The 112,288-nt window shown below is 64.8% G+C and carries 109 protein-coding genes and 1 pseudogene (2 of these 110 running past the window's edge); 41 read left to right on the top strand and 69 right to left on the bottom strand.

Going from position 1 to position 112,288, the window contains the following annotated elements:
* The 3 genes from FJ959_RS15395 to FJ959_RS15385 all read right to left on the bottom strand — a co-directional run.
* Window positions 1-916 carry the 5' portion of a Gfo/Idh/MocA family oxidoreductase gene (locus FJ959_RS15395; protein WP_140521504.1) on the bottom strand. The gene continues 143 nt to the left of window position 1, outside the view, so only the first 916 of its 1,059 coding nucleotides appear in the window; it begins with the start codon at window positions 914-916; the stop codon falls past the left edge of the window.
* 93 nt (window positions 917-1,009) lie between these two features.
* On the bottom strand, window positions 1,010-1,714 hold the full coding sequence (locus FJ959_RS15390; protein ID WP_140630682.1) for an SDR family oxidoreductase: 705 nt from the start codon (window positions 1,712-1,714) through the stop codon (window positions 1,010-1,012).
* Window positions 1,715-1,836: 122 nt separating this feature from the next.
* Window positions 1,837-2,454, bottom strand: coding sequence for an XRE family transcriptional regulator (locus FJ959_RS15385; protein WP_140500031.1), 618 nt, complete (start codon window positions 2,452-2,454; stop codon window positions 1,837-1,839).
* 131 nt (window positions 2,455-2,585) lie between these two features.
* Between FJ959_RS15385 and FJ959_RS15380 the strand changes: the two genes are divergently transcribed.
* The 3 genes from FJ959_RS15380 to FJ959_RS15370 all read left to right on the top strand — a co-directional run bounded on the left by FJ959_RS15380 (window position 2,586) and on the right by FJ959_RS15370 (window position 6,680).
* A complete protein-coding gene (locus FJ959_RS15380) occupies window positions 2,586-3,719 on the top strand; it encodes an FAD-binding oxidoreductase (protein ID WP_140630680.1) in 1,134 nt (377 codons plus the stop codon).
* 50 nt (window positions 3,720-3,769) lie between these two features.
* Entirely contained in the window at window positions 3,770-5,374 is a 1,605-nt protein-coding gene (locus tag FJ959_RS15375; RefSeq protein ID WP_140630677.1) for an ABC transporter substrate-binding protein, read from the top strand.
* A 184-nt stretch (window positions 5,375-5,558) separates the two neighbouring features.
* Window positions 5,559-6,680 carry a serine hydrolase domain-containing protein gene (locus FJ959_RS15370; RefSeq protein ID WP_140630674.1) on the top strand — a complete coding sequence of 374 codons (1,122 nt, stop codon included), beginning with the start codon at window positions 5,559-5,561 and terminating at the stop codon, window positions 6,678-6,680.
* Here the strand turns inward: FJ959_RS15370 and FJ959_RS15365 are convergent.
* Complete coding sequence (locus FJ959_RS15365; protein WP_140500038.1) at window positions 6,643-7,197, bottom strand: cytochrome b; 555 nt, start codon at window positions 7,195-7,197, stop codon at window positions 6,643-6,645. The genes FJ959_RS15370 and FJ959_RS15365 overlap by 38 nt on opposite strands.
* A 58-nt stretch (window positions 7,198-7,255) precedes the next feature.
* A complete protein-coding gene (locus FJ959_RS15360; protein ID WP_140630671.1) occupies window positions 7,256-8,020 on the bottom strand; it encodes a 3-keto-5-aminohexanoate cleavage protein in 765 nt (254 codons plus the stop codon).
* 205 nt (window positions 8,021-8,225) lie between these two features.
* Between FJ959_RS15360 and FJ959_RS15355 the strand changes: the two genes are divergently transcribed.
* The gene (locus FJ959_RS15355; protein ID WP_181165267.1) at window positions 8,226-8,423 is read left to right on the top strand and encodes a hypothetical protein; all 198 of its coding nucleotides are present in this window, start codon (window positions 8,226-8,228) and stop codon (window positions 8,421-8,423) included.
* Window positions 8,424-8,568: 145 nt separating this feature from the next.
* Here the strand turns inward: FJ959_RS15355 and FJ959_RS15350 are convergent, their stop codons facing one another.
* Window positions 8,569-10,665 carry an EAL domain-containing protein gene (locus FJ959_RS15350; RefSeq protein WP_140630668.1) on the bottom strand — a complete coding sequence of 699 codons (2,097 nt, stop codon included), beginning with the start codon at window positions 10,663-10,665 and terminating at the stop codon, window positions 8,569-8,571.
* Window positions 10,666-10,882: 217 nt separating this feature from the next.
* On the opposite strand from FJ959_RS15350, the gene FJ959_RS15345 reads away from it, so the two are divergent.
* Both FJ959_RS15345 and FJ959_RS15340 read left to right on the top strand, forming a co-directional pair.
* Window positions 10,883-11,332, top strand: coding sequence for an ester cyclase (locus FJ959_RS15345; protein WP_140630666.1), 450 nt, complete (start codon window positions 10,883-10,885; stop codon window positions 11,330-11,332).
* Window positions 11,333-11,575: 243 nt separating this feature from the next.
* A complete protein-coding gene (locus FJ959_RS15340; protein ID WP_140521495.1) occupies window positions 11,576-12,667 on the top strand; it encodes a phosphatase PAP2 family protein in 1,092 nt (363 codons plus the stop codon).
* Between the two features lie 55 nt (window positions 12,668-12,722).
* Here FJ959_RS15340 and FJ959_RS15335 read toward each other — a convergent pair whose 3' ends face one another.
* On the bottom strand, window positions 12,723-13,259 hold the full coding sequence (locus FJ959_RS15335; protein WP_181171915.1) for a hypothetical protein: 537 nt from the start codon (window positions 13,257-13,259) through the stop codon (window positions 12,723-12,725).
* A gap of 121 nt (window positions 13,260-13,380) precedes the next feature.
* Complete coding sequence (locus FJ959_RS15330) at window positions 13,381-13,707, bottom strand: DUF1330 domain-containing protein (protein WP_140500048.1); 327 nt, start codon at window positions 13,705-13,707, stop codon at window positions 13,381-13,383.
* 177 nt (window positions 13,708-13,884) lie between these two features.
* Between FJ959_RS15330 and FJ959_RS15325 the strand changes: the two genes are divergently transcribed.
* Entirely contained in the window at window positions 13,885-14,577 is a 693-nt protein-coding gene (locus FJ959_RS15325) for a helix-turn-helix domain-containing protein (RefSeq protein ID WP_140500050.1), read from the top strand.
* A gap of 87 nt (window positions 14,578-14,664) precedes the next feature.
* Here FJ959_RS15325 and FJ959_RS15320 read toward each other — a convergent pair whose 3' ends face one another.
* Entirely contained in the window at window positions 14,665-14,850 is a 186-nt protein-coding gene (locus FJ959_RS15320) for a transcriptional regulator (protein WP_140630663.1), read from the bottom strand.
* Between the two features lie 123 nt (window positions 14,851-14,973).
* Here FJ959_RS15320 and ada point away from each other — a divergent pair, with 123 nt between their 5' ends.
* The 4 genes from ada (at window position 14,974) to FJ959_RS15295 (ending at window position 17,867) form a co-directional block, all read left to right on the top strand.
* Complete coding sequence (ada, locus tag FJ959_RS15315) at window positions 14,974-16,053, top strand: bifunctional DNA-binding transcriptional regulator/O6-methylguanine-DNA methyltransferase Ada (RefSeq protein WP_181171914.1); 1,080 nt, start codon at window positions 14,974-14,976, stop codon at window positions 16,051-16,053.
* Between the two features lie 12 nt (window positions 16,054-16,065).
* Window positions 16,066-16,296, top strand: coding sequence for a hypothetical protein (locus FJ959_RS15310; protein ID WP_140500055.1), 231 nt, complete (start codon window positions 16,066-16,068; stop codon window positions 16,294-16,296).
* A gap of 285 nt (window positions 16,297-16,581) precedes the next feature.
* Complete coding sequence (locus FJ959_RS15300; protein WP_140561101.1) at window positions 16,582-17,127, top strand: methylated-DNA--[protein]-cysteine S-methyltransferase; 546 nt, start codon at window positions 16,582-16,584, stop codon at window positions 17,125-17,127.
* Window positions 17,124-17,867 carry a 2OG-Fe(II) oxygenase gene (locus FJ959_RS15295; protein WP_140630657.1) on the top strand — a complete coding sequence of 248 codons (744 nt, stop codon included), beginning with the start codon at window positions 17,124-17,126 and terminating at the stop codon, window positions 17,865-17,867. Before FJ959_RS15300 ends, FJ959_RS15295 begins: the two co-directional genes overlap by 4 nt.
* A gap of 153 nt (window positions 17,868-18,020) precedes the next feature.
* On the opposite strand, the gene FJ959_RS15290 is transcribed toward FJ959_RS15295, so the two are convergent.
* Window positions 18,021-18,608 (bottom strand): dihydrofolate reductase family protein, encoded by a 588-nt coding sequence (locus FJ959_RS15290; protein ID WP_140630655.1) that lies wholly within the window; start codon window positions 18,606-18,608, stop codon window positions 18,021-18,023.
* A gap of 140 nt (window positions 18,609-18,748) precedes the next feature.
* On the opposite strand from FJ959_RS15290, the gene FJ959_RS15285 reads away from it, so the two are divergent.
* Entirely contained in the window at window positions 18,749-19,165 is a 417-nt protein-coding gene (locus tag FJ959_RS15285; protein WP_140630652.1) for a helix-turn-helix domain-containing protein, read from the top strand.
* Window positions 19,166-19,309: 144 nt separating this feature from the next.
* On the opposite strand, the gene FJ959_RS15280 is transcribed toward FJ959_RS15285, so the two are convergent.
* On the bottom strand, window positions 19,310-19,546 hold the full coding sequence (locus tag FJ959_RS15280; protein WP_140500063.1) for a hypothetical protein: 237 nt from the start codon (window positions 19,544-19,546) through the stop codon (window positions 19,310-19,312).
* A gap of 141 nt (window positions 19,547-19,687) precedes the next feature.
* Between FJ959_RS15280 and dinB the strand changes: the two genes are divergently transcribed.
* A complete protein-coding gene (gene dinB, locus FJ959_RS15275) occupies window positions 19,688-20,929 on the top strand; it encodes a DNA polymerase IV (RefSeq protein ID WP_140630649.1) in 1,242 nt (413 codons plus the stop codon).
* A gap of 47 nt (window positions 20,930-20,976) precedes the next feature.
* Here dinB and FJ959_RS15270 read toward each other — a convergent pair whose 3' ends face one another.
* Together FJ959_RS15270 and FJ959_RS15265 are read right to left on the bottom strand one after the other, a co-directional pair.
* Window positions 20,977-21,510: a sterol desaturase family protein gene (locus FJ959_RS15270; protein WP_140500066.1), complete on the bottom strand. Its 534-nt coding sequence runs from the start codon at window positions 21,508-21,510 to the stop codon at window positions 20,977-20,979.
* 280 nt (window positions 21,511-21,790) lie between these two features.
* A complete protein-coding gene (locus FJ959_RS15265) occupies window positions 21,791-22,975 on the bottom strand; it encodes a Gfo/Idh/MocA family oxidoreductase (RefSeq protein ID WP_140521488.1) in 1,185 nt (394 codons plus the stop codon).
* 331 nt (window positions 22,976-23,306) lie between these two features.
* Between FJ959_RS15265 and FJ959_RS15255 the strand changes: the two genes are divergently transcribed.
* The 8 genes from FJ959_RS15255 (at window position 23,307) to FJ959_RS15220 (ending at window position 32,685) form a co-directional block, all read left to right on the top strand.
* On the top strand, window positions 23,307-24,200 hold the full coding sequence (locus FJ959_RS15255; protein ID WP_140500070.1) for a MurR/RpiR family transcriptional regulator: 894 nt from the start codon (window positions 23,307-23,309) through the stop codon (window positions 24,198-24,200).
* A gap of 70 nt (window positions 24,201-24,270) precedes the next feature.
* A complete protein-coding gene (locus FJ959_RS15250; RefSeq protein WP_140500072.1) occupies window positions 24,271-25,053 on the top strand; it encodes an SDR family oxidoreductase in 783 nt (260 codons plus the stop codon).
* Window positions 25,050-26,585 carry a mannitol dehydrogenase family protein gene (locus FJ959_RS15245; RefSeq protein ID WP_140630647.1) on the top strand — a complete coding sequence of 512 codons (1,536 nt, stop codon included), beginning with the start codon at window positions 25,050-25,052 and terminating at the stop codon, window positions 26,583-26,585. The genes FJ959_RS15250 and FJ959_RS15245 overlap by 4 nt, the downstream gene beginning before the upstream one ends.
* Before the next feature lie 38 nt (window positions 26,586-26,623).
* Window positions 26,624-27,538 carry a sugar phosphate isomerase/epimerase gene (locus FJ959_RS15240; protein WP_140630644.1) on the top strand — a complete coding sequence of 305 codons (915 nt, stop codon included), beginning with the start codon at window positions 26,624-26,626 and terminating at the stop codon, window positions 27,536-27,538.
* Between the two features lie 101 nt (window positions 27,539-27,639).
* Window positions 27,640-28,674, top strand: coding sequence for an ABC transporter substrate-binding protein (locus FJ959_RS15235; protein WP_140582418.1), 1,035 nt, complete (start codon window positions 27,640-27,642; stop codon window positions 28,672-28,674).
* Between the two features lie 276 nt (window positions 28,675-28,950).
* Complete coding sequence (locus tag FJ959_RS15230; RefSeq protein WP_140630641.1) at window positions 28,951-30,501, top strand: sugar ABC transporter ATP-binding protein; 1,551 nt, start codon at window positions 28,951-28,953, stop codon at window positions 30,499-30,501.
* Window positions 30,498-31,469 carry an ABC transporter permease gene (locus FJ959_RS15225; RefSeq protein WP_140561105.1) on the top strand — a complete coding sequence of 324 codons (972 nt, stop codon included), beginning with the start codon at window positions 30,498-30,500 and terminating at the stop codon, window positions 31,467-31,469. The genes FJ959_RS15230 and FJ959_RS15225 overlap by 4 nt, the downstream gene beginning before the upstream one ends.
* Window positions 31,470-31,698: 229 nt before the next feature.
* Window positions 31,699-32,685: an ABC transporter permease gene (locus FJ959_RS15220; protein ID WP_140516049.1), complete on the top strand. Its 987-nt coding sequence runs from the start codon at window positions 31,699-31,701 to the stop codon at window positions 32,683-32,685.
* A 48-nt stretch (window positions 32,686-32,733) separates the two neighbouring features.
* Here FJ959_RS15220 and FJ959_RS15215 read toward each other — a convergent pair whose 3' ends face one another.
* Window positions 32,734-33,174 (bottom strand): hypothetical protein, encoded by a 441-nt coding sequence (locus FJ959_RS15215; protein ID WP_140500175.1) that lies wholly within the window; start codon window positions 33,172-33,174, stop codon window positions 32,734-32,736.
* 296 nt (window positions 33,175-33,470) lie between these two features.
* Here FJ959_RS15215 and FJ959_RS15210 point away from each other — a divergent pair, with 296 nt between their 5' ends.
* Complete coding sequence (locus FJ959_RS15210) at window positions 33,471-35,456, top strand: ABC transporter ATP-binding protein/permease (protein ID WP_140630638.1); 1,986 nt, start codon at window positions 33,471-33,473, stop codon at window positions 35,454-35,456.
* A gap of 18 nt (window positions 35,457-35,474) precedes the next feature.
* Here the strand turns inward: FJ959_RS15210 and FJ959_RS15205 are convergent, their stop codons facing one another.
* From FJ959_RS15205 to FJ959_RS15150, 12 genes are all read right to left on the bottom strand, one after another.
* Entirely contained in the window at window positions 35,475-35,981 is a 507-nt protein-coding gene (locus tag FJ959_RS15205) for an invasion associated locus B family protein (protein ID WP_224519123.1), read from the bottom strand.
* 173 nt (window positions 35,982-36,154) lie between these two features.
* Window positions 36,155-36,622: a DUF4189 domain-containing protein gene (locus FJ959_RS15200; protein WP_140500087.1), complete on the bottom strand. Its 468-nt coding sequence runs from the start codon at window positions 36,620-36,622 to the stop codon at window positions 36,155-36,157.
* A 49-nt stretch (window positions 36,623-36,671) separates the two neighbouring features.
* Window positions 36,672-37,358 (bottom strand): hypothetical protein, encoded by a 687-nt coding sequence (locus FJ959_RS15195; protein WP_140630632.1) that lies wholly within the window; start codon window positions 37,356-37,358, stop codon window positions 36,672-36,674.
* Window positions 37,359-37,371: 13 nt separating this feature from the next.
* On the bottom strand, window positions 37,372-37,959 hold the full coding sequence (locus FJ959_RS15190; protein WP_140500091.1) for an invasion associated locus B family protein: 588 nt from the start codon (window positions 37,957-37,959) through the stop codon (window positions 37,372-37,374).
* Between the two features lie 7 nt (window positions 37,960-37,966).
* Window positions 37,967-42,370: a YadA-like family protein gene (locus tag FJ959_RS15185; protein ID WP_140630630.1), complete on the bottom strand. Its 4,404-nt coding sequence runs from the start codon at window positions 42,368-42,370 to the stop codon at window positions 37,967-37,969.
* Window positions 42,371-42,566: 196 nt separating this feature from the next.
* Window positions 42,567-42,986, bottom strand: a complete 420-nt coding sequence (locus FJ959_RS15180; RefSeq protein WP_246678930.1) for an AraC family transcriptional regulator — start codon at window positions 42,984-42,986, stop codon at window positions 42,567-42,569.
* Between the two features lie 273 nt (window positions 42,987-43,259).
* The gene (locus FJ959_RS15175) at window positions 43,260-44,450 is read right to left on the bottom strand and encodes an AraC family transcriptional regulator (RefSeq protein ID WP_246674693.1); all 1,191 of its coding nucleotides are present in this window, start codon (window positions 44,448-44,450) and stop codon (window positions 43,260-43,262) included.
* A gap of 107 nt (window positions 44,451-44,557) precedes the next feature.
* Window positions 44,558-44,758 (bottom strand): hypothetical protein, encoded by a 201-nt coding sequence (locus FJ959_RS15170; RefSeq protein WP_140500096.1) that lies wholly within the window; start codon window positions 44,756-44,758, stop codon window positions 44,558-44,560.
* A 187-nt stretch (window positions 44,759-44,945) separates the two neighbouring features.
* The gene (locus tag FJ959_RS15165; protein ID WP_140622960.1) at window positions 44,946-46,037 is read right to left on the bottom strand and encodes a BsuBI/PstI family type II restriction endonuclease; all 1,092 of its coding nucleotides are present in this window, start codon (window positions 46,035-46,037) and stop codon (window positions 44,946-44,948) included.
* Complete coding sequence (locus FJ959_RS15160; RefSeq protein ID WP_246678929.1) at window positions 46,034-47,806, bottom strand: N-6 DNA methylase; 1,773 nt, start codon at window positions 47,804-47,806, stop codon at window positions 46,034-46,036. The genes FJ959_RS15165 and FJ959_RS15160 overlap by 4 nt, the downstream gene beginning before the upstream one ends.
* A gap of 136 nt (window positions 47,807-47,942) precedes the next feature.
* Window positions 47,943-49,487 carry an ATP-binding protein gene (locus tag FJ959_RS15155; RefSeq protein ID WP_246674690.1) on the bottom strand — a complete coding sequence of 515 codons (1,545 nt, stop codon included), beginning with the start codon at window positions 49,485-49,487 and terminating at the stop codon, window positions 47,943-47,945.
* Window positions 49,488-49,743: 256 nt separating this feature from the next.
* Complete coding sequence (locus FJ959_RS15150) at window positions 49,744-50,385, bottom strand: glutathione S-transferase family protein (RefSeq protein WP_140622956.1); 642 nt, start codon at window positions 50,383-50,385, stop codon at window positions 49,744-49,746.
* A 222-nt stretch (window positions 50,386-50,607) separates the two neighbouring features.
* Here FJ959_RS15150 and FJ959_RS15145 point away from each other — a divergent pair, with 222 nt between their 5' ends.
* Window positions 50,608-50,913, top strand: coding sequence for a hypothetical protein (locus tag FJ959_RS15145; RefSeq protein ID WP_140500102.1), 306 nt, complete (start codon window positions 50,608-50,610; stop codon window positions 50,911-50,913).
* Window positions 50,914-51,136: 223 nt separating this feature from the next.
* Here FJ959_RS15145 and FJ959_RS15140 read toward each other — a convergent pair whose 3' ends face one another.
* The 3 genes from FJ959_RS15140 to FJ959_RS15130 all read right to left on the bottom strand — a co-directional run bounded on the left by FJ959_RS15140 (window position 51,137) and on the right by FJ959_RS15130 (window position 54,008).
* Complete coding sequence (locus FJ959_RS15140; protein ID WP_140500104.1) at window positions 51,137-51,967, bottom strand: aldo/keto reductase; 831 nt, start codon at window positions 51,965-51,967, stop codon at window positions 51,137-51,139.
* A 152-nt stretch (window positions 51,968-52,119) separates the two neighbouring features.
* Entirely contained in the window at window positions 52,120-52,752 is a 633-nt protein-coding gene (locus tag FJ959_RS15135; RefSeq protein ID WP_140516071.1) for a PQQ-binding-like beta-propeller repeat protein, read from the bottom strand.
* A 35-nt stretch (window positions 52,753-52,787) separates the two neighbouring features.
* Window positions 52,788-54,008 carry a helix-turn-helix domain-containing protein gene (locus FJ959_RS15130; RefSeq protein ID WP_140521470.1) on the bottom strand — a complete coding sequence of 407 codons (1,221 nt, stop codon included), beginning with the start codon at window positions 54,006-54,008 and terminating at the stop codon, window positions 52,788-52,790.
* A gap of 110 nt (window positions 54,009-54,118) precedes the next feature.
* Here FJ959_RS15130 and FJ959_RS15125 point away from each other — a divergent pair, with 110 nt between their 5' ends.
* The 3 genes from FJ959_RS15125 (at window position 54,119) to FJ959_RS32510 (ending at window position 55,473) form a co-directional block, all read left to right on the top strand.
* Entirely contained in the window at window positions 54,119-54,871 is a 753-nt protein-coding gene (locus tag FJ959_RS15125; protein WP_140521469.1) for a DUF899 domain-containing protein, read from the top strand.
* Between the two features lie 120 nt (window positions 54,872-54,991).
* Window positions 54,992-55,312, top strand: a complete 321-nt coding sequence (locus tag FJ959_RS15120) for a hypothetical protein (protein ID WP_140630624.1) — start codon at window positions 54,992-54,994, stop codon at window positions 55,310-55,312.
* 32 nt (window positions 55,313-55,344) lie between these two features.
* Entirely contained in the window at window positions 55,345-55,473 is a 129-nt protein-coding gene (locus FJ959_RS32510) for a hypothetical protein (RefSeq protein WP_263486928.1), read from the top strand.
* An 84-nt stretch (window positions 55,474-55,557) separates the two neighbouring features.
* On the opposite strand, the gene FJ959_RS15115 is transcribed toward FJ959_RS32510, so the two are convergent.
* Window positions 55,558-56,556, bottom strand: coding sequence for a bestrophin family ion channel (locus FJ959_RS15115; protein WP_140556442.1), 999 nt, complete (start codon window positions 56,554-56,556; stop codon window positions 55,558-55,560).
* Window positions 56,557-56,613: 57 nt separating this feature from the next.
* Window positions 56,614-57,228, bottom strand: a complete 615-nt coding sequence (locus FJ959_RS15110; protein ID WP_140500115.1) for a TetR/AcrR family transcriptional regulator — start codon at window positions 57,226-57,228, stop codon at window positions 56,614-56,616.
* Window positions 57,229-57,530: 302 nt separating this feature from the next.
* On the opposite strand from FJ959_RS15110, the gene FJ959_RS15105 reads away from it, so the two are divergent.
* From FJ959_RS15105 to FJ959_RS15095, 3 genes are read left to right on the top strand one after another with little or no spacing between them, the layout of a single operon-like run.
* Complete coding sequence (locus tag FJ959_RS15105) at window positions 57,531-58,010, top strand: (2Fe-2S)-binding protein (RefSeq protein ID WP_140500117.1); 480 nt, start codon at window positions 57,531-57,533, stop codon at window positions 58,008-58,010.
* The gene (locus FJ959_RS15100; RefSeq protein ID WP_140630621.1) at window positions 58,007-58,990 is read left to right on the top strand and encodes a xanthine dehydrogenase family protein subunit M; all 984 of its coding nucleotides are present in this window, start codon (window positions 58,007-58,009) and stop codon (window positions 58,988-58,990) included. Before FJ959_RS15105 ends, FJ959_RS15100 begins: the two co-directional genes overlap by 4 nt.
* Entirely contained in the window at window positions 58,987-61,284 is a 2,298-nt protein-coding gene (locus tag FJ959_RS15095; RefSeq protein ID WP_140630618.1) for a xanthine dehydrogenase family protein molybdopterin-binding subunit, read from the top strand. Before FJ959_RS15100 ends, FJ959_RS15095 begins: the two co-directional genes overlap by 4 nt.
* Before the next feature lie 147 nt (window positions 61,285-61,431).
* Here the strand turns inward: FJ959_RS15095 and FJ959_RS15090 are convergent, their stop codons facing one another.
* Window positions 61,432-62,574 carry a helix-turn-helix transcriptional regulator gene (locus FJ959_RS15090; protein ID WP_140630616.1) on the bottom strand — a complete coding sequence of 381 codons (1,143 nt, stop codon included), beginning with the start codon at window positions 62,572-62,574 and terminating at the stop codon, window positions 61,432-61,434.
* A 197-nt stretch (window positions 62,575-62,771) separates the two neighbouring features.
* Between FJ959_RS15090 and FJ959_RS15085 the strand changes: the two genes are divergently transcribed.
* Together FJ959_RS15085 and FJ959_RS15080 are read left to right on the top strand one after the other, a co-directional pair.
* The gene (locus FJ959_RS15085) at window positions 62,772-63,731 is read left to right on the top strand and encodes an AraC family transcriptional regulator (protein WP_140630613.1); all 960 of its coding nucleotides are present in this window, start codon (window positions 62,772-62,774) and stop codon (window positions 63,729-63,731) included.
* Window positions 63,732-63,908: 177 nt separating this feature from the next.
* Window positions 63,909-68,045, top strand: a complete 4,137-nt coding sequence (locus FJ959_RS15080) for an autotransporter domain-containing protein (RefSeq protein ID WP_348640291.1) — start codon at window positions 63,909-63,911, stop codon at window positions 68,043-68,045.
* A gap of 52 nt (window positions 68,046-68,097) precedes the next feature.
* Here FJ959_RS15080 and FJ959_RS15075 read toward each other — a convergent pair whose 3' ends face one another.
* From FJ959_RS15075 to FJ959_RS15060, 4 genes are all read right to left on the bottom strand, one after another.
* Window positions 68,098-68,979 (bottom strand): DMT family transporter, encoded by an 882-nt coding sequence (locus tag FJ959_RS15075; RefSeq protein WP_140630610.1) that lies wholly within the window; start codon window positions 68,977-68,979, stop codon window positions 68,098-68,100.
* A gap of 131 nt (window positions 68,980-69,110) precedes the next feature.
* Complete coding sequence (arsK, locus tag FJ959_RS15070; protein ID WP_140630607.1) at window positions 69,111-70,349, bottom strand: arsenite efflux MFS transporter ArsK; 1,239 nt, start codon at window positions 70,347-70,349, stop codon at window positions 69,111-69,113.
* Window positions 70,330-70,743 carry an arsenate reductase (glutaredoxin) gene (gene arsC, locus FJ959_RS15065; protein ID WP_140630606.1) on the bottom strand — a complete coding sequence of 138 codons (414 nt, stop codon included), beginning with the start codon at window positions 70,741-70,743 and terminating at the stop codon, window positions 70,330-70,332. The genes arsK and arsC overlap by 20 nt, the downstream gene beginning before the upstream one ends.
* Before the next feature lie 85 nt (window positions 70,744-70,828).
* Entirely contained in the window at window positions 70,829-71,182 is a 354-nt protein-coding gene (locus tag FJ959_RS15060; protein ID WP_140516097.1) for a metalloregulator ArsR/SmtB family transcription factor, read from the bottom strand.
* 42 nt (window positions 71,183-71,224) lie between these two features.
* Between FJ959_RS15060 and FJ959_RS15055 the strand changes: the two genes are divergently transcribed.
* A complete protein-coding gene (locus FJ959_RS15055; RefSeq protein ID WP_140582464.1) occupies window positions 71,225-71,761 on the top strand; it encodes a DUF6428 family protein in 537 nt (178 codons plus the stop codon).
* A 167-nt stretch (window positions 71,762-71,928) separates the two neighbouring features.
* Here FJ959_RS15055 and FJ959_RS15050 read toward each other — a convergent pair whose 3' ends face one another.
* From FJ959_RS15050 to minC, 4 genes are all read right to left on the bottom strand, one after another.
* Entirely contained in the window at window positions 71,929-73,395 is a 1,467-nt protein-coding gene (locus FJ959_RS15050) for a hypothetical protein (RefSeq protein WP_140630604.1), read from the bottom strand.
* 340 nt (window positions 73,396-73,735) lie between these two features.
* Window positions 73,736-74,008 (bottom strand): cell division topological specificity factor MinE, encoded by a 273-nt coding sequence (gene minE / locus FJ959_RS15045; protein ID WP_140500137.1) that lies wholly within the window; start codon window positions 74,006-74,008, stop codon window positions 73,736-73,738.
* Entirely contained in the window at window positions 74,005-74,820 is an 816-nt protein-coding gene (gene minD, locus FJ959_RS15040) for a septum site-determining protein MinD (protein WP_140500139.1), read from the bottom strand. The genes minE and minD overlap by 4 nt, the downstream gene beginning before the upstream one ends.
* Window positions 74,821-74,993: 173 nt before the next feature.
* Entirely contained in the window at window positions 74,994-75,839 is an 846-nt protein-coding gene (gene minC / locus FJ959_RS15035) for a septum site-determining protein MinC (RefSeq protein ID WP_140630601.1), read from the bottom strand.
* A 337-nt stretch (window positions 75,840-76,176) separates the two neighbouring features.
* On the opposite strand from minC, the gene FJ959_RS15030 reads away from it, so the two are divergent.
* Together FJ959_RS15030 and FJ959_RS15025 are read left to right on the top strand one after the other, a co-directional pair.
* Entirely contained in the window at window positions 76,177-77,166 is a 990-nt protein-coding gene (locus tag FJ959_RS15030) for a TAXI family TRAP transporter solute-binding subunit (RefSeq protein ID WP_140500143.1), read from the top strand.
* A gap of 85 nt (window positions 77,167-77,251) precedes the next feature.
* The gene (locus FJ959_RS15025; RefSeq protein ID WP_140516105.1) at window positions 77,252-79,309 is read left to right on the top strand and encodes a TRAP transporter permease; all 2,058 of its coding nucleotides are present in this window, start codon (window positions 77,252-77,254) and stop codon (window positions 79,307-79,309) included.
* 162 nt (window positions 79,310-79,471) lie between these two features.
* Here the strand turns inward: FJ959_RS15025 and FJ959_RS15020 are convergent, their stop codons facing one another.
* The 15 genes and pseudogenes from FJ959_RS15020 to FJ959_RS14950 all read right to left on the bottom strand — a co-directional run bounded on the left by FJ959_RS15020 (window position 79,472) and on the right by FJ959_RS14950 (window position 90,699).
* Entirely contained in the window at window positions 79,472-79,846 is a 375-nt protein-coding gene (locus tag FJ959_RS15020) for a hypothetical protein (RefSeq protein WP_140630599.1), read from the bottom strand.
* Window positions 79,847-80,002: 156 nt separating this feature from the next.
* Window positions 80,003-80,106: pseudogene (locus tag FJ959_RS32305) on the bottom strand (PRC-barrel domain containing protein); the annotation flags it as partial.
* Between the two features lie 210 nt (window positions 80,107-80,316).
* A complete protein-coding gene (locus FJ959_RS15010) occupies window positions 80,317-81,474 on the bottom strand; it encodes a sulfite oxidase (protein ID WP_140556422.1) in 1,158 nt (385 codons plus the stop codon).
* Between the two features lie 366 nt (window positions 81,475-81,840).
* Window positions 81,841-81,990 (bottom strand): hypothetical protein, encoded by a 150-nt coding sequence (locus FJ959_RS15005; protein WP_140630596.1) that lies wholly within the window; start codon window positions 81,988-81,990, stop codon window positions 81,841-81,843.
* Complete coding sequence (locus FJ959_RS15000; protein WP_140552283.1) at window positions 81,987-82,319, bottom strand: DUF2934 domain-containing protein; 333 nt, start codon at window positions 82,317-82,319, stop codon at window positions 81,987-81,989. The genes FJ959_RS15005 and FJ959_RS15000 overlap by 4 nt, the downstream gene beginning before the upstream one ends.
* A 200-nt stretch (window positions 82,320-82,519) precedes the next feature.
* Entirely contained in the window at window positions 82,520-82,771 is a 252-nt protein-coding gene (locus FJ959_RS14995) for a hypothetical protein (protein WP_140556421.1), read from the bottom strand.
* Between the two features lie 277 nt (window positions 82,772-83,048).
* A complete protein-coding gene (locus FJ959_RS14990; protein WP_140521453.1) occupies window positions 83,049-83,645 on the bottom strand; it encodes a BA14K family protein in 597 nt (198 codons plus the stop codon).
* Between the two features lie 111 nt (window positions 83,646-83,756).
* Window positions 83,757-84,278, bottom strand: a complete 522-nt coding sequence (locus FJ959_RS14985; RefSeq protein WP_140516113.1) for a DoxX family protein — start codon at window positions 84,276-84,278, stop codon at window positions 83,757-83,759.
* 198 nt (window positions 84,279-84,476) lie between these two features.
* Window positions 84,477-84,974 (bottom strand): tetratricopeptide repeat protein, encoded by a 498-nt coding sequence (locus FJ959_RS14980; RefSeq protein ID WP_140582480.1) that lies wholly within the window; start codon window positions 84,972-84,974, stop codon window positions 84,477-84,479.
* A gap of 31 nt (window positions 84,975-85,005) precedes the next feature.
* Window positions 85,006-85,977: an MBL fold metallo-hydrolase gene (locus tag FJ959_RS14975; RefSeq protein ID WP_140630594.1), complete on the bottom strand. Its 972-nt coding sequence runs from the start codon at window positions 85,975-85,977 to the stop codon at window positions 85,006-85,008.
* A gap of 108 nt (window positions 85,978-86,085) precedes the next feature.
* Window positions 86,086-86,331, bottom strand: coding sequence for a DUF680 domain-containing protein (locus FJ959_RS14970; protein ID WP_140630591.1), 246 nt, complete (start codon window positions 86,329-86,331; stop codon window positions 86,086-86,088).
* Window positions 86,332-86,614: 283 nt separating this feature from the next.
* The gene (locus FJ959_RS14965; RefSeq protein WP_140499015.1) at window positions 86,615-86,920 is read right to left on the bottom strand and encodes a hypothetical protein; all 306 of its coding nucleotides are present in this window, start codon (window positions 86,918-86,920) and stop codon (window positions 86,615-86,617) included.
* Between the two features lie 199 nt (window positions 86,921-87,119).
* Entirely contained in the window at window positions 87,120-88,082 is a 963-nt protein-coding gene (locus tag FJ959_RS14960; protein WP_140499017.1) for an AraC family transcriptional regulator, read from the bottom strand.
* Between the two features lie 327 nt (window positions 88,083-88,409).
* Window positions 88,410-89,477 (bottom strand): helix-turn-helix domain-containing protein, encoded by a 1,068-nt coding sequence (locus FJ959_RS14955; RefSeq protein WP_140630588.1) that lies wholly within the window; start codon window positions 89,475-89,477, stop codon window positions 88,410-88,412.
* A gap of 94 nt (window positions 89,478-89,571) precedes the next feature.
* Window positions 89,572-90,699 (bottom strand): KamA family radical SAM protein, encoded by a 1,128-nt coding sequence (locus tag FJ959_RS14950; RefSeq protein ID WP_140630585.1) that lies wholly within the window; start codon window positions 90,697-90,699, stop codon window positions 89,572-89,574.
* Window positions 90,700-90,825: 126 nt separating this feature from the next.
* Between FJ959_RS14950 and FJ959_RS14945 the strand changes: the two genes are divergently transcribed.
* Complete coding sequence (locus tag FJ959_RS14945) at window positions 90,826-91,179, top strand: hypothetical protein (protein ID WP_140556406.1); 354 nt, start codon at window positions 90,826-90,828, stop codon at window positions 91,177-91,179.
* An 87-nt stretch (window positions 91,180-91,266) separates the two neighbouring features.
* The gene (locus FJ959_RS14940; protein ID WP_140565323.1) at window positions 91,267-91,797 is read left to right on the top strand and encodes a DUF1629 domain-containing protein; all 531 of its coding nucleotides are present in this window, start codon (window positions 91,267-91,269) and stop codon (window positions 91,795-91,797) included.
* A 24-nt stretch (window positions 91,798-91,821) separates the two neighbouring features.
* On the opposite strand, the gene FJ959_RS14935 is transcribed toward FJ959_RS14940, so the two are convergent.
* Together FJ959_RS14935 and FJ959_RS14930 are read right to left on the bottom strand one after the other, a co-directional pair.
* Window positions 91,822-92,553: an SDR family oxidoreductase gene (locus FJ959_RS14935; protein ID WP_140582489.1), complete on the bottom strand. Its 732-nt coding sequence runs from the start codon at window positions 92,551-92,553 to the stop codon at window positions 91,822-91,824.
* 32 nt (window positions 92,554-92,585) lie between these two features.
* Window positions 92,586-93,071, bottom strand: a complete 486-nt coding sequence (locus FJ959_RS14930) for a VOC family protein (RefSeq protein ID WP_140582491.1) — start codon at window positions 93,069-93,071, stop codon at window positions 92,586-92,588.
* A gap of 111 nt (window positions 93,072-93,182) precedes the next feature.
* Between FJ959_RS14930 and gcvA the strand changes: the two genes are divergently transcribed.
* Window positions 93,183-94,067 (top strand): transcriptional regulator GcvA, encoded by an 885-nt coding sequence (gene gcvA, locus FJ959_RS14925; protein ID WP_140499030.1) that lies wholly within the window; start codon window positions 93,183-93,185, stop codon window positions 94,065-94,067.
* A 36-nt stretch (window positions 94,068-94,103) separates the two neighbouring features.
* Here gcvA and FJ959_RS14920 read toward each other — a convergent pair whose 3' ends face one another.
* A complete protein-coding gene (locus FJ959_RS14920; protein ID WP_140565326.1) occupies window positions 94,104-95,726 on the bottom strand; it encodes an ABC-F family ATP-binding cassette domain-containing protein in 1,623 nt (540 codons plus the stop codon).
* 288 nt (window positions 95,727-96,014) lie between these two features.
* Here FJ959_RS14920 and FJ959_RS14915 point away from each other — a divergent pair, with 288 nt between their 5' ends.
* Entirely contained in the window at window positions 96,015-96,296 is a 282-nt protein-coding gene (locus FJ959_RS14915) for a hypothetical protein (RefSeq protein WP_140582494.1), read from the top strand.
* Window positions 96,297-96,301: 5 nt separating this feature from the next.
* Here the strand turns inward: FJ959_RS14915 and FJ959_RS14910 are convergent, their stop codons facing one another.
* Complete coding sequence (locus FJ959_RS14910) at window positions 96,302-97,207, bottom strand: S1C family serine protease (protein WP_140582497.1); 906 nt, start codon at window positions 97,205-97,207, stop codon at window positions 96,302-96,304.
* Between the two features lie 235 nt (window positions 97,208-97,442).
* On the opposite strand from FJ959_RS14910, the gene yghU reads away from it, so the two are divergent.
* Together yghU and FJ959_RS14900 are read left to right on the top strand one after the other, a co-directional pair.
* Window positions 97,443-98,309, top strand: a complete 867-nt coding sequence (yghU, locus tag FJ959_RS14905; RefSeq protein WP_140499040.1) for a glutathione-dependent disulfide-bond oxidoreductase — start codon at window positions 97,443-97,445, stop codon at window positions 98,307-98,309.
* Between the two features lie 355 nt (window positions 98,310-98,664).
* Window positions 98,665-99,405 carry a sulfotransferase family protein gene (locus tag FJ959_RS14900; protein WP_140582500.1) on the top strand — a complete coding sequence of 247 codons (741 nt, stop codon included), beginning with the start codon at window positions 98,665-98,667 and terminating at the stop codon, window positions 99,403-99,405.
* A 154-nt stretch (window positions 99,406-99,559) separates the two neighbouring features.
* On the opposite strand, the gene FJ959_RS14895 is transcribed toward FJ959_RS14900, so the two are convergent.
* From FJ959_RS14895 to FJ959_RS14850, 10 genes are all read right to left on the bottom strand, one after another.
* The gene (locus FJ959_RS14895; protein ID WP_181167220.1) at window positions 99,560-100,522 is read right to left on the bottom strand and encodes a hypothetical protein; all 963 of its coding nucleotides are present in this window, start codon (window positions 100,520-100,522) and stop codon (window positions 99,560-99,562) included.
* A 33-nt stretch (window positions 100,523-100,555) separates the two neighbouring features.
* A complete protein-coding gene (locus tag FJ959_RS14890; RefSeq protein ID WP_140499046.1) occupies window positions 100,556-101,587 on the bottom strand; it encodes a hypothetical protein in 1,032 nt (343 codons plus the stop codon).
* Window positions 101,584-102,405: a hypothetical protein gene (locus FJ959_RS14885; protein ID WP_140630582.1), complete on the bottom strand. Its 822-nt coding sequence runs from the start codon at window positions 102,403-102,405 to the stop codon at window positions 101,584-101,586. The genes FJ959_RS14890 and FJ959_RS14885 overlap by 4 nt, the downstream gene beginning before the upstream one ends.
* The gene (locus FJ959_RS14880) at window positions 102,402-103,823 is read right to left on the bottom strand and encodes a hypothetical protein (protein ID WP_140630579.1); all 1,422 of its coding nucleotides are present in this window, start codon (window positions 103,821-103,823) and stop codon (window positions 102,402-102,404) included. The genes FJ959_RS14885 and FJ959_RS14880 overlap by 4 nt, the downstream gene beginning before the upstream one ends.
* Window positions 103,824-104,066: 243 nt before the next feature.
* Window positions 104,067-104,837, bottom strand: coding sequence for an exodeoxyribonuclease III (locus FJ959_RS14875; RefSeq protein ID WP_140630577.1), 771 nt, complete (start codon window positions 104,835-104,837; stop codon window positions 104,067-104,069).
* Between the two features lie 7 nt (window positions 104,838-104,844).
* Complete coding sequence (locus FJ959_RS14870) at window positions 104,845-105,489, bottom strand: alpha/beta family hydrolase (RefSeq protein WP_140565353.1); 645 nt, start codon at window positions 105,487-105,489, stop codon at window positions 104,845-104,847.
* Window positions 105,490-105,711: 222 nt separating this feature from the next.
* Window positions 105,712-106,833 carry a tetratricopeptide repeat protein gene (locus tag FJ959_RS14865; protein WP_140499056.1) on the bottom strand — a complete coding sequence of 374 codons (1,122 nt, stop codon included), beginning with the start codon at window positions 106,831-106,833 and terminating at the stop codon, window positions 105,712-105,714.
* Window positions 106,830-107,738, bottom strand: a complete 909-nt coding sequence (locus FJ959_RS14860) for a Ku protein (RefSeq protein WP_140499057.1) — start codon at window positions 107,736-107,738, stop codon at window positions 106,830-106,832. Before FJ959_RS14860 ends, FJ959_RS14865 begins: the two co-directional genes overlap by 4 nt.
* A 222-nt stretch (window positions 107,739-107,960) precedes the next feature.
* Entirely contained in the window at window positions 107,961-110,447 is a 2,487-nt protein-coding gene (gene ligD / locus FJ959_RS14855) for a DNA ligase D (RefSeq protein WP_140630574.1), read from the bottom strand.
* Between the two features lie 120 nt (window positions 110,448-110,567).
* Window positions 110,568-110,792, bottom strand: coding sequence for a hypothetical protein (locus FJ959_RS14850; RefSeq protein ID WP_140499061.1), 225 nt, complete (start codon window positions 110,790-110,792; stop codon window positions 110,568-110,570).
* Between the two features lie 342 nt (window positions 110,793-111,134).
* On the opposite strand from FJ959_RS14850, the gene FJ959_RS14845 reads away from it, so the two are divergent.
* A protein-coding gene (locus tag FJ959_RS14845; protein WP_140516145.1) for an NAD(P)/FAD-dependent oxidoreductase crosses the window boundary here: on the top strand, window positions 111,135-112,288 show its 5' portion. 112 nt of this gene lie beyond the right edge of the window; the window shows 1,154 of its 1,266 coding nt (coding positions 1-1,154); it begins with the start codon at window positions 111,135-111,137; its stop codon lies beyond the right edge, outside the window.

Here is a 112,288-nt window from a genome sequence, read left to right as displayed (position 1 = left end):
GGTAGTTGGTGGCCACCGTGCCGGCGTCGAGCTCTTCCCATATCCCGTCGTCGACATTTTCGCCGAGGCAAGCCTTGAGCGACGAGCCGTCGAGATTGTGCACCACTTCGAGACCGCCTCGATCGCCATAGATGCGCAGGCGCAATTCGTTGAGATGGCCGGTCGCCCAGCGGCTGGCATGCACCACGCCGAAGGCGCCGTTGGAGAAATCCACCGTCATGGCGAAACTGTCATTGGCGTCGAGCCCGTAGTCGCCGATGCGGTTGCCCGGCGCCTTGTCGAAGGAACGCAGCCGGCAGAACACATGATCGATGCCGAGGGCCGCGCCATAGCTGGCGAAATCGAGGATGTGGATGCCGACATCGCCAAGCACGCCGTTGGAGCCGTGGCCGCGCGACAGCCGCCAGAGCCATTTCGGGTCGCTGCGCCAGTCGCCCCAGAATTTCGACACCAGCCAGCTCTGCAGATAGGACGCCTCGACATGCCGGACCGTGCCGATCTCGCCGGCCTGCACCATCCGGCGGGCTTTCTGCAGCGCAGCGACATTGCGGTAGGTGAGGTTCACCATGTTGACGATGCCGGCTTTCTCGGCGGCCTCGGCCATCTCGATCGCCTTGCCGAAATTCTCGGCCAGCGGCTTCTCGCACAGCACCGGCTTGCCGGCCGCGATCAGCTGCATGGTGGTCGGGTGGTGGATGCGGTCCGGCGTGACATTGGCCACGGCGTCGAAAGCGCCCCATTTGAGCGCCTCGTCCAGCGCGGTGAAGCGGTTGGGAATGTTGAAGCCGTCGGCGAATTCGCCGACGCGCGCCGGATCGAGGTCGACGGCCCCGACAATGTCGACGCCATCGATGGCGCTGAATTGCCGTGCATGTTCCTGCGCCATCCAGCCGGTGCCAAGTATCAGAAGCCGCATTTTTCCTCCTTGGTGCGAGATGTCGTCGCGCCAGGCGGGATGCCGGCCCCCCCCGCGGCGCGCGTCGGACAGGCCTCCCCTCCCGGACCCGCCTCAAATAGCGCGAATGATCCCGCCGTCGACGCGGATGTTCTGGCCGGTGATGTAGCCGGCGCCGTCCGAAGCCAGGAAGGCGATGGTCGCGGCGATCTCTTCCGACGTGCCGTAGCGCTGCATCGGCACGGAGTCGCGGCGTTCTTCCGTCGCCGGCAGGCTGTCGATCCAGCCGGGCAGCACATTGTTCATGCGCACATTGTCCGCTGCATAAGTATTGGCGAAGATCTTGGTGTAGGCGGCAAGGCCGGCGCGGAACACGGCCGAGGTCGGGAACATCGGGCTCGGCTCCACCACCCAGGCGGTCGAGATGTTGATGATGGCGCCGGCCTTCTGCTTGACCATCTGCGGCGCCACGATGCGCACCGGCCGGATGACGTTGAGCAGGTAGACGTCCATGCCGGCGTGCCACTGTTCGTCCGTGATCTCCAGGATCGGCGCGCGCGGCCCGTGGCCGCCGCTGTTGACCAGCACGTCGACGCGGCCATAGCGCTCCAGCGTCAAGTCCGCGAGGCGCTGCAAGTCCTCGTTTGACTGGTTGGAGCCGGTGACGCCGATGCCGCCCAGTTCCTTGGCCAGTGCCTCGCCCTTGCCGGATGAAGACAGGATGGCGACCTTGAACCCGTCCGCCGCCAGCCGCTTCGCCGCCGCAGCCCCCATGCCGCTGCCGCCGGCCACGATGACAGCCACTTTTTCTGAACTCATTGGGTTTTCCTTCTCGGGTTGGCGGGAATTTCGGTCTCAGCGGTCATATAGCCGGTTTCGTCGGCCGCTTCGAACCAGAAAGGCTGAACCGACCTGCAGAAAAATGCGACGCGCCAACCGCCCTAGCCTTCCACCGTCTCCAGCACGCTGAGCAGCGTGCCTTCCATGTCGGGCTCGTCGCCGGAGCAGACGCACAGCATTTCGGCGTCGCCCTCGCCCACCGAGAGGTAGGCGTGGCCCATGGTGGAATCGATATAGACGCTCTCGCCCTGTTTCAGCCGCACCGGCGCGTACTGGTCGGTGTGCAGTTCGATCTCGCCCTTGAGCACGATCAAAAATTCCTCGCCGGCATGTTTCGTCAGCGGCCCGAACTCCTCGGGCGTGCGGGCGCGCGCATAGGCGTGGATCGGCACCATGCGCTTGCGCACCAGGTCGGTGGCCAGGTACCGGTAGTCGTAATTGCGGGTCAGCTGGCGCAGTGTGTTGGACGGTGAGGTAACGGAGCGGCGGGTGCGCGCCGCCGGCTGCTTGCGGTCACCGCTGAGCAGTTCCGTTACATGGATGCCGAGCCCTTCGCAGATCTGCAGCAGCTTGTCGTAGCTCAGCGACATCTGGTCGTTCTCGACCTTGGACAGCGTCGACACCGCGACCCCGGTGAGCCTGCTCACCTCCTGCAAGGTCCAGCCATGCGTCTTCCTCAAGCCGCGCAGGCAATCACCCAGCTTCGGTTGCTCCGACATATCAGCTCCATGCCGCGGGATCGCGCCGCTCCATCCTACGTAATTGAACTTCCCGCCGTCATCAACAACGCCCACAATTTTCTTATACGCTAAATATTGACTGGATAAGAAATTATTTTTACGACTGAACGATGCAGTCGAATTCACTCCCGAAAATCGTCGTCATCGGCGGCGGCATTGCCGGCCTCTCGCTTGCCGCCGAGGTGGCGGACTGGGCCGACGTCACCCTGATCGAGCGCGAGAGCCAGCCGGGCTATCATGCCAGCGGCCGCTCGGCCGCCCTGTTCACCGAGACTTATGGCAACCGCCTGGTGCGCGCGCTGACGCTGGCGAGCCGCCGGGCGATCTTCGACGGCGGCTTCGTCGCGCATCAACGTGGCGCGCTGCATGTCGGCCGCGCCGATGACGGCGCGGCCGTCGACCGGCTGGCCGGCGAATTGCAGGCCATGGTGCCGAGCGTACGCCGCCTCTCCGCCGCTGAGCTGCATGCGCTGGTTCCCGTCATCGATCCGCAAACCACATGCGGCGGTGTCCATGAACCGGGTGCGGTGGACGTCGATACCGGCAAGATGCTTGCGGCCTGCGCTTCGGCACTGAAGGCCAGGGGCGGCATCATGCGCACGGGCGAAGAGGTGCGCGAGATCGCGCCCGCCGGCAATGGCTTGCGCGTCGCCACCAGTGCCGGCGCCTATCCCGCCGACATCGTCGTCAACGCCGCCGGCGCCTGGGTCGATGTCGTGGCCGGCCTGGCGGGGCTCACCGGCCTCGGCTTCCAGCCCAAGCGGCGCACCGCCTTCCTGTTCGACCCGCCCGCGGGCGCCGACATTGCCGGCTGGCCGCTGGTGGTCGATCTGCACGAACAATTCTACTTCAAGCCAGACGCGGGCAGGCTGATCGGCTCGCTGGCCGACGAAACCGATTCCGAGCCTTGCGACGCCTGGCCGGAAGACATCGACGTCGCCATCGCCGTCGACCGGATCGAGCAGGCAACGTCCATGCGCATAGGCCGCCCGTCGACGCCCTGGGCCGGCCTGCGCACCTTCGCGCCCGACCGCACGCCGGTCGCCGGCTTCGACCCGCGCCTGCCCGGCCTCTTCTGGCTCGGCGGCCAGGGCGGCTATGGTTTCCAGGTGTCGCTGACATTGGCGCGGCTCGGCTCGGCGCTGATGCGCGGCCAACCCTTGCCCGACGATGTCACCGCGCTTGGCGTCACCGCCGCGGGGCTGGCGCCCGACCGCTTCCTGGCCCCGGCGGCGAAGCCATGAATTTCATGCCCTTCCCTCAACCAGAAAAAGTGTCATCAGGAGCGTTTGCGATGAAATCCACCGTTCTGCGCACAGTGCTTGGCTCGACCCTTCTGGCCTCGTCCGTCCTTCTCGGCGGGCAGGCTCATGCCAAGACGCTCGTCTATTGCTCGGAGGCCAATCCCGAGACCTTCAACCCGGCGATCGGCATCGCCGACTCCACCATGGATGCCGCCGCCAAGACGATCTTCAACCGGCTGGTGGAGTTCAAGCCGGGCACGACCGAAGTCGGACCGGCGCTGGCCGAGAGCTGGGATGTCTCGCCGGACGGCAAGACCTACACATTCCACCTGCGCCAAGGCGTGAAATTCCAGTCGAACGAGCATTTCACGCCGACGCGCGAGTTCAACGCGGACGACGTCCTTTACACGTTCAACCGCCAGCGCGACGCCAACAATCCCTACCACAAGCTCGGCGGCGGCTCTTACGAATACTTCAACGCGCTGGGCATGGGCACGCTGATCGACAAAATAGACAAGGTCGACGATTACACCGTGCGCTTCACGCTGACGGCCCCCAACGTCACCTTCCTGGCCGGGCTGGCGCTCGACTACCTCTCGATCTTGTCGCTGGAGCAGACCGAAAAGATGGTGGCCGCCGGCACGCCGGAGCTGATCGACAGCCAGCCGGTCGGGACCGGCCCGTTCATGCTCGAGGCCTATGTGCCCGACAGCCAGGTGCGCTATGCCGCCAACAAGGATTACTGGCGCGGCGCGCCGAAGATCGACACGCTGGTCTTCGCCGTCACGCCCGAGCCGACCACCCGCGTCGAGCGCCTCAAGGCCAATGAATGCCAGGTGGCGGCCCCGCCTCCGCCCAGTGCCGTCGCCGAATTGCGCGCCGATCCAGACATTACGGTCCTCGACCTCAAGGGCCAGAATATCGGCATCCTCGGCTTCAACGTCGAACATCAGCCGCTGGGCGATGTCCGCGTGCGCACCGCGCTTGCCAAGGCCGTCGATCGCAAGGCAATCGTCGATGCCGTCTATGCCGGCGCCGGCACCGTTGCCGGCAGCGTCGTGCCGCCGGCGCAGCTCGGCGCCGTTACCGATGCCGGCATCGACTACGATCCCGACGGCGCGAAGAAACTGCTGAAGGAAGCAGGCCACGAAAGCGGTCTCAAGATCAGCCTGTGGGCGATGCCGGTGTCGCGCCCCTACAACCCCAACGCCAAGCGCATGGCCGAGATGATCCAGGCCGACTGGGCGAAGGTCGGCGTGCAGTCCGAGATCGTCAGCTTCGAATGGGGCGAATATCTCAAGCGCACCGCAGCGGGCGAGCAGGACGCTTTCCTGCTCGGCGGCAGCAGCGACAATGGCGATCCCGACAACATGCTGAGCTATCTCCTGTCCTGCGACGGCGTGAAGGGTGGCTCGAACCGCTCGCGCTGGTGCGACAAGGATTTCGAGAAGCTGCTGGATGAAGGCCGCGTCGCCGCCGACCCGAAAGAACGCGCCGCGATCTACGCGAAGGCGCAGGCAATCCTGAAGGCCGAGGTGCCGGTGGCGCCGATCGCCCATTCGCTGGTGGCGATCCCGATCCGCAAGAGCGTGCTCAACTACATCCTCGACCCCTTCGGCCGGCAGAATTTCGCCGCGGTCGATGTGGCTGAGTGAGGGCAGGCGCTCCCTGTCCTTACCCCCTTGTGGGGGAAGGTGGATCGGCGCGCAGCGCCGAGACGGTTGAGGGGTGTTCCAGCGGAATGAGACGTTGGTATTCCCTGGAGCACCCCTCATCCGACCTCGCTTCGCGAGGCCACCTTCTCCCACAGGGGGAGAAGGAAAAAAGAAAGCGATATCAATGCCGAAAGACCTGACCTCCCTGCTCAACAGCTACCTCGCCGATGGCGCGGTGGGTGCCTCGCTGGCCTATTCGACGGGCAGCGCGCCGACCGCCCTCACCGCCGGACTTGCCGACCGCGCTCATGGCATATCGGTCACACCGGACCAGCTGTTCAAGATCGGCAGCTGCACCAAGACCTTCGTCGCCGCGGCCCTGGTCAAGCTCGCCGAGACCGGCAAGCTCGAGCTCGGCGCGCCGATCTCCTCCTGGTTCCCGGATCTGCCGGGCGCAGGGAATATTTCGGTGCGCCAGCTGATCAACCATCGCAGCGGCCTGCCGGAATTCGAATATTACATACCGATGGATCCGGGCCGGCAATGGACGCCGCAGCAGCTGGTCGACATCGCCTTCGCCTCCGACAAACAGAAAGCACCGGGCGGACCCGCTGTCTACAACAACACCGGCTATGTGTTGGCCGGCATGGTGATCGAGGCCGTCACCGGCCAGTCGCTCGGCGCCTATGTCAGAAGCGCGGTCCTGCGGCCGCTCGCCCTGGAAAACACCTGGTCGCCAGCCACCGAAGCATTCCCGGAAAGGTCGATGGTGCGCGGCTACTACCACCGGCCGCCGCTGGCGCCGGGCGCACCGACAGACATCGCTTCCGGCGGCGAGATGTGGCGCATGGACGGCGTGCTGCCCTACTCCGACGAATTGCAGGATTCTTCCGATTCCTTCCCATTCGGCGCCGCCTATGGCTGCGGCGACATGGTGTCGACGCCGTCCGACATGGTGAGCTTCATGCGCAGCCTGTTCTCCGGCAAGCTCTTGTCGCCGCCTTTCTTCGCCGAGATGTTCGAACGCCGCGTGCCGGCGAGCTTCCCGGGCACCCGCATGCGCGAGACCGGCGCCGGCATGTTCCAGAGCGCCTATGCCGACCGCGCCTTCTACGGCCATCAGGGCAGCATTCCGGGCTATGTCGCGGTCATGCTGCATGATCCGGCGACCGGTCTTACCATCGCCATGACCAGCAATGTCGGCTCCGGCAACCGCCTGTCCTTCCAGGCCAGCGGCCTGCATCCCGTGGTGGATCAGGCGATCCGGATCATTCTGGAGCAGCCAAGCCGGGCAGCATCTGGCTGAGCACGCGATCTCGCAGAAGAACGTGGTGGAAGACGGCCGCCGCGGCGTGCAGGCCGGCCAGCCACATGAGGATGTCGCCAAGCGTGCCGTGGATTTCCGCCAGCGAAGCGCCGACGTCCCATGGGGCGAAAAGCGGACCGATCGGACCGAAGCCGTACACCGTGACCGGATGGCCGCCAAACCATGCGCCGAGCATGGCGGTCACCGGCACAGCGAACATCAACGCGTAGAGCGCCCAATGTACCGCCTTCGACCCGACATACATCCAGGCGGGCATGGACGGAGCATCGGGAATGCGATCGAACAGCCGCCAGGCCAGGCGGATCACCAGCAGCCAGAAAACCGCGAAGCCGAGCGATTCATGAAGCAGCAGCATCGAGGCCCTGGGCGCTGAATAAACGCGCGTAGGAGGGCCGCCTGCCGAGACCAGGAAGGCGATGAGCACGAGCAGTGCCGTCAACCAGTGGAATGCCTGGGCAAGGCTTCCGTAGCGAGTTGTGGTACCGGACAGTGACATGCAGGAACTCCGCGGCAGTTGCACAAGGCTCCCCGCGCCAGGCCGAATTTGCCTTTATTTAGCTGCGCCTCGAGTGAGAACGATTTATGGCGGAGCAGGTCGGGTCGGCTTGTCGCACCGGCTGCGCCGCCGTCGCCGCGACGATCTCCGCATTGTCCAGCGCCACCTTTCCATCGGGAAGCGTCCTGCCGTCTTCCAGTCCGACTCGCGTCGACCAGCGCCTTCGACGCGCCAGCTCCACGAACGGCCAGACCGTGGCGTCGGCGCCGTGCAGCAGGATCGGCCGCCGCACCCCGGCGCGGTCCAGCGCGGCGACGATGCCGTGCGCCTCGGCGAGTGCGGCGGGCAATTCCTGTATGTCGATCTCGATCAGGATGCGCAGCACCCGGTCGTGATCGGCAAGACTGACGAACCGCTCGGCATCTTCCGTTGTGGCAAGGCCGGCCTCGATGCCGACGCCGCGCTGGCGCAAAAGCTCCATCACGCCGGGCGCGTCGGCCTCCGAAAGATTGACCGAGGCATAATCTGGCAGTTCGCGCCAGCCGGCGATCGCCGCGCGGGTGCGCTCGACGTCATTCTCGATCCAGGCGCCTGTCGACACGCCGATCAGCGTGCCGGGACAGGCCCGACGCACCGCCAGCACGGTCGCGTCGACGGCGGCCAGGCTCTCGCGCCCGTCCGCGCCACGCGGATGGATGTGCAGCTCGGCTGCGCCCGCGACGACGCAGGCGGCCGCATCGCTCGCCATCGCCTGCGCCGTCAGCGGCAATTTCGGATGAAAATCGCGCGGTCGCGCGCCATTGATGCAGGCCTGGACGATCATGGCTGCCATCCTCGGACAAGGGAGTAGCATTCTAGCCGCGTGGCAAGGCATGGCAAAGGGGTTGGGCGTTGTCTCTCCTGACAGCCACCGCCTCGCCCTTCTTGCCGGAATCCCCCGGCATTTGAATAAAATCCGCCTGTGGATATTTACCCTGCGTTCCGCCGGACCGGCCAAGGTATATTAGGGCGAGGTAATGGAGGGATCATTGACCAGCGATTTTTCAGCCGCCCGGGTGCATCTCGAACGCGCCTATCACTATTTGCGCGGCGACGACGAGACAAGCCGCTCGGCATGCGAAGCCCTCGACCTGCTGATCGAAGCGGTCGCGGAGGCGCAGCACAGGCGATCGGAGGCAGAGGTGTTGGAGTTTCCGCGATCGGCACGGTTCGCCGACCGCCAGTGATCGTCCCGCCACGCCCGGCCGACCGCCCGGAGCCGTTCCAGGGGCCGTGCTTAACAGCTCTTCGGGATTGCCTAATACAGCTCTTCGGGATTGCCTAATGGAGTGTTGGAGTGGCTCGGCGATTCTGGCGGGCGGCTTGCCCGCTTCAGGCGCGCCGCCTGTCGGGCGTTCCGGCCGTCGCGCGCGAAACGATCGCCTCCAGCGGCTCGGGACGATGCAGAAAGAAGCCCTGACCGTAGGCGACCCCCATGTCCTGGAGCATGGCCAGCGTATCGTGCCGTTCGATTTTTTCGCCCACCACGGCGAAGTCGAGGCTCCTGGCAATGCCGGTCATCGCCAGCACGATCTCGCGGTCGAAGCGGCTGTCGGTGATATGTTCGATGAACGAGCCGTCGATCTTGATCGCATCGACGGGAAAGCGCCTGAGATACTCGAACGAGCTCATGCCGGCGCCGAAATCGTCGAGGCTGACCCGGCAGCGTCGCTCACGCGCCTTGCGCACGAAGTCCTCCGCGGCATCGAAATTGGTGACGGCCGCGGTTTCGGTGATCTCGAATCCGATGCCGGAATGCGGCGCACCGGTTTCCTCGATGGTGTTGTCGACGAAATCCCACAGCCCCGGATCGCTCAATGTCTGAGCCGACAGGTTGAAGCCCAGCGTCAGCGCCCCGGCACGCAGCGCCGGTCCGTGCCACAAAAGCGCCGTGCGAATGATCCAGCGGTCGAGTTTCGAGGCGATGCCGAAACGCTCGGCCACCGGGATGAATTCGCTCGGCGGCACCAGCCGCCCGTTGCGCGCGGCGAGCCTCGCCAGCACTTCGACGTGCCGGCACTCTTGCCATGGCTTTCCCAGGAGATGGATTTCCTGGCCGAACAGTTTCAGCCGCCCGTCGTCCATGGCATCGACGGTGTCGGCTGCGATGCGCGCCGCATTGAGGCCGGCGGCCCCAGATCGCGCCGCGGCCGAAAACACCGCGAAGCGGTTGCGCCCCGCCGCCTTGGCCGCGTAGCAGGCGTCGTCGGCGCAAGCCAGCGCATCGGCCACGGTGGTCGTGGCGTCATCGATGAAGGCGATGCCGATCGAGGCCGCCAGTCGGCGCGATGACGCGGCCGGGCCGAGATCGGCCTCGCGCACCGCCCCAAGCACGGCGCCGGCGATCCGCTCGGCCTGCACCGCGTCGCAATGCGGCACCAGCAGCGCGAACTCGTCACCGCCCAGGCGCGCCGCATGCGCCGACGGCGGCAGGCAGCCGCGTATGCCCCCCGCGACGCTCTTCAGCGCCAGGTCGCCGGCGGCATGCCCGGCGAAGTCGTTGAGCGCCTTGAAGTAATCAAGATCGACATAGAACACCGCCAGCGGCGCTCCCGCCGCGATATGCTCTCCAAGCAGCCTGTCGAAGGCGGCGCGGTTCCACAGGCCGGTCAGCGCGTCGTGGCGGGCGGCATAGGCCAGTTCCTGTTCGCGCAGCTTGTCCTCGGTGATGTCGCGCACCGTGCCGAGGATCTGGCCGGCGGCACCAGCGGCGGCGACGAAACGCACCAGCGATTCGACATGACGGATCTCGCCGTCGCGCCTGATGATGCGGTATTGCGCGGCAATGACGCCGTCGGTTTCCAGCGGCGCCCTGTGGGCGCGTTCGGCCGCCTGCTTGTCGTCGGGATGCAGGTAGCTGTGCCATAGGTCTGCCGTCACCTCGTCGGTAACGGCGACAAGGCCGAATATTTCCCTGGTGCGGGAATCCCAATAGCTTTTGTTGCTGGCGATGTCGTAGTGCCAGATGCCGGTGCCGCTGGCCGCGAGCGCCAGGCGGAAGCGGATGTTGACCTGTTCCAGCGCGGCCTCTGCCGCCTTCTGTTTCGAAATATCGGTCTGCACGCCCATCAGCCGGATCGGCTGGCCGTCGCCGTCGCGTTCGACGATGCCGCCGCGGTCGAGCACCCAGACCCAGTGGCCTTGCTTGTGCCGGAGCCTGAGCTCGGTCTCGATGGTGTCGGTCAGGCCGGCGATGTGACGGTCGCCGCTGGCCAGCGCCTGCTCGCGATCGTCGGGATGGGTAAGCCGCAGCCAGAGGTCGCTGCTGTTGGCGAGCTCGCTTTCGTCATAGCCCAGCATCCGCGCCCAGGTGGCGGAATAGAAACACTCGCCTGTCCGAAGGTCCCAGTCCCAGACGCCAAGTTGGGCGCGCTCCAGGGCCTTCTCCCAGAACGTTCCATCACGGCTTTTCTTGTCCTGACCCGCCATCTTCCGTTTCGTCCAACCCCGCCGCGGGGCAATCTGCGGCAAAACCAGAGAAGAAAGCGTTACCGCGCCGGTGGCTCCGCCGCGTTCCTCGCTTGCGGTCCCGACTTTCGATTGGCGGGCAAGAAGCGGAGTTTGCCCGCCCGCCGATCCTCCTAGTGGTTGCGCGGGGTCGCCGCCCGCCCTGGCGATCTCGTGCAAACACAAGAGGACTTTCCCCATGACCAAACAGGAAGACAACAAGGCCGTCGTCGTCAGATGGTTCACCGATTTCTGGGGTGAAACCTGCGATCTTTCCGTCGTCGACGCCATCGCCGCGCCCGACATGCTCCTGAAATATTCGCTGCACGAACCGCGCCGCGGCCGCGACGACATCAAGGCCTTCATGACCGATTTCCGCGCTGCCTTCCCGGACCTCAACTTCTGGGCCACCGCCGACCTCATCGCCGAAGGCGACTATGTCGTCGGCCAGTGGGAAGGCGGCGGCACCCATGCCGGTCCGGCCTTCAGCGATTTCCTCGTCGGTTCGCTGCCCGCCGCCACCGGCCGCACCATGCGCTTCACCGGCACCACGGTGCTGAAGGTGATCGAGGGCAGGATCGTCGAGGAGATCGGCCTCGACGACGGCGTCGCGGCGTTGACCCAGCTCGGCCTGATCAAGGCGGCTTGAATGAGAGGGACCATCGCCGTCCAGGCAGTGGTCCCTCTCGATTGCACGTGCGTGACGAAAGGCCTCTTGGCAGCAACCCAACACAGGGCCAGCACCGCCATCGTCCTCAGCCCGTATTTGAATACAATACTACACTATTGAGTATTACATTGGAAACCAGACACCATTACGGGTGCAACAAGATATTAATAGGTTGCCGCCAGAACATTCATAACAAGTTCGAAAGCTGGCGGGACCTCCCTGATGAGTGGGTACACCGGAACACAGGGCGGCGATCTCCGATCGGTTTCCACTGTTGATCTTGGCGTGGCGACAACCAGAAGCAGCTGGCTGCTGACGGGCCTGTGCCTGGTCTGCGTCGCGACGGCGCTTTGCCTGCGGCCTGAGCGATATCTTCTGCTGTCCATAAAGTACTTCGGGACATTCCTCGGCTTGCTGCCGGTGCTGCTGGTGGTTGGCCTCGGGTTAACGGCATTGGTGTATGGCGGGCCCAGGCCGACAAGATTCATGGTGCACATACTCAAGGAACGCGGGCCGGCGGCCGCGCGGGTCGTCTTGCTATTCTTTCTCGGCATCATCGCTTTCACGACATTCAGGATCACCATACCGGAGATCGTGCCTTACTATGCTGATCCCATGCTGGCCGACCTCGATCGTTGGCTGCACGGCGTCGATCCTTGGGTATGGACGCACGGCATCGTTTCAGAGCCCGCCTCCATGCTGGTTTTCAAGGCCTATATGTCCTGGTGGTTCATGCAATGGCTTGGCGTCGTGCTCTTCGTCGCCTTCTGGAACAGTCCCGCCCGGCGCATCCGCTATCTCTGGGCGTTCGCGCTCACCATGGTGTTGTGTGGCACCGTTCTTCCAATCATGCTGTCATCCAGCGGGCCGATATTCTACGACCGGTTCTATGGCGGCAGCCGATTTGCCGGGGTGCTCGCAGCGCTGATGGCAGACCCGTATGCGTTGCCGGTGCGGTTCGCCGCCAGCTATCTGCTCGATGCACACGACAGCGGTAGCTCCGCGCTGGGCAGCGGCATCACGGCGATGCCAAGCATGCATGTCGCCATCGTCACGCTCAATGCCTTCTTCCTCACCGGCTTTGGTCGCCGCTGGGCCGTTGCAGGCTGGTCGTTCGCCGCACTCATCCTGTTCGGCTCGGTCTATACCGGCTGGCACTATGCCGTGGACGGCTACCTGTCGATCATCGTGGTCTCTCTGCTCTGGTACCTGACCGGACGCTTCGTTCTACCGGCATCGGGGCAGCAGGCTTCCGACGTGGCCCAACAGTCTTCCGATACGGGATCGGCGGCCCCCAATCCCGCGCCGCGATAACGGGCCGGAGCGGACAGCGTCGAGCCAGGCGGCCTTCACCGCCTGGCTTCATTGCTTACTGGCTGGGCGCCACCGCGTGTTCGCACGACACTTTCGGGTTCATGTCGGCGAAGGTGCCGGTCGGGTTGCCCTTCCAGGCCCAGACATGCAGCTCGTAGAATTCGCCCAGGCCGTAGCGGTTGGGCGCACTGTTGAAGTTGAACAATTGGCCGTCCAGTGACGCCGGCCCCTTGGCGGTGATGTATTCGACCGCCACCAGCTTCAGTGTGCCGTCGGCCATCGGCTCGTACATCACGGCCTCGGGACGGGCGATGTCGATCTTGTCGTCCTTCAGGTACTGGCCGTTGACATAGTGAATGCCCATCGCGCCGCCGGTGATGCCGCTGGCGCAGGGAATGGGCGCATAGCCTTCGTCCGTGGCGACCTTGGCGTCGAGGAACCGGCCGTTCGCCGCCCGCACCTTGCCGGCCAGTGGATTCGCGCCGGATGTAAATGCGACCTCGTCCTGATGGGCCTGGGCGAAAGTGGCGCAGGCGGCCAGCATGGCCCCCGCCATGAGAAGCCCGTTGTGGAATTTGCGTATCATGTTCATTCCATTCTTCTTGAAAAGGCCCAGCGCGCCGGCCGCCGGAAATACGGAGGCGCGGCAGGCAAGCGCCGTGATTGTCGTTGCTCGGAGAGCCCGAAAGCGATGCGACGGATGGAGGAATGGGTCATCCCTTCGGCAGATACGGGATCGTCCCCGCCAGGTCGGTGTTGTCGATCATCTGGAAGCGGCTGTCGCTACCGTCCTGACGGGCCGAGACGAAGGGCGCGTAGGCCGGATCGTTGGCGAAGGCGCGCGCCGCCGCTTCCGACGGGAATGCCATCAGCGCGATCAGAGTGGTGTCGAGCGGCTTGCCTTCAAGCGTCTTCACATTGCCGCTGCGCGACAGATACTTGCCGCCATGCTTGTGGACGAGGTCGTGCACCGATGCGGCGTAGGCCGGCATCCACTGCGGGTTCTTCACCTTGATGTCTGCAATGACGTATGTGGTCATGGTCTTCTCCCTGTTACGGCGCACAGGGGAGATCCCCGCGGCCGGTCAAAGGGCTCGCATGGCAGGGCCGGCGCCGGCCAGTCCGCGATCTGTACCGGGCCGGTACAGTTTCCGTACTGGCCGCTTCCTTCATGAAGGCCTAATGTTCAGCCCAGTTTCGAGGGAGGACGTCGGATCATGGCCCAGCACGGATACAAGCAGTTCTGCCCGCTATCGATGGCCGCCGAGGTGCTGTGCACCCGCTGGACGATGGTGCTGATGCGCGAATTGGTGGCGGGTTCGACCCGTTTCAACGACCTGCGCCGCGGCGTCCCCAAAATGTCGCCCAGCCTTCTGTCGCAACGGCTGAAGGAGCTCGAGCTCGCCGGGATCGTCGAGCGCAAGGAGGTGCCGGGCGAGAAGGGCATCTCCGAATACCGGCTGACGGAGGCCGGCCGGGATTTGCGCCCCGTCGTCGAGGCGATGGGCTTTTGGGGACAGAAATGGGTCGAGTCCCGGCTGTCCCTCAAGAACCTCGATCCGTCGCTGCTGATGTGGGACATGCGGCGCAATCTGAACCCCTCGCCGCTGCCCGACGGGCGCACCGTGATACAATTCCTGTACCAGGAGCTGCCGGCGTCCAAACGGTCGTGGTGGCTGATCGTCGAAAAGCATGGCGAGGTCGATCTGTGCTGGTACGATCCGGGCTTCGATATCGACCTCTACGTCTCAACCGACCTGCACACGATGACGGCGATCTGGATGGGATTGATCACCGTCGAGAAGGCCGGCGCGAAGGTCGCCTTGACCGGAGATCAGCACATCGCAAGGAAGATGCAGACCTGGCTCGGCCTCAGCCCGTTCGCGGTCGAGCCCAAACGGGCGGCGTAGAAACGAGAGCTCGGGGAACAGCGATCGGGCACCGGGAGCGGCGGCTTTCGCCTTTCGCGACAGGTTGAATGTGTGAGTGAATAACCTTCAACGGGATTTGGGTGCTTCGATAGGGTAGTGCTTATCCTCATAAGCGTCGATCAAGGTCGCGAGAACATCAAACCGGTAATCGCCAAGAGAGCCGATTTCCGGCTCGTTCTCGAAGTATTGGATGATTTCGGCAATCGCCCGATCGTAATCGGCTTCGGTCTTAAGGGGTCGAATGTTTTCCATCACACCTTCTCCGGATCAATCTTGTCATATCCTTTGTGTGTCCCGACGAATACGCTCGCGTCCACCTCTCAATTGGCAGGAAACGGGTGGCGACGCGGGTCGTCTGCGGCTTCAATGCCGGCCATGTTCATCACCCTTGCCAAGTATCTCAAACCCGCGCCGCTGCCGGTCGCCGACGATCCGCGCTGGACGCAAGTCGTGGAGCGCGACAAATCGGCCGATGGCAGCTTCTGGTATTCGGTGGCCACGACCGGCGTCTATTGCCGGCCCTCCTGCCCGTCGCGGCGCGCCAACCCGAAGAACGTGCAGCTCCACGACACGCTGGACGAGGCCAGGGCGACCGGCTTTCGCGCCTGCCGGCGCTGCAATCCCGACGGACCTTCGCTCGAGGCCGGCAACGCCGCGATGGTGGCCGAGGCCTGCCGCAGGATCGAACAGAGCGAGGAGGAACCGTCGCTCGGTGAACTGGCCGCCGCCGCCGGCCGCAGCGCCGGCTATTTCCACCGCACCTTCAAGGCCGTTACCGGCCTGACGCCGAAGGACTACGCGGCCGCCCGGCGCGCCGAAAGGGTGCGCCGGGGCCTGGAAGACGGCGCCAGCGTGACAGCGGCGATCTACGATGCCGGCTTCAATTCGAGCGGACGCTTCTATGAGAAGTCGGCCGGCATGCTCGGCATGACGCCGACGCGCTACCGCGCCGGCGGCGCCAGCGAGGAGATCCGCTTCGCCGTCGGCGAATGCTCGCTCGGCGCCATCCTTGTCGCGTCGAGCAGGAAGGGCGTCGCCGCGATCCTGCTCGGCGACGACCCGGACGCGCTGGTGCGCGACCTGCAGGACCGTTTCCCCAAGGCGCGCCTGATCGGCGCCGACCGCGATTATGAGGCGCTCGTCGCCCGCGTCGTCGGTTTCGTCGAGGCTCCAAGGCTTGGTCTCGACCTGCCGCTCGACCTGCGCGGCACCGCGTTCCGGCAGCGCGTCTGGCAGGCCCTGCGGGACATCCCGGCCGGCCGCACCGTCTCCTATGCCGAGATAGCAGGGCGCATCGGCGCGCCGAAGGCGACCCGCGCCGTTGCCGGCGCCTGCGCCGCCAACGCGCTCGCGGTCGCCATTCCCTGCCACCGCGTGATCCGCAAGGACGGCGCCCTGTCCGGCTACGCCTGGGGCGCGGAGCGCAAGCGCGCGCTGCTCGGCCGCGAGGCCTGAGGAGGAGCGGCAATGGGCGCGATGGCAAGGTCTTCCACCACCGATGCGGACATTGGGATCCCCCATCGCGGCGCCGTCAGACGCGCCAAAGATGCGCGGTCGCTGGTGATGGCTGCGCTCGGGGAGCTTGTCGAGAGCGGCAAGGCCGAGTGGAGCCGTGGCGCGACCGGCGAGATCGAACTGCGGCTGTTATCAGGCGAGGTTTTTTTGCTTGGCGAGGTTGCTGTCATTCGTATCGCATAAATCAGCGCTCTACGGCGCCCCCCTCTGTCCTGCCGGACATCTCCCCCACTTGGGGGGAGATTGGCTGTCACAACCGCCTTCGCCAATCTACGACGTTGCAGGAATGAGTGGGGCGCCGAAATTGCCAATCTCCCCCCTCGTGGGGGAGATGTCCGGCAGGACAGAGGGGGGCGCCGTAGGGTACTTACCTCCGCACCGTTCCGGAAATTGAATTTGAAAGCAAGCATCGGAGTGAGGAACGGAAGGCACGCGGCTAGGGTTCAGGCACACAGAAGGAGTGAAGCAATGAACCTCATGCAAACCCACACGCCGGCGACAGCCTCCGGCGCCGACACCATCACCTACGCCATCGCCCAATCCGCGATCGGCAAAATCCTCGCCGCGCGCGGTTCCCTCGGCGTCTGCACCATCCTGATCGGCGACGACGCAGAGGCGCTGGCGCAGGACCTCGCCAGCCGCTTTCCCGGCAAGATGCTGGTCGAGAACGAGACCGCCTTGCATGACGATCTCGCGGCGATAGCATGTTTCATCGAAACGCCCGCCGCCGGCCTGGACCTGCCGCTCGACATCAGCCACGGCACGCCGTTCCAGCAAAAAGTTTGGGGCGAGCTTCGCAGCATCCGCCGCGGCGCAACCATCACCTACGCCGCCCTTGCCCAGCGTCTCGGCCAATCGAACGGCGCCCGCGCCGTGGCGACGGCCTGCGCCGCCAACGCGATCGCGCTCGGCATTCCCTGCCACCGCGTCGTCCGCGCCGACGGCACGCCCTCCGGCTACCGCTGGGGCACTGAGCGCAAGCACGCTTTGCTCGACAAAGAGGCCGCAATATGAACGCCCATGCCAAGGTTGCGGCATCGGTGGTGAAAGCCGCCGAGGAACGCGTTGCCGCTTACGACTGGCCAGCCCTAGCCGCCGAACTCGACGGCTTCGGCTGTGCGGTGATGGAAAAGCTGCTCACGCCGCAGGAGTGCCGGCAACTCGCCGGGCTCTATCCGCATGAAGAACATTTCCGCAGCCATATCCACATGGCCAGGCACGGCTTCGGCAAGGGCGAATACCGCTATTTCCGCTACCCCTTGCCAGACCTGATCGGCGGGCTTCGCACGGCGCTCTATCCCAGGCTCGCCGAGGTCGCCAACCGGTGGAACGAACGCATGGGCATCGCCACGCGCTATCCCGAAACGCATGCCGCCTTTCTCGAGCAGTGCCACGCCGCCGGCCAGGTCAGGCCGACGCCACTTCTGCTGCAATATGTGCCCGGCGACTTCAACTGCCTGCACCAGGACCTCTATGGCGACTTCGCCTTTCCGCTGCAGGTGGCGGTTCTGCTTTCAGAACCCGGCGAGGATTTCACCGGCGGCGAGTTCGCCCTGACCGAACAGCGGCCGCGCATGCAGAGCCGGGTGGAAGTGGTGCCCTTGCGCCAGGGCGATGCCGTCTCCTTCGCCGTCCACAATCGGCCGGTGCAGGGCACCAAGGGCAATTACCGCGTCAATCTGCGCCACGGCGTCAGCCGCCTGCGCTCGGGCATGCGGCACACGGTGGGCATCATTTTTCACGATGCGAAGTGAATTGATGAGGTCAAGGTATTGACCAAGAGGTACATTGAGGCGCGTCTTGCCTTCTCCCCCTGGAGGCGAAGGCAGAACCGCGCTTGGTGCTGCATCGCCGACTGCCATGCCCAAGCTCAACGGCAGGCATGATATCAGTGCAATGCCTTTCGATTAGCCGGCCGGCGCGTAGCGGCTCACCACCATGCCGCTCGCATAGGATTTCGAGCCGAGCAGCCGCAGCCTGCCGAACCCGCCTTGGTCGAAGATGCGGCGGCCGGCACCCAGCACGGCCGGGTTGATGAACAGCTGGAACTCGTCGACCAGCCTGGCCGCGATCAGCGCCGAGGCGAAGCCGGCGCCGCCGAACACCGCGATGTCGCCGCCCTCACCCCTCTTCAGCAAGTCGATCTCCCGCGGCAGGTCGCCGCTGACCACTGTCGTGCCCTCCCATCGCGAGGCCTTGAGTCTGTCGCTCGGCACCACCTTCCTCGCCTCGACGATGCGCTGGGCGAAAGCATAGAACGGGTCGCGCGGATATCTCTTCGCCGCATTGCCCCAATGGGTGAGGTAGCCTTCCTCGGCCATCTTGCGGCTCAAGAGGATGGTATCGATGCCGGCGAAGACGGCGTTGAAGTCCCGCTTCAGCTCCTCGTCCCAGGCGCTGTCGTCGCCCCATTCCCAGAGCTGCCAGCGATGATCCCCGGCGGCGCCGACAAAACCGTCGACCGACATCTGCATCTGGAGGATCAGCTTTTTCATCATGGTTCTCCCAGTCAAGGGCCGAGCGGCTCGTTTTACCCGTCCGGCCGGCACGGTTGCCGATGGTTTACATTTGGAACTATTGACCTGAGATGAAAACGATGTCAATAGTAAAGCGATTTAAAAATGGAACCATACACATGTCGACACGGGACCGGTCTGGCTGCCCCATCAACCTGTCGCTCGAACTGCTCGGCGACCGCTGGACGCTGCTCATCATCCGCGACCTGGTCTTCGCCGGAAAAAAGCACTTTCGCGAATTCCTGCAATCCGATGAGGGCATTTCCTCGCGTACGCTGGCCGAGCGCCTCCAGACATTGCAGGACGAAGGCATCCTCACCCGCAGCGGTGATCCCACGCATGGGCTGAAGGCGATCTATCGCCTGACCGAGGCCGGCATCGACCTTTTGCCCGTGCTGGCCACGCTCGGCGCCTGGGGCAGCAAGCACCGCAAGGCCGACGATGATCTGGCAAGGATCGCCGATAAGCTCGCTGCCGACGGCGAGCCGGCGCTGGAGCGCCTCAGGCAGGCGCTGCGGGCGGAGCATCTCGGTTGATGGATGTCGCCAAGGCGGCCTCGGGGACAACGACCCGCACAGGCAACGCGCCTCAGAAAGCGCGTCACGGCCCTCTATTCGGAATAGCGCAAAAACAAGCGATTGGAGCGGTTGCGTGATGCATTGCAGCACGCCGGCGGCGAGCTATGGCGTGCGCAATATGTCGGCGCCCGCCTGCTCATCGAACAGCACGGCGCAGCCGCACTGCAGCGCGACTTCACTCAGCGCATTCGCGACCGTTTCGTCGGCCGAGACGAAATCGCCGGTCAGCACCCGCAATTCCTCCACGGCCTTGGCCATCGAAACCAGCCGCCCCGCGGCGCGGTCGGTCGAGCAGGCGTTGACGACGCAAACCAGATCGATCATTTCAAAGTTGCCCATGCCAGCCTCCGCACACGGCGCCCTTCGGCCGTCAACGCGATTGTGAGCGACAATGTTCCGGCGGATCGCGACCTCGCTTGACAGCGAGCAATGTTTGTTCTCTTTATGTTCCATACTCTACAACGTCGCGAGGAACCGGGGATGGAGCCCACCATCCTGCATGCCGATCTCGACGCTTTCTACGCCTCGGTCGAGCAGCTTCTCGACCCGTCGCTGCGCGGCAAGCCGATCGCGGTCGGCGGCGGCGTCGTGCTCGCCGCCTCCTACGAAGCCCGCGCCTTCGGCGTGCGCGGCGGCATGCCGGGGCGCAAGGCGCGCGAGCTCTGCCCACAGTTGATTCTCGTCGGCGGAAATTTCCGCGACTACCAGCGGCTCGGCGACGCCGCGATGAAGGTGCTCGACGATTTCACGCCGCTGGTCGAGCGCATCTCCATCGACGAGGCCTTCGCCGATGTCGCCGGTTGCACGCATCTGTTCGGCCAGCCGCGGGAGATCGCCTCGACCATTCGCCGCCGCGTGCGAAGCGAACTCGGCCTGCCGATCTCGATCGGCGTGGCGCGCACCAAGCACCTGGCCAAGATCGCCTCGCAGGTGGCCAAGCCCGATGGGCTGGTGGTGGTCGAGCCCGGCACGGAGATCGCCTTCCTGCATGACCTGCCGGTCTCCCTGATGTGGGGCGTCGGCCCGGCGACCAGCGCGCGGCTGGCCGAGATCGGCGTCCAGACAATCGGCGAACTGGCCAGGACGCACAGCGGCGCGCTGGCGCGGCTGCTCGGCCCTGCCGCCGGCGAAAAGCTTGCCGCCTTGTCGTGGAACCGCGATCCGCGCAAATTGGAAACACGTCGCCGCGCCCATTCGGCCGGTGCCCAGTCGGCGCTTGGCCGCAAGCCGGCACTGGAATGCGTCTACATCCCCGTCCTGCTGCATCTGGCCGACCGGGTCGCCAGCCGGCTGCGCGCCAAGGCGCGCCCCGGCCGCACGGTGACGGTGCGCGTGCGCTTCGCCGACCTCAGCGCCGTCACCCGCTCGATCACGCTCGACCAGCCGATCTCGGCGACGGTGATGCTGGCCGAGATCGCGACAGACCTGGTGCGGGGCGTGCTTGCCGATCATCCGCATGACAGGACGATTTCGCTGCTGGCGATCTCGGTCTCGCATCTGGAGGAAAGTGCCGAATTGCAGCTCGAACTGCCGCTCGGCCTCGCCGACGAAAAGCGCCGCCCCGGCACCAGGAAGGGCCTCGCACGCTTCGGCGCCGACCGCGCCATCGACAAGATCCGCGAGCGTTTCGGCAAACAGGCCGTCGGCTACGGCACCGTGGCGCTGGAGGCGGCCCGCTCGGTGCCCGACGAGTTCAGGGAATTGGCGCAGAAGGAATTGTAAGCGGGAATGGCTGTCTGCGCTTCCCGAATGGCGCACACCAGTTGGCTTCAGAGCCGCATCGTGCCGAAGACCCGATCCCAGAACAGCGACGTCACGCCGAAATTGACATTTTCGTCGACATGATGATGCAGCGCGTGGCGGCGCTTCAGCGTGTAGAGATAGCTCGGATGAGTGGGATGCCAGTGATGGATCACATGGTGGATGCTGACGTACCATAGGTAGCCCAGCATCAGCCCGCAGCTCGCCGCGCTGGCGACCGCGAAATCCGAGACCATCCATACGGGAAAGAACGCGACAAGCGCATGCACGCCGAGGCTGAGCCAGGTCGGCGTGCCCACCGGACTGCGCTCCTCGACATGATGGCGGGCGTGCAGATCCCTGATCCAGGGAATGTGGTGAAGGACGAAGCGGTGCATGACGTATTCGATCAGCGTCCACAGACACAGGCACGCCAGCGCCGTCGCCAGCCAGCCTGGCGCGCTCTCTTCGCCGGCCTCGATAAGCCCGGCCACAGCCAGCAGGGCGATCGCCAGGGGGTAAACCACGAAGTCGCTGTAGTATCCAATGAGACCGAGTTCCATCGGAGCAAGCCTTCAACGCCGAAGAAGCGACAGATTGCCGAATGCGCGGGCGGGGAGCAACGCGGATGCGCCTGACATAGCGTCGCAATCACCTCGCGCAAGGTCGGCGGCAACGATTTGGAAGCCAGTCAACCGGCTGTTGCCTTCGAAACCAGCCTCGCAACGGGCTTGAAAAATGGCGGAACACAGCGCGGTCCCGAATGGACGGCCAACTCTTGATCGCCGTCAACCGCGCGGCACCGTCGGGCGTGGCCGCGATGTCACATTGGATGGCACACCCTCACCCGAACCTTGCCGCCGTCCACGCCCCATCAGCCGCGTTCGACTCCACCGCCGCGGCGACGAACTTCACGCCGCGCGCGCCGTCGACCACATCGGGCACCTGCGCCGCCCGGGCCGCATCGACAGCAGCGCCCGAACGATGCGCGCGGATGATGTCGGCGGCGTCGCGGTAGAAATTGGCGAAGGCCTCGATATAGCCTTCGGGATGGGCGGCCGGCATGCGTGACACGCGCCGGCTTTCCTCGGTCGAGCCATGGCCGCCGCGCACGAGCGTGCGGCTTTCCTCGCCATATCTGGAGAAACGCAGTTCCTCGGGCCGCGTGCCCGACCATTCAAGCCCCGCCTTGTCGCCATAGATGCGCACGGAGAGATCATTATAGTGGCCGGGCGACGTCTGGCTGGCCAGGATCGTGCCGCGTGCCCCGCCCGCCCAGCGCACCAGCACATGCGCGTTGTCATCGAGCCGCCGTCCCGGCACGGCGGTGAACAGGTCGGCCGACACCGTCTCGGCCTCGCGGCCGCTGATGAAACTCGCCAGGTTGAAGGCATGCACGCCGATATCGGCCAGCACCGCCGACTGGCCCGCGCGCGCCGGGTCGGTGCGCCATTCCGCCTGTTTCTGGCCGTCGGCATCGATCGGCCTGGTCAGCCAGTCCTGGATATAGGCGCCGTGCACGGAGACGATGCGGCCGAGTTCGCCCGCCGCCACCATCTCGCGCGCCTGGCGCACCATGGCGTAGCCGGTGTTGTTGAGGGTCACGACGAAGCGGCGATTTTTCTCCCGCGTCAGCGCCACCAGGGCTTGCGCCTCGCCCAGCGTCGTCGACAGCGGCTTGTCGCAGATCACATCGATGCCGGCTTCCAGAAAGGCTGTCGCGACCGGCGCGTGCAGGTGGTTGGGCGTGACGATGACGACCGCCTCGATGCCGTCCGGGCGCGCCGCCTCCGCCTTTGCCATCATGCGGTAATCGGCATAGCTGCGCTCCGGCGCGATGCCGATCTCGGCGGCCGAGGCGGCGGCGTTCCCGGGGTCGGACGACAGCGCTCCGGCCACCAGCGCGATCTGGTCGTCGAGCCGCATGGCGAGGCGATGCACCGCGCCGATGAAAGCGCCCTGCCCGCCTCCCACCATGCCGACGCGCAAACGCTTGCCCGCCGATCCGTCCGATGTCGCATAGACCATATTTGTCTCCTCCGATTTAAGGATGTTAAGCCAGCACCCACCGTCGAGTTCTGTAGCGCCCCCCTCTGTCCTGCCGGACATCTCCCCCACAAGGGGGGAGATCGGATGTCACGCCGGCTTTCGCCAAATTGCCAGCGTTGCATGAAAGGCGTCGCGGTCGACGCCGCCAATCTCCCCACCTGTGGGGGAGATGTCCGGCAGGACAGAGGGGGGCGCCATAGGGTGCTATGTTGAATGCATCGAACTTCTTCGCTGCAGAACAGCTACCACCCTCGAACAGGATTTCCAATTTTCATATTGTAAAACGATCGTATCGCGCTAGCCTGAAATCATGAGCGGGGCGCGCAAATCATCCGGACGGTCCAGCGCCGACGAGGCGACGACCCGCAAGCGCGGGCGCTCGCTGGCGGCGCTCGGCTATATCAAGCCGCAGACTTACGAGGAGCTGCGCGCGGTGCTGTCGTCGGGCACGGTCCATTTTCCCAAGCGGCTGCGCCAGGTCGCGATCTTCCTGTGGCAGCATCCGAGCGACGTCGCGCTCGGCACCATCGCACAGGTCGCCGCGCAGGCAGGGGTGCAGCCTTCGACGCTGGTGCGCTTCGCCCAGATCTTCGGCTATGCCGGCTTTTCCGATTTCCAGGGCCTGTTCAAGGACCATGTCAAGGCGTCCTGGCCGGAAGGGCGCGGCCAGGAACGCACGCCGCGCGTATCCAATGCCGACCTGCATTTCCTGCGCGGCATGGTCGGCGCCTCGCAGGCCTCGCTCGGCCGCATCGAAACCGGCTTCGATATCGAGAGCTTCGAGAAAATGGTGGCGTTGCTTTCGGCCGCCGAGCTGATCTACGTCATCGGCTCCAAGCGCGCCTTTCCCGTCACCAGCTATCTCTCGCTGACCTTGTCGCAGCAAGGCGTGCGCAATGTGCTGGTCGACAATGTCGGCTCCACCGCGCTCGACCAGGTCGGCTGCATCGGCAGACGCGACGCGGTGCTGGCGGTCTCCTTCAGTCCCTACAATTCGATCACGCCCGACCTCGTCGCGGTCGCCCACGAGCGGCGCGCGCGGATCGTCACCATCACCGACAGCACTTTTTCTCCGCTGGTCAAGTTCTCGGACACCTGGCTGGAAGTTGTGGAACAGGACTTCGCAGGCTTCCGCTCGCTGGCGGCGTCCCTCGCCGTCGGCATGGCTTTGGTCCATGGTGTCGTGGCCCAACGGGCAGAATGATTGCGCGGTTGACTAACGGGAACTGACATTCCATATCTTCAGAAATAGAAACTTTGTTCCGGGAGGAGGAATGGAGCTTCAGCTCGACGGCAAGATGGTGCTGGTCACCGGCGCGACGCAAGGCATCGGCCGGGCAGTCGCCGAAACCTTGGCGCGTGCCGGCGCCGGCGGCCTGCTGGTCACTGGCCGCGACGGGACGCGCGGCGAGGCCGTTGCTGCGGAGCTCTCGCAAGCGGGCACGCCGGCACACTTCATCGCCGCCGAGCTTTCCGACCCGGCAGCCCCTGCCCTCCTGGCGCAAGCCTGCATCGACCGCTTCGGCCGTATCGACGGTCTCGTCAATGCCGCCGGCCTGACCGACCGGGCCTCCTTCCTCGATGCGACCCCCGACGACTGGGCCTCGCTGTTCGCCGTCAATGCCCGCGCCCCTTTCTTCCTCATGCAGGCGGCGATTGCCGACATGCGGAAGCGGGGCCAGGGCGGCGCGATCGTCAACATCCTGTCGATCAATGCCCATTGCGGTTCGCCCGAGCTCGCCGTCTATTCCGCCACCAAGGGCGCGCTGGCGACGCTGACCAGGAACGCCGCCAACGCCCACCGCTTCGACCGCATCCGCGTCAACGGCATCAATGTCGGCTGGACCGATACGCCCGCCGAGCGCGTCATGCAGGCCGAGACGCTCGGCCACGGCGCCGGCTGGCTCGATGCCGCCAACGCCGCGCAGCCCTTCGGCCGGCTGTTCTCGGCGGAGGACGTGGCCAGGCTCGCCGTCTTCCTTCTCTCCGACGCCGCGGGACCGATGACCGGCTCGCTGATCGACCAGGAACAGTGGGTGATCGGAGCCAACCGGTGAGCAGAGCCGCGCACGAGACGCTCGGTCCGGCCTTGCTCGGCCGCCTGACGGCGACGGTGCAAAGGCCCGGCTATGACCGTGCCTTGCTCCAGGCAGGCATGGCGCATCTCGGCGTCGGCGCCTTCCACCGCTGCCACCAGGCCGAATACACCGACGACCTCCTGGCGCGGAGCTTCGGCCGCTGGGGCGTGGTCGGCATCAACATCCGTCCGCCGGCGCTCGCCGATACGCTCGGCCCTCAGGACGGGCTCTACACCAGGCTCATCCGCCAGGATTCCCATGTCGAGGCCCGCGTCATCGGCAGCATCGTGCGCATTGTCGATAGCCAGGCGAGCGCTATGCCCGCGCTCGAAGTGCTCTCCTCCCCGGACATCGAATTCGTGACGCTGACCGTTACCGAAAAGGGCTATTGTCATATTCCGGCCAGCGGCGCGCTCGACCTCGACCATCCCGACATCGTCCACGATCTCGCAAACCCGCTGACGCCGCGCAGCGTGCCCGGCATTCTGGCGCGGGCGCTGGAGCAACGCATGGCCACGCACGGCCGGCCGCTGACGCTGCTCTCCTGCGACAACATCCCGGCGAACGGCACCATCCTGGAAAATGTCGTGCGGACTTTTGCCGAACGGCGCGGCAACGGCCTTGCCGGCTGGATCGCGGCCAATGCCGCCTTCCCCAGCGCCATGGTCGACCGCATCGTGCCGGCGAGCACGCAGGCCGATCTCGACGGTGTGGAGCAGCTTTTCGGCTACCGCGATGGAGCCGTCGTTGCCGGCGAGCCGTTCCGGCAATGGGTGATCGAGCAGAAATTCGCCGGCCGCGTGCCGCGCTGGGACCTGGTGGGGGCAACCTTCGTCGACGACGTCACGCCGTTCGAGCATCTCAAGATGCGTGTGCTGAACGGCGCTCAGACGACGCTCAGCTATCTCGGCGTGCTGGCCGGCCTTGAACACACTTTCGATGCGATGGCGGACCCGCTGCTGTCGGCCTTCGTGCGCCGCATGCTCGTCGAGGAGACGCTGCCAACGTTGAAGCCGGTGCCCGGCATGGACCCATCAGCCTATGTCGAGCAGAGCCTTGGCCGTCTGCAGAATACCGCGATCCGCCACCGCAACCACCAGATCGCCACCGACGGCTCGCAAAAGATCGTGCAGCGCCTGCTCAACCCGATCCGCGATCGGCTGGGCGAGGAAAAAAGCATTGCGCTGCTGTCGGTATCCGTCGCCGGCTGGATGGCCTATCTGATCCAGGCTTCATCCCGGTTCGGCCGGCGCTGGCCGGTGTCGGACCCCTATGCCGGCAAGATCGCAGGCATAGCGGAGGCAAGCGGACGCGACGTCCCGGTACTGGCTGCGGGCATCCTGGCGATTGACGCCATCTTCGATCCCGCCCTCGCCGCCAACGACATGTTCCGCAAGGCCGTCACATCGGCGCTCGACGGGCTGTTGTCGGACGATCCGATGGCAACCGTCAGGCATGCATGCGCGCAACCGGCAGATGAGCGGTTGAAGCAACCGGCACGATCTGCATAGTAGGAATCGGTCGTGAATTCACGACCGGGGGAGGCATTATGAGGCTTGGACTGCTCACCGCACCGTTCGCGGAGACGCCGCTCGACGCGGTCGCCGACTGGGCAAGCTCGGCCGGCTTCGAGGCGCTGGAAATCGCCTGCTGGCCGAAAGCCTCGGGCGCCAGCCGCCGCTATGCCGGCACCAGCCACATCGACGCCGCCGCGACCTCGCCGGCGCAGGCCAGGGATATCGCGGCAAACCTTGCCGGCAAGGGGCTGACCATTTCCGGTCTCGGCTATTATCCCAACCCGCTGCATCCCGATGCCGCCCACCGCAAGACGGTGATCGACCATCTGAAGCAGGTGATCGTGCTGGCCGCGAATATTGGCGTGCCCCTGGTCAACACCTTCTGCGGCGGCGATGCCTCGAAGACCGTCGACGTCAACTGGCAGCACGCGCTCGAAATCTGGCCCGATATCGTCGCCCATGCGCGCGATCACGGCGTCAAGCTCGCTTTCGAGAACTGCCCGATGATCTTCAGCTATGACGAATGGCCGGGCGGCCACAACATCGCCTATTCGCCGCTGGTCTGGCGCCGCATCCTCGAAACCTGGGGCGGCGATGTCGGGATGAATTTCGATCCTTCGCACCTGGTCTGGCAGATGATCGACCAGGCCCGCTTCATCAGGGAATTCGGCCCCTACATGCTGCATGTCCATGCCAAGGACCTGATGATTGATCATGATGGTTTGTACGAGCGCGGAATCCTTTCGTCTGGCATAGGCTGGCAGGTGCCGCGCATGCCGGGGCTGGGCGATGTCAGCTGGAACGGCTTCTTCTCCGGCCTCTATCGTGCCGGCTACGACGGCCCGATCATCATCGAGCACGAGGACCGGTGGTTCGAGGGCAGCGACGATAAGGTCAAGCGCGGTTTCCTGCTTGCCCGCGACGTGCTGCGTCCCTTCGTCAAATGAAGGCGCAAAAACAACATCGAGGCGCCGCCTGAATCTCTTTCTGCGCGGCCCGGTGTAACGACTTGGAATCGAAACGAAAATCAAAGTGGAGGAAATCTGAAATGAAGAAATACCTGACCATGGTGCCGCTCCTTGCCGGCGCTGCCTTGCTGGCCTCGATGGGCGCCTCGTCCGCCGAGGGCAAATACACGATCGGCATCTCCAACACCGTGCAGGGCAATGGCTGGCGCGAGGAGATGGTCTGCGCCATGAAGGCGCAGGCGCTGGCCTCCGGCGAAGTGACCAAGCTCAACATCGCCCACCGCAATACCGACGCCGCCGGGCAGCTCGAGGACATCCGCAACCTGATCAGCGCCAAGGTCGACGCCATCGTCGTCAATCCGGCTGATCCCGCCGGCATCAAGGCGGGGCTGGAGGAAGCCACCAAGGCCGGCATCGTTGTCGTCGCCGTCGACCAGGCGGTCACCGAACCCTCGGCCTACATCATCTCCAACAACCAGGAACAATATGCCTATCTCGGCGCCAAATGGCTGTTCCAGCAGATGGGCGGCAAGGGTGAGGTGTTTTACATGCGCGGCGCCGCCGGCGCCTCCGCCGACTCGGATCGCGACAAGGGCTTCAAGAAGGCGCTGGCCGAATTCCCCGACGTGAAGGTCGCGCAGGAAGTGTTCACCGGCTGGCAGCAGGACCAGGCCAAGCAGCAGATGCTGTCCTTCCTCGCCACCGGCACACCGTTCAACGGCGTGTGGACCTCGGGCATCGACAACGTCATCGTCGACGCGCTGGTGGAATCGCAGGCGCCGATGGTGCCCGTGGTCGGCGCCGACAATGCCGGCTTCGTCGGCCAGCTGAATTCGGTCAAGGACCTGGTCGGGGCCGCCGTGACCAATCCCGGCTCGATCGGCGGCGCCGGCGTGACGCTCGCGCTCCAGATCCTCGACGGCAAGAAGCCGGCGCAGCAGACCGTTCTGGTCGAGCCGCAGCTCTGGGAAAACGCCACCGAGGAAGGCAAGGCCAAGCTGAAGGCCGCCGCCGATCCGTCGCTCAGCCCGGAATGGCCGGTCTCGATCTCGATCCCGGACTGGACGACCTACACCAAGGACCAGATCGTAGCGTGCAAGGGGCCGGGGGAGTAAGGGCTATTTTGACTGGCTAGCGAGGATGGCGTTTGCCGTCCCCGCCAACCAAAGGTTTGATAGGTTAGCGCTCTACGGCGCCCCCCTCTGCCCTGCCGGACATCTCCCCCATTTGGGGGGAGATTGGCAGTTTCGGCGCCGGCTCTCGTCTTGCCACGTTGAAAATTGGCGAAAGCCGAAGTTACGGCCAATCCCCCCTTGTGGGGGAGATGTCCGGCAGGACAGAGGGGGGCGCCGTAGAGCGCCAGCAATTGAGTTTCTGATACGGACAGCAATTTGACCACCAGTCCCCTCCTCGACGCCTCCGGCGTCGCCAAGAATTACGGTGCGGTTGCCGCGCTGCGCGACGCGTCGCTGTCCGTGCTGCCGGGTGAGGTGCATGCCCTGATGGGCGCCAATGGCGCCGGCAAGTCGACGCTGGTGAAGATCCTGACCGGCGCGGTTCCTGCCTCGGCCGGGCGCGTGCTGATCCGTGGCGAGGCGCGCGACATACGCTCGCCCGCCGCCGCGCGTCGCGCTGGCCTTTTGCCCGTCTACCAGGAACCGTCGCTGATCCCCGATCTCGACATACTGTCCAATCTGCGGCTGACCGGCACGCCCGTCGAGCCGTTCCGCGCCTGGGTGCGCGAACTTGGCATTCCCGACCTCGACCTGCGCGACACCGCGCGCGACATTCCGCTGGCGGTGCTGCGCGTGCTCGACCTGGCGCGGGCGCTCGCCGTCGAGCCCGACGTGCTGCTGCTCGACGAGATGACCGCGGCGCTCCCCGCCAACCTCGCTGAAAAAGTGCTGGAAGTCGTGCGTCGCCAGGGCGACAGCGGCCGCGCCGTGATCTTCATCTCGCACCGCTTCGTCGAGATCTCGGCGCTCTGCGACCGCGCCACCGTGCTGCGCGACGGTGCGACCGTCGGCGTTCTCGACATCGAGCCCGGCGTGGAGGAAAAGATCGTCGAGCTGATGCTCGGCGCCCGCATCGAGAAGACCAAGGTGACCGCCCGCGCCGCCGGCCAGGCCGCCACGTCGGCCCCTGCCCGCCGGCGTCTCGCCGTGCGCAATCTGCGCGTCGGCACCAAGCTCAACGACGTCTCCTTCGAGCTCGCCGACGGCGAGGTCGCCGGCGTCGTCGCGCTCGAAGGCCAGGGCCAGGATGAATTGTTCGCCGCCCTTGCCGGCTCGATCAAACCGTCCGGCGGCACGATCGAGGTCGACGCCCAGCCGGCGAAATTCACCCATCCGATCGACGCCATCCGCGCCGGCATCGCCTATGTGCCGGGCGACCGCTCCGAGGCCCTCGCCATGCAGCGCTCGGTGCGCGAGAACATCGCGCTGCCCTTCAGCGCCGCCTTGCGCAACTGGGGGCCGATCGCCATGCGCAAGGAGCGCGCCACGGTGGCGAGCGCCATCGCGCGCCTCCAGATCGACACCCGCGCGCAAGGCGAGGTGCAGCGCCTGTCCGGCGGCAACCAGCAGAAGGTGACCATCGCACGCTGGATCGCGGCGGACGCCCGCACCATCCTGTGCTTCGACCCGACGCGCGGCATCGATGTCGGCACCAAACAGGAGATCTACAAATTGCTGCGCGAGCTCGCCGGCCACGGCAAGTCGGTGCTGTTCTACACCTCGGAACTCGAAGAGGTGCAGCGCGTCTGCGATCGCGTCATCGTCATCTTCGGCGGCCGCGTCGTCGATATCTTCCCGGTCGAGGAGGCGGACGAGCCGGCACTGATGCGCGCCGCCTACGGCCTGCCGCGCGGCGCCAAGGCCGATGTCGGCATTTTGGCGGACCCCACAGCAAATACCCCGGATGCACCGGAGGTGACGCCATGAGCCATCTCCTGCGCCGCCAGGGCTGGGTCGCCGGCCTGTTCGCCCTCCTCGTCGTGCTGTTCGTCGTCACCAAGCTGATCCAGCCCGGCTATGGCAGCGGCGATTTCGGCTCGCTCGCGCGGGCCGTCTTGCCCTACGCCTTTGCCGTGGCCGCGCAGACCGTCGTCGTCATCGCCGGCGGCATCGACCTGTCGGTCGCCGCCATGATGGCGCTGACCAGCGTCACCGCCGCCTCGATGATGGCCGGCGCCTCGGAAGAATACGCGCTGTTCGTGGTGCCTTTCGTACTGGCCATGGGTTTTGTGCTCGGCGCGCTCAACGGCCTGCTCATTGTCGCCACCCGTGTCCCCGACATCGTGGTGACGCTCGCCATGCTGTTCGTGTTGCAAGGGGCGGCTCTTCTGGTGCTCGGCGCGCCGGGCGGCGCCGCCGCCGAATGGCTGAAGGCGATGATTTCAGGCACGGTCCCGATACCCGGCCTGCCGCAGAACATCGACGCCTGGCTGCCGAAGGCTCTGCTGGTGCTGATCATCTGTCTCTGCATCGTCTGGATACCGCTGAGGCGCTCGCGCCTCGGCCTGTCCATCTACGCCATCGGCTCGAGCGAGCTGGCGGCGTTCCGCAGCGGCGTGCCGGTCAAGCGCACCCGCATCATCGCCTATGCGTTGTCGGGCCTGTTCGCGGCCATGGGCGGCCTGGCGCTGACCATGAGCACCGGCATCGGCGCTCCTATTCCCGGCCCCTATCTGCTCGCCAGCGTCGCGGCCGTGGTGCTGGGCGGCGTGGCGCTGGGCGGCGGCAAGGGCGGCCTGCTCGGCCCCATCGTCGCCGTCTTCGTGCTGCGCCTGGTGCGCACCGACCTCACCCTGCTTGCCATCGACCCCAACGTCACCGCCATCATCGAGGGCCTGATCATGGTCGCCGTGGTGATGTTCGGGGCTTTCATTACGATGCGGGGTCGGCAATGATGAGGGAGAATGAATTGGCGCATAGCGCTCTACGGCGCCCCCCTCTGTCCTGCCGGACATCTCCCCCTCAAAGGGGGAGATTGGCAGCTTCGGCGTCTCGCTCATTCTTGCAACGCCGACAATTTGCGAAAGCCGTCACCCCATCCGATCTCCCCCCTAGAGGGGGAGATGTCCGGCAGGACAGAGGGGGCCGCCGTAGGGCGCTACATTTGCAGACAAGAGCCACCCCATGAGCACGTCAGCAATCACGCCCCAACCCGTCCCCTTCGGCCGCCGTGTCAAACGCTTCATGGCCGACCGGCCGCTGATTCCGCTGGTCATCCTGCTGGTCATCCTGGTTGTGATTTTGCAGATCCTGCGCCCCGGCATCGTCAACGAGCGCTGGATCGCCAACACCATCAAATTCGCCATTCCCTTGGCGATCCTTGCCGGCTGCCAGACCATGACCATGCTGACCGGCGGCATCGATCTCTCTGTCGGCACGGTGGCGACGATGAGCGCCTTCATCATGGCTACGCAAGCCGTCAACCAGGACCCAGCCGTGGCCTTCCTCCTGGCGATGATGCCGGCGGTGCTGATCGGCCTCGTCAACGGCATCGGCGTCGGCGTCTTCCGCGTCCATCCGCTGATCATGACGCTGGGCACCAGCCTGATCGGCACCGGCTTCCTGCAGGTCTATCAACGCACGGTGATCGCCTCGGGCGCCAAGATCCCCGATTTCCTCGCCTGGCTCGGCACCGGCGTGACCGCAGGGTTTCCCAACGCGCTGCTTCTGTTCGTCCCCGTCGCGGTGCTGATCGTCTTCGGCCTCAACCGCACCGGTTTCGGCCGCCTGCTCTACGCCGTCGGCGACAATGAGCGCGCGACCCGCCTTTCCGGCGTGCGCTACTGGCAGGTCATCACCGCGCTCTACGTCCTATCCAGCCTGCTCGCCGGCATCACCGGCTTGCTCTATATCGGCTTGATCAAGGCCCCTTCCCTGTCCCTCGCCGAACCGCTGGTGCTGCCCTCCGTGGCCGCCGCCGTCATCGGCGGCACCTCCATCTTCGGCGGCCGCGGCGGCTATACCGGCACCATCATCGGTGCCTTGATCCTGACCGTGCTGACGACGCTGCTGACGATTTTGCAGATGCCGGAGGGGGCAAGAAGGATCCTGTTCGGCCTGATCGTGCTGTTCGTGACGGCGGCCTATCTGCGGATCGTGGAGGAGCGGTAGGGAGGGGCCGCCGGCTCATCCCTCGAAACACCGACGCAGTGACCGCCCTCACTTCACCGTGATGCTCATGCCGCTGAGATCGGCGTTGACTTGCAGCCCTACCTGCCTGCCCGTGAGCTCGAGCTGGGCGCCCTTGTCGTTGGTCATGACGATCACCTGGGCGCCCTTGCCGAGCGCGCCGCCGCCGCCCGCCGCGCCGTACACACCCGTCACGTCCCGGGCGCGCTTGATATGGCGCACGGTGCCCCGGAAATAGGTCTTGGAGGCACCGAAGGCGAGGCCGCCCGAAATGCCGCCGACCGAGATCGGATACCGGCGGCCATGGAAGGTCAGCGTGCCCTCGCCTCCGGCGCCGCCGATGAAGAAGGCCGCCTTGTAGATGGAGAAGCGGATCGTTCCGGTGTCGGCGTGCGCGACACTGGCAAAGCCAACGCCCGCGGCAGTGATCACGGCGATGGCGACTGAACGAAATCTGGACGAAATCTTCATGACAAGGGGCTCCTCAAGGTCGCTGCTCACCCGACCGGGCCGGGACGTCGGCGTCGCATCGAAGTTCATGGCTAAACAGTCTCGCCCATCATTGGTTCCAAGCACACGGTCTCGTTCCGGCTGCGAGGAGACCGTCGCTAAACGGGCCCGCCGGCTGGCGAATTGTCCAGCGGCGGCTGGCGGCATCGCGGGTCGAGCAGGGGAGCACGGGGAGACCCATGGCGCCGTCTGGAGCGGGCCTGGTGAAACTTTTTGATTTTTAGGCCGTTGTCGCCGTTACATCCGAGGCTGAACTCATGCCGAAAACGGTCGACGGCGCCAGGCGGCGCAAGGCAGAGAAGTCGCACCAGGAGAAGGCCTCGACAGTCGAAGTTGCGTCCGAGGTCGTGGGCGAGGCTGCGCCACCGCCCGGGGCCATCGAACCCGGTCCGGAGCTGACGCCGCAGGAGGCCGAGCAGGCGCGCAAGCGATACCTGCTGAGGCGCTTCTGGATCAGCGCGCGCGGCTACTGGAGCACGCGCGGCGACAAGCTGGCCTGGCCGTTCACGCTCGGGCTGTTGATGCTGATATGCATCAATGTCGGCTTCCAGTATGGGATCAACATCTGGAACCGCTCGATCTTCGACGCCATCGAGCAGCGCAACGCCCACACCGTCTATGTGCTCAGCGCCGTGTTCCCGCCGCTGGTGGTTGGAAGCGCAAGCCTTGTCGTCGCGCAAGTCTACCTTCGCATGACGATCCAGCGCCGCTGGCGTTCCTGGTCGACCACCGCCATCATCGCGCGCTGGCTCGCAAGCGGCCGCTACTATCAGCTGAACCTCGTGGGCGGCGACCACACGAACCCCGAGGCACGCATCGCGGAGGATTTGCGGATCGCCACGGAATCGCCCGTCGATTTCATCTCCGGCGTGATCAACGCGTTTTTGTCGGCCTCCACTTTCATCGTGGTGCTGTGGACGATCGGCGGGGCGCTGACTTTGCCGATCGGAAGCTGGAGCGTCACCATTCCCGGCTTCCTGGTCGTGACCGCGGTGATCTACGCCGCCATCACCTCCACTTCGATGGTGGTCATCGGCCGCCATTTCGTGCGGCTCTCCGAGCAGAAGAACCAGGCGGAAGCCGATTTCCGCTACACGCTGACGCGCGTGCGCGAAAACGGCGAGAGCATCGCCTTGCTCGGCGGCGAGGAGGAGGAGCGCAGCGGCATCGACAAGACGTTCGGCACGGTGCTCCGGCAATGGGCGCTGCTGACAGGCCAGCACATGCGCACGGCGCTGGTGTCGCAGGGGTCGAGCCTGTTTGCACCGGTCGTGCCGATCTTGCTTTGCGCGCCAAAATTTCTCGAAGGCAGCATGACACTTGGACAGATCATGCAGGCTGCCTCAGCCTTCGCCATCGTGCAGGCCGCGTTCGGATGGCTGGTCGACAACTATCCCCGCCTCGCCGACTGGAACGCCTCGGCACGGCGTATTGCCTCGCTGATGATGTCGCTTGACGGGCTGGAGCGCGCCGAACGCAGCGACGCGCTGGGCCGCATCAGGCACGGCGAAACCGAAGACGGTGCGATGCTCAGCCTGGACAATCTCTCGGTGTCGCTCGACGACGGCACCGGCGTGGTCAAGGAAACCGAGGTCGAGATCGAGCCTGGCGAGCGGGTGCTGGTGGCCGGCGAATCCGGTTCGGGCAAGAGCACGCTGGTGCGGGCCGTCGCAGGCCTTTGGCCGTGGGGTGGCGGCAGCGTCGACTTCCACCCCGGCAGGCGGCTGTTCATGTTGCCGCAACGTCCCTACATCCCCTCCGGAACGCTGCGCCGCGCGGTCGCCTATCCGGCCGCCGCCGACAACTGGACGCTGGAGAAGATCAACGCCGCCCTCGACAAGGTGGGGCTCGATTATCTCAAGGACCGGATCGAGGAAGACGCGCCCTGGGACCAGACCCTGTCGGGTGGCGAAAAGCAGCGGCTCGCCTTCGCGCGCCTCCTGCTGCATCATCCCGATATCGTCGTTCTGGACGAAGCGACGTCTGCGCTCGATGAGAAGAGCCAGGACAAGATGATGGAGACGGTCATCCATGAATTACCGAAGGTGACCATCATAAGCGTCGCGCATCGCGCCGAGCTGGAAGCCTTCCACAGCCGCAAGATCACATTGGAGCGGCGCGAGGGCGGCGCAAAGCTTGTCAGCGATATCAATCTTGTCCCGCGCAAGGGCGGACGGAACCTGCTCAGGCGCGCCTTGTGGGGCTCCGGCGCTGCGGCCCAAAGGCCGCGCGAGCTGGACTAAAGCCGACTTCGCCCCTCCTCAGCGCCCGCTCAGCGCCGCGACGCGGTCGAGGGCGGCGCCGAGGCCTTTCAGGGAGACGGGGAAGTTGAGCTTGGTCTCGGCGTCGGTGATGACGTTGAGCGTCAATACGCCGCCCGCCTTCAGCTTCTGCGCCAGCGCCCGATCGATCGGAAACTGCGCCACGCATCCGTTCGGCAGGCAGGTGCGGAACCGCAACTGGCCGAGGGGCGGCTGGTCGTCGATCTGGATCGTCACGCCTGGGTCGAACAGGATACCGAACGGCAGAAGCAGGGTTCCGGTCAATCCACCCTTCGGCCCCGCCCGCAACTCCACCGCCAGCAGCCTCTGGCCGTTCTTCTGCGTCTGGTCCTGCGAAACCGAGCAGGCGCGTGCATTGTCCTGGATGGTGCAGGCCAGGCTCCAGTCCTGATAGGTCTCCTGGAGCGACGACGCGCCGTTTGGAAGCGTGGCCGCCTGCTGCTGTTGCGCACAGGCACTCGATGCGGGCAGCGCCGCCGCGCAGATTGCGGCCGCCTTCAGAAGAACAAATCTGTCAAACAACGATGGCGACCTTCTCTTTCGGGTTCACGCGCGTGACCCGAAAACCGGATGGGATTTTCGGGGCCGCGGGCATGGTCATCTGCCTCACGCAGCGTGCAAAAGCAATTCCAAAGCGCGCCGTGTGAGCGCGGCGCGCTTCAGGTACAGACCCACTCGCGGACCTTGCATTCGGTTCCCGCCGCCTCGCAGGCATGCAGAGCGAGATCTTCCGCGTCTTTGCGGGTCTCGGCGGAGTTCGCGCCCCACGGCGTCAGCCGGTCGCTCTGCTTCTCCTTAGCCACAGCCAGGGCACCGCAGCGCTTGTAGGGAAAGCCCGTCTCGTCGTCGTCTGTCCAATGGCGATGATTGCGGAACACCGTGACAACAGTGCAGCCCTTGCCGCCGGCGTTCTCGCAATATTTCATCGCGGCGTCCTTCGCCTCCTGGCGCTTGTCGGCGCCCCAGAAGAAGCCGTGCTTGGTATCGATGCTGGAATAGGCGATCGCCCCCCAGATGCCCTTTTCCTCCTTCGGCTCCGGCTCCGGCGGCGCCACAAGGTCGGCCGAGACAACCTGCCCGCTCCACAGCAGGGCCATGCACAAAACTGCCAGACGTCGCGATATCATGGTCTGCAATCCTTTCCAGGAGCCCTCGCCCATTCGCCTATCCCGGGTCTCACTTCGACGCCGACGCGATGGAAATCACCACGCAGCTATTGCCGGTCGGCAGCAGAAGCGCTTCGCCCGAATTGCCGCCCAGCTCATACACTTCTACCTGGCCGAGATGGTCGGTGATCTTGCTGCCTTGCGGAAGAACGGACGGGATCTCCGAACACGGGCTGGCGAACGGCGCCACCCGCACCATCGCGCCTTCGCAGCCGGAAGTGGTGGGCGATGCGAAAACCACGCCGGCGGCCGGTCCGCTGTATTTTTCCGTCGCATACTCCATGCCGACGAGGGCCTGCACGGCGTGCTTGTCGGCGGCCTGGTCGTTCCACAAGGATTTGACGCTGTATTTCGAGCCCGTCGTCAGCACCTGTCCGAGCACCGGAAAGATTGTCGAGCAGGCCTGCACGCCGGCCTGTTTGACATGTTCGAGGAAAGGCGAGTCCGGCAATGCGGGCGGCGCCGTCCCGGCCTGCGCCGCCGTCGGGGTGCCGACGAGACCGGCGATCGCGGCATAGTTGGCGGCAGCGAAGCCGATGCCGATCATGGCCAGCCCCAGCAGCGAGAAGGCTAGGACGCGCGGCCACCGCCGCTGCGGCTCGGCGCCCCTCTTGCGATCGGGCTCGACGATCCTCTTGCGGTCCGGCTCCACGCTCGGGCCGCGCGCTGGGGAGATGAACGGGTCTTGCTGGCTCACGGTGCTGCCTCGGTTATTTGATTGGCGCAAGGGCCTCGGACAGCCCCTTGAGCGTTGCGGTCACGGTAATCGTCTGGCCGTCGACGGTCGGGTAGGAGATGGCCGGCGTCGCTTTCTGCACTATCTGCTGGCGCATGACGGGCCCCACCGGCAGCATGCCGACGCAGACCACTTCGTTGCAGCCGTTCAAGTGGACGTCGATCGGGTCGCGCCCGTCGAACTTCAGCGACACCAGGCCGTCGCTTTTGGCGTTCGGCGCGGTGCGCAGGATCATGTAGGGCTTGCCGTCCTGCGTGGCCGCGAGCGACCAGCTGAAGGCCATCCTGCCGGCCCCGTCCTCGATCACCTGCGAGACATTGCAGACCTTCTTGCGCGCCTTGAGGTTCTCGTCGCAGATCAGCGTCCAGTTCTCGAAGGGCCGGATGGTGCGCTGGTATTGGCCCAGCTTCACATCCGGCGGCACCGCCACGTCGGATGGCTTGATCCTGTAGGGCGCGGTCGCTTGCGCGGCGGCTGGCCCGGCGGCCAAGGACAGGCCGCCGGCAAGCGCCAGGCAGGTCAGGAGGAAAAGCCGGGCATGACGGCTGGTTGCCCCGTTCATTCCCGCCTCAGTTTAACGTGAAGCTCAGGCCGGCGCCGACACCGACATTTCCGCCCGCCGCCGTGCCCGAGACATTGCCGCGGATGCGGCCGTCCTCGCTGGTGTAGCCCGCGCCGAAGGCAAAGGCGCTGGCATCCCGCCAGAAGCCGCCGCCCGCCGCGACGCTCAGCTTTCCGGGACGGTCGTCGTAGCGCAGCGAGGCGGCGGCGAGGCCGATTGCCGCCGCTTGCCGGGCTTCGTCGCGGATGCCGCTGATGTCCGAATTCAGCTGGCCGAGTTTCTGGTCGGTATAGTCGTTGGCCTGTTGCAGGGTCGTGGCCGCCACCTTGTCGGTATAGCTGTTGGATGTGCTGATGGCGGTGTCCAGGCCCTTGGTCAGCTGGTTGACATTGACCGCGTCGGTGCCGGCGACGCCAGGTCCGACGTTGGAGATGACGACCGGCGCGTTGACGTCTCCGCCTTGCAGCGTGATGGTGTTCGTCTTGGCGCCGCCCTGCGTGTCATAGGTCACCGCATTCTGGTTGAGATTTCCGACGCCGGTTTGCAGGGCCTCGATCGCCTGGTTGGAGGCGAAGAGCTGTGAACCATTGATCGCGTCGGTGCTGTCGGCGGCGATCCGTCCGGCTGCGACATTGGTGATCGTCCTCTCCGCACCGGCATCGCCGACGCTGACTGTTCCGGTCGGCGTCGTGCCGGCAAAGGCGTAGGTCTTGCCGTTGATGACGGTGCTGGAGGTGCCGACGGCGGTCTGCGTCACCGAGCCGGAGCCGAGCGCCACATCGTTGGCGTTGTTGGCCTGCGCGCCCTGGCCGAGCGCGACGGCGCCCGTCCCGGTAGCGGTAGAGCCATGGCCGGCGGCCAGGCTGTCGTTGCCGCTCGCCACGCTTTCGGGTCCGATCGCCACGGCGTCGGTGCCGCCGGCGATACTGTCGGCCAGCGACGAATTGGCGTGGAAGTACTTGATGCCGCCGCCATTGCTGATGGTGGTCAAGGCATTGTCGACCGCCGTGAGCCCGTCATAGACGGTCGTGTAGGTGTTGCCCTGGACGGTGTAGGTCGGCCCGGTGATCGAACCGTCGGGGTTGAGCGTGGTGTTGCCGCCGAACAGGTTGGTCACGTTTTGCGACACGCCGCGCAGCTGCGAGACGTTGACGCCGTCGGTGTCGGCCGAGCCCGCCGCGACATTGGTGAGCTTGCGTTCAGCTCCGGCGTCGCCGATCGACACCTCGCCCACCGAGGTCTGCGGGGCGGTCAGGGCAAAGGCCGCGTAGCCGGCCTGCGCGCCGACCGAGGTGATGGACTGCGCGCCCAGCGCCACGCTGTTGATGAAGGTGCTTTGCGCGCCGGCGCCGAGCGCCACCGACTGGATGCCGGAGGCGAGCGAATTGGTGCCGAAGGCCAGGCCGTCCGCCAGCATCACATGGGCGTTCTGGCCGATGGCGGTTCCGCCGGGCGCCGTCTGGTCGACGATGGCGCCGTTACCGATGCCGATGCCGTTATCGCCGTTGACGACCGTGGTCGGACCGACCGCGACCGATTCCGCGCCGACCGCCAGCGAGTCGGCCGCCACCGAATTGGCATGGAAATACTTGGTCGAGGTGGCCGACACGGCGGCGATGGCGCCCGCGAGCTGGCGCACCGTCACCGCGTCCTGGTCCTGCGTGCCGTCGGCGACATTGGTGATCTGCCGGTAGGAGGTGGCGTTGCCGACCGAAACGGCGCCGAGCAGCGCCTTGTCGGTGGTGTTGTACTGGATGAAGTTGGATGGGCCGGCGGGCAGTTGCCCGGTAGCCGGAGCGATCGGACGATCGGAGAGCGAACCCGAGCCGAGCGCCACGCCGCCGTCGATGCTGGCATTGCTGTCGCGGCCGAGCGCCAGCGCGCTGACGCCGGTCGCGGTCGCATTGTAGCCGACCGCCGTGGAACCGACGCCTTGGGCGAAGGAATCGGTCTGCGCCAGCCCGAACTCGTTGGTGCGGGCATAGCGGATGCCTTCGCCATTGGCGTCGGTGAAGACGGTCGAGGTGTCGCCGGTGATGTTGTTGATCGTGTTGCCGAGATTGGTCACGCCAGCGCCGATATTGGCAATGTCGGTCGTGTTCTGGGTCACCTGCTGGTTGGTGGCGAAGAGCTGCGAGCCGTTGACGGCATCGGTCGAACCGCCGTTCAACTGTCCGGCCGCGACGTTCTGGATCTGGCGCTCGGCGCCGGCCGAGCCGACCGAGAAGGCGCCCGCCGGCGTGCCGCCGGCGAAGGTATAGTTGACGCCGCCGATCGTCGTGCCGCCGACATTGGTCGTGGCGCCCGACGTCGAATTCAGGCCGATCGCGACATCGCCGGCATTGTTGGCGACCGCATTCGGGCCGACAGCGACGGAATCGGCTCCCAGCGCCTGCGAATCCGCCAGCGTCGAGTTGGCATGGAAATACTTGATGCCGCCGCCGACATTGATGTTGTTGACGACGGCGCCGATGGCATCGACCGCCTGGTTGGTGGCGAAGAGCTGCGAGCCGTTGATGGCGTCGGTCGAGAGCGCGCTGATCCGCCCAGCCGCCAGGTTGGTGATGGTGCGTTCCGCGCCGGCCGCGCCGATGCTGACCGTCGAGGTCGGGTTGGTGCCCTGGAAGGCGTAGGTGGTGCCGTTGACCACCCCGCTGGCCGTGCCGACCGCCGTGGTGGTCACCGAGCCCGAACCGAGCGCCACGTCGCCGGAGCTTGCCGCCGCCGTCGCGCCATCGCCAATCGCGACATTGCCCGCAAGACCGGCGGCGCCCGCCGTCGAGCCGTTGCCCAGCGCCACGGAACCTTGCCCGATCGCCTTGTTGCTGTTGCCGATCGCGACGGCGCCGTTGGCCATGTTGGCCGCGGTGGCGGTCGCCGTGCCGTCGCTGTTGGCGATGTTGTTGGCGCCGCCGGTGAAGGCGCCGGTGCCGCTGGCATAGCTCGGGTCGCCGATCGAGACCGCGCCGTCGCCAAAGGCGGTGTTGCCGGAGCCGATGGAGACGGCCTTGCCGCCGGTCGCTACCGCATTGGTGCCCATGGCGACCGCTTCGGCGGAATCCGCCTTGGCGCTGGCGCCCAAGGCGATGGTGTTAGCCGCCGTCGCGTTGGTCGAGGGGCCGATGGCGATGGAATTGGCTCCGCTCGCGGTACTGGTGGCGCCTACCACAATGGAGTAGGCACCGGACGCAGTGGAGCCTGCGCTGCCCACCACGGTGGCGCCGGCGCCAGTGGCGTTGACGGAAACGCCAAGCGCCACGGCCTGCGTGGCTGTCGCGTTGGTAGAGGAGCCCATGGCGATGGCACCGTCCTCCGTGGCATTGGCCAGCGTGCCGAGCGCCATCGCGTTGTTCTTATTCGCAAGCGCGCTGGTGCCGATGGCGATGCTGTTGGGCACGGCCGTGTCGGCCTGCACGCCTGCCTGCGCGCCCACACCGAATGCAATGGACTGGTTGCCCCAGGCGCTGGCGTTCTTACCCATCGCCGTGGCGCCCGTTCCCGTTGCCTTGCTTTGGCGTCCGATTGCGGTGGTGTCGACCTGAGACGCCGTCACGTCCGTACCGATAGCAATGGCGCTCTGGGCCAAGGCTCCCGTCCCGGCAGCGGTGCGCGAGCCGAGATAGACGGCGTTTATCGCGGTTGCGGTCGACTGGAAGCCGACGGCGACGGCATTTTGGCTGTTCGCAACGGTGCTGGTGCCTTGTGCAACAGCGTCCAGCCCGGACGCCCCTGCGAACTGCCCAATCGCAGTGCTGCGCAGCCCGCTGGCTACGGATCCGTAGCCAGCGGCGAACGCATAGTTGTTGCTGGCCGTGGCGCTGACACCGACTGCGGTGGAGTTCCCTCCCGAAGCTTGGGCGTTGGTGCCCAGCGCGCTGGCCCCGGCCCCAGTGGCACCCGCGGCGACGCCGATCGCTACCGTGTTGATATTGTTTGAAATCGTACCGGAGCCGATCGCCACTGCGCCGCCGGTGCCCGTGGCCGACGCGGTGCGACCAATGGCGACGCCGTATTGCGCCGTCGATTGGGCCTGGAAACCGAGCGCTATGGCCCAGTTAAGGCTGGCGTTTGAGCCGTTTCCGACCGCGATGGCCTCGGGAGCGGTCGCCGACCCGCCGCCGGCCTGATATTGCGCCTGAGCCGGCGTCGCGGCCATGCCGATCGCGAAGGCGCCCAGCGTCACGGCGGTCCCGAGCGCCCCGCCGACGCCCAGCGTTCCCAGCCCCAAGCGCTTGCGCCCCATGCCCAGCGCACGATGCGCCATGCGCAGGACCGCCATCAAGCGGCGCCGGGCCGAGCGGGACCGAGGATCGCCATTCGCGATCCAGTGACTGGCGAAATGCGCCGCACGGCGCTGAACAAGGAGCGAGCCGCCCGAAATATGGCCGCCCGAAATATGATTGTCGGTCATGGTTCCCTCTCCGCTGGCCGGCACGAAATGTCTGACACTTCCACTCCACAGCAGGAAGACATGATTCCCCTTCGCGGTATTTCACGAAATTGCTGTCTTGTGAGAAAAGATACGAGCATATACGCGGAGGTTAACGGCTCGTTACCTTAGCAACTGCTTTAAAATCAAGTAATCAAATAGTGACGAGAGCGCGGCTTCATCTAATCTTTGCGTTAAACTTGGCCGCCCGTGCCTGCATCGGCGTCATCTGCCGGTATTTCTTCATCATGGTGGTGAAGTGGCTCTGGCTCGAAAACCCGCTCAGATGGGCGATGTCGGCGATGGTCATGCGGCTGTCGGCAAGAAGTCTTTCCGCGAAGTCCAGCCTGAGATCGAGAACATATTGATGCGGCGGCATGCCGAACGTCCTGGAGAAGGCGCGCACGAAGTGGTACGATGAAAATCCGCAGACGGCGGCCATTTCGGCAAGCGCCAGCTTGCGCGAGAAGTTCTCGTTCAGGAACTCCTGCACCTTGCGCGCACTGCGGACGGAAAGCCCGCCCTTCACGTTGAGCAGCGGCTGCCGGGCCGGATTGGCTCCGGAAACCGATCCGGGGGGACCATCAGCGCCCGGCATTTTTCGGCCTCCCGATATTTCCAAGATGAACTTCAACCCGAGGCCTCCCTCCCCGTTCCCCCGAAAAACAATTCGTGATTGATCGAAGCGGGCCCGCATCGCCAACCCCGCTCATGTGATCGACCCGGCCGGATGGCAAGCAATGCGCGAACTGAATGGCATTCCAAATGACTCCAGCAAAGCTTGGGGCACAGGTGGTGACGGACGTATTTTGAAAAACTCCGGAAGCCTTGTAGGAAATTCCGGTCTTGGATCGCTGGCCGGCAGCTGTTGCTACTTTGCCATGGCCGGGCTTTCAATTCCTGCGGAAAGCGTCACCAGCCCGCCTGGCGTCCTTCCCCTGTATCTCTTCATGGTCGCGGCCAGGTGGCTCTGATCCGAAAATCCGGCAAGGTAGGCGACTTCGGCAATCGGCAACTCTCCGCCGGCCAGCAGCTTTTCCGCGAGATCGAGGCGCAGGTTGATCAGATACCGATGCGGCGGCATGCCGAATGTCCCGGCGAACCTTGCTATGAAATGATTTGGTGACACCCCCGCGACCGACGCGAGCTCGGCGACCATGACTTTCCGCACGAAGTTCTGGTCGAGATACTCTCGCACGCGTCGGGCGCCAACGGCGGAGAGCCCGCCTTTGGGCGACGCGGCCTGCCTCTTGCGACCCGTATAACCGCGCAGCAGATGCACCCCGAACACCGTCAGCAGCGAGTCCAGATAGAGCTCGTTCGGCGGCAGCCTGTCGGTCAGTTCGGCAGTGATCATCTGGGCTATGTTGAGCGCCCTCAGGTCAACCGTGCCGAACGCGGGCGGCTCGAGCTTGACGTCCGGGAGGTCGAACTCATGGGCCGCCAGCTCGGACAGCGCTTCGGGAGAGATCGAAACGACGGCGTTCTCCCTGGTCTGCGACCAGGCCAGCGTGCTGTCGACGCCCGCCGGATTGACGACGAGACAGCCGACCGGCGCATCGTACTGCGTGATCCTGTCACTGCCGAGCGAGGCTCTCAGCTTGCGTGCCGGCCTCAGCACAATCCCCGTGGAATGCTCCCTGGCCAGGAATTTCTGCGATCCCGGACTGCGGACGGAATAGATGACGCTTCCGCGGGCGGTGGCTCTTCTGGGACCAGCACTTTCCGGAATGATATCCAGGACGTATCGAGCTGTCCGCTCTTGATCGACGCCCTGGGAATCGCCGCTTTCCCGAGCCCCGCCCGCATGTTTCATACGTGTTGCCTCAGCCGGCTTACCGCCGCTTGGTATCCCCTTCCCCTGACCCGGAATCAACGTAACGCACACGCCTCGAATTGAAAAGAACTTCCACGCGCAAAGAAAATTCTTTATTCGAGATAAGAAAGAAGAACTGACCGTCGAAGGAAGTTCAGCAGCATTTCTGTCAATAGCGAAGAGCCTTGACGGATCTTCGCTTCCGGATTCGTCGGCCCGGGCGTAAGCCGGCAACGCATCGGTCACGAAGGAGGAGTTCACATGCGAGGCTGTGTCGGCCCTGTGGTTCGACAGCGTTGTTCGGCATCAGTGGCACGCAACGGCGCGGCGCGGAGCCAGTCGTTCACGGCCGTCTATTGCGGGTCCCCGCGACCTTTTTCGTAAAGATCCCACGCGAGTTCCACAAAAGCCAGAAGCACATCATCCTTGTCCCAGCCGGCCGCGACAGCCGCCTCGACGATTTCGCCCACGAGAGGCAACAATTGGCGCTGGCAGGCGAGCGGGATGTCAGCCTCGGATTCATCCACTGGAGGTCCATCGAAGTTGAACTTCATCGTTTGGCGCTCCCCTCGCCATCAAACGAAATGCTACTCGTTCCCAACAAACGAAGTGCTATTCGCCAGACCTTATTCCTATACAATAACTCCAACATTAAACATAGCAGGCTAGGCCGCCAACGGAGCGCAACACCGGATAATCCGTGTATCGACCGGCTGTCCTAGTGACGCTGGGGAAGCGTTATTACATCACTGTCCAAGGCAAGCTGCCGAATGGACGCCCGTCGGCCGCGCCGTCATGAAGCACGAGGAGTTGGCCGGGTTCGGAGACGAACCAGGCGAACGAGCCCCAGGCAAGCTGCGCGACGGTCTTCTTGAAGCCGGCGGACTGGCGATCCTGATAGGCGGTCAGGAACGCGATCTGTTTTCGGTCGAAACCGGCCGCGTCCGTGACAGCATGGAGGGCATCGCGCCGGCGATCCGTGATCGCGCCATCGGTCGCCACCACTTCCACGAACAGGATCAACGGCTCCTTGCGGCCGAGATCGGCGAGGATGATGTCGGGCAAGTTCCTGTCGGCCTCGATCTTGAGGCCGATCGCACTGGCGATGGCGTCGTCGCGCAGGACCACCTTGTTGCCGCTCTCGCTCAGCCACAACATGGCAGGGGCGGCGAGAAACCGTTTGGCGAACACCTCGATGACGGCTTGCGCGATGACCGAACTCGGTCCCGGCGCCAAAAGCCTGGTGTCGCCGTTCGGAAACGTGACGCGGATGCCGGCGGTGTTGGCGACAGCGCCGGCGCGCATGATGGTCACGCGGGCCAGCGCGCCCTTGCTGAGATGCGTTTCCTGGAAGTCCGCGATGGCGGTTTCCAGCGCCTCGCCTTCCAGCGCCGGGTCGAACAGGGCTGCAAATGCCGCCCTCAGCGCATAGCGGGGCTGGCCTGAAGTCGTCGGCAGATCCTCGCGACGCAGCACCGAGCCGATCGCCACCAGCCCGTCCCGCAGCGTCTCGTCGCGGATGGGCTCGCGCGTATTGTCCGCGTACCAGCGTGATCCCGCGACGGCGCCGTTCTTGCGCAGGACGGTTGCGGCGTAGGCATCCCGATCTGCATCGTCCGCCAGCGCCGCCTGCTCGCGGGTCATGCGATAAACATGGACAGGGCCCAGGAATCGCCCCGAACCCTCGACGGCGCCGATGTAGAGAGCGGCGAACACGGTGCTGGCGGCAAGTTCGCGGATGCAATAGATGCGGTTCGGCGTGCCTTCCGGAAAGATCAGCGGCAGGCGCCCGGCGACAAGATCGCGCGTCGCATAGGGCGGCCGTGCCGTCATGCAGGCCCACCGTAGAGGCGGCTGCATTCCGCCTCGATCCTGTCGCGCGGTGCACCGGCGGTGACCAGCCTTTCCAATGCCTGGATGCTCCTGGGCGGCGGCAGCGGCAGCGCTTCGAGCTCGAAGGCGGAAACGGCGACGCTGCCGCTGATGCAGCGGAAAAGATCGTCGACGACACGGCTGTTCAATAGCGCCGCCACGACCGCCGCCGGCACCTTCGTGCTGCCGGTCGCGCGGACCATGTTGAGATGGTTTTCGACGACGACGCCGCCATGCGCATCGATGAATTCCTGGCGAAGTTCGGCGGCGATCAGGCGGCGGGCCTGTTCCTTGGCGGTGGTGCGCTGGACGAGGATGCAGGGCTCCTCGACAAGCAGCCAGCCATCGCCGGCCTCCAGCTTGAAGTAAGGGGCGTGGTTCTTCTTGCGCGCGCGATAGGCGAACTGGCCGTCGGAGGTCACGGCTTCGGCCCAGATCAACGGATGCACCCCCTTGCCGCCGGCGCGATCGCGCAATTGACCCTTGAAGCGGTTCCAGACCAGCGGGCCGGTCGAAACCCCATAGCCCCAGTCGACGAGGCGATGCGTCATCGTCTCGGCCCGGGCGATGAGCCGGCTGTGCTCCGGCGTGCGCGGCGCAAGCCAAGGCATGGCGCGGTCGGATGGCAAGCCTATCGTGCCGTTGCGGGCAATCCCGGCCTCGGTCTCGGAGGCGACGGTCACGTAGTGGATCTGCGCGCGCCGCGGCTGCGCGCCGTTGACATAGACGGCAAGCAGCGTCTCCTGCAGCACGTCCTCGAAAACGCCGCGCCGCGCATGCACGAAGTCGATCGCGACGGGCGGCGCCTCGTTGGCCAGAAGGCTGCGCAGCGCCGAGTAGTATTGGCCGCCGAGAAAGCTTGTCGGCGTCAGGAAGGCGATGAGGCCGCCAGGCTTGGTCCAGCGCAGCGCGGCGTCGGTGAAAACGCCGTAGAGATTGGCGTGCCCGTAGAGGCCGCGCGCATAGCGCTCGCGCAATCGCGACGGCAGCGAGACCCGCCCATAGGGCGGATTGCCGACGACGAGATCGAAGACGGGTTCCGGATCGGCTTCAAGCGTGTTGCAGGCCGTCACGATGGCGGGGGCGGCGCGCCCGGCCCTGGTCGCGATATCGGCGAGCGCGATCTCCAGGGCGCCTTGCGCCAGCCGCGCCGCGAGGGGATCGAGCTCGAAACCGGCAAGCCTGGTGCCGACATGGCTGAGCGCGAAGGCTGGCTCGCAATCGCCGAGCGCGGCGATCATGCGGTGCGCGGCATGAAACAGAAACGTCCCACCGCCGGCGGCGGGATCGAGAACCCGTGCGCTGCGCCAGTCCAGGCCCTCTTCCTCGGCCTGGTCGAGCAGGCGATTGACCAGCGCCGGCGGCGTGTAGAAGGCACCGCGCTCACCGCGCTCCCTGGTCGGCAGCAGGACCGGATAGAGGCTGGTGACGAGATGCAGCGCTTCGAGGATCGGCAGCCGCGCGGCGGTCTCCCCGATGCTGTGCGCAAGCGCGGAAGCCGGCTCGTCCAGCGCCTCCGTATCGAAGGCGAGCGAGGGGCAGATCGCCGGGGAAATGCCGAGGGCCGCCGACAAGGCCTCCAGCGCGCGCCGGGTCAGCGAAACCGCATAGGTTTCGCGGTCGCATTCATCGATCGTCTCGCACCATGCGCGCGCCAGCAGGCGAGCCTTCGACAGCTCCGCGCGCGCCACTCGCAATGCATCAGCCACCGAGCGCAAGACGGCAGGCAATTTCGACCCGCGAATCTGTGAAACTTTTCCCATCGCCCTCGACCGTACCGCGCAAGACTCACCGATGCGATAGAGTATCACATGTTCTCGTTATGTTCCAGTGGAAAACCGCAACCGTGCCGCGCGCATGCATTGATCACAGCGCCAGGCTGCCCTGCTTCGTCTCCTCGGTATTGGGATCGCCCGGCGCCGCGTTGCGGTCGCCCGGCGCCGCATTTGGGTCGCCCGGCGCCGTCGCCCAGGCGAGTTCCACCAGCGTGACGGTGCGCCGGCCGGTACCGTCGAGCTGGCACACGATCAGGCCCTGCTCTTCGATATAGGTGAGCAGGCGCCGGGCGCGGCGCATGGAGTGCGAGCCATAGGCGCGGGCGATCGCGGCGTCGCTCGGGCAGGGCCAGCCTTCCTTTGCCGCGCGGGCGACCATCATGAACACGCCCTGCATGTCCTCGGGCAGCAGCGAGGCGCGCACGGAGACGTCGCGCCACGCATCGTCCTCGGCCATATCGGAACCCACGCCGGCGCGGGCTCGCGTCAGCATGCGGCGGAACTCCTGCAGATCGGGCACGACCGACGCCAGCCCCTCGATGCGGCAGCGCACCACGAACTCCTGGTAGAGCACGCCGATGACGCGGAAGCCCGCGTCGGGCTCGGCCAATATGGCGCGCAGGATGCGGTCCATCCGCTCGCGCCGCTCCGCCAGGTCCTCGGCGCTGGGCGCCGGCTCGGCCGGTTCGGGGCGGATCTCCAGCGCCGCGGACTTCGCCGCCATCAGCTGGTTGAGCAGGTCCGGCGATGTCACCCGCCGCTGCGGCCGCACGGCCTCCGGCGGCGGTGCCGCCAGGATGATCGCGCGGGCATCCTCCAACGCCGCTTCCGGCAACGGCATCAGCCGCGGCGTACCGTTGCGCGGGCTCGTATCCGTCGGCCCGATGCGCAGGCCGAGCGGACGGCGCGACAGCGCCGGGCCCAGCGCCATGAAGTGTCCGCGTTCCAGGTCGCGAAAGGCCTCCGCCTGCCGCCGCTCCATGCCAAGCAGATCGGCCGCGCGCGCCATGTCGATGTCGAGGAAGGTGCGCCCCATCAGGAAATTGGAGGCTTCCGCCGCGACATTCTTGGCGAGCTTGGCCAGGCGCTGCGTGGCGATGATGCCGGCCAGCCCGCGCTTGCGGCCGCGGCACATCAGATTGGTCATGGCGCCGAGCGAGAGTTTGCGTGCCTCGTCGGAGACCTCGCCGGCCACCGCCGGCGCGAACAGCTGCGCCTCGTCCACCACCACCAGCATCGGGTACCAATGGTCGCGCGCGACCTCGAACAGTCCGCCGAGGAAGGCCGCCGCCCGCCGCATCTGGTTCTCGGCGTCGAGCCCTTCGAGGTTGAGCACAGTGGATACGCGGTGGATGCGCGCCCGCTCGCCGGCGCTCTGCAACCCGCGCTCGGTATGCTCCTCGGCGTCGATCACCAGGTGGCCGTAGCGCTCGCCCAGCGACACGAAGTCGCCTTCGGGGTCGATGATGGTCTGCTGCACCCAGGGCGCGCTCTGCTCGAGCAGCCGGCGCAGGAGATGCGACTTGCCGGAGCCCGAATTGCCCTGCACCAGAAGGCGGGTCGCCAGCAGTTCCTCAAGATCCAGCGCCGCCGGCGCGCCGGCGGTCGTCTGTCCCATCTCGATCGCAACGGTCATATCAGACTCAGCCGCTCCTTCGCAGAGGGACTTATCAACCCGATTGCAAAGCGTCGAGCGCCGATGGCCGCCGGTTGGGCGTTGCGCACAGTTGTGCGAAATGCTGCCTGCCTGATGCGAACATCCGGCGGGCTGAACGATCGCATGACAAGCGCGCAATCGTTTTCGGATGGACGTGAAAACAAGCAGTTGAAGCGGAATCGCGATTCAAGCCCTGAAGCCTGGTCGACCGCTCCCGCGTCGTCTCACGCGGGCATCACCGTCCGGGGACCGGTGCCAATGCGGGCGCGTCCAGCCCCTGGAACGGATCGCGCCAGGCCTCGATCTCTTCGAGCCGGCGATACCAGCGCTCGATTTGGGGATAGTCGCCGAGCGGCAAGCGGGCGGCGTCGTTGAAGGGTAGGAACGTCGCCATGCGGAAATCGGCATAGGAGACCGAAGTCCCGGCCAGCCATGGCCGCCGGCCAAGTGCCGCCTCGAGGATCAGCGCTGTCCTGTGGAACTGTTCCAGTCCCTCCGCGACCTTTTCCGCGTCGATCGGACCGATGCCATAGCGCTGCTTGGTGCCGCGCTCGAAATGCACGATGTCACAGGCCCTGACGAACTCTTCCTTGCCCCAGCTCAGCCAACGGATCATCTCGGGTTCGTCGTCGCCCGCGCGCCAGAAATCCGAACCCATGTCGCGCGAAAGCCGGCAGGCTATGGCGTCCGCTTCCCAGAGGCTCCCTCCAGGCCAGGCCAGCAAGGGCAGGGAAAGATTGGGATTGAGCGGACGGAACCGCTCCGCCTGCCCCGGCGCCATGGGCGAAGCGAATTCGAACGCGACCTTCGCCCCGAGGTGACGGGCCACCGCGACTCCCAGGCGCGGATTGGGGTTGCGGCTGAAGAACAGTTTCATCTCCGCGTCCGCCCCGTGCGGTTTCGGCCCCGACCTTGTCACTCGCCATCGCCTCGCTCCTTGTTGCGGCATGCACGACAAGGACGGATAGCGCCGATCGAATCCGACAATGAGGTCGCGACCGCAAGGACCGGTTTTGCGAAAAGTCCGGGTTGACCGCTTCCGGACGCGAGGCGACTATCCCTCTCGAAGCATGGCAATGGATCCCGAGGAGGATGAGCGATGGATGAGCCCGACCGCTGGCGCCACATGTCAAGCGCGCCCAAGGACGGCAGCCGGATCCTCGTCACGGTCCGGCCGTCCGAGCAGGGGCCGGCGGAAGTCGACCTCGCCTATTGGTCGGATGGCGACCAGTTCGGCGAAGAAGGCTGGCGCGCGTCGGACTCCTCGCCCGGCCGCATCGTCGAATATGCCGAGCCCGAGCTGAAATGCTGGATGCCGATGCCCTCGGCCAACCTCGCCCGCGCCTCCATGCCCTCGCCCTGGGAAGGCGACGACGCCCAGCAGCTCGACGGCTCGGGGATTTGAGGCACTGAAGCTGCTGATCTCCTGAGACGCCGGCGGGACAGCCCCCCTCTGCCCTGCCGGGCATCTCCCCCACAAGGGGGGAGATCGGCTGTCGCGAATGCTTTCGCCAATCTTCAACGTTGAAGAATGTAGCGCCGGAGCCAAAGCTGCCAATCTCCCCCCTTGTGGGGGAGATGTCCGGCAGGACAGAGGGGGGCGCCGTAGAGTAAAAACGTTGGTGACCTCAAAACAAGAACGCCGCCGTCGCAGGGTTCGGCCCGACGCGGCCATCGGCTGAATCCATGCCGCGGATGGCCTTCAGGTCCTGCGCGTCCAGTTCGAAATCGAAGACGTCGAAATTGGCCGATATGCGGTCCTGGTGGACCGATTTCGGGATGACGATCAGCCCTTCCTGGAGATGCCAGCGGATCATCGTCTGCGCCGCGGACTTGCCGTGCTTTGCGGCGATGCCTGCTATGGTCGCGTCGCTGAGCAGCCTGCCGCTGCCGAGCGGGCTCCAGCTTTCGGTGTGGATGTTGTGCCGGGCATGGAACTCCCTGATCTCGCGCTGCTGGAAACGCGGATGCAGCTCGATCTGGTTGACGGCTGGCGTGACGCCGGTTTCGCCGATGATGCGCTCCAGGTGATCCCGGTTGAAATTCGACACGCCGACCGATTTGATCCGGCCGGCTTTCTGCAGCTCGACCAATGTCTGCCAGGCCTCGACATATTTGTCCTGGCTGGGCACCGGCCAGTGGATGAGGAACAGGTCGATCTGTTCGATACCGAGCTTGTCCATCGTATCCTCGAAGGCGCGCAATGCGGCATCGCGCTGGTGCGCGCCGTTGCGCAGCTTCGAGGTGATGAACAGCTCGCCCCTCGGCACGCCCGCGCCCCGGATCGCCTCCCCGACGCCCTTCTCGTTCTGGTAGCCTTCGGCGGTGTCGATCAGCCTGTAGCCGGCCTTGATCCCCCAACCCACCACCTTGGCGGTGATAGCGGGATCGACTTGCCACACGCCAAGGCCGAGCCGGGGAATGGTCGAGCCGTCGTTCAACGAAATCTGTTCAGGCATGGTCTGGTCCTCTGCGAAGATGGTCCAGCCTATCTAGGCCCGGCATCGGGCAACGGCCAGCCGGCGGCGGACAAATTGCCGAATGTGTGATCGACACAGACGATGCTCTTGTCGCTTTCGTTGGCATTTGAGCTCACCGCGAAGATTAGCCCTCATTTCGGTCGGCGCACGGTCCTCACCACGCCGCCCGGGCCGCCGCCGCAGAAGAAGCGGTCGCCGCCGTCGGATTCGAGCCCCGACACGCCCTTGCCGGGCGGCATGTCGAGCCGTTCCAGCACGTCTCCGTTCTCCGGGTCGACGCGCCGCACATCGCTCTGGTCGCCTTCCCAGGTGCCGTGCCACAGCTCGCCATCGACCCAGGTCACGCCGGTGACGAAGCGGTTGGATTCGATGACGCGCAGGATCGCCCCGGTCTCAGGGTCGATCTGGTGGATCTTGCGCTGGCGGTTCTGCCCCACCCACAACGTGCCCTCGGCCCAGGTGAGGCCGGAATCGCCGCCGCCGCCGGGCGCCGGAATGGTGGACAGCACCGCGCCGGTGCCGGGATCGATCTTCTGGATCCGGTCCTTGGCGAGCTGGTAGAGGTACTGGCCATCATAGGCCGTCCCGGCATGCGCGGCGACATCGATCGAGCGCACCGCCTGCCCGCTCTCCGGGTCGAAGGCGGTGAGCCGCTTGCCCGAGGCAAACCAGACGTTCTGCCCATCGAAGCTCACCCCATGCACGCTGTCCACGCCCGCAAAGGGGCCGTATTCACGCAGGATTTCGGCCGCCGCATGTTTCATGTCTTCATCCTCACCTTTGATCGTGTGATCCATTCCTAGCCGTTCGGCAACGGCGCCGGGAGTAACAAGGTGGTCGTGAAACCCGCCACCGGCGGCGTCATCCAGCGGCGCGCCCGGCCGTGGCCGAACCATTGCACCTTGCCGGTCTCGGCAAGCTGCTCCAGCGCGCGCTGCACGCTGCGCTGGCTGGATGCGAGCGCCAGCGCCAGTGCCGAGCTCGACCAGGCTTCGCCGTCGGCGAGGAAGGCGAGCACTGCCGCATGCCGCTCCTCGAGAGGCCGCGCCAGCACCACCACTTCGCCGCCCCGTTTCGGCGCCAGCGAAAAACCGCGCTTCGTCGCCTGGATGTCGGCCAGCCCGCGCAGCTCGGCGCGCAGCCGGCCGATCTCGACCCGCAGCCGGGCGCGATGCGATTCATCGGCGTGCCTGCCGCCGAAGGCCCTGGCGATGAGCGCCGCACGCGGCATGTCGCCGGGCCAGGCCTCGGCCAACGCGCGCGCCAGCGCAAACAGCACCGGGCGCGTCGCCAGAGAGGCCCGCGCCTCCTGTCTGCGCACGGCATAACGAAGACCGTCGACCACCAGCGCTTCCGATGCCTGCAAGGTCTCGACTTCCTCGAGCAGCAGCGGATGCTCCTGGCCGTTCGCGATCAGCCGCGCCGCCGGCGTTGCCAGCACCCGGAACGCGCTGTCGACCTCGGCCATCAGTCCGGGAATGCCGGCCCGCCATGCGGCGTGGCGGGCCCGCTCGAGTGCCGCGCGCGCGGTCTTCGTCCTGAGGCGCCGCATGGCGATGCCGGCGACGACCAGCTCGTGCGCGGCCCGCGAAGCCGGCGGAAACGGCGTCGCATCGAGCCCGGCCAGCACCTGCTCGGCCTCGTCGAGACGGCCGATCAGCAACAGGAATCGCACTTCCAGGTGCCGCGCATGCGCGGCGTTCAGCCGGTCGCCTTGCTTTTCCAGCGTCGCCCGCGCCGCGTCGAGCGCCTTGGCCGGCCAGCCGAGGTCGCGCGAAACCAGCGCGATCTCGGCTTCGGCGATGACGCATCTGGCGCGCGCCACCGCTTCCCTCGGCCCGAAGGTGCGCCCCGCCCGCCGCAGCAGAGCCCTGGCCCGGTCGAGATCGCCGAGCTGCGCCATGGCGATGCCGCGCAGCGCCAGCGCCGGCGCGTCCTCGCGCAACGCCACGCGGTCGAGCGCGCCGAGCGGGTCACCCGCCGCCAGCAACAGCCCCGCGGCCGTGATCAGCGAATCCATCAAAAAAATCCCGCCACGGCGAATCCCGCCACACTTGTAACTCTCACCATCCCGCTGTCCGGCGCTATGTCAGTCGCGTCACATCAAACCGGAACAGCGAGGCAAAAGCCATGACCAAGCAAATGCACACACCGCCGATCGTTTCCCAGCAAGCATGGGAGGCGGCGCGCCAGCAGTTGCTCGTAAAGGAGAAGGCGACGCTCCGCGCCAAGGACGCACTGGCCGCCGAGCGCCGGCGCATGCCGTGGATGGCCGTCGAGAAGGATTACACGTTCGAAGGCCCCAACGGAAAAGCGAGCCTGCTCGACCTGTTCGAGGGCCGCCGCCAGCTGATCGTCTACCGCGCCTTCTTCGAGCCGGGTGTGTATGGCTGGCCCGATCACGCCTGCCGCGGCTGCTCGCTGGGTGCCGACCAGGTCTCCAACCTCGCCCATCTCAACGCCCGCGACACCACGCTAGCCTACGCCTCGCGCGCGCCGCAGGCCGACATTGCGCGGTTGAAGAAGCGGATGGGCTGGGCAATGCCCTGGTACACCATCACCGACAGCTTCGACAAAGATTTCGGCGTCGACGAATGGCACGGCCACAACGTCTTCATCCGCGACGGGGACCGCATCTTCCGCACCTATCTGATCAACAACCGCGGCGACGAGGCGATGGGCACCGTCTGGAGCTACCTCGACGCCACGCCGCTCGGCCGCCAGGAGGTCTGGGAGGACTCGCCCGAAGGCTATCCGCAGACCCCGACCTACAAATGGTGGAACTGGAGCGACAACTACGACGCCGACACCGCGCCGGACAGGAAATGGGACGAAGTGTCTGCTGCCGGCGAGGCGGCGTTCCGCAACAAGGACGCCCAGTAGAGCCTGGCTAGAGCGCCGGCTCGACGCAAGCGCGGCCGGACGCTCTTCGCAAGGCGGCAGCTTTCCCAGGACTGCTGCTGCTTTCCGGGCTTGCGCCAATGCGCAACCGAGGAGAAAGACATGAGCGACATCCATACAGACGCCCGCCGCTGTCCCGATCAGGACGCGGCCCGCCTCGGCATCGCCGACTGGCTGGGCCTCGCCGCAGCGCCGATCTTCGCCCTGATGGCGCTGCTGGCCGGCATCTTCGGCGGCGATGCGGCGATGCTGTGCATGGGCACCTCTTCGCCGCTCGCCGGCATGCCGGCCATGTACCTGCTGATGAGCGCCTTCCATCTGGCGCCTTGGCTGCGCGTGATTTCCAACAGGCAGGCGGGCCGGGAGAAAGCAAAGCGCTTGGAGAAAACTCTGCAAAAACAGAGCATTGCGCAAGCAGTTTGAATCGCCGATGCAACCCGTCGAGGAGAAGAACCATGACACGGACGAGTGATACGCACGGTCCCGACACACGGGAGCCGATCGAGGCGGAGCCGACACGGCGCGGCGACGAGCCGTCGCAACCCGCCAAGGGCTGCCCCTGGTGCACGCCCGAAAAGACCTGACGCTTCGACGGCGGAGCGGCGCGCCGCCCAGGCGCAATGAAGCCGGCCGTTCGCCCTGCTCATCGCCGCCAAGCGCGCTGGCTTTTACGTCGCGATGTCGTTGACAGGCAGCAATGGCGCGGGAAGGTCGACCTCGCCGAGCCCGGTCCGCATCTCGATCTCGATGTCGCGGCAGATCTGCGAAATCGGCACATCGTTGGCGTTGCCCTCGAAAGGGTTGGCGCTGCTCTCGCCGACCTGGTCGAGCGACATGTATGCCCAGCCCAGCAGCGTGCTGAACGGGATCGTCAGCCAGATCGCGATCGAGCCCAGCGCCCCGCCGAATTTGCCCATCTCAGCGAAGACCGGAACGACGCCGAACGGCAACAGCGTGCAGAAGATCATGACGAACATGGAACTGACGATGGCGTATTGGCGGGGATAGGGATTGTTCTTGATGCGGTCGCAGCGCGCCTGCTGGTCGTGGAAGTCGCGGATGAGTTTTGTCAGTTCGCCATAGATCTGCGGAGGAATCTTGGCATCCTTGAACAAGCCGTTGACCTGCACCGATTGCATTTCGAGCAAGGCGATCGCCGGGCGGGGCGATTTCAGGACGCCCTCGGTCTGCTCGGCCAGCAACGGCCGCAATTCGTCGGCAATCGAGCCCGTATCCTCCTGGACATGGTAACGCCGCCGGTATTCGATATTGGCGGCCCGCGCCATGGATTCCCATGGCATCGGCCGCCGCAGCGCGAAACGCAGCGCCGTCATCCAGGCGATGTGGCGATAGATGAGTTGCTTCGCTGTCGGGGCGTCGGTGAAGTCCCTGCAGAAATTGGACCACAACCGGCTGCTGGCCGTGATTTGCGCAAACGCCTGCAGCGCTTCACCGCTGCGGGTAAACACCTGCGAATTCTTGAAGCCGGCCACCAGTGACACCGTGGTGCCGAGCACCAGCACGACAGACCACGGCACCGAGAACCCGGCAAGTCCGGGAAAACGGTAGGCGGCCACCGCCAGTCCGCTCACCACCACCATGTAGATGACGCTGCGCCGCGACCAGAGCGCGAAATCCATCACCTTGTAGGAACGGCCCACATACATAAGATGCCCCCAAATCGCGGACGTGCCCGCTAGCCGCAGGCCAGTCTCCAGTCGCCCTCACCTAGCCTTGGCGGCGCCGAACCGCAATCCGTCCATCAGCAGCCGGACCAGCCGGCGCGAGCGATCGCGCCAATCCGGGGTGTCGGGCGCCGAATAGATGCCGCCCAGCGCGTGCAGCACGTCGGACGCGTCGACATCGCCACGGATGGTGCCCTCGGCCACCGCCGCCTCGACCAATTGCCGCAACGCCGCCGAGACCCGACCCGACGTGTCGGAATAGAGATTGGCATTCGCCGTCAACAGGATGCGCAGGCTGGTCGCAAGCCCTCGCTTGGTGGCGATATAGTCGACGAAGCGCCGCATCCATTCTTCCAGCGCCACGTCGGACGGATGCTTTGCCGCCAGTTCGCCGGCGGCCGCGCACAGCCCTTCCACCTCGCGGCGGTAGACCACCTCGACCAGGTGCTCGCGCGTCGGGAAATGCCGGTAGAGCGTGCCGATACCGACGCCCGCGCGGCGCGCGATCTCCTCCAGCGAGGCGTCGATTCCGCGCTCGGCGAAGACCGAGGCCGCCACCTCGACCAGCCGGTCGCGGTTGCGCTGCGCGTCGGCGCGCAGCGGCTTGGCCTCTGCTGTCTTCTGGTCGGGGATGGCGGACGGCTCTGCGGCCAATTTTTTCTCCACTGTCGAAATATGGGGCTTGAACCCCATCGGGTCAGCCCCCACGTAATAAACGGAGGCGCCTCCGCTTTAGTGGAGCACCTTTATCATATAATCAGGGGAACCGGTATGTCACGTGCTGAAAGCTTGCAAGCCAAAGCCGATTTCCGTCAGGGACTGGTGAAGGCGCCGAAGAGCGTAATCTCCCCCCTTGCGGGGGGAGATCGGCCAAGCTGACCACATTGCGCCTTGCCCTTCCCCGCCCCGACACCACTTCATTTCCCTCAGCGTCAAGCAACTGGAGCCAGACGCCCATGACGAACACCACAATCCCCGTCCATCTCGATATCAACGGCCAGCCGCATACGCTGGACCTCGAACCGCGCGTCACGCTGCTCGACGCCTTGCGCGACCGCCTCGGCCTGACAGGCACCAAGAAGGGCTGCGACCACGGTCAGTGCGGCGCCTGCACGGTGCATGTCGACGGCGAGCGCGTGCTGGCTTGCCTGACGCTCGCGGCACAGGCCGAAGGCCGCACCGTCACCACCATAGAGGGGCTTGCACGGGAGGGCGCACTGCATCCCGTGCAGGCTGCCTTCCTCGATCAGGACGCCTTCCAGTGCGGCTATTGCACATCGGGCCAGATCATGTCGGCGGTCGCCTGCATCCGCGAAGGCCATGCCGGCTCCGATGACGAGATCCGCGAATACATGGCCGGCAATCTCTGCCGCTGCGGCGCTTATCCGCACATCGTCGCCGCCGTGCGCCAGGCAGCGCTGGAGGCCGCGTCATGAGGGATTTTTCCTATCTTCGCGCCAACTCCGTCGACGCCGCACGCCAGGCGGCCGCCCTGCCCGGCGCCATGCTGCTGGCCGGCGGCACGACGCTGATCGACCTCGCCAAATGCGGCGTCGCCGAGCCCGACAGCCTGGTCGACATCACCCATCTCAAGGGGCTGGACACCATCGAGATCGACGAGCGCGGCGCCGTCATCGGCGCGCTCGCCAGGATGAGCCATGTCGCCGACCATGCCGGCATCAAGGGCGGCTTTCCCGCTGTCTCGGAGGCGCTGTGGCAGGCGGCTTCGGCGCAGCTCCGCAACATGGCGACCGTCGGCGGCAATCTGATGCAGCGCACACGCTGCCCCTATTTCCGCGATCCTTCGAATTTTGCCGCCTGCAACAAGCGTGAGCCCGGCAGCGGCTGTTCGGCGATCGGCGGCGTCACCAGGGGCCATGCGGTGCTCGGCACCAGCGAAGCCTGCATCGCCATGTATCCCGGCGACCTCGCCACCGCGCTGGTCGCCTTCGACGCGGTGGTCCATCTCGGTGAGCGCCGCATATTGGTCGACGACTTTTTCCTGCTGCCCGGCACCACGCCTCAGAAGGAACACGCGATCGAACCGGGCGAGATGATCACCGCCATCGAAATCCCGGGATCCGCCGCCGCCCGCCGCTCGACCTACGTGAAGGTCCGAGACCGGCAGTCTTATGAGTTCGCCGCCGCCAGTGCCGCCGCCGGCCTCGAACTCGAGGCCGACGGGCGCACCGTCCGCGACCTGCGCGTCGCGCTAGGCGGCGTTGCCACCAAGCCCTGGCGGGCGCGCGCCGTGGAAGAGGCGCTGAAAGGCAAGGTGCTGGAGCCTGCGGCTGTCCGCGCGGCCAGCCTGCTCGCCGTCGAGGGCGCCGTCGACCATGGCGCCAACCACTACAAGATCGAGCTCGCGCCGCGCGTCGTCGCGCGCGCCATCCTCAAACTGGGAGAAGCGGCATGACCGTTCACATCGCAAGACATGGCGACGCCTCCGACGGCGTGCTGGCACAAGCCGTCGGAGGCCGGCTGTCGCGCGTCGACGGCCCGGCCAAGATCACCGGTGCGGCCAAATACGCCGTCGAACAGCAGCTCGAAGGCCTGGCCTATGCCGTGCTGGTCGACAGCACGATCGCGTCCGGCAAGGTGCGCGCCCTCGATACGGCGCAGGCTGAGGCGGCGCCCGGCGTGCTGCAAGTGCTGACGCCGGACACCATCATGGCCCTGAAAACCGCGTCGGACTGGTTCGGCACGCCCCCGCTCGACAAGCCTTATTGCCCGCTGGCGCGCGACATCAGCTTTTCGGGCCAGCATGTCGCCGCCGTGGTCGCGGAAACCTTCGAGCAGGCGGTCGCGGCAGCGGCCCTGGTCAAGGTCGACTATGACGAGACGCCGGCCATCGTCGACCTCAACGATGCCAAAGCCGGCGACGGCATTCCGATCGAGGCCATGACCAAGGAATGGGGCGACGCGCAGGCTGCCTTTGCGTCCGCCCCGGTCCGGATCTGCGCCGCCTACAACACGCCGCGCGAATACCAGGCGCCGATGGAGCCGCACGGCCTGATCGCCCGCTGGGAGGGCGACCGGCTCACCGTGTGGGAGCCGAGCCAATGGCTCGATGGCATGGCGCGCACCTATGCCGAATGGTTCGGTGTGCCGTTCGAGAATGTGCGGCTGGTCTCGCCCTATATTGGCGGCGGGTTCGGCTCCAAGGCGCTGGCGCTCGGCCACGGCGCGGTTGCCGCGAGTGCAGCCAAAATGCTCGGCCGGCCGGTGCGCCTGGTGATGACGCGCCCGCAGACCTTCACCGGCTATGGCGGCCGCGCCGCGACGCGCCAGACGGTGGCGCTCGGCGCGGATGCGGAAGGAAAAATCCAGTCGATCGTGCATCGCGGCGTCAATGAAACGTCGATCGATGGCATGTGGGTGGAGCCGTTGGCCTCGGTTACCTCGATCATGTACGCGACGCCGAACTTTTCGTCCCGGCAGAACGTCGTGCGGGTGAATTCCGTGGTGCCGGGCGCCATGCGCGCGCCGGGCGAGAACCCTTCGGCCTTCGGCATCGAAAGCGCCATCGACGAGCTCGCCTATGAGGTTGGCATCGACCCGCTGGAGATCCGGCTGCGGAACTATGCCGAGCAGGACCCGGAAGTGAAAAAAGCCTGGTCCACCAGGCAGTTGCGCGAGGCTTTTGCCACGGGCGCCGAGCGCTTCGGCTGGGCCAGGCGCTCACCGGAGCCGCGTTCGATGCGCGACGGCAACCAGCTGATCGGCTGGGGCGTAGCCGCCGGTACCTATCCGGTGCGGCGCGCCTATGGCGAGGCGATCGTGCGCATCCAGGCCGACGGCTCGGTGGAGGTCGAAAGCTCCTCGATCGACATGGGCCAGGGCACCTACACCATCCTGGCGCAGACGGCGGCCGAGACGGTGGGCGTGCCGGCCGACGACGTCGTGGTGAAGCTGGGCGATTCCCGCTTTCCCCGCGCCGGCGTCGCAGGCGGCTCGCGCCTGGCCGGCGTCATGACCGGTGCCGTCTACAAGGCCGCGACCTCGGCGCTCGACCAGTTGGTCGGGTTGGCGATCAGCGACCCGCGCTCGCCCTTCCATGCGCTGCAGGCCAACACGCTGGTCGTCGCCAATGGCCGCATCACCGCACCGCGTGGCGACGGCCCCGATGTGTCGATCGCCGAGCTCCTCAAAAGCGTCGGCCGCGATCGCATCGAGGCGACAGGCGATACCATGCCGGCCAATTCGAGTGCCGAGGACCGCTACAGGAACTACACCACCATCGCCATGGCGCTGCCGCACACCGAAGGCGACTATTCCCGCCATTCCTGGTGCGCGCATTTCATCGAGGTCCGGGTCGACGAGGATTTCGGCACGGTGCGCGTCTCGCGCGTCGTGTCGGCGCTGGATTCGGGACGGCTCTACAATCCGAAGCTGGCGGAAAGCCAGTGGAAGGGCGGCATCATCATGGGCATCGGCCAAGCGTTGCTGGAAGAAGGCATCATCGACCGCCGCCACGGCCGCATCGTCAACAACAACCTCGCCGACTATCTGGTGCCGACCAATGCCGACATTCCCGACATCGAGGTGATTTCGGTCGGCATCCCCGACCCGCACTCCTCGGTGCTCGGCGGCAAGGGCGTCGGCGAACTGCCCATCGTCGGCGTGGCGCCGGCGATCGCCAACGCGGTGTTCCACGCGACGGGGAAAAGGGTGCGCGACTTGCCGATCACGCTGGAGAAGCTGATCTGAGCGGCGGAAGCGAGTAATCTCCCCCCTTGAGGGGGAGATGGCCGGCAGGCCAGAGGGGGGCGGCCAGGCGCGATCCCGGCGAGCGAGCGCTTCGCGCCGGAGCCGCTCTGGAGGCGGTGAGCCGATCTCGCGCTGCGGACTACGCCTTCAGCCTGAATGCGCTGCCAGGGGCGTGCCTATGTCCGAGACGAGCTTGACAAGATCGGCTTGGCGTCTCGTCCCGGTTTTGGCGAAGATACGATTGAGGTGTGTCTTCAAGGTGTTTTCGCCGATGCCGAGCGCCAAAGCGCTCTTCGACGCCGACAATCCGCTGCCGATCCGCAGCAGGACCCGCGCCTCCGCGGGCGTAAGGTCGAACAGCGTGGTCAGGACGGCCTCCGGGAGAGGAGAAGCCGACGTCGTGGTCGATATGAAGACAGCCGCGCATGCCGGCCGGAAGGCCGCGCGCGCGGTTCCTTCGGTCAGCGGCAGCACATAGGCGACGGCGGGCGGCTGGCCTGGGGCCGAGACCGGCAGTCCTATGCCCCGGGCGCCAAGCGAAGCATCCGCGTTCGCGGCGCTGGCGATCGCTTCCAGCAGGGCGCGGGCGACCGCCGGATTCTGCGCCTGGAGCAGGCCGTTCCTGGAAAGAATCGGACCTTGCGCCGACAACATCCGTTCGGCAGCGCCATTGGCATGGAGGATGGCCCCGTTGGCGCCGGCAAGCACGACAGGCACTGCGAGATTGTCGAGCGCCTGGCGGTAAAGGCTGGCGGTAACGCGAGCCTGGTCGAGCAGGTCTCCGATCAGGGAAGCACGGCGCAGATGCGGCGAGAGCAACGCCAGGAAATGTTGGTCCTCGGCTGATATGATCCCCCTGTCGGCCCATGTGGTGCAACCCATGAGCCCGATCCGGTCCGATGTGTGGACGAATTTGGTGATGCAGGCTTCGCGCAATCCCTGCGGTTTGGCCCAATTCTGAAAAAATGCCGTCTGCCCGAGTTCGGCTTCGCTCATCAGCGACAGCGTCGCGACGGGCGTGTCGACGTCGCCGATGACCGCCGTCTTCAGACCGGGAATTGCATCAAAGTCATAGTCCTGGAGCACGCGCATTTGCACGGGATCCCAGGGCGATTGAGCGGCGAAGCGGCCATGATTGTCGGCGGTGCTGGCGAGCGCGATGGTTGTATAGGCCGCGTCCATGGCCGTCGTGATCCGGGTCATGACCCCGGCCCAGCCTTCCGGGTTCAAAACGCAATCGTAGATATCGCCGATAATGGAACCAAGGACTTCGCTGCTCAGCCTCTCCACCACGCCTCCAGACACACTGCGATCTCGCCTCGGAGAATTTTGTGGCGTCATACTTTTGGATGACGCCACTCCTGGCCGATCTCGATTAGGATTCAACTCGATTGCTTGACGCCAGCCGCCACTGTTGCCGGTTATTCTGCCGATTGAAAGTGGCGATCGGTATTTTTTAAGCGCGGATACTTTATCGAGGTTTTCCATTGTCGCGAAAGACGGTGTTTTCATCGGCTCAGTTGCCGCCGCATCTTGGCGAACGCGAGCGATTTTCCCTGTGGCAGGACATCCACGTCGCGGAAATCTGGTCGGTGGAATACGGCATATCGGAAAACCTGCCCTTCGAGGCCTCGATCGAAGCCACGGCTGTCGGTTCACTGGTTCTCGGTCAGATGTCCGGAACGATCAAGCAGGCGACAAGGAAGGCGAGCAACATCGCCGAGGACGACAATGACGGCTATTTGCTGCTGATCAACAAGGCCGACACCCTCTTGTCGGGCGTGCAGGTCGGCCGCGAATATGCCGTCGGTCGGGGAGAAGCCGTCCTCGTCACGGCCTCGGAAGCGCTGAAAATGAGCGGCGCCGACAGCAATATCTGGACCAATGTGGTGGTCCCACGCGCGGTCCTCATGCGCGCCTTCCCGCAGATCGACGACCGGCTGGGGTTGAAGATCGGCGCCGACAACGAAGCCCTCGATCTTCTCAAGCGCTATTGCGAGCTTCTTGAAAGCGGCAGCCCGCTCGCCTCGGCCGATCTCATAACCCATGCGACGGACACGATCGTGGACCTGATCGGCCTGGTGACCGGGGCGAAAGGCCGAGCTGCCGAATTGGTCGGCCTTCGCGGCCTGCGCGCCGCCAGGCTGGAGGCGATCCTGGCAACGATTGCCGAGGATTTCGCCGATCCTGGCATCTCCGCCCAAGGTGTCGCGCAACAGCTCGGCCTGTCGGCGCGCTACGTCCATGATCTCCTTCAGGAAACCGGAGTGAGCTTCTCCGAGCGCGTTCTCGAACTGCGGTTGCAGAGCGCCCATAGGATGCTCTCTCAGAGACACAGCGACATGCGGGTCAGCGATATCGCGATGACGAGCGGGTTCAGCGATGTATCGTATTTCAATCGCTGCTTTCGTCGCCGTTTCGGCTATACGCCGACCAGCGCCAGATAGGGTTGCGGCATTTTCTGTGGCCGGCCTTGGCGCGGCGTCCGATTCTCTCTTTGAGAGGCCGGTGAAGCGGCACCTGCGCGATCGTGGCGCAGAACTGCCACAGTGCGCGCAAAAGGCTCGGCTTTTCGCTCCAGTCCAATTCCAGTGCGGCCCTGCCCAAGACAAGCCCGAGCTCCAATGACATGTCAGCCTCAAGGTGAAATGACTATCATGTCAGGGGTTTGGATGCCGCAGAATGGTTTTGGTGGCCGCAGGGCTAACGCATGGAAATATCTGGCGCTGACGTCGACCGCGCTGGTCGGACTCGGCCAGCCGATCGCCGCGACGGCGGCCGATGCCTGGACCGGCACCACCTCCACGGATTGGTTTACCGCCGGAAACTGGAACGCTGGGTCAGTGCCGACGGCGGCCGATATTGTATATATCAGCAATTCGACACCGAATCCGACTGTTATCAACGCTGGCAACGCTTTTGCCGACGATATTTACCTTGGCTTTGTAGCTTCTTCGGACGGCAGCCTTGTCATTTCGAACGGCACGTTGACGACCGACCGAGCATTCTTATCCTGGGGGGATAACTCCACTTCTGATGTCACCGTAACAGGTGCGGGTTCCTCGTGGACCAGCAGCAGTTTGGTGGTTGGTAGTTTCGGGCTGGCTACGCTCGATATCCTCAATGGCGGTGTCGTGACGGATGCTGTGGGTATTGTTGCGGGCGGCAGCAACGTTCAAGGCGTCGTAAAGATCGATGGCGCCGGCTCAACGTGGCTTAACACTGATAGCCTCACGGTCGGCAGTTCCGGCGTTGGTGCGGTAACGGTTTCCAACGGCGGCAACGTCATCAGCGACAGCGCCTATATTGGCCAATATTCAGATTCGATCGGCTCGGCGACGATCGATGATGCCACCTGGACAAACAATGGAACGCTCTATGTCGGCCATGATGGCGACGGCGCGTTGATAATCACCAACGGCGGTGTGGTTAGCAATGCTGATGCCATGGTGGGCTACAGCACCGATTCAGCCGGTAAGGTGATGGTCGATGGCATCGGCTCAACCTGGCTCAACAGCGGGAACTTGTCCGTCGGCGTCGACGGGACAGGTACGTTGATGGTCTCGAACAGCGGAAAGGTCAGCAATACTTCAGGTTATATTGGCGCCTCCGCGGGTTCGACCGGCAAGGTGTTCGTCGACAACTCGACCTGGACAAACAGCGGATCGCTGAGTGTCGGCGATTTCGGCACCGGCACTCTGGCGATCAGCCATGGCGGCGACGTCAGCTCCAATGGGGGGACTATTGGCGCGAATGCCGGCTCGACCGGCAGCGTGTTCATCGAAAATGCCGGCTCGACCTGGACCAACAGTTCCGACCTGGCTGTCGGCGATTTCGGCACCGGCACGCTAGCGATCAGCAACGGCGGCGCTGTCAGCAATGACAAGGCCTATGTTGGCAAGTCGGCGGGCTCGACCGGCATCGTGATAGTCGTCGACTCAACCTGGACAAACAGCGGGTCGCTGATCGTCGGCGATTTCGGCAAGGGCGCTCTGCAGATCACGCAAGGCGGCGCGGTCAGCAACAGTTGGGCAACTGTTGGCGCGAAGGCGGGCTCGACCGGCATCGTATTCGTCGACGGTGCCGGCTCGACCTGGACAAACAGTTCGGACCTGATCGTTGGCGATCAGGGCACAGGTACGCTGACGGTTTCGAACAAGGGCACGGTCAGCAATCAGAACGGCATTTTGGCAAATGTTGCGGGCTCCACCGGCACGGCGACGGTCGAGGGTGCAGGCTCGACCTGGGCCAGCGTAGCCCTTTTCGTCGGTTTCGCCGGCACGGGCGAACTGAACATCCTCAACGGCGGCGCGGTCAACAGTGGCCTGGGCTTCGTTGGTTTCGGTTCGGGTTCCGCCGGCACAGTGACCGTCGACGGCGGGGGATCGACCTGGACAAACAGTTCCAACCTGTTCGTCGGCGATCAGGGTACTGGCACGCTGAATATCTCGAACGGCGGCAAGGTTAGCGATACCACAGGCTATGTGGGCGCATTCTCTGGCTCGACCGGCACGGTGACGGTCGACGGCGGGGGGTCGGCCTGGAACAACAGCTCGGACCTGTTCGTAGGCGGTTTCAGCACGGGTACTCTGACGATCTCGAACAGCGGCACGGTCAGCAATGGCTGGGGCTATATCGGCTACGTTGCCGGTTCGACCGGCATGGCGGCGGTTGACGGCGCGGGATCGAAGTGGACGAACAGCGGGGACCTCTATGTCGGAGGCTTTGGCACGGGCACGGTGACGGTTTCGAAAGGCGGCGTGGTCAGCAATGGCTTGGGCTTGGTTGGCTACGCCGCAGGTTCGGTCGGCACGGTAGCGGTCGACGGCGCCGGCTCGACATGGGCCAGCAGCGGAGATCTCGATGTCGGCGTTAGTGGAACAGGCACGCTGACGATTGCCAATGGCGGCGCGGTGTCGAGCGGCGGCGTGGTCAACATCGCCGCCATGGCGGGTTCCGTAGGCACGCTCAACATCGGTGCGGCGAGCGGATCGCCAGCAGCGGCCGCGGGCACGCTCAATGCGGCGAGCGTTCAGTTCGGACCGGGCTCGGGTGCGATCAACTTCAACCACACCCACACGAACTACGCCTTCGCATCGGCGATCGGCGGTGTCGGCACGATCAACCAGATCGCCGGCACGACGAACCTTACCGCCGATTCGAGCGGCTTCACCGGTGCCACCAATGTGGATGGCGGGCGACTGGCCGTGAACGGTTCGCTGGCCAACTCGCTGGTGACGATCTTCGGCGGCATATTGGGCGGCAACGGCACGGTGGGCGGCGTCATGGCGCGGTCGGGCGGCATCATCGCCCCCGGCAATTCGATCGGTACGCTCCACGTCGCCGGCAATCTCGACCAGGCGGCCGGCTCGATCTACCAGGTCGAACTGACCTCGACCGGCCAGTCCGATCTCATCCACGCGACGGGCACGGCGACCATCGCCTCCGGCGCGATCCTCCAAATGGTCAAGACGGACGCAGCGCCTTACGTGCCGGGCACGCATTACACGGTTCTGCAGGCCGACGCGGGCGTCATCGGCACCTACACAATCAGCGGACTGGGCCTTTTCACCGGCCTTTACGCCAATTACGATCCCACGCATGTCTACATCGACGCAGTGCAGGCAAAGTCCTTCGCCGATGTCGGCCTGACGCCAAACCAGATCGCCACCGGCGGTGGTGCCGAAAGTCTTGGCAGCGGCAATCCGCTGTTCGATGCCATATTTGCTTTGCCGAGCGAAGCAGCCGCCCAGGACGCCTTCGACCAGCTTTCCGGCGAAATCCATGCCTCGGCCAAGGGCATGCTGCTTGAAGACAGCCGCTTCGTCCGCGACGCGGCCAGCAATCGCATTGCTGCTGCCTTTGGCGATGGCGGCGCGGCGGCGCTGCCGGTCATGGCCTATGGCGAAGGTGGACCGGAAATGGTGGCGGCCGATACCGACCGCTTCGCCGTCTGGGGCCAGGTGTTCGGTTCGTGGAGCAACACCGACAGCGACGGCAATGCCGCCGCCTTCGACCGCTCGACCGGCGGCCTGCTGGCCGGCGCCGACACTTTGGTCGGCGGCTGGCGTGTCGGCCTCATCGGCGGCTACGGCCATTCCTCCTTCGATGCCGACGACCGCGATTCATCGGGCAAGAGCGACAGCTATCATCTCGGTCTCTATGGCGGCACCAACTGGGGCGCCATCGCCTTCCGCAGCGGAGCGGCTTATAGCTGGAGCAGCATCTCGACCAGACGCTCGGTTGCTTTCAACGGCTTTGCCGATCAACTATCAGCCGACTACGATGCCGGCACCGCGCAAGTGTTCGGCGAACTCGCTTACAAGGCTGATGCCGGTGGCTTCAAGTTCGAACCCTTCGCCAACCTCGCCTATGTCAGCGTGCACACCGACGGCTTCACCGAAACCGGTGGTGCCGCGGCGCTGACCAGCGCCAGCACAAACAACGACGCCACCTTCACCACGCTCGGCCTTCGCGGCGCGACCGACTTCGCGCTTGGCGGCATCGATGCCACCGCTCGCGGCATGCTCGGCTGGCGTCACGCCTTCGGCGATGTCGCGCCGACCTCGGTCTTCGCCTTCGCCGGCGGCGATCAATTCACCATCGCCGGCGTGCCGATCGCCAGGGATGCCGCGGTGATCGAGGCCGGCCTCGATCTCAACATGTCGGCCAATGCGACGCTCGGCTTGTCCTATACCGGCCAGTTCGGCAGTGGCACGGTCGACCAGGGCGCGAATATCGATCTGGGCGTGAAGTTCTGAACGACGGTGGCGAAACCGGGTTTGCAGCACGAACCTGCACGTTGACCCGCCCCTACTCCGGCGACGGCACCGGCGGCTTCGAGGTCAGCGCGGTCCCGGCGGCCGCGACGATGACGGCGGCGATGCCGGCCAGTTGCGGCGCGGTCAGGCTCTCATGCAGGAACAGGAAGCCGGCCAGCGCGCCCAATCCTGGCTCCAGGCAGGTCAGCGTGCCGTAGATGCGGGCCGGCATCCGGGTCAGCGCCACCATCTCCAGAAAGAACGGCAGCGCGCTCGAGAACAGGCCGACGAGCAAGGCACTGACCAGGATCGACGGCGCGAGCAGGGCAGCTCCCGCCTGCGCCACGCCGAAAGGAAGCACCAGCACGGCGGCGATCGCCATGCCGTAGGCGGTGGTGCGGGTGCCGAGCTCCGCGCCCGCCTTCTGCGCCAGCACGATGTAGAGCGCCCAGAAACCGCCGGCCGCCAGCGCCAGCATCACCCCAGTCGGATCGAGCGGCTGGAACGAACGGATGAAGGGCGACAACAGCACGATGCCGGCGACCGCCAACGCGATCCAGGCAAAGTCGCCGGCGCGCCGCGAGGTCAGCGTCGCCACCAGCAGCGGTCCCGAAAACTCCAGCGCCACCGCAACGCCGAGCGGAATCGTGGCGAGCGCGGCGTAGAACAGGAGGTTGAGCGCGCACAGCGTTACCCCATAAGCGACCAGCCACGGCATGGTGGCGCGCGAAGGCCGCATCTGCCAGGGCCGCAGCACGGCGATCAGCATCAGCGCGCCGACGACCAGCCTCAGCGTCGTCGTGCCCTGCGCGCCGATCACCGGAAACAGGCTCTTGGCGAAAGTAGCGCCGATCTGGATCGACACCATGGCCCCCAACAGCGCCATCACGGGCAAAGGCGCCGCTTCGCGACCGACAACCGGCGTCGATGTCACTTGATCCCGTCCTCCGTGCGCCATCAGGCAAACGCTGCGTCATGGGAGATAGGGTGAACCGGCCCGTCCGTCGTGAGGCAGGACCGGCATCTCGATGGGGCAAGAAAGGGCCACGGACGAGCCGGCCGCCCTCAGACGCGGCCGTTGCGCGCGTTCGGCAGTCTCGTGATCGCTGTCAGGACCAGCAGCGCGGTGCCGCCCAGAAGCGCCATAGCCCCCAGCGACCAGGCAATGCCGACATGGACGATGGCAAAGGCCAGCGCAAACGGCGCGACGGCCGAAACGAGCAGCCGGGCCGATGTGACGCGCCCCTGCAGCCGGCCATAGTCCGCACTGCCGAACAATGTCAGCGGCAGGGCGCCGATGACGATGCTGAAAAGCCCATTGCCCATGCCGAACACGACGGCGAAAACCATCGCGCCTGCGACGGAAGCCGCCGTGCAGTTCAGCACGACGACCCCGCTCGTCATCAGGCCGGCCGAGATGATGGCCAGCGTCAATGGCGGCAGGTTGATGCCGAAGATCATGTTGATGAAGCGGCTCAACACTTGTGACGGCCCGAACAGCGTTCCGACGATGGCGGCGGTCGCCCCGAGGCCAAGTCCGGAAAGCAGCGGCACCATATGCACCAGGACAGCGGCGCCAAGCAGGTTCTGCAGCGAGAAGGCGATGACCATCAACGCGAAGCCGAGCGGCCGCGCCGAGGCCGGAAGCGATCCCTGGACATGCCGTGGCGGCTCGGTCGCCGAGCGCCTGCTCTTGGCCAGCCCGTGGGAGAGCCAGGCGTGCAGCGGCAGGCAGACGAGCAGGTTCAGCCCCGCGAAGACGAGATAGACGGTTCGCCATGACATCTGCGCGTGCAGGGCCGAGGTGATCGGCCAGAACACGGTCGATGCGAAGCCGGCGATGAGGGTGAGATAGGTGATGCTACGTTGCGCCGCGCGCGGCCTTATCTGCACAAGCAGCGCGAAAGCGGCGCCGTACTGGACCAGGTTCGATGCCACTTCCAGCACGATCAGCGCCGCCACGAAGGCCCCGGCCGCCGGCGCGTAGGCACAGGCGGCGAGCGCAGCCGCGGCAAGGATCGAGCCGGCGGTCATGATCTTGCCGGCGCCGAAGCGGTCGATCCAGTTTCCGAGCCAGGGCGCCGTCAGGCCGCCAACCAGCAGAGCCGCCGAGAGCGCGCCGAAAATCCATTCGGTCGGCCAGCCCAGATCCCTGGCCATATCGGCGGCGAGAATGCTGAAACTGTAGTACAGCGTGCCGTAGCCGATGATCTGGGTGACGCCGAGGGCGGCAATGGCGGCCAGCGGCGAGCGCTCCGGGACTTCGAGATCGGAAAGGCTTCGATCACTTGATACCACGGTCATGGTTCACTACCTCGCCATCTTCCTTGGTGAAGCGGACCACCGGATGGTCGAGCAGATCGAGCACGAGCTCGGACGGACGGCACAGCCGCGTCCCCTTGGGCGTCTCGACGATCGGCCGGTTGATCAGGATCGGATGCCTCAGCATGGCGTCGATCAGCTGTTCATCGGTCCATTTGGCGTCACCCAGGCCGAGTTCGGCATAGGGCGTACCCTTTTCGCGCAGCAGAGCGCGCGCCGGAATTCCCATGGCGGCGACCAGCTGGCGCAAGCGGTCCCGGCTGGGCGGATGTTTCAGATACTCGATGATGTCAGGCTTCTCGCCGCTCGCCTGGATCATGGCAAGCGTGTTGCGCGAGGTGCCGCAGTCGGGATTGTGGTAGATCGTAACGGTCATGGCTTGGCCTCGACGGCAAGAGGTTCGATTTCGGATTGCTGACGCGGCGCGGTCGGGACGATCGCCCGGGCTGTCGGCGCGACGATCACTGAACCGGTCCCTTCACATCGGCGGCGCAGCAGTCTGGAGCCAACGCCGAAGCGCGGATCTCCAGCCGGCCGGAGCAGCAATCCTCCATCAGGAAACGGATGAGGCCGCTCAACGCGTCATATTCGGCGCTGTAGACCATGGAGCGCGAATCGCGCCGCACGCTGACCAGTCCTGCCCGCTCGAGCTCCTTCAGGTGGAAGCTCACATTCGAGGCCGAGACCTCGACTTTTTCGGCGATGGCGCCGGCGGCAATCCCGTCGGGACCGGCAATCACCAGATGCCGCAGGATGCGCAGGCGCGTTTCTTGCGAAAGAGCCGCAAAGGCGGAAAGGGCTTGACGTTCATCCATATTTCAACAATCCTAAAAACGTTGAAACAAGGATTACCGCACATGCTCGTTTCTGACAATCGGGAATTTGAACCCGCTGACGTCGTTGATCCCGACGACATCACCATCGCTGGCCTGCTGGAGTTTCTGGCGGGCTACAAGGACCGGCCGCTGGTGTTCTTCTACGACGGCCGGCCGGTGCGGCCTGGCTACCACGTCACCGAAGTGAAAGCCGGCCAGTTCGCCGCGCTGGACTGCGGTGCAAACCCGGAATCCTGGGCCGAGATCTTCGTGCAGCTCTGGGACGTCGAGGAGGACCGCACGCATATGCCGGCCGGGAAATTCTCGGCGATCATCCGCAAGGTGACAGAGCATGTCGGGCTCGACCATTCCGCCAAGCTCACTTTCGAAGTCAGCGACGGCGTGCGCCCGATGCAGCTCTACCGCGCCGCGCTCCCCCGGCTCGCGGGTGATGCGGTGCATGTCGAGCTTTCGCCGCGGCCGGCAAGCTGCAAGCCGCGCGACCGCTGGCTGGAGGAGGAGAGGAAAGCCAAGGCCTGCTGCGGACCTTCGGCCGGACCCCAACCTTGCTGCGGCTAACGCTTCGCAGCCGAGCAGATGGCTTGGCGCCGTCTTGACGGCCAAGACAGCCTTCCGCTCGCTCAGTTCAGCGATTTGCGCCGCGGCGGCGGCGTGCGATCGCGTTGAGGCAGCGGGCGCGGAACGCTGCCAAGCAGCGGGACCTGAGGCCATGCCGGCGAAATGAGCTACGGCGTGGCGCGGAGGTTCCTGCGGATGCGCCGCCTGCCCGTTCCACGGGCTTTCTCCGCCACCACGGCGGCGATGTCGACCACGTCCGCCTCGCGCGATCTGCCGTTGGTGGCCTTGTGAAGCCGCTCGTAAGGCAGCAATTCCTTGATCCGCGCGTTGAGCGATGCGATTTCAGCTTTGAGGTCCTCGCATTCCTGCCTCTGGACATCCAGCTGTATCTGTTCCGATGCTTGTTGCAGCGCAAGCTGCGAAAGATTGGCGTTCGCTTTCGAAAGGCTCGTCTTGTCGTTTTCGTTCTCGTCGGTGAGCGAGGACAACTTTTGATCGGCGATTTTCTTTTCGGCCAGCGTGTCGTTCAAGTCGGTCTTGAGCCTAGCGATCTCGGCTGTGGCCTCGCTGTTCTCGTGCGAGGCCCGCTCCAGCCGTGATTGCAGGTCCTGGATCTCGGAACGCAATCCGCGCATTTCCGTCTGGCTGCGGGCGAGTTCAGCTTGCCTGTCGCCTTCCATCATGCTGGCCGCTTCGGTCATTTCCGACAGCTTCGCCTGCGCGGTCTCGAGTGACTTCTGGAGCCGCATCTCCTCCTTCTCGCTCTTGCCGAGCGCGGTCAGCAGTTCGGCAAGCCGCGCTGCTTCGCTGGCATGGATCGTCGAGAGCTCGTCGAGCCTGTGCCGCGTCTGGGTTTCCCGCTTCAGCGCCTTGTCGAGCTCGATCGACAGGCTGACATGTTTTTCCCGCAGCATCTTGCTCTCGCGCAGGCGCCTGTTGGCCTCGACCGCCCTGGCCGTCAGCCGCTTGGCGATGTCGCCGAACTCCGCGTCGCGTTTTGCGCTCGCATTGGCCGTCTCGGCAAGTTCCAGCCTGGCCGCTGCGAGCGCTGCGCGAAGCGCCTCCCTGTCCTGGACCAGGCTTGTCTCGCGCTGTTGCAGCAATTCGCAGGCGCTTTCACGCTCGCGCAGCTTTCTTGCCGTGTCGTGCAGCTTTTCCGACAGCGTTCTTTGTTCCGCGATCAGGTCGCCATTTGCGAGCTCCAGCTCGTTGGCGCGAATAATATCGGTGTGGAGGATGTTGAGGAATTCGCGCGTCAAATGGTGTGAGGTCGCGATCTCCGACAATTTGCCGTTGATCTCGTCCATATAGTTCCTGGCGTCGTGGAACATCCCTTCGAAGGCACTCAATGCCGCCATCCGGGTCTGGGTATGGGGCGTCAGTCGTGGCGCGGTTTCAGTGGCGTCGGCGTTGCCCGCGCCGTCCGGATTATCCGCACCATCCGCATCTGCCGCATTGGCCTCGGGTGCCGAGGCCTCGGCTCCTGGCGCGGAATCTGGGATAAAGCCGCTGTCCGGCGGCGCGTCGTATTCGGTATCGAGGCTGGCATCCAGAGCGTCCGCCAGATCGGCCTGCAGCTCCTGGAGTGCATCATCTACGTCTTCGGCACGCTTGATCAGACCCTTGAAATTCATAACGAATGCCCTTTACGCATACCCAATTCAGTATTCAATAATTGGCTAATATGTATGCTTACATCCACTGATTGCGCAGGGGAAGCCCCCCATTAGGGGGAGCGTAAAGTTGGACATTTGGGGTTGCAATGCGGCGGGCAACCAATGCCGCGGCCGTCTTTTTTGCAGAATTGACGCACCCGATTTCTGGGTGGAATCTGAATGCGGGAAATCCTGGCTCCTACTTCCCTCGTGGAAGGTAGGACTGAGGGCGCTGGCGCTGGAGGATGCTCGTCCTGTAGCGCCGCGCCAACTCCGCCCGCTGCTTGCAGCGACCCTCCCCACAAGGGGAGGGTAAAAGTCAGCCCGCCATGGCCAGCGGCACGGCGCTTTTGTTGGGGATCTGGATGTCGATTTCCAGCGTCGACATGGTCTCGCCGCGGTCCATTGAGATTTGCAGATAGTCCTGGTCGATCTGCACGTGCTTGGCGATGACGGCCATGATCTCCTCGCGCAGCACGGAGACGAGATCGGGCTGGCCACGGCTGCGGCGTTCGTAGGCGAGCAGCACCTGCAGCCGCTCACGCGCCACGGGCGCGCTGGAGCGCCGCTTGAAGAGGTCGAGAATGTTCATGCCGCCCTCCTTCCGAGCAGCCTGTCGAGGAAGCCCTTGCGCTCGAAGGGAACCACGACCGGCAGGTCTTCGCCTTCCAGCCGCCGCGCCGCTTCGATATAGGCCTTGGCGGCGGCGTTCAGCGGATCGCTCAGCGTCACCGGCGAACCGAGATTGGAGGCCCTGAGCACATCCTGGCTCTCCGGTATGATGCCGAGCAGCGGCACCGACAGGATTTCCAGCACGTCGTCGATGGACAGCATCTCCCCGCGAGCCGCGCGGCCGGCATCGTAACGCGTCACCAGCACGTGCTTGGCGATCTGCTCGCCCTGCTCGGCGCGCATGGTGCGGGCGTCGAGCAGGCCGATGATGCGGTCGGAATCGCGCACCGACGACACTTCCGGATTGGTGACGATGACCGCCTCGTCGGCGAAGCGCATGGCGAGCTGCGCGCCGCGTTCGATGCCGGCCGGGCTGTCGCAGAACACATAGTCGAACACCGAGCGCAGCTTCTCGATCACCTCGCCGACACCTTCTTCGGTCAGCGCGTCCTTGTCGCGCGTCTGCGAGGCCGGCAGCAGGAACAGCGTGTCGACGCGCTTGTCGCGGATCAGCGCCTGCGACAGCTTGGCCGTGCCCTGGATGACATTGACGAGGTCGAACACCACGCGCCGTTCGGCGCCCATGATCAGGTCGAGATTGCGCAGGCCGACGTCGAAATCGACCAGCGCCACTTTCTTGCCGGTCCTGGCGACCGCGGCCCCCAATGCGGCCGTCGAGGTCGTCTTGCCGACACCTCCCTTGCCTGAGGTGACCACCACTACCTTGCCCATGAAAAAAGCCTCCGTCGCCTGATGTTGTCGTTTGTTATCGCTCCGTGCGTCGCACGGCTATTGTTGGAACCTGCCATCATCCCACGCGAAACCGGTCCCAACCTTGCGGACCTGAGCGTCCTGTTCGCGATCGAGCAAGACGAGAACTGGTTCGGCGTTTTCATCCCGGCGCCCTAGTTCAGCGGCACGACGCGCAGCACGTCGTTTTCGAGGAAGGCCTGCACCGGCTTGCCGCGCGAGGCGCCTTCCATGTCCTCCGCCGTGGTGTACCAGCCGTCGATGGCGAGCAGTTCGGCCTCGTTCCTGCGACAGAAGATGCGCGCCGAAATATTGCCTTCCGAGCCAGCGATGGCGCGGCCACGCAGCGTGCCGTAGACATGGATCGAGCCCGCCGCGATGATCTCGGAACCGGAAGCGACCGATCCAAGCACGATGACATCGCCATGCGGATGAAAGATCGACTGGCCCGAGCGGAGGGGCGACTTGACCATCAGCGTTCCGGCCGGCACCGGCTCCGCCGCGCCGGCTTCCTGTTCTGTCTTGGCCGCCTTGGCCGCCTTGACCTTTCCAGCCTCGGCCCTGCCCTCGTCGGGCTTGCCCGTTTCCTTGCCGCGTTCCGAAGACACCGCTTCCGTTTTGCCGGCCTCTTCCGCCAGGCCTGCCTTGCCGTTGCGGCCGGGCTGCGCCAGCAGGCCATCTGAAGTGGCCTCCTTGGCGCCGGCCAGCAGCGGCGGCAGCTCGGGCCCGAGCGAGGCCCCTTCGAGCTCGATGGCATAGACCCGGATGCCACGCGTGCCGAGCGAAGCGACCAGCGCCGCGATCTCGTCGGCCGCAGGCTTCAGCGCATTGAGATCGAGCACCACCGGCCGCCCTGAGAAATAGCCCGGCGAATTGCCGATCCAATGATCCAGCCCCTCCAACCAAGCACCGATCGGCGCCTCCGGCGTCAGCGTGAAAGCGACGAACGAACGGGCGCGAAAGCGAATGGATTTGGTCTCCAGGGGAGCGGCAAAGGTCACGGCTGGCGAATCCTTACTCAATGGTTAAAGGGTGCCGGCCGAATGGTTAACAAATGGTTAATAAAGACGGCTGGCACCTTGGAAGCCGCCAGAAATTGGAGGGTCGGCTAACCGCCAGTTGCGGATGCCGGCTGACAACACGCGGAATGTGTTGATAGCGCCGCGTCAGCAAGCGGATTACCGCCGTTCAATCGACAAGCTAGATCTCAAAATGCGCCATGACGGCAACAGCGGGGGAGCCACCGCCAGCGACGACCGATCCCCTCCGAAAGGCGCGCGCAGGTTGACAATCCTTGGGTTGATGCAACATCCTGCCGATCTTTGACCGGGAGGTAGTATGACTGTTTCGATCAACCGTCGCGTCTTTTCCGTCGGCGCGGGCACTTTGGCGCTGGCCGCGGCAGGGTTTTCGCCGGCGCGCGCGCAGCAGGCTTTTTTCCGTATCGGCACCGGCGGCACGTCCGGCACCTACTATCCGGTGGGCGGGCTGATCGCCAACGCGATCTCGGCGACGGGGCCGGCCGGCGTCGAGGGCCTGGTTGCCAGCGCCACGTCCTCCAACGGTTCGGTGGCCAACATCAGCGCCATCCAGTCGGGCGCTTCCGAATCGGGCTTCACGCAATCCGATGTCGCCTACTGGGCGCATTCGGGCACCGGCCTCTACGAGGGCAAGCCCAAGGTAGAGGATCTGCGCCTCATTGCGACGCTCTATCCTGAAACCATCCATCTGGTCGCGCGCGCCGACGCCGGCATCAAAACGGTGGCGGATCTGAAGGGCAAGCGCGTCTCCCTCGACGAGCCGGGTTCCGGCACCATCGTTGATGCGCGCCTGGTGCTCGGCGCCTACGGTCTAACGGAGAAGGACGTAAAGCCCGAATATCTCAAGCCCGGCCCGGCCGGCGAGCGCCTGCAGGACGGCGCCATGGACGCCTATTTCTTCGTCGGCGGCTATCCGACCGGCGCCATCGTCGAGCTTGCCAGCACCAACAACATCACGCTGGTGCCAATCACCGGCCCCGAGGCCGACAAGCTCCTGTCCGAACAGAAGTTCTTCTCGACCGACATCGTGCCCGCGGGCACCTACAAGAATGTCGGCGAGACCAAGACCATTTCGGTCGCCGCGCAATGGGTGACCAGCGCCAAGCAGACCGATGACCTCATCTACAAGATCGTCAAGTCGCTCTACAGCGACGAGACCCAGAAGGCGCTGCAGGCTGGTCATGCCAAGGGCAAGCTGATCACGCTCCAGAACGCGGTCACCAGCGCCGGCATTCCGTTCCATCCGGGCGCGGAGAAATTCTACAAGGAAGTCGGCGCCCTGAAATAAGAGGCCATCAACAGACTGGCGACAACGAGGCGGAAGGCGTGCTTTCCGCCTCGTTTGTCTGGGGATTCAGGATACGGAACCGACTATGAGCGACGACGACAAAATCAGGCTTTCCGGCATGGAGTTCGACGAGGAAAAGGCTCGCGAACTGGAGGAGAAATTCGACTCCGAGATCCGGTTCCGGCCGCTGACCCGGGCCGCCGGCTGGCTGGTCGGCTTCCTCCTGGTGGCCTTGTCGCTGTTTCACTATTACACGGCTGGATTCGGCTTGCTGCAGGAGATGCTGCACCGGGGCATCCACCTGTCGATGGTGCTGTCGCTGATCTTCCTCGTCTTCCCTCTGGTGAAGAAGGGCTACGACCAGCCCGCCCAATCCAGCTTTCTGCGGCCGCTCGGCATACCGGTTTTCGACTGGCTGCTGGCGCTTGCCGCGGTGGTAGCGGTCCTGCACGTGCCGATGATCCCGCTCGACGATCTTGCCTTCCGCGTCGGCAACCCCACGACGACGGACGTGGTGCTCGGGCTGACCCTCATTTTGCTCCTGCTGGAAGCGACGCGCCGGTCCGTCGGCATCCCGCTGCCCATCATCGCCATCCTCTTCATGGCTTATGCGCTGTTCGGCCCCTATATGCCGAGCATCCTCGTGCATCCCGGCGCGTCCGTCTCCCAGCTCGTCGACCACCTCTACCTGACGACGCAAGGCATCTACGGCATCGCGCTCGGCGTTGTCGCCACCTACGTTTTCCACTTCGTCCTGTTTGGCGTCTTCGCCACCCGCATCGGTCTCGGCCAGCTCTTTCTCGACTGCGCGGCATGGGTCGCCGGCCGCTACGCCGGCGGTCCGGCCAAGGTATCGATCTTCGGCTCGGCCCTGTTTGGCATGATCTCTGGCTCGTCGGTCGCCAACACCGTCACCGTCGGCTCGCTGACCATCCCGGCGATGATCCGGCTCGGCTACAAGAAGCATTTCGCCGCCGCGGTGGAGGCGGCTTCCTCCACCGGCGGGCAGGTGACGCCGCCGATCATGGGAGCCGCCGCCTTCCTGATGATCGAGTTCCTCGAACTGCCCTACACGACCATCATCCTGGCAGCGATAGTGCCGGCCTTCATGCACTTCTTCGGCGTGTTCATGCAGGTGCATTTCGAGGCCAAGCGCACCGGCTTGCGCGGCCTGCGGCCGGACGAGATGCCCGACGTGGTCGAGGCATTGAAACGGGACTGGCCGACCATCATCCCACTCGTCGTCCTGATCGGCGTGCTTCTTGCGGGTTATACGCCCTACATGGCTGCCTTCTGGGGCATTACCCTGTGCATCCTGGTCGGCCTGTTTAACCCGCGCCGGCGCATGTCTGTCGCCGACATCGTGGTGTGCCTGCGCGACGGCGCCAAGTATGCGCTCGCCGTCGGCGCTGCCGCCGCCACGGTCGGCATCGTCGTCGGCGTTGTCACCCTGACCGGCGTCGGCTTCAAGCTGTCCTACATCGTCACTTCGACGGCAGGCCATCTGTCGCTGCTGTTCGGCACCTTTATCCCCGAAGCGATCTTCTCGACGCACGGGCTGACCCTTTTGTTCACGCTGATCATGACCGGCGTGGTCTGCATCCTGATGGGTTGCGGCATCCCGACGACAGCGAACTACATCATCATGGTGACGATTGCCGCGCCGGCACTGGTGATGCTCGGCACCGAGCCGATCGTCGCCCACTTCTTCGTTTTCTATTATGGCCTGCTGGCTGACATCACGCCGCCGGTTGCGCTGGCTGCCTACGCTGCCGCCGGCATGGCGGGAGCTGATCCATTCAAGACCGGCAACACTGCCTTTCGGCTCGGGCTCGGCAAGGCGCTGGTGCCTTTTGTCTTTGTCTTCTCGCCGTCGCTTCTGCTGGTGACGAAAGATTTCACCTGGCCGAACTTCTTCCTGGCTTTCTTTGGCTGCGTGCTCGGCATCACCTGCCTGGGGGCCGCCCTCTCGCGCTACCTGCTCGTGCGCACCCGGCCATGGGAAAACGTGTTGCTGGTCTTGGCCGCCCTGCTTCTGGTGGCGCCCGAACTCTATTCGTCCCTACTCGGCCTGGTTCTGACCATTCCCGTTATCTGGCGCCATTGGAGCGCGCGCAACGTCGAAGAGGCGCGACCGGCTTGATCAGCGCCGCCCCAACGATCCCTCCCCGAGAACTCAAAGGGGCCGGAAACGTTTTGGGGACTTCAGGAAGTCAGCGTGCTCTCAACCTGAATCTGACGCGAACCGCCAGGATCGGTTCCGCGGGGGAAAAGTTCCCCGAGAGCTGACAGACAGCCTTCGACATCAGAAAGCGACAGCCGGAGTTTCAAGTAATTGAGGGTCAGTGACGAAAGGCATGATGTCCACGCCGTCTCCCGGGAAGACGGTGAAATGCGGATGGCTTTCGAACAGGCGGGCGGCGGCATCGATTGTATCGGCCTCGACGACAATGTAGCCGCAGAAAGGGTTCACGGCGTCTGCGACCCCATCCTTGGTAACGCGCGTCGTCCTCCCGACCATGCCGCCGCGATCGGGGAAAGATGCGGCATTTCTCTCCTCCCAGTCCGTCCACTGCTGTAGGCCGACGCTATCAATCGCATCTTGCTCGGGCTTGGGCAGGCTGCGAAAGCGGGCAAGGTCTTCAGGCTTCATGGTGTAGACGGCAAGAAAGCGGGGCATGTGACGGTCTTCGCGCTGACAGAACCGATGCCAGCCTAGACTCTCGGTTGGCCGAAGTCACTAAGCACTACCACCCTCAGGCACGGCGAATTGCCCTTGTCCGGGCACTTTCGGATCATCTCACTCTCCTTTCGAAAAGGGCCACGGTCGGGCCCTTCAGTCTCGGTGCTCCGGCACTCCTTTCAGCTGGTCCTTGGTCCATTGGGTCACGGCGTGGCGCCGTCCTCGTCGCGCATGAAGTCGAGCTCGGTGACGGCCACCGGGCTCGGCGAAGGGCGAGGAACGCCAGCCGTTCAAGTTTTCTCCGCGTCCGCGCAGGTCACTAAACACCGCTCTTGGCGCTGCGATGGAGTCGTCATCGCATCGTCTCTGGCCAGCTTCAGGCCGGCGCCTGGTCGGATGTGGGTGACCCCATGCCAAAGACATGGGGGCACATCGCTCTCAGACACTTTGATACGACTGCCCGCCAGTCAGTGAATGTTGATACGTCGCGTCACCTGACCGTTGCTTTCCCAATAGGTATGCTTCTTGGCAATGATGGGATCGTCCATTGCGGGTTGGACCTGCCCTCCCGTATCAACCGCGCGCGAGGTGACGGCGTGCTCTCCGGCGGAAGGCTTGGGCCAGTCGACGGACCATAGTTTCCAGGCAAAGTCCGCCTTGTCGGTTTCGTCGATGGCCGCCGGCATCCATGGCCCGTCATCGATCTTCACCTCGACCCGGTCGACCGGTGCGCCCCAGGCGGCCCCGACGATCCGGTAGTCATCGCCGATATGAGTGACCCGGGCCGGCGCCGATTTCAGCCTCGCCCGCCCGACCGAAGTTTCCACCCATACTGTCTCGCCGTTGTGGTCTTCCTCGCGCAGCGTGACATAATCGCGTCCCATGAACCGGTTCTCGAAGCGCTGATCGTTCACGTCTATGCGCTTGATCCATTTGACGTTCGCGATCCCGTACCATCCCGGCGCAATCAGCCGCAGCGGGAAGCCGTTGTCAGAAGGCAAGGGGGACCCATTCATCTCGTAGCAAAGGATGTTTTTGGGATCCATGGCGTCGGCAAGTGACATGCTGCGCGCAAAATTCTGCGTGAACTTGACGTCGTCGGCCCGCTTGATTTCCCCTTTATCGGTGCCCCAGAAGACGACCTCGATACCAGTGTCGAGGACTCCGGCCTCCTCGAGGATCGGCGCGAGCGGCGTGCCCGCCCAGCGCGCATTGCCAATGCCGCCATTGAAAAACGGCAGACCGGTATTGCCCGAACATTCGACCGTGAAGGTGACTTCCTGGCGCGGTCGAGCCTTGATGTCGGCGAGCGTCAGGGTTGTCGGCTTTTTAACGGAGCCGCCGATTTCGAGTTTCCAGGTGCTTTCGTCGATCACCGGCCGGTCGAAATGCGCGATTGAAAAGAACTTGTCGTTGGGCGTCACCCAGGAATCGAGATCCTCCCACACCAGCTGATTTTTGATGACTTCCGGAACCGGGTTCGGCGGCAGCTGATCCAACCATTTGATGACTTCCTCGCCGGCCCGGCTTGGAAAGGCAGAGGCAATCCGCGATTGAAAGGACGCCAACGCTGCGAGGGCTGCCCCGCCTTGAACGATGAATTCACGTCTGGGAAGGTAATGCATGACGACTTCTCCTCCAGTGAAAAGCTCAGTTCTCCTTCAGTGATAGATGCAATAGCGACCGGGATCGCGCAAAGCAGAGGCCGGCCGCAGCGGGCAATTATGAGAGCGTGTGAAACAACCCGAGTTAGAAGCGCGCCGTAGTTAAAGCGACGTCTCCGCTCTCAATCGCCAGCTTGTCAGGTCCGAGCCGGCGATCTTCAACTATATGCCCTATCTGTCCTCGTGGCGAGGGCAAGGGCCGCATCTTCGCATCACGATTGGCATCTGCCTCGTGTTCCAAAATCCAATGCAGCCTACAATTGGTGGGTCGGATTTTGTGAGCGGCAGGGACAACGCCGAGAATAAAGGACCAACGAGTCGATTTCCTCAATGGCGCTTGAAATACTGCACCTCGCGCTCATGCTTCTCCGCCGCCTCGCGGCTATCGAAAGTCCCCAGGTTCCGTCGCTTGCCCGTCTTCTCATCCTTCTTGCGCGAACAAAGCCGGTATTTTCCGTCCTTGAGTTTGCGGATCATTTGGCCTCTCCCTGACCGGGATTTCGCCGCCGCTTGCCCTTCAGCCCGAGTGCTGCCTGTTCGATCGCGGCGCGGTCGTTGCCCAGCCTGTCGATCAGGTCCTGTGCCTGCTTGCCTGATATGCCGGTGCGCATGGCCAGCTCCTCGACCGTAAGCACGTCGGTGCTGGCAATCTCGCGCGGCGGCGCGTTGCCCGCCGCCATCGACAGCTCCCTGTCGATCTCGGCCTCCGCGCGATGCCAGTGCTGCTCGGGGTCGCCGCCGCCTTCGCGCTCCCAGATCCGATAGGCGCGCTCCTGGATTTTCCCATGCCGTTGGTCGTCGCCCATTTCTCAAATCCTCCATTGGGTAGCATCTGAACGCCGCCCGCCTCCGAACGATCCAAAGAATTTGCGTGATCGCCGGGCCGGGTCGTTGGAGATTGGGATGACACGAGGCGCGCCGGGCAGAGCCCGGTCATGGAGCGAAATGATCCAGGCGGCGGGTCCCCCCGCCGCCTGGATGCCGGCCGCGGCGGCCGGCTTTGTTGTCAGCGTCCCCAGACGCCCTGACCATAGCCCTGTGCAGGCATGTCGGAGTTCGAGTTTGCCCCCATTGCGCTGTCAGTGATGCTGTTTGTGACGCTCGGGACAACCACCTTGGCGCCGCCCGACATCATGGCATGGGCGGTTGGATAGCTGCTTGCGGCAGGGATGAAGTCGGAGCCAAAGTGGTCGCTGCCGGCAAAAGCCATGCCGGAGGCGAACAACAACGAGGCAACGGTCAATACGATCTTCTTCATTTCGGTTTCCATCTTTTGAAGTTGACATTTGGCCCCGACGCGCCGCCCGCCCGCGTTCATGGGACCGTGTTTGTTGTTTCAGGCGAAACCGGCCAACCGCGATCCCACTGGATCTTGCAGTGACAGGTCGTTCAGCGCACGACCGTCTCGGTCCGTTGTTGCGCTGTTGGCGGCTTGATAAGGGCGTGGTGTTTGTGTGGGCGTGGTAGGCAGCGTGGTAGAAACCCTTGCCGGAGTGGAATTTTGCGTGGAATGCAGCCGGAAAGCGCAGCGCCCGCTATTGGCATTGCCGCCTCGGCCCGCCGGAATAGGGCTGGTAGCTGTTGTCTTCCGGGCGGTAGGAGCGGTAGCGGCTGAAGCAGGAGGCGACATGGTCATCATCGCCAGCGGCCGCATAGGCGCCCGGCCCAGTGCCGTTGTCCTCGACGTAGCTGGCCTCGGCGGCGGGCGGCGCGGCACGGTCGGCGTCGAGATAGGGCGAGATGCAGGGGCGCTGCTGCCCGCTATAGGACATGTAGCTGTTGTCCTGCGGCCGGTAGGAGCGGTAGCGGCTCGCGCACCAGGCGACATGCGGCTGCGGCAGTTCGGCCGTGGCGGGCGCGATGGCGCCGGTGGCGGTGGGATCGGTCTCCCCGGCCTGGCGCTTGGGCTCGATATTGGCGGGCGCGGGCTGCTCGGCCGGCAGGCGCTCGAGATTCTGCGCCGTTCTGTCCACCGGCCGCGCCGTTTTGGTCCAAAGCTCCGCCATGCTGACGGTGGCCGGTGCCTGGCGCGGTGGGTTCGCGGTGATTAACCAGACGGCGAAGGCCAGACCGCTACCGAACACCGCAAGGGTCAAAACAAAACCGCAGACCAGTCCCAACAATGCTTTCACGCCGCGCTCCTTGAGCCCCTGCTAAAGCAATGCGGGGGGTCAAGGCTGGTTCCAGCAAAGCGCGGGAAATAGGCGCGGCGCTCCGCTCGGCGAATGCGAAGGCGGCGCCGTTCAAACCAGCTGCTTCACGTCCACTGGCAATTGGGTCTCCGCTGTGGGCAACGCGGCCGGCATGTCCTCGCCGCGCTGGCGCTGTCGCAGATGGAGCGCCAACAGCCGGTCCAGCGAGACCCTGCCGGCGCCCGCAACGGCCAGCACGAACATGCCGCCCGATATCGCCAGGTCCTTTTCGAAATGCAGCAGTTCGTTCTGGCTGCCGAAATTGGTGTGGAACAGCATGGCCGTTGCCAAACAGAACAGGCCGAGCGCGATGGCGCCAAGCCGCGTCAGCAGGCCTGACGCGAGGGAGAGCCCTGCCCCCAGTTGCAACGCGACGGTGGCGACAAACAGCGGCAGGTTGACACCAAGCGCTGCCATGGCCCTGGCGGCGGCATTGAAATGGGCGGCCAGCATGGCGCCCTCATGCAAAAAGATGAGAGACAGAAGCAGGCGGCCGGCAAGCAGGCCCACGTCCCCGAGGTGGTATTTAGCGGCAAGACCCTGCAGCTTCGCGGAGCGTTCGGTCAATGTCATGGTCAGCCTCCGATCTTTTTGGCACGGGCAGGCGCCAAGCGCCTGATGTTGAAAAGGCCGGAGCCGGCGCGAGGGAGAGGATGCCGGCTCCGGCAAAGCGCGCCAGCCACGAGCGCCCAGCCGTGGTGGACGAAGGGGCGAGCTCGGGGCCAACGCCCCCTTCCGTCTCGGCTTCGCCGTGGAGGGGGAGGAAAGGTCTTACTTCGTCACCCTGGTGTCGATGGCCTGCCGCAGATCGGAAAGCTCGTCGCACCCGGCCGGGCACAGCTTCTCCAGGGAGGCCAGCTGCTCCTTGGCCTTGTCCATATCGCCGGTCTCGACATAGAGCTCGCCCAGATATTCGCGGGCGGCCTTGTGGTCGGGCTTCAGCTCCAGCGCCTTGGTGTAGTAGGTGAGCGCGGTCTTGAAGTCGCCGGTCTTGCGCAGCGTGAAGCCGAGCAGGTTGTAGACGTCCGCCTGCTGCGTGTCCTGCGCCAGATCGCGCAGCTCAGCCAATGCGCCGGAATAGTCCTTGGCATCGATCTTGGCCTTGATGGCGGTGAGATCCGGCGCGTCGGCGCCTTCTATGTCGTCGACCGCATAGGCCGGCATGATTGTCGCGACCGGAAGCACCGTGAGCACGGCAATGGCGCCGAGCAGGCCGAACAGGGCATGTCTGCCCGACAGGGCGTTTCTGCTCAAAAGGGATCGTTTCATTGTCTTTCTCGCTTGCGTTGGAAGCTCGTGCTCATATCTGGACCGGAGTAAATCCGTACGCCTTGCCGTCCTTGACGAAGGTGCCGGTGCCCGGGAACGGGAAGTGCGACCCGGAAATGCGGATATTGTCCGATATCACCCGGTCGATGATCTTGTGGCGCGTGACGATCGCCGTCGGCCCGTCCTGGTCGTAAGCGCCCTGCCACTCTGGATGCGGCGCCAGCAGCGCTGGCACATACATGGTGTCGGCCGAGATCATGATCTGCTCCTTACCGGAGTTGGCCAGGTAGACAGAATGGCCTGGTGTGTGGCCGGGCGCGGCGATGATCTGGATGCCGGGCGTGACCTCGGCGCCGTCCTCGACCAGCTTCCAGTTCTTCCATTTCGGAAAGTTCTCGGCGATGCGCTTGCCCGCCGGCTTGCGGCCCTCGGGCAGCTTGGCCAGCCGGCTTGGGTCGGTCCACCACTTGTATTCGGTGGCGTTGACGATGAGCTCGGCATTGGGGAACACCGGCGCGTTGGTGCCCTTTTCCATCAGGCCCCAGACATGATCGGGGTGGAAATGCGAGATCATGACGGTGTCGATCGCGTTGTAGTCGATGCCGGCCGCGGCCATGTTGGCCGGCAGATGCGTGGCATTGGCCTGCCACTGGCCGACGCCCGAGCCGGCATCCATCATGATCAGCTTGCCGCCCATCTTGAGCACGACGACAGTGAGCGGGATGGGCATGAAGTCGGTGGTCAGCCCCGCTTTGGCGAGTGCTGCCTTGGTGTCCTCGACCGAGACATCCTTGATGAAGGCCGGGTCGTGCGGCTTGCGCCAGATGCCGTCATAGATGGCGGTGATCTCGATATCGCCGACCTTGTATCCGTAGAAGCCGACGGTGGGCTCCACCGGAGCTTGCGCGAAGGCCGGACGGATGAATTCAAGCTTACCGGCAAGGCCGAAGGCAGCAGCAGCGGCGGCGGTGCCAAGCACTGTGCGGCGTGTCATGGTGAACATGGTGATCTCCTGTTCGAGGTGGTGGCTAAAAGTCGCGAATGGCCAAAGTCCTGGAAGGAATGACGAGGAGAGGCCGGTACCCGTCGGGAGCCGGCCCGGCCCATGAATTCAGCGACCCCAGAGGCTGTCGTTGTTGTGCCTGGTGATGATGTCCTGCACCGACCCCTGGCTCGGCCCCGTATTTATCTTGGTGTCGGCGCCATTGGGGCGTGCGGTGTAGGCGATCGAGCCGGTGGCATTGGTGTCGACCGGAGCGACCGGCTGGTTGGCGTTGTTGGCGCCATGATCGCTGCCGGCGAAGGCAGCGCTCGAGGCAAGCATCATGGCAGCCACGCTGAGAGCGAGCTTGGTCATTTTGGCTAGGTCCTTGTTTCGTTTCCTCGGCGCGGGCCGTCAGATTGGCCCGCTACAGTGAAGACCCTGCAGCCCCGCGCTTTATTCCCGGGCGCGATGAGATTCTTTTGAAGGAGAAAAATCAGGGGCTCGGCGGCCAGGACTGAAGTCCTCGCCCACGAATATTAGCGAGAGGAACCAGGCTGGGAATGCCGCCGCGTTCCGGCACGCCGACCGCGTGCACGCACGAAAGGCGCCGGCGCAGCGCGCCGGCGCCTCTGATGATACGCCGAGTCCGTTCTGGTTACGGACAGGTCTTCTTGCCGCAGACCGCGATGCAGATCGCCGGGTTCGAACAGGTGTAGGTTTTTCTCGAGCTGGTCCCGGACGAAGACCCGCTGCTGGAAGCGGCGATCTGCCCGGACGCGCCTTTGGACAGGTCCAGCGCCTTCATGTCGGGATCGCGCGCGGCGATCTTGCCGCATGTTTCGCTGCCGCAGACCGCCCTGCAGATTGCCGGATTCATGCATTTGTAGGCCGCGAAGACCTCGGTCGGAAGAATTGCGCAGAAAACCGTAATGCCCAGTATCAAGCTTCTCGCCGCACGCATTTTTATCTCCAGGGCCAGCTTTCCGATGTCACGGAGGCCTGGCCGCTCGCCCCCGCTCCCGCGCATGCCGTTGCACCCGCGTCCGCCGGCGCGACCATGCCCGCACCGGGGATAAAGGCGTATCGCACTGGCGGCACAGGCAAGTGGCACTGACGGAACAGGTGACCGGGTTTGCCATGCGTGAGCGGCCGCATGCGTCTCACGGCGCGCGGCCGGCGCGCACCTCCGATGGGGTCATGCCATAGCGGGACCGGAACTGCCGGTAGAAGGTCGAGGGTTCGACCAGCCCCGCCTCGAAAGCGAGGTCGGCGATCGGCCTTGCTGAAAAAAGCGGGCTGGCGAGCTGCCGGTGGACCCGCTCCAGCCGTCTTTGCATGACATAGTCGGAAAACCCCTGCCCCTCTTCGGCGAAAAGGCGCCTGATGTAGCGCGGGCTGAGCCCCAGCCCCCGGCCCGCCGTCTCTGCCGAGAGGCGCGCTCGGTGCAGGTTCTCCTCGATATAACGCTTGATGGCATGCATGCGGGCGGTACGAACGCCGCGGCCGGCGACCACCTGGTCAACCTCGCGGTTGGCGCCGACCGCCGCGGCGAACAGATCGGCAATGTGCTGGGCGGCCAGCGGCGCCAGACCGGGGCCGATCGCCCCACCCGCCACCGCCTCGACATAGGCCAGCAGAAGCCGCGCTTCAGGCGTGCCGGGATTGATGGCATCCGGCCTGAGATCGCCGACATGGCGAAGGAGAGGAGTGAGCGTCGATCGGGCAAATCGCGCGCAGATCGTCCAATCGCCGTTCTGCGCCCTCGCTCGCCAGCTCCGGTCCATCGGCATGATGCAGGGCGCACCGGGCGAGGTCTCAACCGCCTCGTGCCGTGCCGTATCGAAACGCCACCCGCCCGCGATCCAGGACACCACCAGGTCGTCATTGGCGTCCTGCTGGAGCGCGGCCGTGCGTTCCCAAGCCATGGGCGCGACCTGCCCGTGGGCCACGCTCACCCCTGGCAGGATGGTGGTGGAGGCGCTTAGCCGCAACTCGCCGCGTTCAAGCGGCGCAAGGTCCAGCCGCATGCAGATGCGGCCATAGAACTCGCGCACGGCAGCTTCGCGCTCTCGGGCCGCGATCGCGTCCGTGGACAGAACTATGATGGTGTCCTGGTCGGCCACCTGCGTTCGATCCCCGCTCAGAACCTCACGGGGTGCCGCCGATGGCGGGCGCCGTTTGCTGCCTCTCCGCTCTAGACAGTGCCATGAACCCCTCCAGTGCCCTCGACGTGGTGTGAGCCTTCGGCCGCTTTTCGCGCGGGCTGCGGCAGAATTTCAAGACCTATGTGAGGGCTCCGCGCAAATGTGGCATGAGGCGCAGGGAATGTGGCCGCTGGTGCAACCGATCGGGGAAATCGCCTCGGAAAGCACGGGAAGGCTCTTCACATGCCTGCTGATCGGACACCGCTTGTCCATTGATTCATTTGCCTTTCGGCTGGCACGCCGCCTCTATCGCAGTTCGCGGATCCAGTGCCACATGGTGCGGTTCTCGCCATGGCCGAGGGACTGGCTGCGCCCATGGGCGGCATGTGCCCGCATCTCCCGCGGGGTCATGTCGAAAGAGCGGCGGAAGGCGCGCACGAAGCTCTTGCGGTGACCGAAACCATAGCGACCGGCGATCTCGGCAATGCTTTCGTGCCGGCGGCCGGGATCGGCGAGCTCGGCGCGGCAGCGGCGCAGCCTCTCCTCCTGGATATATCTGGAAAGACCGCCATGAGGTTCGAAGAGGTAATAGAGCTTGCGCATGGACATGCCGAACATGGCGGCGATGGCCTCGGCGGTGAGGTGCCGGCTGCGGATATGCGCGTCGATGTGGCGACGGATCTCGCCGGTAAGCGCCAGGTGGACCGAAGCGGCGTTCTCTTCCGCCACAGCCGAATTTACGGCCGCGGCGGCGAGTTCCAGCGTCGGCCCGATCACCGCCTCGGCGTCCTGACGGCTCATTGCGGGCGCGGCCCCGTAGAGGCCCACAAGATGCCCACGCAACAGCGCCGCCAACGGCGCGTTGCCGGAAATGACGCGCATATTGTGCTCGTCCGGCGCCTTTAGGAATGGCGCCAGCAGGCGGCGCGGCATGGTCAGGTTGAGGCTGTCGAAATCGGACGTACCCGTCGACTGGGCCTGTGCCAGGTCGGCCACGATCAGGTCCCCCGACGAGGCCTTTTCATCCGATGCGCCATCGCGCCGTCCATGGCTTCCGCGCAGGCAGACCTGCACAGTGATGTGATCGAGGCCGTCGCGGCTGATCCGGGCGCGCGAGCGGTCGAAGCTTTGCGCGATGCACCCATACGAGGTGAGGACGATCTCGCCGAAGTGAAAGGCATCGGCGTGGAAATGAAACCGGTCATCGCCGGCGTTGCGCAGGCGAACGTCGTAGAGCAGGCCGATATTCTCCTGCCACAACGCAAGGGCTTGCCGAGGCGCCAGGCCTGCCGTGTCCAGCACGCAGCGCTGAACCCCGGTGTCGACGAATTGCCGTTGGGACACAACGCCTTGACTGCTGCCTGCCGCTGCCACCGCCCATGCTCCGCAACCGCGAACCGCTCACAATATGCATTTATGCCGGGGCGCGACAACGCCTGATCGCACGGACGCCGCCGGGAATGTGGACTCAGAGCTGGCTCACCACTTCGGTATATTCCCTCACCTTTCCATCCTGCCCACGAATGCGCCAGTTGCCGCCGTCGCGGTCTTCCACGTAACCCGGCCCGATCGGCACCTTGCCGCCACCGTCGGGCAGGTCGAGCACGTAGATGGGATTGCAGATGCCGGACAGGCGCGCGCGCAGCGCGGCCACCAGCGCCTGGCCTTCGGCGATCGTGGTGCGGCGGTGCGCCATGCCGCGCGCAAGGTCGCCGTGGTGGAGGTAATAGGGTTTTACCCCCAGGCGGTACATCAGCTCGCGGCAGAGTTCTTCCTGCACCTCGACAGTGTCGTTGACGCCCTTGAGCAGGACGCTCTGGTTGAGCAGCACGAATCCCGCCTGCCGCAAGCCGCGGCAGGCCGCCTCGGTCGCATCGGTGATCTCGCGCGGATGGTTGAAATGGGTGACGACCGTGATCATCAGCCGGCCTTGCAAGGCAGCGATCAGCCCTGGCGTGATGCGTGAAGGCAGCGCGACCGGCACGCGGGTGTGGATGCGCATCAGCCGCACATGCGCGATCGCCTCGATGCGGGCGCGGATTTCGTTGAGCGCCTTGTCGGGCAGCGAGAGCGGGTCGCCGCCGGTCAGGATCACCTCGCGGATCTCGGGGTGGGAAGCGATATAGGCGAGCGCCGGCTCCAGGGCTTCGCGCGTATAGCCGCGTCCGATCGAGGTCAGGGACTCCTTGCGGAAGCAGAAGCGGCAATAGACCGCGCATTGATAGGTGGGAAACAGCAGCACCCGGTCGGCATGGCGATGCGTCAGCCTGGGCACCGGACTGAAGGCGTGGTCGCCGATCGGGTCGTCGAGCTCGCCTTCGCCGGTCACCAGCTCGTCGGGAGACGGGATGACTTGCGCCCGGATAGGATCGGCGGGGTCTTCCCAGTCGATCAGGTCGAGATAGGATTTGGGGATACGCACCTTGTGGCGGGAGGCTGCTTCCTGGGCCGCCGCGCGTTCGCCTGGCGACAGCGGCTGCACGGCCAGATCGCGCACATGGCGCACGCCGGCGCGGATGTCGTCCTGCCAGGCGGCGTCGGCATCGGAAACGGGCTCAGCTGCGGCCGTCGTCGCATCGTGGAGCTGTGTGGTCATGGGGTTCTCGAGGTTTTTAGCGGACCTATCGGCCGGATGGCCTGCCGGGTCAACCGCCTTGCGCCGGCCTTCCCCGTGTAGCAAGGACGGTCTGTGCTCTCGAAAATGCCGCGGAGAAGACCCGGGATGAGACTTGTGGTGTTGGTGGTGCTAGCCACGGTGGCAACTGGATGTGTGAGCTCTCCGGTGGATTATGGGGCCTCGCTTTCGACGCAAGACCCGAAATGGATATCGCCGGAATGCCAACAGGCCCGGGTCGAGGCCTCGAACTATGATGCGCGTGAAAAAGAGCATCCCGGTTGGGGGACCGGTGTCTTCCTTGGCCCTTACGGATTGGGTCTCGCGGCAGCCATCAAGGAGCACGAGCAAAAGGAGCGCAAGATATTCGCCCGCAGGATACATTTGCAGTGCTCGAGTTTGCCGCTGCCGAACGAACTCGCGGGCGAGCCGAGCCCCCCGGCCACGACAAAATATCCATAGATGATATGCTTTGATGCTTCTGAAGGCAGGCCAGCGTTTGATGGGATCGCAGAAGCGGAAGCAGGCCTGAACTTGGGAACGCCGGCGATGACGACCATTTACGAATTCGCGGTTGTCGAGGGCCAGGAATGGGTGCTTCCGGTCGACGAGGCCTACTACGAGGTCTTCTCCTCCCTTGACGGAACACCCCTCGAGAACTGGGATCCACCGGTCATGCGCCGCGTGTCGGAGGGCGACCCCCTCTATTCGGACTTCCCTTGGCTTGGCGAGCATGCGCCGCTTTTGCGCAAGCCTGCCGTCGACGCGCTGAAGGCATATCTGCTGCCCTATGGCCAGCTGATCCCGTTGCGCGGGGAAGAGGTCTGGCTTTTCAACGTGACCACCGTGATCGATGCGCTGGACGAGGAGCGGTCTGGAATCGTCTATTTTGATGACGGCGCCATTCTCGCGATCGAGCGATACGAATTCGATGCGGACAAGATCGGCACCGCCGAAATTTTCAAGCTGCCGATGCGCGCGTCCCCGGTGTTCGTCAACGACGCATTCGTCAATCGCGTGCGCGACGCCGGACTGCGGACGGTATCGTTCAAACCCAGGTGGCGTCGCATCGAAGCGTGACGTTTGACGACCCTGCGATGCCAACTAGATCAGGTTCTGTCCGCCATCGATGCGGATCGTCTCGCCGGTCGTGAATTCGCTTTCCATGAGGTAGAGATAGGCAGGGGCGACGTCGGCGGGCGTAGCGACCTTTCTCGCGGGCAGGCGGGCGGCTATGCCGGCGAAAAAACCGGATTTGGCCTCACCGACGAGTTCGTCCCACATCGGCGTGTCGACCCATCCCGGCGACACGATATTGACGCGCGTCGGGGCCAGCTCCAGCGCCAGCGCCCGGGCGAAATAGCTGAATGAACCGGCGATCGCGGAAACAACCGAGCCTCCGGGAACCGGCGGGCGGTCCTTGTTGATGCCTGATGTAAAGGTCATCGACCCTCCGGCTTTCAGCGTGCGCACGCCATGTTTGGCGAGCATCACGGCGCCGATCAGCTTGTTGTCGACGAAGCGCCGCACGTAGTCCATGTCGGTCTGGCCGATCGGGTCGTTGGGCGGCGGCGTGCCGGCCGTCGAGACGAGGTGGTCGAAGGCACCGGTTTCGTCGAACATCCGGGCAATGTCCGCTTCCTTCGTCATATCAGCCGAAAGGCTTCGCACGCGACCGCCTGGGCCGAGCGCCCGTTCCGCGGCCTTGAGCTTTTCGCCCGAGCGGCCGACGATCACCAGCTCCGCGCCGCGCTCCAGCGCGGCTGCCGCTACGCCGAGCCCTATGCCGGAACTGCCTCCGACGACAATAATTCTCTTGCCTTTGAGCGATGCCATGGGAACCTCCGTCTTCAGGATGGACTGCTGGATTACGCCTTGCCGGCGTGGGCCGCCTCAATGTCGGCGACAATGATCTTGCTCATCTTGTACGTCGCCTGCCGCGCCCGCCCCGCCTTGTCGCGGTCCGGGTCGTTCATCAGGCGCAGCGCCGCTTCGGGGATCACCTGCCAGTAGACGCCGAATTTGTCCCTCAGCCAGCCGCAAGGCTTTTCAGCGCCGCCGCCCGCCGTCAGCGCGTTCCAGTAATAATCTGTCTCGGCCTGGTCCTTGGTCTCGATGTAGAGCGAGATCCGCTCATTGAACGGCGGCATCGAGCCGGCATTGAGCGCGGTGAAGCGCTGGCCCTCGAGCTCGAAGTCGAAGATCGCGTGCGGCACCGTTTTATTCGTGCCGCCGACGAAATCGGTGAATTCGATCGCCTCAAGCGCCCGGCCATTCTTGAACACAGACAGATAGAAGTCGCGCGCCTCTTCGGCGTTGAGATTGAACCAGAGGAAGGGGTGAACGGTAGCCATGCTGCTCTCGTGACGTTTGATCACAAATCCTGCGAGCATTCTGTCCAGCATGCGCTGGACAGACAATCCAAACTTTGGCAAGGATTTGTGATCAAATCTCACAGATTGGCCATGATCCGCAGACTTCCCCCACTCAACGCGCTGCCGGCCTTCGAGGCCGCCGCGCGGCATTTGAATTTCTCCAGGGCAGCCGACGAGCTCAACGTCACGCACGGCGCCGTCAGCCGGGCGATCAAGCACCTTGAGGAACAGCTCGGCGTGCTTTTGTTCGAGCGCGCGACGCGCTCGGTGCGCCTCACCGCCGTGGGCGAGCCCTATGCGAGGGCGGTCCACGAGATGCTCGACCAGCTCGCGGCCGCCACCCAATCGGCGACGGCCGCCCATTCGGGCTCGACATTGAACGTCTCCACCTCCGACGGCTTCGCGGGAAAATGGCTGGTGCCGCGGCTCTATCGCTTTCATCGCGCGCATGGCGACATCGACGTCAGGATTTCGACGACGGGCAGGTTGACCAATTTCCTTGGCGACGGCATCGACGTCGCCATCCGCTATGGCGCCGGAAACTATCCGGGTCTCACATCGGAATTCCTCACTGGCGAGGAGGTGTTTCCAGTGTGTAGCCCGAGGCTCATGCAGGGCGCCTGGCCGCTGGAGAAGCCCGACGATCTCAGGCACCACACGCTGATCCATGATGGTTTCCCGATCGGCTGGGCGGCCTGGCTGTCCAGCGCGGGAGTGGAAGGCGTGGATCCGCGGAGCGGGATTACCTTCGATTCCGCCACTTTCGCCGTCGAATCGGCCGTGCAAGGTGAAGGCGTGGTACTTGGCCGGACCATGCTCGTGGCGGCCGACCTCGCCACCGGAAGGCTTGTCCGCCCTTTCGGCCACGCGCTGAAATCGGTTTCCAGCTTCTACCTGGTCTACCCTCCGGACGCGGTCCGCCGGCGCAAGGTGAAGGCTTTTCGCGATTGGCTCTTTTCGGAAATGACGGCGTAGCGTTCCACGGCCGCTTCCGGAGAGTAGCCTCTGTGCTTATCCCCTCAGCCCCGGTGCCTCCTGCCCGGTGCGCTCGACATATTCGGTGTAGCCGCCGCCATAGGTGTGGATGCCATCCGGCGTCAGTTCCAGCACGCGATTGGACAGCGCCGCGAGGAAATGGCGGTCGTGCGAGACGAACAACATGGTGCCCTCATACTGCGACAGCGCCTCGATCAGCATCTGCTTGGTGACGATGTCGAGATGGTTGGTCGGCTCGTCCAGCACCAGGAGGTTGGGCGGGTCGAACAGCATCAGCGCCATCACCAGCCGCGCCTTTTCGCCGCCCGAAAGCACCCGGCACTTCTTCTCGATCTCGTCGCCGGAAAAACCGAAGCAGCCGGCAAGCGCCCGAAGCGGCGCCTGGCCGGCCTGCGGAAAATTGTCCTCCAGCGTCTGGAACACGGTGCGCTCGCCGTCGAGCAGTTCCATGGCATGCTGGGCGAAATAGCCCATTTTCACGCTAGGCCCGCGTGCCACCGAACCCTGGTCGGGATCTGAGGCTCCGGCCACCAACTTCAACAACGTCGACTTGCCCGCGCCATTGACGCCCATGATGCACCAGCGCTCGCGGCGGCGGACCTGGAAGTCGAGCCCTTCGTAGATCGAACGGCTGCCATAGGCCTTGTGGACGTTCTTCAATGTCACGACGTCCTCGCCGCAGCGCGGCGCCGGCTGGAACTCGAAATTCACCGTTTGGCGGCGCTTGGGCGGCTCGACGCGATCGATCTTGTCGAGCTTCTTCACCCGGCTCTGCACCTGGGCCGCATGCGACGCGCGCGCCTTGAACCGTTCGATAAAGGCGATCTCCTTGGCCAGCATCGCCTGCTGGCGCTCGAACTGCGCCTGCTGCTGCTTGTCCGCGATCGCGCGCTGCTGCTGGTAGAATTCGTAATTGCCGGAATAGGCGGTGAGCGAACCGCCATCGATCTCCACCACCTTGTTGACGATACGGTTCATGAACTCGCGGTCATGCGAGGTCATCAGGAGCGCGCCGTCATAATTCTTCAGGAACTGCTCGAGCCAGATCAGGCTTTCCAGGTCGAGATGGTTGCTCGGCTCGTCGAGCAGCATGGCGTCGGGCCGCATCAGCAGAATGCGCGCCAGCGCCACGCGCATCTTCCAGCCGCCGGAGAGTTTTCCCACGTCACCGTCCATCATCTCCTGCGAGAAACCGAGACCGTCGAGCACTTCCCGCGCCCGGCCGTCGAGCGCATAGCCGTCGAGTTCCTCGAAGCGGTGCTGCGCCTCGCCATAGCGTTCGATGATCTCGTCCATCCGGTCCGCCTGGTCGGGATCAGCCATACCCGCCTCCAGCGCCGCCATCTCGGCCGCCACTTCGCTCACCGGCCCGGCGCCGTTCATCACTTCGGCCACCGCGCTACGGCCGTCCATATCGCCGACATCCTGGCTGAAATAGCCGATCGTGACGCCGCGATCGACCTGCACCTGGCCCTCGTCGGGCTGTTCCTGCCCGGTGATCATGCGAAACAGTGTTGTCTTGCCAGCGCCGTTGGGGCCGACGAGCCCGACCTTTTCGCCTTTCTGCAAGGCGGCTGACGCCTCGATGAAGACAAGCTGACGGCCGTTCTGCTTGCCGATGTTTTCAAGTCTGATCATGAGTGGTCCGGGAGGCTGATGTGAGGGTGCGGGAGTTGCCCCGGCCCATACGCGAATGACAGCGGCGGGGAAAGAGGCAGAAGCGCCGCAGCGGGCGCAGCGCTCTTACGTCTTCCCACAGCGGAGGAGGGAGAAGCGCCCTCCAGACACACTTTAGAACAAGATTCAACGTCCGGGAAAAACTGGAGAAAAGCGGTGCTGCGATAACCACCCCCGCGGCGGCCGGAACCGCTCGCGGCGCAACGCAAAGGGATGGTCCTGAAAATGCAACGACGTCCGACCGGATGGATGAGTGCCCTGCTTGGCATTTCGTTTGCCATCAATGCGGTCGCATCGCAAGCACGCCAGCCGGCATGTGAAGAAGCCTGTACGCAAGCACACCCACGTCAGGAAGCACAAGGCCGCGGCTTGATCTTCTCAAGCCCGAACAAGGAGATAGAACGGTATCTTGAATCTCTTGATCGTCTTCTTCTTGACGTCCTCCCAGGAAAAAGCCGCCCTCGCGCAAGCGACGGCGGCTTTTCTTTGGACTGGGCTGAAGGCTTTCCTTCTCTGCTGTCGAGAAGGTAACGCGCTCACTGCAACTGCGGCTTCTTCAGGAAACTGTCGCGATCGGCGGATTTGACGCGCAGCCAGGTTTCACGGCCGTCGCGCAGGACCCGCATCGGGATCTCGGCGCCGGCCGAACCGCTGTCCCATAGCTTGCGATAGAAATCGGCCAGCCCGTCGACCGCGCCGTCTCGTATGTCGGAGATGACGTCGCCCTCGCGCAGGCCCGCCTTGGCGGCCGGACCGCCTTCGGTCACGCTCATCACCACCACCCGGCCGTCGCTTTCGGCCGAGAGGGCGCCGAGCCATGGCCGTGGCGGCCGCGCCACCTGGCCGCGCGTCAGGAGATCGTCGAGGATCGGCGGCAACAGGTCGATCGGCACCACCATGTTGATATCGGCGACCTCGCCGTTGCGGCTCATCTGCAGGCGCAGCGACCCGACGCCGAGCAGCGCGCCCTTTGCATCGAACAGCGCCGCGCCGCCCCAGGAAGGATGCGCCGGCGCGATGAAGATCGCTTCCTCGAGCAGATATTCCCAATAGCCGGCGAATTCCTGCTTGGTGACGATCCTGGCCTGAACCGACTGGCCGATGCCGTCGGCGAGCACCACGCTATCCCCGATCCTGGCCCTGCCGGCGTCGCCCAGCGCCACCGCCGGCAGGCCAAGCGGCGCCAGCGCCTGAACCAGGCCAAAGCCCGATTCCTGGTCGTAGGCCAGCGCATGCGCCGGCACGACGCGGCCGTCATGGGTCGTAAGCCACACCTCTTCCGCCTCGGTAATGAGATAGCCGATGGTCAGCACCAACCCATTCTCGCGGATAACGACGCCGCTGCCTTCGCGCAGCGTGCCCAATGCCCCGGCAGTGAAGGCATCGTCTGGAATGGTGGCGCGCACCGCAACGACGGAGCGTCTGTTGGGATTGATGGGCATGCTCTTGTCCTGGACGGGCTTGGGGGTCACGTTCCTATAGGTATGGCACGCGAACCAAGGCGCAAGGGGTTGGGGGGCATCCCTCCATCCTTTCGAAGCCCAAAGGGAAGATGAGAGGCATGGTCATTGACAATAGTTCAACGCAAGTTGAACTTTCCCGTTTGCAGCCCTAGCTGTAGGTGCAACTGCCAGTCCCGCTTCCAACCTGTCTCTCCCCACAATACGAGGCCCCGCGATGACCGAATACACTCCGCCGAAAGTATGGACCTGGAACAAGCCGAGCGGCGGCGCCTTCGCCAGCATCAACCGCCCGATCGCCGGCCCGACGCATGACAAGGTGCTGCCGGTGGGCAAGCACCCGTTGCAGCTCTATTCGCTGGCGACGCCGAACGGCGTCAAGGTGACGATCATGCTGGAGGAACTGCTGGCGCTTGGCCACAAGGGCGCCGAATACGACGCCTGGCTGATCAGGATCAACGATGGCGACCAGTTCGGCAGCGGCTTCGTCGAGGTCAATCCGAACTCCAAGATCCCCGCACTGATGGACCGCAGCGGCGCCACGCCCATCCGCGTCTTCGAGTCCGGTTCGATCCTCACCTATCTCGCCGAAAAGTTCGGCGAGTTCCTGCCGACCGACCAGCCGGCGCGCGCCGAGACCCTGTCCTGGCTGTTCTGGCAGATGGGCTCTGCCCCTTATCTCGGCGGCGGCTTCGGTCATTTCTATGCGTACGCGCCGACCAAGATCGAATACGCCATCGACCGCTTTGCCATGGAAACCAAGCGCCAGCTCGACGTGCTCGACCGCCGCCTGGCCGAAACCGAATATCTTTCCGGCGCCGGCTACTCGATCGCCGACATGGCGGTCTGGCCCTGGTATGGCGGACTGGCGCTCGGCCGCATGTACAATGATTCCGGCGAGTTCCTTTCGGTGCAGGATTACAAGAACGTGCAGCGGTGGGCGAAGGCGATCGACGAGCGCCCCGCGGTCAAGCGTGGCCGCATGGTCAACCGCGCATTCGGCGAACCCGCGATGCAGCTGCACGAACGTCACGACGCCAGCGACTTCGATACGAACACGCAGGACAAGCTCGCGGCTGAGTGAGCTGCGAGGGCGGGCAGCGGCGCTGCCCGCCCTCCGTTTGATTTTGCGAAAGCGTCGATGACGGCAACGTCTCACCTGGAGGCGTGGATATCGCGCCGATCCGCTCCGCGCCGTCCAAGACGGCAATGCGTCTTCTTCTATCATCGTCCGACGTCAACAGCGGTCCTCTCACACAGGCCCCATAGAAATCTGTTGCGCAAATGCCGGCCGGGGCGCAACGTGTTGCCAGCAGATCGATGCAAGCGAGCAAATCGATCCTGCAGCGCGGCGTCCTTGTCGCGCAGGGCATGCCTAGGGTTGCCGCGGCGTCCTTTTTTGGCGCGAGCACGCGGCCTTGGTTTGGTCGGGGGAACAAATGACGCTCACGCTGATCGGGGCCGGCTTCGGGCGCACCGGTACATGGTCGACCTTCGTCGCGCTGAACAGGCTCGGCCTGCCCTGCTACCACATGCAGGAAGTGATCCTGAACAAGGCCAACAAGGGCCATCTCGATTTCTGGCGCAAGGTGGCCAACAGCCCGCCCGGCACGCAGCAGGACTGGAGCCGGGTGTTCGGCAATTACAAGGCGACGGTCGACAATCCAGGCTGCTGCGTGTGGCGCGAACTGATGGCCGCCTATCCCGACGCCAAGGTGCTGCTCACCTTGCACCCGCGCGGCGCGGAAGCCTGGTACGAGAGCACCATCGACACGATCTACTTCACCGAGAATGTCTGGCAGTTCAAGATCCTGGAATGGCTGACGCCGTTCGGCCGGAAATTCGGCGACATGTCACGCAGGCTGATCTGGGGCCGCACGCTAGCCGGCGTCATGGGCAACCGCGCCAAGGCCGTGGAGCGCTACAACGCCTATGTCGAGGAAGTGAAGGCGGCGGTGCCGCCGGAAAAGCTGCTGGTGTTCAAGGTCAGCGAAGGCTGGGCCCCGCTCTGCCACTTCCTCGACGTGGCGCAACCGAACGAGCCCTTCCCCAATCTCAACGACCGCGAGGCCATCAAGAAGATCATCGCCGACATCATCAAGGGCTCCTACATGATGCTGGCGCTAAGCGTGGCGGCCGTTATCGCGGTGATCGCGGCGCTATGGTGGTGGCTGGGGTAGTTGGGCGCCGTTCGTCGATCCCTCGGTGCAGCGGGAGCGAAGCGACGCGAAGGCTTTGCGACCCAGGCCACGCGATTGCGAAAAAGCGCTGCGGTCAAAAACAAGGGCGTCGTTGTCGATACCGCCAAGCAGGCTGAATCGCGCGATCACCGCGTTAATTGGTGCCGCCGTCCGAGGACCGTCGTACCCGAATCTCGATACGCCGGCGTTCCCGAACATCGCCAACGTGGCTGCCGTCGGCGATAATGTCTCCCGGCATTACGAGCTGTGCCGCTGACAACGGAATGATCTTCACACTGCCCAGCCGTCCCGTCTGGATCAGCGCGTTCGCTACCGCGATAGCGCGCGAGAGCCCCAGCCCCGCATTGTCGGCCGGGGTCAAATCGCTGATAGCGCTGGCTCCGTTCATCGCCGAGATCGCAACCGCATCGAGGTTGGACGGCTTGGCCGGATTGATTTTCTGCTCATCCGTGTGACCGACGATCTCGACGACATCGACTTTGTAGCGTGTCAGCAAAGACAGAACGTCGTCCGTGACCTTGGTCTGCAAACGAGCCCGGAACGCGTCGGTGAGAGCAGCGCTGCCACGTTCAAATGTATAGCCGTCGTCGCTCAACGTTATCATCGGCGGCCACTGCATCGACGATTCAGCGTCCGCGCTCCTGTCGTTGGAGGCCGAGAGCGTCTTTTCAAGTCGGTCCAGCAGACGGGGGTCGGCGGCTTTGGCTTCGCTGATTTCGAGCAGCAATTTCCGCAGCGTCGGATCTGACGTCGGCGCGGCATCGATGCCCTTTTCCGTAAGCCCGTCGATCACCGCTTTGGCCGCCACGAGCTCGGTCCAGTTGGCTGGCGGCAAAGGAAGCGCCGCTTTTGGAAACAGCGCCTGCAGGCGCGCCAGTTCGGCACGCATGTCGGCAAGCTGGCCCACCGTGATGTCCAGGTTCGCGGAGGCCTGCAGCTCGGCGATCCTCTCATCTTTTCGCTGTGCGATGCTGGCCGAGACCAGAAGGAGGCAGAAAAGCAGAAGGAGGAGAAGCTCGGCCATTGTGAGCCCAAGCACCACGCCTCGGCGATGGCCGCGTTCCCCTTCGGCGATAAGCGAGGAAGGCATCTTCATCGACATCGTCCCACACTGACCATGCAACGCGCTTTAGCCGCCACGCCAGAGCCGTCTGAATAGACCCTGCCGCGTCGGCGCTCGATCATAACCCTCAAATGTCGCCGCAAGTTTGTCGAGCACATCGCTGGCCCGAAGCGCTTCCGCCGTGGACTGTTCCAGCCCGCGCCGAAGCTCCGCCACATCGCCAAGACGGGAAGAGAAATCGCTCATGGCGGTTTCGATCGCCCGCTGCAAACCGGCCACGACCGGCTCCAGCCGAACCTCGATGACCTTGTCGGGTGTCGACATGCCAGCGAGCTTGTCGGCCATCATCTGTGTCGCGGTCGCAATCTGCGTGCTGGCGCTGGTCAGGATGGCGTTGATATCGTGAACTGCCTTGGCTGTCTGGTCGATGCCGCCCCGCAGCTCCTTGGTGTCTATTCCGCTCTGCATCGCCAGCGAGGATGCCCTGATGTGCTCGGAAGCTTCCTTGGCGAGCAGGTCCAGAGACTGGACCAGGGATTTCGCCGAGGTTTCCACTTGCGTTCGTATCTCGTGATAGCCCTCTTGCAGCATCTGCTGGTTGGAGCGTTGGAAATGGTTCATCTCGCTCAGGATGCCATCGAGTTCCCGGCGCACCTTGCGGGATGCTTCTGCGAGCTCGAGACGTGACACGCGTTCCACTTCCATGGGGTCGCGTCGGAGCTGATTGAAGACGATGCGAAATGCAATGCCGGCGATGGTGGAGGCAACCGCGATGCCGAAATTGCGCACGATCTCGTCGACTGCGCCACCGCCTCCATACTGGTAAAGCGAAACGGCGAGGCTGGTGAGCGTGAAGATGAAGCCCATATAGTAGAAGTTGTCCCCGGTTTGGTCGTCGCGCAGCCGGAGCCCGCGCGCGATCATGATCATCGCCGCGTAGCCCATCATCAGCGCGATCGGCACGAAGGTAACGACGAATGCCGACACGGAAAGCGATTTGGCCACGACGATGTAGGCGGCGCCCAGGCCGGTAAAAACGATAAAGACCAGTGGCGCCGCAGCGTCCAACTGCCGGCTGGCCACGCGCGGCCGCCTCACCCTTCAACTCCTTGCAACGACTTGGCAGAGCTGAAAACGCCGTGATTGTAATCAATCCACTGCTGCCAGAATGCCATCAACGCGACGCTGTCGACGGGCGACTTCGCCCGGCGTATGAGCCAGATCGAGACGTCGCTACCAGCGAGATCCGTAGCGAAGCGGTTTGCCGCGGGCGACTTTTTGAAGGCATTGAAATCGGTGGAACCGCGGTAGTGTGAGAAGAATTCGGTATTCTCGAACATGTCCGAAACGACAATCAGCCGCGAGGGGATCGCACGCGCTTTCTGGGTGACCAGATGGCTGACGGCTATCGACTGAATGCCGGCCATGATCGGCGAGCTGTCGGCCTTGTTTGCCTCGACCGCTTTCTCAAGCGCGACCAGCAGCGGCTGGCCGAATCCCGCTTGCCAACGCTCTCGCGCCAGCGCCGCGTTGCCGGTGAAAGCACTGAGGTCGACGCCATTGCCGGGGTTGCACAGCGAGAAGAGTTCTTTCGTATAGGGTGCCGCTGATGTAAGGGCCCTGATCTCGAGCAAGCCACCGCGCTGGATGCCGGAGGCGGTATCGCGCAGCAGGGTCTGGATGTTCAGTTTGGTGACGTCGGCGATTGCATCCGTGGTATCGATCAGGATGATGGTTTGCGACGCAGCTCCGACGACCGGGCAAAGCCGATCGTCAAGTTCGACGAGTTGCGAGCGCGCCGAGACATAGACGTAGGTAAAGCCTATCGCGGCGGCAATGAGGCCGAGCGCGAATAGAATAATCCAGCCCCAGTTGACAAGGTTGGAAGGCGAGCGCCGGGACCGTCGACCGCTCATTGGGCTTCAGGCACCAGCACATCCAGTTCGCGATACTGCTTCAACGCAGCCTCGAACTGTTCACCCAGGGCGACCAGCATCTTGTCGAGGTCGCCTTGCGCATCCTTGATGGAAGCTTGCAATTCGTCGCTGTTCCATTCCCCGTCGCGGAAATACTGGACGCCGATGCGGCCGAGTTGGTATGGCCGCGAAAAGCGCTCCGGCGCGGGTGTCGTGCGTACAGCGATATTGGCGTCCCTGTAGATTCGGAACAGGCTGTTTGCCGCGCGTTCAAGCTGAGCTTGGTGGGCGTCGAACAGCCCAACCAACCGAGAGCGATGGGCCACGATCGCATCGTGTTCTGTCCGCTGCTTGCTGAGGTCGGCGCGCGCATCGGCGAGTTCGTCCTCATAACCACTGCGAACATCGGAAAGCTCGCCGATCAGGCCTTGCCGCTTGTTTCGATAATTTGCCCGCGCCTCGTCAAGCCGGTGATCAACCGTGGCGTAGCCTGGATAAGTGTCACGCATGCTGAGCCCATCGATCAGGGCAAAGAGTGAAAACATCACACCGAGGAAGAAGAGTATCCAGGAGCGAAATTCGTTCAGCGCGAATGGCGCGCTTAGCAAGCGTCGCATCACCTCGTCGCCATTGGTCGCGATCGTTCCGGCAACCTCGCGGTAATGCGCCAGTCCAAGATTGATGGCAATCGCTGCGCCGATATAGGCGGCGATGGCGAGAATGCCGACAAATTTACGGAAAATCGAGCGATGCGCGATCTCGCGCACACCATAGAGGGCGAACATCAGCGCGACGCCGACATTGAGAATCGCGAAGATCAGCGCCTCGACGATGCCGCCGACCAGCCCGAGCTCGTTTCGCTTTGCAAGCAGTTCGCCATTGATGACGAGCTCTGCCATCACCAGCGCCACCACAAAGAGCCATTTCAACGTGGTACCGATGGCCGTGGTCTTCTTGCAGGGCCGGCGAAGCCCGTTCTGATCCTTGAAATCACGATGCCAGGACTCTGCCTCCTTCAGATCGCGCCGCAGCCCATGCAGATCATCGATCCCCATCTGCAATTCGGCTTTCAAGTCGGAGAGACCAGCCGTGGATGCCGCTTTTATATTGGCAAAGCGCGATTCAAAGTCGAGGTCGATGAGACGCTGCCTGAACCCCGCAAGTTGGTTCTCCAGATGATCGTGGGATTGTTTCTGGGCGGCTCCGACCAATTCGATGATATCGTTTCCAACGGCATCGTAAGGTAGGTCATCGCTTTGAGGCAGATTCTCCCTGCCCCGCTTCTCGCCTTTCTCCGCAAGCCGCATATCCGTTGCAATGCGCTGGACGTCGATGTCGGGGAATGACTCTGTCGTCGGCCTATAGGCATGCGGCGGCCGCAATAGCCGTTGCTTGAGCTTTTCCAGTGACCCGAACATTCCACCCCACGTACACTCTTCCGACCACCCGTACCGAGGCTAGCGGTAAGCTTCGGATTCTTCAACGAGTTTCGCCCAATCGAAAGTGGAGCTTTTGCGGACGCAAAAGCTCGGCAATTCCATCAGAATGACTGTCTACTGCTAGGGAGCCGTATTTTACTCTGCGCCGTATACTGTATGGTCGCTGTCGCCGAAGGGCGGAGAAAAAGAGAGCGGGCATTCTGCTTCGCCAAACGCCGCCCCTCACCGCAACTCCACCCACACCGGCGCGTGGTCGCTGGCGCCGTCCTCACCGCGCACGTCGCGGTCGATGCCGGCAGCCTTGAGTTTGCGGGCGAGCTTCTTCGACAGGAGGATATGGTCGAGCCGCAAGCCCGCATCGCGCGGCCAGCGGTTCCGCCGGTAATCCCAGAAGGTATAGAGCGTCTCTTTGGGGTAGACCTTGCGCAGTGCGTCCGTCCAGCCTTGCTCGATGAGCGCGGCAAAGGCTGCCCGGCTTTCCGGCTGTACCAGCGCGTTATCGTCATAGGAGCGTGTGGCATAGATATCGCGCGGCTCGGGCACGATGTTGTAGTCGCCCGCCAGCACCACCGGCAGGCCGGTGTCGAGCAGTTGTGCCGCATGCGCGGCGAACCTGTCATGCCAGGCGAGCTTGTACTGAAATTTCGGCCCCGGCTGCGGGTTGCCGTTCGGCGCGTACAGGCAGCCGATGACGATTCCGTTCACCGCCGCCTCGATGTAGCGGCTCTGCCTGTCGGTATCGTCGCCGGGCAGCACATCGCGCGTCAGCACCGGCTCGGCGCCCCGCGCCAGTATGGCGACGCCGTTCCAGGTCGGCTCCCCCTTCCACACCGCGCCGTAGCCGGCATCGGCCAGGGCAGTGCGCGGAAACTGCATATCGCGCGCCTTCAACTCCTGCAGGCAGACGACATCGGGTCTTGCCGCCGCCAGCCAGGTCAGCAGATTCTTCAGTCGGCTGTTGACGTTATTGATGTTGAAGGAGGCGATTTTCATCGGCGGGTCAAGAGACGAGCTTGCCCGTCCAAGCCTTCACCGTTTCGGCCAGCGTCTTCAGATGATCGGCGGTCGAAAACCCCGAGATGCTCTTGCGCGGCTTCAGATCGTGATCGCCATCCTCCAACCATACGATCTCGATGCTGTCGGAGAGCCCATAGCCGGCAACCTCGTCGGGCGTGCCGAACTCGTCGCGCGTGCCCTGGAAGATCAGCGTCGGTATCGTCAACCCGGCCAGATGCTTGGTCCGCAACTGCTCGGGCTTGCCGGGCGGGTGGAAGGGATAGCCGAGGCAAAGCAGGCCCGAGATTTCGCCCCTGGCAAACATCTCGTCCGCCACCATCGAGGCGACGCGACCGCCCATCGATTTGCCGCCGATGATCAACGTCCCGGTCACGCCCCTCGCCCTGAGGTCGGCGATCGCCTTGATGTATTCCGGGTTCACTGTCTCGGCGCGCGGCGGCGGCTTGCGGTGGCCATAGCGGCGGGACGCCATATAGTGGAACTCGAACCGCGCGACCTGAAAGCCTACTGCCGCCAGCGCCTTGGCGGTGGCGGTCATCGAAGGAGAATCCATCGACGCGCCGGCGCCATGCGCGAGCAGGATGGTGACGGGAGCTGTGTCGTCGCCGTCGAAGAGGAAGGTGGTCATGGAATAGGGCTCCCGTGGCTCGGCGTTGGTGACCCCTTCTCCCCTTGTGGGACCCGAAGGGCGGGCGAGACCGTTGGCTCGCCCCGGGGGTGGTCTCGCGAAGCTCGGCCGGATCACGGGTGTTCCAGGAAACGCAAACGCCTCATTCCGACACGCACCCCTCAACCGTCTCGGCGCTGCGCGCCGATCCACCTTCTCCCAAAACGGGAGAAGGAAAGAGCTTTACCCCGCCGATTTCGCCAGCTGCATGTCCACGAACTGCACGCCCTTGGCCGCAACTCCAGCCCACTCCGACTCCGCGTCGAGCTCCAGATACCGCGCCCACAGCCGCCGCGCTTCCAGCAAATTGCCGGCGTCGAATTCGAGCCGGGCGAGATTGAAAACCGGATCGGCGTAATTGCCGTCGAGCGCGATCGCCTTCCACAAGTGCCTTCGCGCCGACGCCGTCTTGCCCTCCTCGCTCATCAGCCCGGCGAGATTGAACCAGGCCTCGACGAAAGCCGGATCGAGCTTGATCGCGCGCGCATAGTCATGGGCCGCTTCCGCCGGGTGGCCGCCGGCGCGCAGGCAGTTGGCGCGGTTGAAGGCGGCGATCGCGTCGCCTGGATCGATGGCAAGGCAGCGCTGGTAGAGCGCGGCGGCACCATCATGGTCGCCGCCCTCCTCCGCCGCTTCGGCCTCGGCGAACAGCTCTTCCAGCGGATCGTCGTCGGAGGCGCCGAGATCGAACAGCAATTGCCCGTCGAGCTCGCTCTCGCCGCCATCCAGATAGATCGCATCGGGCCGCCCGGATGCCGAGCCGACCGCGAGCGACTTGGCGGTGAGCGAAGCCACCGGGCCGGAACGATGCACCGAGCGCGCGATCGCGCCCCATGTCGCGCCGCCGGCGACCAGCCCGGCATATTTGCGCGCCAGGATCAGGTCGCGGAAGGAATAGGGTTCCGAGTCATGTTCGAAGGCATCGAACAGCGACAAGAGATCGAGGTCAGCGCCGGATAGCTGCGACTGATCGATCAGCGATTGCCGCGACAGCGAGGAGGCCTCAGGCGCCTTCATCAGTCCGAGCAGGCGCAGAAAACCGTTCTCGCTGAGCAATGTGCGCCCGGCGCCGCGCTCGGCGGCGACGCGGCGTTCGACCTCGACATCGCCGGTCTTCGTGAGCCCGGCTTTGACCAGCCCGGCCTTGAGCAGCAGACCGCGACCGAACACGACATGCGTGGTGCGCCGGATGACACCGCGCCTGAGTTCGCCATGCTGGCGCGCGACCTCGCGCGCCGCCAGCCTGAGCGGAAACGCCGCCAGCGCGCCGATCGTGCCGAATATGGCGCCGGCTGGTGCCGTCACTTCTTGCTCTTGCCGACCGCCTTCAGCAGGTTGGCTTTCAGCGGATTTTCAGCAGCGCCGCCCGCGGCCGCCTTGGCCTTGGCGGCGGGCTTCTCGTCGGCCTTGCTCTTCGACTTGGCCGGCGGCTTCGACTGCGACTGCGACAGGCTCGCCTTCAGCGCATCCATCAAATTGATGACGTTGCCGCGCTCGGGTGCCGCCGCGATGATAGGCTTGTGGCCCTTCAGCTTCTCGCGGATCATGGCCATCAGCGCGATCTCGTAGCGGTCCTCGTAGTTCTTCGGATCGAAGGTGGTTTCCTTCTGCTTGATCAGCGCTTCGGCCAGTTGCAGCATTTCAGGATCCGGGTTGCCCGCAGGGATGTTGCCGAAATATTCAGCCGTGCCGCGCACTTCGTTCGGGTTCCTCAACGTACACACGAACATGCCGTTTTCGCGCGCGCCGATCGTCACCACGCGCTCGCGGCTGGACAGGACCAGCCGGGCGATCGCCAGCTTGCCGGATTTGCGCATGGCTTCGCGCAGCACGGCGAAAGTCTCCTCCGCCATCGCGCCGTCCGGCGCCATGTAATAGGGCGCATCCTGGTAGATGACGTCGACCTCGTCCTCGTCGACGAAGGCCTCGATGTTCATCGTGTGGTTGGATTCGATGCGCACCGCGTCGAGGTCGCTATCGTCGATGATGATGTACTGCTTGTCCTCGTACTCGTAGCCCTTGACCAGGTCCGAACGCTCGACCAATCCGAGCTCCGGATCGACCGGCTTCATGTTGATGCGGTTGTGGGTCTTCTTGTGCAACTGGTTGAACGAGATGCGCTCGCTGGCGCTGGTGGCGGGGTATAGCCGCACCGGACAGCTCACCAGACTGAGCTTGAGGTAACCTTTCCAACTTGCCCTGGGCGCCATGATGAACTCCTACGCGGCCATGCACTGCAACTTTTCGCAGCGCTTTCGTCCGAAGGACGAACAAGGCTGCGTAAATCCTACACCGACCCCGCACCTTACCGGCAAATCCTGACGAAATGTTTTAGGACGCCGGAAGGGCCGCGAGTAGAGAATAATTCAAATTGTCAAAAGCGTCGATGGACTTGGGGTTCTTCGCCCCCGCGAAGCGGGGAGGAAACCAATCTATTTGAACGTAGGCAAATCCCGAGCAAACTCGTCGATCTCAGCCCACGGATCGCCCGACGTTTCCAAGAGTCCCGGCAGCGACGCATAGTTCAGGTCCTGCGGCGCGTCGATCGTCTCCAGATCCGCCCAGCTCACCGGTGTCGAGGCCGGCAGGTTGGTGCGGGCGCGCAGCGAATAGGGTGCGGCGGAGGTGTGGCCGCGCGCGTTGCGGTGATAGTCGATGAAGATGCGCTTCTTGCGGTTGTCCTTGCCCATTGTGGTGGTGAAGGTGTCCGGCGCGCTTGCCGCCAGATGCGCGGAAATAGCGCTGGTCGCCTGGTGCAGCGTCTTCCAGTTTTGCCTGGCCGTCACCGGAACGGTGATATGGATGCCCTTGCCGCCCGAGGTTTTGGCAAAGGGCACCAGCCCCAGCTCCTCCAGTTCGCCCTTGATGTGCACGGCGGCCTCCACCACTTCGCGCCAGGAGATCCCTTCGCCCGGATCGAGATCGAAGACGATCTGGTCGGGCCTGTCGAGGCTGGTGCGATGCGTACCCCAGGTGTGGAACTCGACCACGCCGAACTGCGCCAGCGCCAGATAGCCCTTTGCGCCCTCGACCGAGAGGTAGGATTTGGTCTCACCCTCGGAATTGGTCGCCTCGAAGGTGGCAACCGAAGGCGGCATGCCGGTGAAGGCATGGCGCTGGAAGAAGCAGTCCTTCGGCAGGCCGGTCGGGCAGCGCACCAGCGACACTGGACGCCCTAGAATATGCGGCAGCATGAAATCCCCGACCAGCGCGTAGTAGACGGCGATGTCGAGCTTGGTCGGCCCGGTCTTGCCGAACAGGCGCCTGGTCGGGTTGGTTACCCAGATCGTGGCGAGGTCAGCCTCCGCGATCAGCCGCTTGCGCTTGGCCGAAACCGGCGTCGAGAGGCCGACATCCCTGAGGCCGCGAAACACCGCATGGCGCAGAGCATTGTCCGCCGTGCGGTTGGCGTAATGGATATGGGCTGAAAACAGCGGCTTCACCCAATGCATCTCGCGCATGATTTCGCGCGGCGCGCCTTCGGGCGCCATGGCGCCTGATGTGAGCGGCTCCAGCCGGGCCAGAAGATCGGCCGCGGTCTCGGCGTCGAAGCCGGTGCCGACCTTGCCGCGATAGTGAAGCTCGCCGTCCTCGAATTCGGCAAGGCCAAGCGCCGCCAGCCCCTCGGCTGCATCCGAAACGGTGTAGCCGGCGATGACAAAATCGCCGGTTTGCAGCGCCTTCGTCTTGGTCCAGCTCTTCGTGCGGCCGCTCTGGTAGGTCGCGGTTGCGCGCTTGGAGACGACGCCTTCCAGGCCAAGCTCCGAGGCCTGGTCGTAAAGCCCCTGCCCGTCGCCGCCCACGTGATCGCTGTACTGGATCGCGGAGTTGGCGCGCAGGCCGGCGAGCAGTTCGGCCAGCAGCGCCTTGCGCCTTTCCAGCGGCGCCTTGCGCAAATCCCAGCCGTCGAGATGCAGGAGATCGAAGGCGTAGAAATGCAGCTTGCTGCCGGCGCCCTCCGCCAGCGCGTCCTGCAGAAGCGCGAAGCGGGAAATGCCCTTGCCGTCGAGCACGACGATCTCGCCGTCGATGATGGCCTCCCGGCACGGCAGCTTGGCGAAGGCATGCGGCAGATCGCCATAACGCTTGGTCCAGTCGATGCCGCCGCGGGTGATCAGCCTGACCTCGCCACCTGTCAGATGCGCCATGGTGCGGTAGCCGTCGAACTTGATCTCATGCAGCCAGGACTCGCCGGTGCGGTCGCCAGGATCGTCACCGCCCGGCGGTTTCGGCACCTGTGTCGCCAGCTGCGGCTCTATGCGGGCGGCGGGAGAGGCCTTGACCGCGCCGGGCAAGGCGCCGGGCTTCAGCGTGCCGGGCCTTGGCGCAGCCTTGGCCGGCGGCGGCGCCACCAGCTCCTCGATACGGCGGCCGGATTTCACGCTCTCCGGCCGCTCTTCGAGGATGTCGAGCGTGGGATTGGAAGCGAGATCGCGCTCCTTGAACAGAAGCCAATTCTTCTTGCCCTCCTCTTCGCCGGGCTTCGGCTTCAGCCTGGTCAACATCCAGCCGCCATTGAGCTTTTTCCCGGCCAGCCGGAACTTGAAGGCGCCGGTGCGCAAGCTCTTCTCGACATCCTCCATCGGCGCCCAGCTGCCCGTGTCCCAGACGATCATCGGCCCGCCGCCATACTCGCCTTCGGGAATGACGCCCTCGAAGTCGATATATTCGAGCGGATGGTCCTCGGTCTCGACCGCCAGCCTTTTGTCGGCCGGATTGAGCGAAGGTCCGCGCGACACCGCCCAGCTCTTCAGCACGCCGCCGACCTCAAGGCGCAGGTCGTAGTGATCCGCCGTGGCATGGTGCTTGTGGACGACGAAGCGGTTGCCCTCCTCGGCGATCAACCCACCCGCCGGTTCCGGCGTCTTCGAGAATTCGCGCTTGGCGCGGTAAGGTTTGAGCTTGGAGGGCGTCGTCATGGCATCGACCGTCGCAAGCCAGCCAATTGCAACAACAGAGCGCCATGCCTGCTCGAACGGTCCGATGCGGCATGTATCAGGGTGACTAGCCGAAACGTCGCTGCCAACCAGTCACCACGCTCAATCGTCGGCCGCCGGCGTCAGTTCGAGCTCAGCGGGCGACAGGCCCTGCCGCAGCTGGCTCAAGCGGAATTCGTCGACCCAGTAGGCCTCGCCATCGACCAGCACGCGCGCCCTATAGGTGCCGCCTGAAAAACTCTGCGCGGTGATGTAGACCTTGTGGCGGTCGAGCGCCTTGCGCACCGCGGCACGCTTGGAGTTCTGGCTGTTCACGGCACTGGACATGCGCTTCGCCCTCGGTCGCCCTGACACGGAACTCGACCGCTCTTCGCGGTCCGGCGACTGGCCCCAAGGATGGCGGAGAGCGGCGCGGGTGTCAATTTCCTCGCCGCGGCGGCTTCCCTGCAAGACGCAAGCATAGCCGACGGCATCGGCTCGATTATGTCCGCGAACCTGTGGGCTGGAACAATATGACATCTTGTTTGGCATATGCGCCGAGGCGGCTCGGCGCTTCTGCTTTCCGCATTGTTAACCTCGGCGCGCCTAGGAATAGGGCGGGCTCCGGCCGCGGCGCCAATGCGTCAGAGCGGCGCGGGGATGGCGCGGCCATCCAGGAGAACAAGGTTCATGACCGCTTCCGTGCGAAGCAATGACTGTGAAGTGGCTGTTGTCGGCGCCGGACCTTTCGGACTTGGCGTCGCCACGGCGCTCAGGGCAGCTGATGTAGACGTGCTTGCCTTTGGCAGCCCGATGGGCTTTTGGCGCGAGAACATGCCTCGGGGCATGCGGCTTCGCTCGCCCTGGCGCGCAACCTTTATCGGCAACCCGAACGGCCCGCTCTCCCTCGATTCCTACGCCAGCGGCCAGCGCGTCCAATTGCGCGAGCCATTGCTGCGGCAAGATTTCGTCGACTATGGAATGTGGGTTCAGGCTCAGGCGGTTCCGGATCTCGACACGCGCATGGTGAGCCGTGTCGAACGGACCAATGCGGGATTCCGGCTGATCCTTGCCGACGGCGATGCGGTTCGCGCCGGCCGCGTCGTCGTCGCCATGGGCCTGAAGAACCAGGAACTGGTGCCCGCCGCCTTCACCGGCCTGCCCTCCGAACTGGTCAGCCACACCAGCGCGCACATTGGATTCGAAGCCTTTGCCGGCAAGCATGTCGCCGTTGTCGGACGCGGACAGAGCGCCTGCGAATCCGCCGTCCTGCTGAGAAAGGCGGGAGCCGACGTCGAACTCGTCTGCCGGGGCGACATCCATTGGCTGGGCGCGCCGTCCAGCAGCCGGGGCCGCAATGTGCTCGGCGCCGCCGAGGAACTCCTGGCGTCGCCCTCGCGCGTCGGCCCGTTCCCGCTGTCCTGGCTGATCGAGGCGCCGGGTCTCGTGCATGGTTTGCCGGCGGCGGCGCGACGCTGGGTCAATGCGCGTGGCCTCAGGGCCGGCGCGTCAGGCTGGCTGCGGCCGGACTTCGGCGGCATCGAGGTCAAGGCCGGCCGCGTGATCGTCGGCGCCTCCGCCAGCAACTCCGGACTAGACTTGCGGTTCGAGAACGGCTCGACCGCTTACGATCACGTCCTGCTCGCGACCGGCTATCGCATAGACATCGGCAAGCTCGGGCTCTTCGCCCCCGATTTCCTCGATGCGATCGCCTGCCGCGACGGATCGCCTGTCCTTTCCACGGGACTGGAATCGAACATTCCCGGCCTGCATTTTGTCGGCGCCAGCGCGGTCGCGAGTTTTGGCCCGTTGATGCGTTTCACCGCCGCCACCCCGTATGCGGC

The organism is Mesorhizobium sp. B2-2-4, assembly GCF_006442375.1.
Classification (GTDB): domain Bacteria; phylum Pseudomonadota; class Alphaproteobacteria; order Rhizobiales; family Rhizobiaceae; genus Mesorhizobium.
The sequence above is the reverse complement of the archived record's forward strand: the minus strand, read 5'-3'. Positions and strand labels throughout refer to the sequence as shown.

Excerpts from the sequence above, each read along its gene's own strand:
- FJ959_RS15215 (WP_140500175.1), bottom strand. The coding sequence starts at position 33,174 with ATGAAGATTTCGTCCAGATTTCGTTCAGTCGCCATCGCCGTGATCACT.
- FJ959_RS15170 (WP_140500096.1), bottom strand. The coding sequence starts at position 44,758 with ATGAAGTTCAACTTCGATGGACCTCCAGTGGATGAATCCGAGGCTGAC.
- FJ959_RS15295 (WP_140630657.1), top strand. The coding sequence starts at position 17,124 with ATGAACGCCCATGCCAAGGTTGCGGCATCGGTGGTGAAAGCCGCCGAG.
- FJ959_RS14950 (WP_140630585.1), bottom strand. The coding sequence starts at position 90,699 with ATGACCACACAGCTCCACGATGCGACGACGGCCGCAGCTGAGCCCGTT.
- FJ959_RS32510 (WP_263486928.1), top strand. The coding sequence starts at position 55,345 with ATGACACGGACGAGTGATACGCACGGTCCCGACACACGGGAGCCGATC.
- FJ959_RS14970 (WP_140630591.1), bottom strand. The coding sequence starts at position 86,331 with ATGACCAAGCTCGCTCTCAGCGTGGCTGCCATGATGCTTGCCTCGAGC.
- FJ959_RS14875 (WP_140630577.1), bottom strand. The coding sequence starts at position 104,837 with ATGAAAATCGCCTCCTTCAACATCAATAACGTCAACAGCCGACTGAAG.
- FJ959_RS15280 (WP_140500063.1), bottom strand. The coding sequence starts at position 19,546 with ATGGGCAACTTTGAAATGATCGATCTGGTTTGCGTCGTCAACGCCTGC.
- FJ959_RS15200 (WP_140500087.1), bottom strand. The coding sequence starts at position 36,622 with ATGATATCGCGACGTCTGGCAGTTTTGTGCATGGCCCTGCTGTGGAGC.
- FJ959_RS15180 (WP_246678930.1), bottom strand. The coding sequence starts at position 42,986 with ATGCCGGGCGCTGATGGTCCCCCCGGATCGGTTTCCGGAGCCAATCCG.
- FJ959_RS15390 (WP_140630682.1), bottom strand. The coding sequence starts at position 1,714 with ATGAGTTCAGAAAAAGTGGCTGTCATCGTGGCCGGCGGCAGCGGCATG.
- FJ959_RS15100 (WP_140630621.1), top strand. The coding sequence starts at position 58,007 with ATGAGGGATTTTTCCTATCTTCGCGCCAACTCCGTCGACGCCGCACGC.
- FJ959_RS15095 (WP_140630618.1), top strand. The coding sequence starts at position 58,987 with ATGACCGTTCACATCGCAAGACATGGCGACGCCTCCGACGGCGTGCTG.
- FJ959_RS14860 (WP_140499057.1), bottom strand. The coding sequence starts at position 107,738 with ATGGCGCCCAGGGCAAGTTGGAAAGGTTACCTCAAGCTCAGTCTGGTG.
- FJ959_RS14980 (WP_140582480.1), bottom strand. The coding sequence starts at position 84,974 with ATGAAACGATCCCTTTTGAGCAGAAACGCCCTGTCGGGCAGACATGCC.
- FJ959_RS15255 (WP_140500070.1), top strand. The coding sequence starts at position 23,307 with ATGAGCGGGGCGCGCAAATCATCCGGACGGTCCAGCGCCGACGAGGCG.
- FJ959_RS14880 (WP_140630579.1), bottom strand. The coding sequence starts at position 103,823 with ATGTTCGGGTCACTGGAAAAGCTCAAGCAACGGCTATTGCGGCCGCCG.
- FJ959_RS15370 (WP_140630674.1), top strand. The coding sequence starts at position 5,559 with ATGCCGAAAGACCTGACCTCCCTGCTCAACAGCTACCTCGCCGATGGC.
- FJ959_RS15345 (WP_140630666.1), top strand. The coding sequence starts at position 10,883 with ATGACCAAACAGGAAGACAACAAGGCCGTCGTCGTCAGATGGTTCACC.
- FJ959_RS15250 (WP_140500072.1), top strand. The coding sequence starts at position 24,271 with ATGGAGCTTCAGCTCGACGGCAAGATGGTGCTGGTCACCGGCGCGACG.
- FJ959_RS15385 (WP_140500031.1), bottom strand. The coding sequence starts at position 2,454 with ATGTCGGAGCAACCGAAGCTGGGTGATTGCCTGCGCGGCTTGAGGAAG.
- FJ959_RS15125 (WP_140521469.1), top strand. The coding sequence starts at position 54,119 with ATGACCAAGCAAATGCACACACCGCCGATCGTTTCCCAGCAAGCATGG.
- FJ959_RS15310 (WP_140500055.1), top strand. The coding sequence starts at position 16,066 with ATGGGCGCGATGGCAAGGTCTTCCACCACCGATGCGGACATTGGGATC.
- FJ959_RS15155 (WP_246674690.1), bottom strand. The coding sequence starts at position 49,487 with ATGACCGTTGCGATCGAGATGGGACAGACGACCGCCGGCGCGCCGGCG.
- gcvA (WP_140499030.1), top strand. The coding sequence starts at position 93,183 with ATGATCCGCAGACTTCCCCCACTCAACGCGCTGCCGGCCTTCGAGGCC.
- FJ959_RS15005 (WP_140630596.1), bottom strand. The coding sequence starts at position 81,990 with ATGATCCGCAAACTCAAGGACGGAAAATACCGGCTTTGTTCGCGCAAG.
- FJ959_RS15140 (WP_140500104.1), bottom strand. The coding sequence starts at position 51,967 with ATGCCTGAACAGATTTCGTTGAACGACGGCTCGACCATTCCCCGGCTC.
- FJ959_RS15010 (WP_140556422.1), bottom strand. The coding sequence starts at position 81,474 with ATGCATTACCTTCCCAGACGTGAATTCATCGTTCAAGGCGGGGCAGCC.
- FJ959_RS15375 (WP_140630677.1), top strand. The coding sequence starts at position 3,770 with ATGAAATCCACCGTTCTGCGCACAGTGCTTGGCTCGACCCTTCTGGCC.
- ligD (WP_140630574.1), bottom strand. The coding sequence starts at position 110,447 with ATGACGACGCCCTCCAAGCTCAAACCTTACCGCGCCAAGCGCGAATTC.
- FJ959_RS15050 (WP_140630604.1), bottom strand. The coding sequence starts at position 73,395 with ATGAATTTCAAGGGTCTGATCAAGCGTGCCGAAGACGTAGATGATGCA.
- FJ959_RS15150 (WP_140622956.1), bottom strand. The coding sequence starts at position 50,385 with ATGAAACTGTTCTTCAGCCGCAACCCCAATCCGCGCCTGGGAGTCGCG.
- FJ959_RS14945 (WP_140556406.1), top strand. The coding sequence starts at position 90,826 with ATGAGACTTGTGGTGTTGGTGGTGCTAGCCACGGTGGCAACTGGATGT.
- FJ959_RS15025 (WP_140516105.1), top strand. The coding sequence starts at position 77,252 with ATGAGCGACGACGACAAAATCAGGCTTTCCGGCATGGAGTTCGACGAG.
- FJ959_RS15185 (WP_140630630.1), bottom strand. The coding sequence starts at position 42,370 with ATGACCGACAATCATATTTCGGGCGGCCATATTTCGGGCGGCTCGCTC.
- FJ959_RS15130 (WP_140521470.1), bottom strand. The coding sequence starts at position 54,008 with ATGGATTCGCTGATCACGGCCGCGGGGCTGTTGCTGGCGGCGGGTGAC.
- FJ959_RS14870 (WP_140565353.1), bottom strand. The coding sequence starts at position 105,489 with ATGACCACCTTCCTCTTCGACGGCGACGACACAGCTCCCGTCACCATC.
- FJ959_RS15300 (WP_140561101.1), top strand. The coding sequence starts at position 16,582 with ATGAACCTCATGCAAACCCACACGCCGGCGACAGCCTCCGGCGCCGAC.
- FJ959_RS14940 (WP_140565323.1), top strand. The coding sequence starts at position 91,267 with ATGACGACCATTTACGAATTCGCGGTTGTCGAGGGCCAGGAATGGGTG.
- FJ959_RS15350 (WP_140630668.1), bottom strand. The coding sequence starts at position 10,665 with ATGGCGGGTCAGGACAAGAAAAGCCGTGATGGAACGTTCTGGGAGAAG.
- FJ959_RS14995 (WP_140556421.1), bottom strand. The coding sequence starts at position 82,771 with ATGAAGAAGATCGTATTGACCGTTGCCTCGTTGTTGTTCGCCTCCGGC.
- FJ959_RS15240 (WP_140630644.1), top strand. The coding sequence starts at position 26,624 with ATGAGGCTTGGACTGCTCACCGCACCGTTCGCGGAGACGCCGCTCGAC.
- yghU (WP_140499040.1), top strand. The coding sequence starts at position 97,443 with ATGACCGAATACACTCCGCCGAAAGTATGGACCTGGAACAAGCCGAGC.
- FJ959_RS15030 (WP_140500143.1), top strand. The coding sequence starts at position 76,177 with ATGACTGTTTCGATCAACCGTCGCGTCTTTTCCGTCGGCGCGGGCACT.
- FJ959_RS14985 (WP_140516113.1), bottom strand. The coding sequence starts at position 84,278 with ATGACATTGACCGAACGCTCCGCGAAGCTGCAGGGTCTTGCCGCTAAA.
- FJ959_RS14910 (WP_140582497.1), bottom strand. The coding sequence starts at position 97,207 with ATGCCCATCAATCCCAACAGACGCTCCGTCGTTGCGGTGCGCGCCACC.
- FJ959_RS15105 (WP_140500117.1), top strand. The coding sequence starts at position 57,531 with ATGACGAACACCACAATCCCCGTCCATCTCGATATCAACGGCCAGCCG.
- FJ959_RS15020 (WP_140630599.1), bottom strand. The coding sequence starts at position 79,846 with ATGCCCCGCTTTCTTGCCGTCTACACCATGAAGCCTGAAGACCTTGCC.
- FJ959_RS15145 (WP_140500102.1), top strand. The coding sequence starts at position 50,608 with ATGGATGAGCCCGACCGCTGGCGCCACATGTCAAGCGCGCCCAAGGAC.
- FJ959_RS15220 (WP_140516049.1), top strand. The coding sequence starts at position 31,699 with ATGAGCACGTCAGCAATCACGCCCCAACCCGTCCCCTTCGGCCGCCGT.
- FJ959_RS15340 (WP_140521495.1), top strand. The coding sequence starts at position 11,576 with ATGAGTGGGTACACCGGAACACAGGGCGGCGATCTCCGATCGGTTTCC.
- FJ959_RS15225 (WP_140561105.1), top strand. The coding sequence starts at position 30,498 with ATGAGCCATCTCCTGCGCCGCCAGGGCTGGGTCGCCGGCCTGTTCGCC.
- minE (WP_140500137.1), bottom strand. The coding sequence starts at position 74,008 with ATGAACATTCTCGACCTCTTCAAGCGGCGCTCCAGCGCGCCCGTGGCG.
- FJ959_RS15235 (WP_140582418.1), top strand. The coding sequence starts at position 27,640 with ATGAAGAAATACCTGACCATGGTGCCGCTCCTTGCCGGCGCTGCCTTG.
- FJ959_RS15120 (WP_140630624.1), top strand. The coding sequence starts at position 54,992 with ATGAGCGACATCCATACAGACGCCCGCCGCTGTCCCGATCAGGACGCG.
- dinB (WP_140630649.1), top strand. The coding sequence starts at position 19,688 with ATGGAGCCCACCATCCTGCATGCCGATCTCGACGCTTTCTACGCCTCG.
- FJ959_RS15380 (WP_140630680.1), top strand. The coding sequence starts at position 2,586 with ATGCAGTCGAATTCACTCCCGAAAATCGTCGTCATCGGCGGCGGCATT.
- FJ959_RS15330 (WP_140500048.1), bottom strand. The coding sequence starts at position 13,707 with ATGACCACATACGTCATTGCAGACATCAAGGTGAAGAACCCGCAGTGG.
- FJ959_RS15080 (WP_348640291.1), top strand. The coding sequence starts at position 63,909 with ATGACATGTCAGCCTCAAGGTGAAATGACTATCATGTCAGGGGTTTGG.
- FJ959_RS14885 (WP_140630582.1), bottom strand. The coding sequence starts at position 102,405 with ATGAGCGGTCGACGGTCCCGGCGCTCGCCTTCCAACCTTGTCAACTGG.
- minD (WP_140500139.1), bottom strand. The coding sequence starts at position 74,820 with ATGGGCAAGGTAGTGGTGGTCACCTCAGGCAAGGGAGGTGTCGGCAAG.
- FJ959_RS15270 (WP_140500066.1), bottom strand. The coding sequence starts at position 21,510 with ATGGAACTCGGTCTCATTGGATACTACAGCGACTTCGTGGTTTACCCC.
- FJ959_RS15165 (WP_140622960.1), bottom strand. The coding sequence starts at position 46,037 with ATGACGGCACGGCCGCCCTATGCGACGCGCGATCTTGTCGCCGGGCGC.
- FJ959_RS15135 (WP_140516071.1), bottom strand. The coding sequence starts at position 52,752 with ATGAAACATGCGGCGGCCGAAATCCTGCGTGAATACGGCCCCTTTGCG.
- FJ959_RS15210 (WP_140630638.1), top strand. The coding sequence starts at position 33,471 with ATGCCGAAAACGGTCGACGGCGCCAGGCGGCGCAAGGCAGAGAAGTCG.
- FJ959_RS15320 (WP_140630663.1), bottom strand. The coding sequence starts at position 14,850 with ATGGAAAACATTCGACCCCTTAAGACCGAAGCCGATTACGATCGGGCG.
- FJ959_RS15115 (WP_140556442.1), bottom strand. The coding sequence starts at position 56,556 with ATGTATGTGGGCCGTTCCTACAAGGTGATGGATTTCGCGCTCTGGTCG.
- FJ959_RS14965 (WP_140499015.1), bottom strand. The coding sequence starts at position 86,920 with ATGCGTGCGGCGAGAAGCTTGATACTGGGCATTACGGTTTTCTGCGCA.
- FJ959_RS15265 (WP_140521488.1), bottom strand. The coding sequence starts at position 22,975 with ATGGTCTATGCGACATCGGACGGATCGGCGGGCAAGCGTTTGCGCGTC.
- arsK (WP_140630607.1), bottom strand. The coding sequence starts at position 70,349 with ATGACCGTGGTATCAAGTGATCGAAGCCTTTCCGATCTCGAAGTCCCG.
- FJ959_RS15000 (WP_140552283.1), bottom strand. The coding sequence starts at position 82,319 with ATGGGCGACGACCAACGGCATGGGAAAATCCAGGAGCGCGCCTATCGG.
- FJ959_RS14975 (WP_140630594.1), bottom strand. The coding sequence starts at position 85,977 with ATGTTCACCATGACACGCCGCACAGTGCTTGGCACCGCCGCCGCTGCT.
- FJ959_RS15335 (WP_181171915.1), bottom strand. The coding sequence starts at position 13,259 with ATGAACATGATACGCAAATTCCACAACGGGCTTCTCATGGCGGGGGCC.
- FJ959_RS15190 (WP_140500091.1), bottom strand. The coding sequence starts at position 37,959 with ATGAACGGGGCAACCAGCCGTCATGCCCGGCTTTTCCTCCTGACCTGC.
- FJ959_RS15060 (WP_140516097.1), bottom strand. The coding sequence starts at position 71,182 with ATGGATGAACGTCAAGCCCTTTCCGCCTTTGCGGCTCTTTCGCAAGAA.
- FJ959_RS15290 (WP_140630655.1), bottom strand. The coding sequence starts at position 18,608 with ATGAAAAAGCTGATCCTCCAGATGCAGATGTCGGTCGACGGTTTTGTC.
- FJ959_RS14935 (WP_140582489.1), bottom strand. The coding sequence starts at position 92,553 with ATGGCATCGCTCAAAGGCAAGAGAATTATTGTCGTCGGAGGCAGTTCC.
- ada (WP_181171914.1), top strand. The coding sequence starts at position 14,974 with ATGTTCATCACCCTTGCCAAGTATCTCAAACCCGCGCCGCTGCCGGTC.
- FJ959_RS14895 (WP_181167220.1), bottom strand. The coding sequence starts at position 100,522 with ATGAAGATGCCTTCCTCGCTTATCGCCGAAGGGGAACGCGGCCATCGC.
- FJ959_RS15325 (WP_140500050.1), top strand. The coding sequence starts at position 13,885 with ATGGCCCAGCACGGATACAAGCAGTTCTGCCCGCTATCGATGGCCGCC.
- arsC (WP_140630606.1), bottom strand. The coding sequence starts at position 70,743 with ATGACCGTTACGATCTACCACAATCCCGACTGCGGCACCTCGCGCAAC.
- FJ959_RS14900 (WP_140582500.1), top strand. The coding sequence starts at position 98,665 with ATGACGCTCACGCTGATCGGGGCCGGCTTCGGGCGCACCGGTACATGG.
- FJ959_RS15055 (WP_140582464.1), top strand. The coding sequence starts at position 71,225 with ATGCTCGTTTCTGACAATCGGGAATTTGAACCCGCTGACGTCGTTGAT.
- FJ959_RS14930 (WP_140582491.1), bottom strand. The coding sequence starts at position 93,071 with ATGGCTACCGTTCACCCCTTCCTCTGGTTCAATCTCAACGCCGAAGAG.
- FJ959_RS14850 (WP_140499061.1), bottom strand. The coding sequence starts at position 110,792 with ATGTCCAGTGCCGTGAACAGCCAGAACTCCAAGCGTGCCGCGGTGCGC.
- FJ959_RS15365 (WP_140500038.1), bottom strand. The coding sequence starts at position 7,197 with ATGTCACTGTCCGGTACCACAACTCGCTACGGAAGCCTTGCCCAGGCA.
- FJ959_RS15360 (WP_140630671.1), bottom strand. The coding sequence starts at position 8,020 with ATGATCGTCCAGGCCTGCATCAATGGCGCGCGACCGCGCGATTTTCAT.
- FJ959_RS15285 (WP_140630652.1), top strand. The coding sequence starts at position 18,749 with ATGTCGACACGGGACCGGTCTGGCTGCCCCATCAACCTGTCGCTCGAA.
- FJ959_RS14915 (WP_140582494.1), top strand. The coding sequence starts at position 96,015 with ATGAGTGCCCTGCTTGGCATTTCGTTTGCCATCAATGCGGTCGCATCG.
- FJ959_RS14920 (WP_140565326.1), bottom strand. The coding sequence starts at position 95,726 with ATGATCAGACTTGAAAACATCGGCAAGCAGAACGGCCGTCAGCTTGTC.